Here is a 115,343-nt window from a genome sequence, read left to right on the forward strand (position 1 = left end):
CGAAAGTGGGAAAAAGCTTCAAAGAAAAAAGATTTAGATTGGAAAGCTAAGTTTGAGGTTAAGGTTATCCTATCTGTTTTCCATTTCGTCATTAAAGTTATTTAAAAAAATTGAACTCCTTCGGAGTTCTGCCTCTGGATTTTCTTTTTCTGCTGCACAGATATGATTTCTACAGAATATTTTATGTGTAGAAAAATGGTATTATTTCTAATATTTTGGTAAATTCACTTAAAATAATCAATATCCAATGGCTTTTACCATTAAATCGAATCTGATCGACATTGTTGCAAGGGAAACCTACCCTGCTGAAATCTTTATTAAAGACAACAAAATCAGTTCAATACAAAGAATTTCAGAAAAGCAGGATACGTATGTTCTGCCCGGATTTATTGATGCACACGTTCATATTGAAAGCAGTATGCTGGTTCCGTCTGAGTTTGCAAAGATTGCGGTAAAGCACGGAACGGTGGCAACGATTTCAGATCCTCATGAGATTGCCAATGTTCTGGGAGTTTCGGGTGTTGAATATATGATCGATAATGCTCAGAAAGTACCTTTTCATTTTTATTTCGGGGCTCCTTCGTGCGTTCCTGCGACCCATTTTGAAACGGCAGGTGCGGTGATTGATTCAAGTGAAATTGACCAGCTTTTAGACAAAGAAGAGATTGTCTATCTTGCAGAAATGATGAATTTTCCGGGGGTTATTTATAAAGATGAGGAGGTTCTGAAAAAGCTGGAATCTGCGAAAAAACATAACAAGCCGATTGACGGTCATGCTCCGGGTTTAATGGGGGAAGAAATGAAATCTTATTTCAGTGCGGGAATTTCAACGGATCATGAATGTTTTGGGTATCAGGAAGCACTGGAAAAGCTTGAATTCGGGGTAAAAGTGATGATCCGTGAAGGAAGTGCGGCAAAAAATTTTGATACTTTAATTCCTTTATTAAAAGATTTTCCGGATCAGATGATGTTTTGCTGTGACGATAAGCATCCTGATAATTTGCTGGAATCTCATATCAACGATCATGTGAAACGCGCTCTGGATTTGGGTTATGATTTGTATGATGTGCTGCGTGCTTCTTCGTACAATGTAGTTAAACATTACAATTTACCGGTCGGATTATTGCAGATTGGCGACAATGCAGATTTTATAGAAATCGATAATCTCACGGATTTTACGATTTTAAAAACGTATATCAACGGAGCATTGGTTTCAGAAAACGGGGAATCGTTTATTGAATCTGTGGAAGCTGCGACAGTGAATAATTTTAGCTGCAGCTTAAAAAGCCCATCAGATTTTAAGGTAAAAAGCGAAGGGGAAAAAATTCGTGTGATTGAAACGCTGGACGGACAACTGATTACAAAAGAAATTCATGCAGAAGTTTTAAATATTGATGGTTTTGCAGAATCTGATCCTGAAAATGATATTCTGAAAATTGCTGTGGTGAACCGTTATCAGGATGCGCCGGTTGCAACAGCTTTCATCAAAAATATAGGCTTAAAAAACGGAGCGATTGCTTCGTGTGTTGCGCACGACTGTCATAATATTGTAGTTGTGGGAACGAATGACGATGACATATGCAAAGCAGTGAATCTGATCATTCAGGCAAAAGGTGGAATTTCTCTTGCCCATGATGAGGAAGAAATGGTTCTGGAACTGCCGATTGCCGGAATTATGACGGATCTTCCTGCGGAAAAAGTAGCAGAAGCTTATATTAGATTAGACCGGCGCGCAAAGGAATTGGGAAGCAGATTACGAGCGCCTTACATGAGTTTGTCTTTCATGGCTCTTCTGGTGATTCCCGAGCTGAAACTGAGCGACAAAGGGCTTTTCAACGGGAAAAGTTTTGAATTTACGGATGTTTTTATCAAGTCTGTTTAAACTTTTATTTAACCGCAAAAGAGGATCTAAACTTTTATTTAAAGTTGAGAATTATATATGAAAAGTTCACAATAGCTTTTAAAAATCTTTGATTTTTATTCTTTTGAGCGCTTTGATGATTATAGAAATTCACTTTAACATTATCATTGTCTTTTGTCCCTTTTGTGTTTAATTCTGAAATTAGTTTATCAAATAAATTGTACTGCCGTTTTGTTTGTAAACCGCAAAGATGCAGGACGTATCAACTTTCAGTAATTTTTTAAGGGGAAATAAAGTTAAAGATTTCAGACTATTCTTTTTTCGTTTTCCAGATCAGCGTAAAAACGGCTTTCATTAAAGCTTTCTTTCGCAGCCTGATAACCAATGTTAAAGATCTGTTCCAAACGGTCTTTTCTTCTTTCGAATGTTCCGTAGATGGAAAGTTCCTGCGATGAGATAAACCAGTCGCAGTGATCGAATTTAATTCTTTCGATGCGGTAAGAAAGCAGATCGTACGAGCGGGAGACAATGGCTTTAATCGATTTTAAATCATTGATTTTGACGTCTTGTGGAGGAGAAACGAAAACTCCGATCAGCTTATCGCAATCGTCTCTGATGATGTCGGCGGGAAAATTATTCAGCACGCCTCCGTCGCAGTACATTTCTTCATCGATGATGTACGGAGTCGTCACTCCGGGAATGGAGCACGAAGCAATAATGGCATCCACAATTTTAAAACTTTTTTCAAAGATTTTTTCGGTTCCTCCTACTAATTCTGTTGCCACTATTCTTACGTCTTTATCGAGATCGCCCAGTTTCATTTCGCCGAAAATAGGATTGAGATAATTTCTGAAAATCACCGAGGAAACCAAGCCGGGCTGGTTGAATGCAAAATGTTTCCAGTTGAAAAAGTAAACGGAATTGAAAAATTCCAGAATTTCTTCGGGAGTTTTTCCTACCGCGTGAAGACAGCCTACAATGGAACCTGCACTACAACACGAAAGAACATCGATATTGATGTTTTTTTCTGCTAAGAATTTTAAAACTCCGGCGTGTGCGATCCCTTTTGTTCCGCCACCCGATAAAACAAGCCCAACTTTCCCAAAATCCATTGAATAAAATTAAGAAAACAAGTCGAGAAAAACAGATTAAATTTTCTAAATACTGTGATTTTGGATTATTTTAACACAAATAAAATTATGCTTAAATGAATATTGATGATATGTTCTTATTTAGGCAGAAAATTATAATGATTTTTAGTATTAAGTATTTAATTTAAAACAGCTTTTCTTCAATAAGAAATAGTTTACCCCACTTTCTTATCATACAACTGAAGAATTTTCAGAAGATCGTCATCTGTTTTCCAGGAATCTATCATAGCGAGAAGATCCGGATAAGCCGCAAATCTTACTTTCAGGCTATTTTTAAGACTGGGATTGAAAAATCCGGATTCATTGATGATTTTTCGGTTTCTGCCGTCGATTAAAAAGTCTGTTCCAACAAATTTTAAGCCGCCGTGAGGAAAAAATCTGTACCAGTTCATATTTTTGCCTTCATACAAAATTTCTACAAAACCATTGTCAAAAACCATTTTCCCGGCAGAAGCATAATATTCATGAGTGGTATTATTTTCATCGGTAATCTTAATGTATTCCACATCTTTTGGTTCCACCCACGTTTCAGCCCCGGAAGAATCCCTCATTTTCATCTTAAGTAATACAGTGGCTACATAATATTTTGTATTGGAAAATTTACCTACATTTCTGATCTTCGTTTTGATGGTATCGCTGGATGTTTTCAGAATGTACTCCACAGGAAAATATCTTTTATCGTCTTTGTTCTGAGAAAATGAAAAGCTAAAGCATACAAAAAGCAGCAAAAAAATGATTTTTTTCATGAATGGTGGTTTAAAAAAGCCCGGCAAATTTCCGGGCATATTATCTAATTTTATTTTTAATTATTAATATACTTTTCAAAAATCCTTGAGAAGTCTTTCTGGTTATATTTATCGAAACTGTTGGTATTCCATGCAAAAATATACTCGTTGATGGCTCTCAGTTCCTGACTCTTGGAAACGTTTTCCTGCTTTCCGGAAGCAACTGTTGTAATGGCTTTCTGGATGCTGTCGTTAGAGAAATTCAGCAAAGAATGATTGTGGTGAACTTCCTGCTGAATCGCCAAAAGTGCTTTATATAAATCTTTCAACTGATCGATCTGACCTTTTGCAACGCTGATCATCATTGGAACATTCCCGATATTGAAAGAAATTTCTACATCAAGATCAATGGTTCCCGCCGTCTGTAAAGCAATATTAGAGAAAGGAAACTGGTAATATTCGTATCTCTTCAAGACTCTTTTTTTGTCTAACGCACTGGCTCCGTCGATGTGGATCAAAGCTCTATTGGTAAAGCAGTATTCGTCTCTTTTGGACTTAATTAAAAAGAAAATTTTCTCGTTATCTTCGGAAAGGATATAATCGTCCGAATCTACTTTGTCATAATCCTGTGAAGGGATGATTTTACCGATATCTCCCAATCCTAAAGCTTCCGCAGCTAATTTTTTAAACATAGTTTGTTGTATTTGTATTTTATTTCCGGAATAAAATTAAGAAAATAACTGAGATAAAATCAAAAAAAATCATCTTAAAGAATGTTTAAATTTGATTAAATATTCAAAAATTTCATTCATTTTTTGACGCAAAGTTTTTACTTAAAGATTTAATTATTTAAATGAGCAAAGAAGAAACAACAAGCTGATTTGATGAAGCAATGTTGTCAGGCTTCGTGAAGCAAATTTTATTTGCCTTTGCTTTCTAAGAATAATGTGTAAAGTTGAATTAAAACTTTGCGTGGTAAAATAATCGAATCATAAAATTTTAAATATCAAATTTAAACAGATCCTTTTCAAAAAGAAAAACCACAGACTCCTGATCTGTGGTTTTGATATTGTTAAACTTTGTCAAAGATTTTCAACTTTGGCAAAGTGAAAAATTAAATGTGGATTACTTCTCCATAAGCAGCCGCTGCAGCTTCCATAATGGCTTCAGAAACTGTCGGGTGCGGGTGAATAGATTTGATGATCTCGTGACCTGTAGTTTCCAGTTTTCTGGCAACCACTGCTTCCGCAACCATGTCTGTAACCCCTTCTCCGATCATGTGACAACCTAACCACTCTCCGTATTTAGCATCGAAAATAACTTTAACGAAACCATCCGTATTTCCGTTTGCCGTTGCTTTTCCACTTGCCGAAAGAGGGAATTTTCCTACTTTAATTTCATATCCTTTTTCTTTAGCCTGTTTTTCTGTAAGACCAACAGAAGCTACTTCTGGGTGACAGTACGTACATCCCGGAATATTGCCATAATCGATTTTTTCAACGTGCATTCCTTTGATTTTTTCAACGCAGGTAATTCCTTCTGCAGAAGCAACGTGTGCCAAAGCCTGAGTAGGAATGATGTCTCCGATTGCATAATAACCCGGAACTGAAGTTTCGTACCATTCGTTGACCAAAACTCTACCTTTGTCTGTCTGGATTCCCACTTCTTCAAGACCGATGTTCTCGATGTTTGCAGCGATTCCTACAGCAGATAATAAAATATCAGCTTCAAGAACGATGTTTCCTTTTGCTGTTTTTACGGTAGCTTTTACGCCTTCTCCGCTTGTATCAACGCTTTCTACGGAAGCATTGGTCATGATCTCGATTCCTGATTTTTTCAGAGATTTTTCTAAGTGTTTAGAGATTTCCTCATCTTCTACAGGTACGATGTTTGGCATAAATTCTACAACGGTTACTTTCGTCCCCATTGTATTATAGAAATCGGCAAATTCTACCCCGATAGCTCCGGAACCTACAACAATCATAGATTTTGGCTGCTCAGGAAGAGACAATGCCTGTCTGTATCCGATTACTTTTTTACCGTCCTGTGGCAAGTTCGGCAATTCTCTTGAACGCGCTCCTGTTGCGATGATGATGTGCGTTCCTGTATATTCAGTTACTTTTCCTTCTTTATCGGTAACGGAAACTTTTTTACCTTTCTGTACTTTTGCAGTACCCAGAATAACATCGATTTTATTCTTTTTCATCAGGAATTCAATTCCTTTGCTCATTTTCGATGCAACGCCACGGCTTCTCTGAATTACGTTCGGAAACTCAAAGCTAGCTTCCACTTTGTTCAAACCATAATCTTCAGCATGGTTGATATAATGAAAAACCTGAGCCGACTTCAATAAAGCTTTGGTAGGAATACATCCCCAGTTAAGGCAGATTCCTCCTAAATTTTCTTTTTCAATGATTGCTGTTTTGAAACCTAATTGTGCCGCTCTGATTGCTGTAACGTATCCACCAGGACCACTTCCGATGACAATAATATCGTAATTCATTAGTTTAAAATTTTTATGCGAATTTAAGGAAAAATATCGGATGTATGGCATTCTGACGAAATTGATCCCTTAAGGTTTTGTTTACTATTTTTCATCATCAGAAGCTGTAATCGCTGAAGTTTAAAATAAAAATATAAAATCAGAAAATATTTTAAAACATTCATTAAAACCATTATTAGATTAATATTATCAACATAATTTATTAAAACTATTAAAAATGATAGTCAAAAATAAAAATTTATATTAAAATTTTAATACATTTGAAATAATCAAATAAAATTTATATGTATGAAAAAGATTTTTTCGATTTTTGTGATATGCGGATTTCTCGCCAACGCACAAGTGGGAATCAGTAAAAACCAACCAACCAGCACATTAGATATTAACGGATCTGTGAGTGCGAATTACAGGCAGGTAACAGCAACTACCTATTCTATCGTTACAAACGATCATTACATCACCTATAATGGTACTGCCAATTCTACGTTTACACTGCCGGCAATCGGTTCCGGAGCTTCAAGTTTTACGGGAAGAATTTATAAAATTAAAAATATATCTGCTTTCAATATTACTTTACAAGCTTCAGGAGGAAATACGCTAAGAATAGACAATACTCCGGTTTCTACATTTATCATTCCTACTGGAGCGTATGCAGAAGTGGTAAATAACAGCAACACTACTGGCGGAACATGGGATCTTTCTTTTATCACGCTTCCAAAGCCTAATAATGTGGAAATCTACGGAACACAGCTTTCGATACCGCCGCACGCTTCGGGAACTGCTCCGGTTGCCGACTGGACCGGACATTCTAATACAGCATATGATACGGGAACAGGAACTGATGCGTGGTGGGTCATCAGCAAAGCATCTACATCGTTCTCGGTAGGAACAGGTTTTTCCAATGCGAGCAGAATGACTTTGGTTTACGAGTATCAGGGAACTCCTTTTAATATTACCAATATGAATCCTTCGCTTACCGCAGGAAACAATTCTAGTTTTCCTGATGTTTTCATTGCTTCTTTTGTAAGCCTTGCCAATAACGGAACTTCTGGTAAAACGAGACTTACGGTTTCTGTTGCGCGTGTGGACTTTATAGGAAACAACGGCTCCAACAACAGTAACTGGACCGGAACATTCCTTTTAAATCTATTGCTTGCAAGAAAGGTTTATTAATAAGTCTGTTTAAACTTTTTTTTAACCGAAAAAGGCACAAAAGATAAACTAAAATTTTATTTAAAGCTGATCATTATAAATGAAAAAGCTCACAATAGTTTTTAAAAATCTTTGATTTTTATTCCTTAGGTTAGAACATAAAAAAAAACAGGCTATCTCTATTGGATAGCCTGTTTTTATTGTATTGGGAAATTACATTTTTCTTAGTAATCTCTTCTGACTCTGGTACTTTTCATTTAAAGCTCTTAACTGATCCTGCTTCATTTTTTTGGTTGCAAGCGGATGATTCATAATGGCTTTTTTCTCAGCATTGTATCTTCTGTCAAGCTCTCTCGATTTGCTGCTGATCAACTCACTTTTTGAAGGATGTGGAGGTGCAGGTGGACGTTTCTGTCCGTAAGCATTCATTGATAATCCTACTAATAAAACGGTTGATATAAATAACTTTTTCATAATATTTACTTTTTTTTGAATGAATTTATCATGAAATTCATTCCTGTTCGGTTTAAATATTACACATTTCATACCATATTTTTTTTACGCCGGACTACTCAACTTCAATATTGTGTTTCAAAGGAAGATTTTTGGAAGAGTTTCCGACAAAGATTCTGTATGTTCCTTTTTCCACGATCCAGTTCAATTTTTCATCTAAAAACTGTAATTCTTTCACCGGAATTTTAATCGAAACCTGTTTGGATTCTCCCGGTTGTAAATAAATTTTCTGAAAGCCTTTTAACTCAATAACCGGTCTGGAAACCGAAGCCAACAGATCTTTTACATACAACTGAACGACTTCGCTTCCTGCTTTCGAACCTGTATTTTTCACAGTCACTTTTGCCACAATTGTATCATTTTCAGAATATTTTATTTTATTTAACTGTAAATCTGAGATTTCAAAAGTGGTATAGCTCAGTCCAAAACCAAAAGGATACAAAGGTTCGCCGCTCAGATCGTAATAATCATTTCCTCTTCCTGTCGGATGATGGTTGTACGTCAAAGGCAACTGACCTTCTTCAACCGGAAAGGTTATCGGCAGTTTTCCTGATGGATTTTCTACTCCGAAAAGTACTTTTGCTACAGCGTTTCCGCCTTCTTCTCCGGGATACCAGACATCCAGAATGGCTCCGACCTTATCCTTCCAATCTGTTGTTTTTATTGCGGAACCACCCACTAAGACAACTGTTGTCGGTTTATTTAATTTTGATATTTCATGAATGAATTTTTCCTGATTTCCGGGAAGACTTAACGAAGAGCGATCCTGAAATTCCCCTTCATGAATTCCGGCTGTAACAATGATGTAATCTGCATTCTGAGCCTGCTTCAAAGCATCATTAAAATCTTTTCGGTAGTCTTGTAAGCCATAGTTCCAGATCAGTTCAATATTGGCTTCTCCCCTGTTTTCGTGAAATTCAACCACAATATCATATTTCTGCCCTTTATTAAATTCTACCTCAACGGTTTTGGTGGAATAACTGAGTTTTTCCCAATTGTCAATTAACAATGAACCGTTTAAAAACAATCGGAAACCGTCGTTTCCTCTTAAACCTAACTGATATTTTCCCGATTTTGGGGCTTCGAGTTTTCCTGTCCAACGAACGCTGTAATTGTCTGACTGCAGTTTTTCAGGATTGGGAGAATACAAAGTCCATTTGAAATTGATCTGTTCGTCCTGTTTTTCAAATTCAGGTTTTCCTTTTAATTCTGAATCTGAAAAGTAACTTCCTTTTAAACCTTTTTTATTTTCAGAAGACAAAACTTCAGCAGGAACCGTCAGAAAATCTTTCATATTCCAATCGATTCCTTTTGAATAAGTGATTTCGATATTTTTATTTTCAGCTAAATTTTTAATTCCGTCCAAAATGCTGACCTTTTTATTTCCCGGACCCGAATAACCGCCTAATCTTGCATCTGCAGCATCTGTTCCGACGACTAAAATCTTTTTATATTTTTCCGAAATCGGAAGGGTAAGATGATTATTCTGAAGCAAGACAAAAGATTCTGCCGCAGCTTTTTCAGCTAATGATTTGTGATTGATTTTCTTTAATTCTTCTATATCTTTATTAGAAACGTAAGGATTTTCAAACAGACCGAGTTCAAATTTTGCCCTCAAAACTCTCGCGACTGCATCATCAATTCTTTCCTGAGAAATTCTTCCATCCAAAAACGGAGGAATAAAAAGTTTATAATGTTGATATTCCGTCTGAAAAATCACATCAAGCCCCGCATTAATTGCCTGTGCAGAAGCATCATCGTAATCTTTTGCCGTAAAATGCAGCACATTTGCTCCACCAACCGCACTTGCATCGCTGATGACAAATCCTTTAAAATTCCAGTCTTTTTTTAATTTTTCTGTTAACAGCCAATGATTTGCCGTTGAAGGTCTTCCGTCAAGCAAATTGTAGGAAGTCATTACCGAACGGCTTTTTCCCTGTTGAAAGGCTTTCTGAAAAGGAATTAAATGGGTTTCCTCCAGATATCTTTTACTCCAGTGAATCGGATATGAATCTCTTCCGCCTTCTCCAACATTGGCTAAAAAGTGTTTCGGAGTGGTAATGATTCCCTGATTTTCAAAGGAACTGACAAAATTTACCCCCATTACAGAAGTCAGAAACGGATCTTCACCGTATGTTTCTTCCGTCCTTCCCCATCGAACATCGCTTGCTAAATTCACAACCGGCGTCAGAATCTGACATATTCCTCTCAGTTTGGATTCTTTTGCAATGGCTGTTGAAACTTCTTTCATCAACTCAGGATTGAAGGTTGCCGACAAACCAATTGCCTGTGGAAAAGCAGTTGCTCCTTCACGCATTAATCCGTGCAAAGCTTCATCGAAAGGAATAATCGGAATTCCCAGTCTCGATTCTTCCACAAAATATTTCTGAATGGCATTTATTTTTTTTGCGAGTCTTTCTGCATCTTCATTGGCATTATATTTCAGCAATTGCCCTGCAACTCCGCCTCCCTGATTTCCCGCGCTTACCTGCAAACCGAAAATTCCGTGGGAATACTGATCTTTCGGAACGTTATCCAGATCTCCGGGAATCATGAAGCACTGCCAGAATTTTTCTTCGGGCGTCATGCGTTTTAATAGATCCTGAACTCTGGCTTCAACAGGTTGTTTCGGGTCTTTGTATAATGGTTTTTGAGCTGTAATAAATGTTGTGCTCAATAACGAAATTATTATAATTTTAAATCGAAGTTTTAAAGACATCGCAAAATAATTTTGTTTTAAAATATTTTCTTTTTTCCTTGATGAAAAAAGAAACAAAAAAATCAAGACTTGGAACTCTTCGCTAAAAATAAAATCTGCTTTTTAAAAATTCTAAAACTCGCGCAAATTTAATGTTGGTTTTTCAGTTCAATATTTGTGTCGCGCTCAAACAGTAGAATTTTCTTAACGTTCACAGACTTTATTTTCTTAACGCTCCGATTTCCCAGGTCGTTTTTGATATAAAAATAGTCACAATTTGAACTACTGCGTAATCTGGATTACGGTTGAATATTTTAATTGATTTCTTTCTTTTGGTAAATTGATTTCAATTGAATTTCCGGTTTGTTTCCACTGGATTTTATTGGATAATCCTAAAATTTTCAATGATTTTGGTTTAAAATTTTCAGGAATAATGAAATTTAGGATTGATGGAGCCTGATAATTTGTTTTTTCATCCAGATGAAAAATATTCACTGTTTTTCCGTCTTTGCTTTTCGTGTAGTAAAAATTTCCGTCGTGATGAGGGGCAATACTTCTTGTTGCAAAAACAGCCGACTGGTTTTTATCCATCCAACTTGAAATTTCTTTCAATCTTTCGTAAACAATGGGATCGTAGTCTCCATTCGGTCCGGGAGCAATATTCATGAGGTAATTTCCACCTCTTGAGATGATTTTAATTAACGTTTCGATGATTTTCTGAGAGGATTTGTAATTGTCGTTGGGAACATAGGAAAACGAATCTCCCATCGTGATGCAGCTTTCCCATGGAATGGAAAGTGGTTTTTCAGGAACCGCCTGTTCCGGTGTTACGTAATTTTCCCATTTTCCGGGAACGGTACGGTCTACGACAATGATTCCGGGTTGGTTTTTACGCGCCATGGTTCCGATTTTATCCATATCGATGTCCTGTTCAACTTTGATGGTTCTCTGCCATTCTACATTGGGATAGATGGTATTAAAGGGACGAACCCAACCTCCATCTAACCAAAGAATGTCAATTTTGCCATAATTGGAGGTGATTTCGTTGAGCTGATTAAACGTAAAATTTTTAAAACGGTTCCATTTTTCAGGATATTTTTTCGGGTCGTAGTTCACATTTCGGTCTTTTGGCGGAAAATACGACCACCAGTAATCGTCAGAATGCCAATCGGGTTTTGAAAAGTAAGCTCCAATTTTAAACCCGCTATTTCGGAATGTATTGAAAATTTCTTTTGTTACGTCTGCTTTTGGATTTTTGGAAAAAGGCGTTTTGGAGGAGGTAATTTTATAATCAGACTGTTGGGTGTCAAACATTGCAAAACCGTCATGATGTTTTGTTGTGAAAACCACATATTTCATTCCTGCTTTTTTTGCAGCTTCAGCCCATTTCTGTGGATTGAACTGAACCGGATTGAAAGTGGTCTGAAGATTTTCATAGTTTTTTACGTATTCGTAGTACGATTTTCCGTGTTCGGGTTTTCTTTGTGTCCATGATTCGTCTTCGGGACAGAGGCTCCAGCTTTCGACAATTCCCCATTGGCTGTAGGTTCCCCAATGCATGAAGAGTCCGAATTTTAAATCCTGCCAGTTTTCCGTATTTTGAACAACAAGTGGATCGGTAGGTTTCTGATAGCCATCAGAAACATTGTGAGCCTGAGAAAATAAAGCGGATGACGTAAGAAATGAAGAAAGGATGATGGTTTTTGCTTTTTGTCTGATGAACATTGACGTTTAGTTTTTGCTAATTTAATATTTCACCGGAAATTTTTAACCACAAAAGGCACAAAAGATTAAAATACATTGGAATTTAAGATTATTATCACATTTTCTATAGGAGAACACATTAGTTTTTGAAAATCAAAGATTTTCTGTTGCATGGGTTTCTAATTCCGTTTATTTTTAAATCAAATCGTTAAATGCAGATTCCACTGTTGAATAGGAAAATTTAAATCCGCTTTTGATTAATTTTTCAGGGTAAACATTCCGGCTTTTTAATAGTAATTCGGTTTCTGTATTTAAGAATATTGATGCGATTTCCAATTGCCAAACCGGAGCATTCAATCCAAATGGAATTTTCATTTCTTTTATTAATTTTTTCATGAATTCTTCGTTGGATAAAGGATGGGGAGCTGTAATATTGATATTTCCTGAGATATTTTCATGTTCAATGATGAATTCTACAGCTCTGCAAAAGTCTTCAATATGGATCCAGCTTACGTTTTGGTTTCCTCTTCCTTGTTTTCCGCCTAATCCGAATTTGGTAAGCATTTTCAATTTTGGAAAAGCGCCGCCGTTATTTCCTAAAACGATGGAAGTCCGTAACGCAACTTTTCGCACATTATCTGTTTTTAATCTAAAAAATTCATTTTCCCAGCTTTTACAGATGTTCATGGAAAAATCGTCACCTATGATCCCGTTTTCTTCTGTGTTCAAATGTTTTTCTGAATGAACGTAAATGGTTGCGGAACTTGCATTGAGCCAGATTTTGGGTTTATGGATACATTCGTCAATTGCCTGCTGAAGAACTTTAGTGCTTTCAATTCTTGAATTGTAAATTTCTTTTTTGTTGTTTTCCGTATATCTGCAATCGACGGATTTGCCGGCAAGATTGATCAGAACATCAGAATTTTCGAGTAATTTTTTCCATTCGCCCAAAGTTTTGGCATCCCAATACAATTCATTTTTCTGTTTTGGGTTTCGGGTTAAAATATATACTTCGTTTCCTTTTTCGGTAAAATATTTTTCGAGGTTTTTACCGAGAAAGCCTGTTCCGGCGGCGATGATTATTTTCATTTGGTGGATGGGATTTAGTTGATTGGTGGTGGATTTAAATATTGAGATTCTTTCCTTCGTCAAGCTCAGGATGAACTTAAAGCTCAGCATGACATCGCTAATACTAAACGTTTCGACGCTCGCTTCGCTCGCGCTTCTGCTTATTTTCTGCAACAGTTTTTATCAATTTATTTCTCTCTAAAAGAAAGTTTTTCATGTAATTTTTAAGAAAAATTCTGTTGAATATTTTTCCGATGATTCCGAAAGGGGAATAAAATTCGAAGATGTCTGTCATGATTGTGTTTTTACCTTCCTGTCTGAAAATATGCTGATGTTTCATGGATTTGAAAGCACCCTTCAACATCGTATCTGTGAAATGATAAGGTTTCTTCATGCTGATAATTTTTGTACTCAGGATTTGATAGATTCCTAAATGTTTTGCTTTCCATGTTACCGTTTCGCCTTCTTCGATTAGTCCTGAAGTTCGCACCGCAATGGCTTTTTCGCCTGTTTTAAAAGTTGATTTCTGATGCAGATCGATGTCTCTTGCCAGATCAAAAACGGTCTGAATGTCTGATTTGATGATGGTATCTAAATAGATTGTTGACATTTTAAAAATATTTTTTAGTTTTTATAGATTCATCCATATTAAAACAGCTAAAACAGTCAATCTGAAAACGGTCCACGAAATTGTCGGAAAAAGGTTTAATTTTAAAATTCTGCTTCTTCTGAGATGTTCTGAAAACATGACAAAAACCACAATTCCGAAATAGATAACTGATGCATTTGCATTGATATTAAGAAATAAAGCAGGAATCAGAAGTAAAGTTCCGATTAAGGAAACCGTCATCATATTTCCCAAATAATTCCAGATTTTCTCTTTTAAATAAGTTTTTAAAATTAAAGTCTGCCAAACGATTTGTCCGCAACAAATTGCAAATTCTCTCCAAAAATTCTGAGTAAGATTTAATCCCAATTTAGGTGAAAATATGCTTAAAATATATCCTGAAAAAATGACCACAAAAGCGATGTAAGCCAATCTGTATTTTAGATTGAAATCCGGAACACAAGCTTCTTCATGCTGATCTTTTGCGGAAGGAATAATCTGCTTCCGGTTATAAGACACAAAGGAATACAGCTTTTTGAAAAACCAGTGCAAAGGCTGGATTCTCGCAATTTTTTCAAGCTTTGGAAAAGAATTTCCGATGATTAACAAAAGACTTTCTAAACCATATATTACTGTGTTTTTTTCGTGATCGACTAATGCGATTTCGTTTTTTGCACGGTTGAAATCAATCAGGTCTTTGTTTTCGAAACTCAGATCTGTAAAGGCTTCTCTTCCTTTTTTATCGAGCATTCCGCATTTGATGAAGCCTTTTGAATAGATGTTACACATAGGACATTCATTGTCGTAAATAAGAGTGTGGTTTTTGAGGGTTTTCATGGTTGTTCGTTTAAACTATTTTTAGCATCAAAAAAACTGATCATTAAAGACTGAATAATAAGAATGGGTGAAAGAAATATCCAGGACATTACCATTAATTCAAAAATATTTTTCAGGTTTTGTTCAGTGTCTTCAAACTTGAATAATGATGAGAAAATCAGGATTAAAAAACCGATTACAACATAGCTTGAAATAAAAACATATACTTTTCTGGAATCTGTTTTTACATATTTCTTACTGAAAGCCTTGATGATATTCAGAGAATATTGAGCAACGGCTATCAGGAAAAATTCAACTATTATTACTACTCCTAAAAATTCCTGTTGTGTAATTATTGCTGCAAGAATTGTTGCAAGAAACAGTAAGATTAGCGATTGCTGGATTCTGAGATCATATGTAAGAATAGTTTTCATGATTCTGTTTTTTTAGTATTCATAAGTTTTATAACAATCTATAATGTAGAGGATTGCAAGTACCGGACTGTAAAACACTGATGCGATTAAAATATATCCGAAAAAATTGGTGACATCATTATTGTTATTAAAAGCCAAAATAATCAGCCATGAAATCCAAACAGGCATTATAAAAATTCCGTAGACAATATATAGCCAAGATTTCTTTGTTTTCTGAAAGGCTCTGCTGATAAAACTAATCAATTGAGGTATTCCCACTATGAAATAAAAAAGAAAAACAGTAGCATTTTCAAAAACAACAATTCCTAAGAATACCAAAATAAGTCCGATTACAAGGAATGAAAGTTGAATGTAAAAGTCGTTTTTAATAGAAGTTTTCATGGTTATTATATTTTAAAGGTTCAAAAAATCTCCTCTCGTTCTCTTTTTCTGGATTTTGAAGGTGAAATACATCCAGATTTTAAATAGCAGTGTTTTCATTTTTGATGATTTTATCTTTGTTCATGGCGTGTTTACGACCTTTCAGGAAAAGAAGCAGGTTCAGAAGCATCATCACTCCGAGGTAGATGGAAAATCCTCCGATTTTTTCGCTTAAAGCAACAACCAGTCTTTCAATGGTTTCAATTTGAAAAAATTCAATGATACAAAGTGCGAAACCGAGATTTAAGAGGTAAAAACCGATTTTAAATAAAGAGTTGGTTGCCATTGCAATATCTTCTTTCTGATGAAAAATATCGATCATAAACGCTTTGGAATTTTTAAAGAGAAACTGGGAAACCAATACGGTGAGAAGGATTACAATTGGCAGATAGATCATGTATGCTTCGAAATTGTACGTTGTGGTGAGAGCTGTTGCATTCATAGTTTTATTATTTTATGGTTAAATTTTTTCTTAAAAAGTAAAGCGCGAAAATGTTCATAAAGTGCAGCACACATAAAATCAAGGTGATATAACCGATTCTGACTGCCGTCACAGATAACATTTTTTCTATAGAATCTACTTTTTCCCAGTGCGTCAGATTTAATGCGATGTACCCTAGATTGATGAGATAATAACATCCCAAAAGAATCCTGTTGATCGTTAAACATAGATCTGCATCGTGAATAAGATAGTTCAGGTAATGTTTTCCTGCGTTGTAGCATCTTCTTCCGACATCAATGGTTATGTAGGAACTGACGGAAAGAAAAAGCAGATATGAAACAATATTGAACATTTTATAAATATTATATTTTCAATAAATATTGAAATTAAATTTCAAAAAAATTATTTTTCCGTTTTATTCTGTTGCATCATTTTAACATTATAAAAGCCATAGATCACATAGTAAATATTAAAAAGTACGCCTCCGATGCCCATGAAATAAAGAACATACTCAATTTTAGAATCGTTGAATAATAAAACCGCAACAAATAATAACTGGAAAAATATCAAGGCACCAAAAAAATAGTACCGATGAAATTTGCTTTTGCTAAGTGAAACTCTCAATAAAAATCCTATCAGATTTGAAATACCAATATAGAAAAGTGCAATAAAAAATTCTGTTCCGGGTGTTTTTTCGAAATAATCAGCGATAGCATACGAAAAGAATACAAGGCTAATGACTGTCTGAACTATTGCTTCTCCTATTAATATTTTACGTTTCATGTTGAGAGTTTTTATTGTTATTATATTTTCAATAATTTTTGAAAGTTTATCTGAAATAAAAAAGGAAAATTTTCCTTTTTATATTCATCCTATTCGTTTCGTTCAGAATAACAAACGATTACTTCAGTAAATTCGTAATCTTTCCAACCAGCCAATGATCGTCACTTTTTATGGCAAGATCCATAATATTGTTTATTTTCCCCGTTACAGAACTGAAATCGTCCATTAATCTAATGAACTCTTTTGCTTCGTCAGAATCTTTGTCTTCAATATTTTTCAGCTCTTCCAAAAACGAAATTACAGGCTCAATCTCTCTCTTTCTTCTTTCTTTTGTAATCTGCTTGAATAAAAACCAAACGTCTTTTTCTGCCACAAAATATTCTTTACGGTCGCCTTTCACAAATTCTTTTCTTACAATTCCCCAATCCATCAGCGCACGGAGATTCATATTGGCATTTCCTCTTGAAATTTCAAGCTGCTCCATTACCTCATCGGTAGAAAGTGCTTTACCACTTGCCAAAAGCAGCGCATGAACCTGCGCCATGGTACGGTTGATCCCCCAATTGGTCGCAAATGTACCCCAAGTCTGAATGTATTTTTCTTTAGCTTCTGAAAGTTGCATTTTGTTTTACTTTTAATTCCTGATACAAATGTAATAATAATTTTCGAACTTTCAATAATTTTTGAAAGTTTATTTAAAATAAAAACAGACATCCTTTGAGAATGCCTGTTCACACTAACTTTAATTTTTTATAATTTTAAATACGTCCCATTGTTTTCCATATAAACATCTCATTAAATAAACACCTTGTGGATAGGAAGTAATATCTATTTTATTATTTCCTTTTGGTAACTTTTCCTGTTTGATTAAAATTTTACCACTGAAATCATATAGGTATAATTCATCAATCTGTTTATTCGACTGTATGTTAATTAATCCTTTTGTAGGGTTTGGATAAATTTTAACCTTTGGATTTTCTTCATTTTCAAGTTCTACCTCAATTTTTTTGTTAATAAATTCATTATTAGAAGGCTTCTGACAAGAAGGTATTGTTGAACGTTGCAGAATAAGCCTCAACAATAAATCATTTAACTTTTCCACTTCGTAAGAATCTGTTGTTGGTTCGATGTGATGATTTCCGATTCCACTGTGGTTAGTAAGGAATGTGTAGGTTCCGTTTGTAAGCAATGCAAACGTTCTCATAATATATTCCGTTTCTTTATCTGTATCACTCGCTGCCAAAGGAATAATTGTAATTCCTTTTTTTGCTGCCAGTTTTATTTTATTATATATTTTATTAATATTTTCTTCAGAATAATGTGGGGATGCATCAAGAATCAGAAAAATAATTTTTGTAGAATTTTCTTTGCTCCAGCTAAGTTTATCAATTGAAGAATCCAATGCTTCAACAACTGCTTCAGGAGTATCTCCACCTCCATTAGCATTTTGTTTTTTAATAAAATTCACCAAATTTTCAGCTCTGTCAGAAAAATCAAATTCACGCGTTACATATTCATCACCCTGATCTCTGTAAAATACAGAACCATAACGAACATCTGTTGTATTCTGAAGTTTTTTTTCAACTTTTCTCAATACATCCAATAATTCTGCCTGTAAATAAGAAATCTCATCCCCCATAGATCCTGTAGCATCTACAACAAAAGCTAAATCTAAATTTCTTTTTTGAAGACATGGCGCATCTATTGTAATTATATTTTCACCGTTTTTAAATAAATTTGCTTTAGCTGACAAAGTTTTTCCTTTATCATCTGTTATATAATATTTCTTCGATAAAGATTGATAATCTATTCTTGGAGCGATCCATAATTCTGCGTTTCCTTTATTATCCGAAACAGCTTCCCAAATAATTTCTTTCTTATCATTTAACAACCTTAATCTCTTACCAATAACTGTTTTTTTATCTTTATTAACCAACTGAACAGAAATCCTTTTATCAGGGAAAAGTTTCCATTGATTTTTATATTCTGATAAAACAGGAACCGCCATATCCTGCCAGTAATTCCATTTTGAGAAATCATTTACTTCTCCTGCTGTAAGTTTCCCTGCATCCGGAAATTCTTCATAAATTTTTGTTTTCTTACCCTTTGTTTTGGATTTACTAATCTTTACACCTGATATCGATTTTGCTCCCGCAGCAGATAAACTTCGCGGTGAAGATTCAATCTCCATAGCCACGACCGATTTCGGTTTCGGACAGCCGTTATATTCCGGTAATCCGGGAACGGTAGGACACGCATCATCTTTATCCAGAATTCCGTCGCCATCTGTGTCCGGCCAAGGACAGCCGTTGTTTTCTGCGGGTCCGGCCACAGTTGGACAGGCATCGTCTTTATCCACTACTCCATCTCCGTCGGTATCAGGAAAAGGACAGCCGTTATTTTCTATCGGTCCCGCAGCTTCTTTACATTGGTCTTCTTTATCGGGAACGCCGTCTCCGTCTGTATCTGGGAACGGACACCCTTTATTTTCTATCGGTCCTGCGATTTCCGGACATTTATCTTTTCGGTTTTTAACTCCGTCCTGATCTTTGTCTTTTTCAATACTTAATTTCTCTTTTTCAGTTTGATGATCTGTTGCTGTTTTGGTTTTACAGCCCATTACCAACATCAAAGCCAATATGGTAGTTCCTAGTTTTTTCATATGTATTATTTTTCTGAAAGTATAATTATTTTCCGTTTCTCTGTTTTAAGGATGCAGATTTTCGAAAAAGTTGCAGTGGAGTTGATATTTTTTTGTTAAAACTTCACCCTCTTCATTTTTATAATTTAAACTTGTTTAAACTAATTTCAGAATTAACCGCAAAAGGGACAAAAGAAAATGTTAAAGCGAATTTCCAGAATAATCAAAGCACTCAAAAGAATAAAAATCAAAGATTTTTAAAAACTATGGTGAGCTTTTTCATTTATAATAATCAACTTTAAATAAAAAATTTAGCAGATCTCTTGTGACTTTTGCGGTTAAATAAAAGTTTAAACAGACTTTTTAATTAAATATAAATCAAACAGTTAAAAATTCCACGACTTTAAAATAAGCTTTAAGGCTGAATTCTGACTTTTATCCCTTCATTCCAAAATTTTGCTTCCGGCATATAATAAAGGTATACGTTGCTTGCTTTTCCTGTATATTCTCCTGCAAATTCCACTTTAAGATCCAGATTGATGGTTTTTATTTCGTTGGCATCAAAATATTCCCAATACAGAACCAGATAATTATCAAAAATTTCGTAATAAGAAACCTTTTTTTTATCCAGAAGATCTTTCAGCAAAGCATTCTGTAAAGTTAATCCTGCCGGAATTCCTATTTTCGCCGTCACCATCGGAAGCTGATTGTTTATTTTATTCTGAATGGTAACTATCATTCGGTCTGTCTCTCCTGTTTTTGCTGTTTCAGATTTTAATTTTGTATTCAGGATTAAAGGAATTTCTGCACTTTTCGGAGCTTTTAACGTGTAATATTCATAATCCAGTTTGTAAGGAAGCCCTCTTTGTGTAGGATAATTGATGCTGATTGTATTTTCTCCGTTTTTAAAAGCAGAACTCACCGAATTATTCGTTCTGATCTCTGCTCCGTTTACTTTTATCAAAGGTTTTTCCGTGCCATATAATCTTTCATTTTTTGAAAAAAATACAGATAATACTTCCAAAGCCAAAGTTGTTGCCTGAGTAGAACCGAAGCCATAATATCCGTTGAAATTGATCAGATGATCTGCAACTTCTGCAATTTTTAACTGGCTCAACTGATCATCTTTCTGCAAAGCCATCAGATAAAGTGATAGTGTTTCCGCATTTGCAGAAAATCCTCCGGAACCTGTAAAAGTGGTTTTTGTTTTTAAACTTTTCCCTTCAAACTGACTGTTTAAAAGAGAAATCAACTCTTTATATTGCTGATTTTTGCCTAAATTATAAGAAATATTTGCCATTAAAGCCATCTGATAAGCATCTTTTGTAGCCAAAGCACGTTTCAGATTGATTTCGTAGGCATCGTCCAGATTTTTGATTCCGGTTTTAGACAACGCATACAAAACATACATATTTCTCGACCATGCAAATTCTGAATACGGATTGCTTTTTTCATAGTCTCTTCTTACTTCAAACATTCCGTTCTGATTTTTTTTGGATAAAATAAAAGAGGTAAGATCCTGAATGATTTTAGGTTCAATATTCACATATTTTTTCAAATCTTTAAATTCAAGCAATGCAAAAGCAGAAAGTGCAACATCCGATTCCGAAGATCCAAAGTAAGTGAATCCGCCGTTGCGGTTTTTATAGCTCAGCATTTTCTGATAGCCTTTTTTCATGTTTCTTATCACCAGACTTTCGGTTTCCGGCGTAATTTTTTTAATCTGTTTTAAATAATCCAGAATGAAAATATTTGGATAAACCGTTGAGGAAAGCTGCTCAAAACATCCGTAAGGTTCTCTTTTCAGGCGTTCCATATTTTCAAACATCTGCAGTGCATTGTTTTCATACACATAATAAGACGAGAAGAAACTGCCTTCAATATAATCCGGAATATCAATTTTGAGGTCTTCTGTTTTGTTATTGATGACTGAATAGCGGTGCAGAAATCCTTTTTCCTCCACTTTAAAGGGAAGAATCATGGTTTCTCTGAAATCTTCCGATCTTACGGTAAACTGAATATTCGATTCCACCACTTCATTGGTCTGGATTTTCACAAATAATCTGCCCGATTCCAAAGGTTTCAAAGTAATCGTGCTATCTGATTGTACCACGTTCACACGATTCGGAACAATAACGTCCATCATTATCTTTTTGGTTTCCGGAGAATTGTTTTTAACCACCACCGGAATCATCATCTGATCTGTTCTTGTAAGATATTGCGGAAGTTTCGCATCTATGGAAATCAGACTTTGAGCCGCATAAGTTGTTTCATCACGCCCGATTAAACCTGAAGAGGAAATTCCTTCCGTCATGATTCTGAAAGTAGAACTGGCATCGGAATTATAAAATTCAACCTGTGCTTTTCCGTTTTTCCCTGTTTCCAATACAGGATTCCAATACAGAGCTTCACGATAATCGTGTCTGTAAGAAGTATTTGTCGTTTTATAGACAGGATAAGAAAAATTTCTTGTGTATTCGTACGAAACCAGACTTTCATTGGGAATATTCACCAATGCATAATATGATTTCGGCGTTACATCAAATTTTATCTGAGACCGGAAATTCTTCAAAGAATTAATGACGATCACACCATTTGCACCTCTATTCCCATAAATGGCAGTTGCGGCGGCATCTTTTAAAATTGTTACACTGTTGATGTCATTCGGATTGATGACTGTTTTAAAATTCTCTACAGGAACACCATCCACAACATACAGCGGATTTTTATTGGCAACAGAAGCATTTCCCCGGATCTGCACATTGAGATAACCTCCCGGCTGATTGGTGGGAGTAATAACAAGTCCTGAAACTTTTCCGCCCAAAGAAGACATAACGTTTGGATTCTGAATTTCTTCAGTTCTGATCGTTGTTACGGAACTGGTAAGCAATTCTTTTTTCTTCATTCCCATTGCTCCCGTCACTACCACCTCTTCTATTTTCTGAGATTTTATGGTATCACTTCTCATGCTTCCTCTTGAAACCGATCGGGAACGTTTGTTTTCGGAGGAAGTGTTTTTCGTAATTTCCTTTTCAGCATCTTCACGCAGTTTTATTTTACCTTCTTCTTTTACGGTTTCTTTTACAATTTCTTCTACATTAATATTATTCAGAGATTTTGCAGCCAAAGGATTTATTGCCAGTCTGTAAGATAAAATCCGGATTTTCACCTGCTGTTTTGGCTGTACAGATTTCGCAATCAGCTTATTGGAATAATTTCTGTTGAGATCATAGAAATAAAACAATCCGTTTTCTGAGGTCGTCTGTTTCAGGATTTTACCGCCCTCAAGGAAATACACATCGGCTTTTACAGGATTTCCTTTTTCATCTTCTACAATTCCGTAGATGGGATTTTTCTTTTCTGGAAGATATTTGTATTTTCTGTTTTTGATAACTTCGGGAGTCATTTCAAAATATCGGTAACCATTGGTAAGCATCACCAAATCGAGGCTTCTGGTTCTTTTTTCTTCTTTTTTATCGAAATAAAACTGAGGTCTTTCAATTTTTCCTTTCAGCTCAGAATCCATCAGCAGCCACGAAAGAATATGGTTCTGCTTATCGTCTGCATACGTCCAGAGTTTATCATCCACAACGCTCAGAGCCAGATTTGCGGGAATTGGTTTATTATTTTCGTCTGTTGTTTCGATATTCACAGTTACTTTTTCTCTCGGAAGATAATTTTGCTTTACCGGTTTTACTTTCACATTCATCTGTTTGTTTTCATTCGTAAAAACAATGCGTTCTGCCAAAGGAATATCACCTTCAAACACCGTGAATCTGCAAATACCGATCGGAAGCTCATTTTCCGAAAGTTCTAATTCATTCAATCCTTTTTTTAATGAAATGATTTTGCTGTAAACTTCTTTCTCACGGAAATTTCCTTTGAGAATAACATCTTTTTCATCTGTTGATCGGATTTTAAAAACAATCTTCTGATTTTCTTTATTGATATTGAAAACAATTCCTTCATCTTTTGCCATCGGAAGCGGATAAACGGCTGAAATATTTTCAGGTTTCAATACTTTTGCATAATAATTTTCACCTTTTCTTGGTGTCAGAAGAAAACCTCCCATCCCGAAATTATACGCTGAAGTCTCCGTAATTTTCTGATGGTTTTGGTTAAAAATTTCCAAAGTTGCATCGACAGGTTTTTCAAATTCATCCAGAATTTTATAGGCAATATTCTGTTCAATTCCATTAATGAAAGTTCCTCCTTCCGGCATGAATTTTATATCAAGATGATTCAGTACAATCGGAATATTTCTTGAAATAGATTCTGTAAATCCGTCGAAATTTATTTTAATGGTTAACAGCGCATCGGAAGATTTTAAAACAGCCGGAAGTATGAATTTCAGTTGATTTTTCCCTTCTTTATCCGTTATCAGATTCCCTTCTGAAATCTTTTCACCGTTATGCATTACCGTGTAATCTCCTTCGTAAAAAGGAATCGGAAGATTGCTGAGACTTCTCATCGAAAAATCGGCAAGAACCTCATCTCCAGCTCCGTATCCTTTTTTGGGAAACTCCAGTTTCATCAGAATTCTTGGCGAAACAATTTTCTGGAGGGTAATTTCTTTCTCGAAAGCATTTTTTCCGTCTTCATTCTGCATCCAGTTGGTGAAAGCGCGCAATTTGTATATTCCGCCCTTCATGTCGCTGTTAAAATAAAAATAGCCTTCCGAATAGCCGTTTGTAATTTCGTATTTGGCTTTTTTTACGACCGTTCCACTTGGATCAGTCAATTCAAAATTGACGGCTTTGCTCTGATCGGCGGGAATATTATTTTCTGCCTTTACCGTGTAAATTTTAAAGTACATTTCCTCACCGGGTTTATAAAAAACATGGTTGGTCTGGATGTACGTTTTTTCTTTTTCGAAATTTTTAAACGGTTCCTGAGCTTTTGATAGAGAAGCAAAAACCAGAAAAAATAATCCTAAAATAGATGTTGTAACCTTGAAATTCATACCTTAAAATTGAAATGAAACCATACAGCCAAAAGTTTTATACGACGGAAGATTGAAGAAATCCAGTCCTCTTCCGTTTTCCGAATCATAGAAATTCTGATTGGAATCTACGCCACGATTCGCCTGCCAAAGAAGAATATTATTCACATAGAATGTGATTCCCAAACCTTTTTTAAACTGTCCGACATCGAGTTTTGCCGTTAGAGAAACCGCATTAATTCTCACATAATCCGCTTTTTGAACATAGTCTTCCGCGACGCCCAAATATCCGTATCTCGTCCATCGGTTTTTCGAAACGTCCTGATTGGGATCGTAAAAATCAACAGGAATCTGATTGGGATTTCCACCGGAATTTACTCCCTGAAAAACATAATTTTTAATATTTCTGTCATCTCCGGAAGTCTGGGAACGTCCGTAATAATCGAGAACAGCCTGAGTTCCGTTCCAGACCTGTCCACCTTTTTTCCATTCCCAGTTGATGTCTAAAGTGATCATTTTATAGGTGAAATTATGATTGAATTTAACGACGAAATCCGGTGTGGGATCTGCAATTATTTTAGATCCGTTTGCTTTTTTAGGATAACCGAATTCATCAATAATCAACTCTCCGTTGTTATTTCTTTCGAAATTACTTCCTACAACCGCTCCCAGAACTTCACCTTCCGACAATGTTTTGTAAATGTCTTTAAAACCTGAAACCGCTGTATTATGATATCCCGGATTTACCCGATCCACCATATCTCTGTACTTAAAAAATGAAGCCTTCTGATTCATCCTGAAATCTGAACCCAGATAAACATTATCAAAAAAGAAATTCACTTCCAGTCCGCGGTACGTGTGATCTGCAAGGTTTTTCAGTTTTAAATTGCCATTTTCAAAAACCGGAAAAATATCATTGCTGATTTTCCGTTGAAAATATTCTGCTTCAATGCCTAAATTGTATCTTGAAGTCAGCCTGAAACCCGTTTTCCATTCTTTGGAATCAATATTCGACAGATTTTTAAAGGTTTCAACTTCCTGAATCGGAAAATACTGATTTGAATTCTGCGCATTCAGCAAAGTGGTTGCGTAAGAAGCATAGGATTTTGTGATTTCCGGCTCCGAGCTTAGCTGAGTGTAGGCTCCTAAAATTTTAAAATTGATGTTTCTCCAGTTGAATATTTCTTTAAAAGTAAAATATGCACCCACTTTAGGAAGGAAATAATTATTTTTAAGTGAAGTATTTGAAATATAGAAAGAATTTCCTGCATTCAATCCCATTTCGAAATCACGATAGCCATCATAATTTAGCCTGTATTCGAAGATATAATCCTGCGAAGTTCTCTGGTAAATATAATTTTTACTGTTTAAAGTATTATCAATCTCCGATCTGTTATTATTGACAATAAAATTGAGATTAAAGCGATGGTTCCAACGATATTCATTTATCGAATATTCTCCTGAAATACTGGAATTATACAATTTATTGTTTTGCGTTCGCTCATTCTGCACGCCATTGGGAAAACCGTAAACCGAAGGTTTATAGTGATCGAGATTCAGGAAGAAATCGTTTTCGTAAGATTGCGTGATATTTAGCTTAAAATGACTCCAGTCCCGCGAAATTCCGAAATTGAACTGTCTTCTTTTATCTCTGGAATTGTATTGATTATCCTGATAAAATAAAAATTGCGGATTGTCTGCAAACTTGCTGTAGCTTTTCTGCGAACCATCGGTAAGAAAGATCTTCTGAGCATTGGAAAAAGAAACCGGCGTCAGTAAAGAATTCTGATAAACCCTGTTGAACAAACCAATTCTGTTGGAATTTGTCGCTTTATTTTCTTCATATATAAAAGCCGCATTTACATTAAATTTTAAAATTTTCGAACTTAGTTTTGTTTTAAAAGAATTCAGAATACTGTGCTGATCCATGAAATACATCTGATCTTTCTGCTGTCCGAGATCCAGTGAAATCCGAAACTTTTCATCATAAGAGTACTGATGATTTTTGAAAAAAAGATTCAGCCTCAATTGATTATTGTACCCAACTGTTGTTTTAAAAATGTCGTTGTCATAAGCTTTCGCGGGAGAATTTCCGTTTATGAGAGGAATGAGCTTTCCATTTCGATCATATTCATAAGGCTGATTATCAAACTGTAAAGTTGAAATATCCGGTCCGAAACTGAACATTTCATTGGTTTCGGGACCTCTCCAAGTCAGTTCTCCGTTTTCAGATCTTCCCTGAACATATTGATTCTGGGTTTTAGGAACCAAATTTCTGCTTTTCACCTCCGCTGAAGTGGTAAAACTTCCGTTTAAAAACAAAAATTTCTGGGTTCGTCCTTTTAAGCTGATGAGATTCTTATCGATTTCTTTTATGTTTCTGATGGAATAATAATCAAACAAATTAACTTTCAGGTTTTGTCCTGAGTTTTCTATACTAAATTCATTTTTCCGCTCTTTTGAAACCAAACTGTCGTAGGTATTATTCTGAATATTTTGAACACTTCTTTTCTCTATCTGGTTTTCCAAAATAGTTTTCAGCTCACGGGTTCCGTATACAACCGCTTTGTTTTTACCGTTGTTCCAAACCAAAGTATCGTAATCTTTTGCTGCGATGATGGCAAAACCTTTTTCATCGGTAAGTTCATAAACTCCGCTGTTTTTGTTCAGAACCTTTAAAAAATTCTGTGACTTTTCTTTTTCGTTTAAAAATATTCCGGAATAATACTGTTGAGAATTCTGCGCAAACAGGCAGTTAACCGCAAACAGCGGAAGCAGACAATACAAGTTCTTCATGGTCTTTTTGTTGATTAAAAGGCGAAAAAAGAAACCTCCGAAGAAATTTCTTTTTTCAGATTTATATTGAATGAATATTAGTTTTAGAGGTTTAGAGAAGCTACTTTTTCAGCAGTTTTTCTTTTTTCAGAAGTCTTTTCAGCATTCTTTTTTCTTTTCTGGAAATGTCTTTTGTTTCCACCAGAATGGCTCCGTTGGCAGCTTGATTTCCGAAAAGAGAAATCGCTGCGTCTCCTTTAAATACACGGATGGATTCTATTTTATTAGGATCAATTCTCTTGAAAAGTTCGGAGTCTGTTGCCTTTCCGTTAATGACGAACAGCGGACTGTTATTTGCCTTGGATGAACCTTCACAACTGATCGAGATATCCACTTTTCCTGAACCCTGTCTTCCCGAAATTGAATTGATATTCACGCCTGAAGCTGCTCCACGAATTGAATTTATGGCTTCTTTGTTCCCTATTCTGTTTGCCAAACCCTGATAATTTCCTGCAATTGGCTGTTTTGCTTTAAGATATCCTTTATTGTATGCCAGAATTTCGGGTTCCTGAGAAGATTCTTTAAGATCATATGGATTGGTAGAATAAACTGCTTCTGCCGTATCTGCAACTGCATTAAGATCGGTAAGTCTCTTTTTCTCTGATGAAGATGAAGCAAGAGAATTCACCATCGAAGCTTTTTCTTTCTTAATTCCCATCGCAATTACCACTTCAGTATTTTGATTTTTAGGAGCGTCTTCAATTATTTTATTTTCTCTTTCAAGAACTACCGGTTCTTCAGAACGTGCAGGAGAAGCTAACGGAGTAGATGAAACAACAGGAAACGGAGCCTGGATTGCAACTGGCGGAGCTTCAGCAGCTATCGTTACAGGAGGTAAAGTTTCTTTTTGGATATTCACTTTTATAATACTGTCAGCTTTCTGAATGTGTTCCGAAATAGCAGCAGAAGGTTTATTTTCGGAAATTATATTTTTTGCAATAATTTGTTGGGTAACTTCCGCGTTGTCTTTTTTACCGGAAAAGTAAAAGATTCCGGATCCGATTAATAAACTTGCGGCAATTCCGTAAGGAAGCCAGATCGGAACTATTTTACTCTTTTTTTGTTCTTTTTTGTCTAATTTTTCTTCCACTTTTGCCCAAACTTTATCAAACCCAGGAAAAGTCGCAGGTTCTTCCAGTGTTTTAGAAGCCTCGTTGAATGTTTTATCTATTGAATTGTTTTCCATTGTTGTAAAAGTTTAAATGTTTTGATTAACCAAAAGTTCCTGAAGTCTTTTCCTTGCAAAATTGAGTTGGGATTTTGAGGTTCCTTCGCTGATAGAAAGCATGGCTGCAATTTCTTTATGAGGGTATCCTTCGATGGCAAAAAGGTTGAAAATAGCTCTACAACCTTCCGGAAGAAAGTTTAAAAGACTTAAAATATCTTTTTCAAATGATATATTTTCCATCGCAGAATCTGTAGAAACGGCATGATTGTCTTCTAAAGAAATATGCAGTTCTTTAGTGGATCTTAATTTCTGCAGACATTCATTCACTGCAATTTTTTTTGCCCACGCTTCAAAAATTTCGGGATTATGAAGCTGGTTCATTTTGGTGAAAATCTTGTAAAAAGTGTCTGCCAAAACTTCTTCGATATCTTCATCGTTTTTCAGATACCGCTTGCAAACGGTGTACAGTTTTCCCGCCATCATTTCGTAGACTTTCCGCTGCGCGTTGCGGTCGTTCCGTTGACATTCTAATAGTAACTCTCGTTCCATAATCAGGCTTTATATCTACATAGATGCATAAAATTTCAAAAAGGTTGGAAACATCATCAACTTTTTTGAAAATATAATGAATTTCAGTGAAGGCGGCAAATGAATTTAAGAACGAAAACATCTGTAAATGAATTCCATACTTCATATTTTTGAAATATTTTCTTTTTTATTTTTTTTTAAAATTATTTTCACCAAGTTTATGATGCCGCAATTATCTGAATGTAGTGGAAAAACTGTGGTCAGATGTTTTCAGGATGACAAATTTTAATGGTGTTTATAAATGTTGAAATGAAGGACTTCTGCCTTAGCCGCGATTGAGCGGTCTGTCTGAGCTCTTTTTGAGGTTTCGGCAGCGGCAAAGCCGCCGCCGAAACCTCAAAAAAGCGAGTAGCGAAAGCGCGAAACAGCTCCTGATAAAAAACTTTTTTATCTGAAAACAGAAGATTCGATTTAACCTTTGTCTTTGTAACAAATCTGTAATATGAACGACTATTCGTATAAATAATCTTTTTAGTAATGAAAAATTCAAAATTTGTGTCATTACTTTTTGTTTTGTCTGCAGGAAGTATGATGTTTGCACAGGATGACTTAATCAACAAGTTAAAAAACAACCAATCCCAGAATGCCAATTTCCAGTTTACCACGCTGAAAGATGTGGGTGCGACTTCGGTAAAAAATCAGGGATCTTCGGGAACCTGCTGGAGCTATTCGGGAAACTCTTTCCTTGAATCTGAGATGCAGAGAATGGGCAAAAAACCTGTTGATCTGGCGGAGATATACACTGCAAGAAATTCTTACCACGATAAAGCTAAATTATACGTTCTGAATAACGGCGCGATCAGTTGGGGAGACGGCGGAGAACTGCACGACGTGATTAATATGTATAAAAAATACGGAGCGGTTCCACAGGATGTTTACACAGGTTTGAAGCAGGGGCTGAGTTTGAATAATTTCTCTGAAATGCAGGGAAAATTGAAGCCTGTTCTGGACAGCTTGGTTCAGGCTGGTTCTAAAGGAAAACTGACGGACAACTGGATGTCTTCCGTTGATGCCATTCTGGATGAATATCTTGGAAAAGTTCCTGCCAACTTTACATATGAAGGAAAATCTTACACACCGCAAACTTTTGCGAAAGAGGTTGTAGGAATCAATCCGGAAGATTATGTAGAACTTTCTTCTTACAAGGATTATCCGTACTACCAGAAATTTGTAGTTCCGATTCCGGATAACTGGAGCCATGATTCTGACTGGAACGTACCGATGAAAGATTTAACGGCAATTATCGACAATGCTGTAAACAAAGGATATTCTGTAGGTTGGGCAACGGATGTTTCTGAACCTTATTTCTCTTACAAAAACGGAGTTGCTTATGTTCCGGACATGGATCTGGATCAGATCACAAAAGAAAATAAAGGAACTTTATTCACAGAACCTAAAAAAGACAAAACGATTACTGAAGATATGCGTCAGAAGGCTTTGAATAATCTTTCTACAACGGATGACCACGGAATGCACATCGTAGGACTGGCAAAAGATCAGTCGGACAAAGAATATTATATGGTGAAAAATTCTTGGGGTGTAACGAATGATTTTGAAGGGTATATTTACGTAACAAGACCTTATGTAGAATACAAATCGACAGCAATTCTGGTTCATAAGGATGCGCTTCCGAAATCAATTAAAAAGCAACTGAAACCAACAAAAAATATTGGTCTCTAAATGTGATCACTTTTGTCATCAATGATGACAATTTTAGATATTTAAATCTGTTAAAAACCGTTCTCATTTTTGGGAACGGTTTTATTTTGTTTGTTTACAATCTACATTAGCATGAATGGCTCTAAAGTATTTGCGCTTAGATACTTTCAGGATGACAAGTTACATCATTATCATCTCCCGCAGATTTGCAAATTTAGCAGATGATTATGTGGGAAAAATCTGCATAATCTGAACGATCTGCGAGAAACAAAAAAATAAAATAACATTCTGAACAATTAAAGAGGTCATTTATTTACAGTATGTTTTGTCATGCTGAAAGCATCTAAACAAAGTTTTCAATGTATCGTTGAGATCCTTTCAGGATGACAATTGTTATGGAATTATTGATGATTTAAATTCATTAGAAAACCGTTTCAAGAGAGATCCTGAAGCGGTTTCGTTTAAAATAATTGATAGGTAAAATTATGTAGAAAGTGAATAGTTAATTCGCTTTGCTGGTTAATGAATGGTTCAATAAAAACTGACAGCAAAGCAATTCACCATTGACTTTTGACTTTTAATAAAGTGTTGCCATGCTTTCGGCTTTGAAATCCTGAAGTTCGTCCATTTTTCCTTCTTTCACTTTCTTCACCCATTCAGGATCCTGTAAAAGCGCACGACCAACAGCCACCAGATCGAAATCTCCTCTTTCCAGCCTTTTTGTAAGCTCCGTTAAATCTGCTTTTTCAGTTCCCTGTCCTCCAAAAGCCGCCATAAAATCTCCTTCAAGACCTACAGAACCTACGGTAATGGTTGGCTGTCCCGTGATTTTTTTTGCCCAACCTGCGAAATTAAGATCAGAACCTTCGAATTCTGCCTCCCAGAAGCGTCTTTGCGAGCAGTGGAAAATATCAACTCCCGCTTCTTTCAATGGCAATAACCACTCTTCCATTTCTTCCGGTGTATTCGCTAGTTTTACAGAATAATCCTGCTGTTTCCATTGAGAAAGACGAATAATAATCGTGAACTCTTCACCAACCGCAGCTCTGATTGCTTTCACCACATCTACCGCAAATCTGCTTCTTTCTTTCAGGGTTTTACCTCCGTACTCATCAGTTCTTGTATTGGTTACATCCCAGAAAAACTGGTCGATAAGATAACCGTGAGCTCCGTGAATTTCCACTACATCAAATCCTAAGTCTTTTGCAGATTTTGCAGAAGCGGCAAACTGAGCAATGGTATCCTGAATGTCTTCCAACGTCATGGTAGAAGCTTTTTCCATCTCAATAGAAGGATAATCCGCAGAACTTCTTGTGTCTCCAACGTGCCAGATTTGAGGTCCCATTTTGCCTCCGTTTTCATGAACTGCATCGATTACGTTTTTCCAGCCGTTCAGCGCTTGAGTTCCGTAAAAATCAGGGATATTCTGCATATTTTTGGATGCAGGTCTGTTGATTACGGTTCCTTCCGAAAGAATCAATCCCACATCTGAAGCCGCTCTTCTTGCATAATAATCTGTGATTTGCTGCGTAGGAACTCCGTTATCGGATTGTGCTCTCGTCATCGGAGCCATTACGATTCTATTTTTAAGTTCTAAATTCTTGTATTTAAAAGGTTGAAATAATGATTCTGTGCTCATTTTTAACTTACTATTTTATAATTGTTACACAAAGTAACTAATAATAGTTCATATTTGTATCTTTTGAATTGAAAAAAGTAGTAACTTTGCAGTAACATACATTAGTAACTTTAAAGTAACAGATGAGCTCTTTACATACGGGTTAGGTTTTAATTTTTATTTGACCTCAAACCGAAAGTTCGACAGAGTAAAAAGGAACACAAGATAAGCGTATGCTTTATTGTAAAGTTTATTCATAAAAATGCATAAGGTATATAAGCTTAAATCCTTTGTAAACTCTTATAAGCAAAGCGTCTTTGTGAAGCTTAAGACAGTTAGAAGATAGAAATTCTTGTGAGCTTCGTGTTCAACAATACGAATAAAAATTAGAAATAGACCTTTATGAAAAAGAACGAATTAATGCAATACAGTTGTCCTTTGGGAAAAGCAATGTCTGCTCTGGGAAGCAAATGGAAACCCATCATTGTATTAGTGATCAAAGACCGAAAATTGCGTTTCGGAGAATTGGCGGCGAGGATTAATGTGATCTCCAGAAAAGTTCTGACCGACCAATTGAGAGAAATGGAATCGGACGGATTGGTAATTCGTGAGGAGTTTAAAGAAATTCCTCCAAGAGTTGAGTATTCACTCACAGAAAAAGGATTGGCTCTCCTTCCGATTTTATATCAACTGGAAGAATGGGAAACGAAATATCATGTGTATGATCCTGAGAAAGAGAAGGACTGCAAAATGATTTTGGAAGGGAAAAAAGTTCAGAAGACGGTTGTTTGATGGTCTTTTTTATTTCTTTAGCTTAAATTTATTACGTTTTACTTTCAAACTTTCAGGATAACTTCCATTAATATAACTCACAAAATCATTATCAATTACTGCTTTTGAACTAGCTTTTGGAACTGAATCATTATATTTAAAGTAAAGAGTATCATTCTTAAACTCATAATTTCCTGTGTAGACATCTTTATCTCTCATCATCCCTTGAGAAATAAATTCAAAACTTTCATCATCATACATTTTCAGATAAACCCAACCTAAGGGAGCTTCCCTGTCTGCTAAAAGCAATTCTTTCCTTTCATTTTTACAACTTGTAACTATTAATAAAAGATATATAAATGAAAATTTTAATTTCATAACTTTTAGTTTAATGGTTAAACAAATATAAATTAAAAACCACCCCCAAAAGAAAGCGGTTTCAAAATTTCACTTTTTTACAATCAACATATTAGCAAAAGGCGTAATTTTCTTATTTTCAATAATCTTCAAACCAGCCTCAGAAATAGCTCTCTTCCATTGCTTTTTACTTAAAAAGTGGAATGCTCCGATGTTAAAGAAAAGAAAATTTGTCAGATCTCTGAATTGTTCCAAAACGATGATTACGCCATCATCTTTTAAAATTCTCTTCGCTTCTTTGAAAAATAAAACTCTTTGGTCATGATCTAAAATTTCGTGAAGTGCAGTTATAGCAAGAATTACATCCTGAGATTGATTTCCAAAAGGTAATTTGTTAGGTGAAATCTTTATTTCTTTAGAATTCGGAGGAAATACTTTCTTTGAAGTTTCTATTCCTTTTTCCTGTTCGTGACGATTTCCAAAAATATCACAAACCGATAAATTCAAATTCGGATATTTTTCCTCCAACCGTTTTGACAAAGGATCAAAGCTTGCGTGAACTAAAATTGCATTTTCTGTTTTATTCCAATCTAAAATTCCTGTTAACTTCTTTAATTCGTACAAATCTGAATGATCATATAAAATGTAAGAAGCGAGAAGTGATGCAAAAATATTTATTATGATAAGTGCGCTTAAAATTCTTAATATTAAAATAACCGGAGTTGAATTAATCCAAAATGATAATGCACAAAGAAGAACCGAAACGATAAGCCCAAGTACTATTTTTTGATAATTAAAGAGAACAACAAGTTTTGTGATTTTCATAAATAGGCTTTAAAATCTAATTTACAAATTCTTAACAAAAAAACCGCCCTCCAAAAGAAAGCGGTTTCAAAATTTATTTAAAATCCCAATTAAAATATCGCAGGATATTTCTGAGGATTTGTTTCGTTAAACATTGCATAGATTTTTTCAACCATATCATCCGCAGAAGGCTTGCTGAAATAATCTCCGTCACTTGCATACGCAGGTCTGTGATCGTTTGCAGAAATTGTCAACGGATCAGAATCCAGGAATCTGAACGCTTTTTGTTTTTCTAAAATCTGCTGAAGAATAAACGCTGAAGTTCCGCCTTCCACATCTTCGTCGATTACGACTAATCGGTTTGTTTTATTTACAGATTCTGCGATTTCATGTGTTAAATCAAAAGGAATTAACGACTGAACATCAATAACTTCCGCAGAAATTCCTAATTTTTCAAGCTCTTCCGCTGCTTCCATTACAATTCTCCATGTAGAACCGTAAGTAACCAACGTAACGTCTTTTCCTTCTTTCGTCACCTCGATTTTTCCGACAGGAACAGTGAATTCACCTAAATTATCCGGTTGTTTTTCTTTCAATCTGTACCCATTTAAACATTCAACGATTACAGCAGGATCATCGCTCTGAAGCATGGTGTTGTAGAATCCGGCAGCTTTGGTTAAGTTTCTCGGAACCAATACCAGAATTCCCTTAGAAAGATTCAGAATTCCTGCCATCGGAGAACCTGAATGCCAAACTCCTTCCAGTCTGTGACCTCTCGTTCTGATGATAACAGGCGATTTCTGACCTCCTTTTGTTCTGTACTGAACGGTTGCCAGATCATCGCTCATACCCTGTAAACAGTACAAAATATAATCAAGATACTGGATTTCGGCAATTGGTCTTAAACCTCTCATTGCCATTCCGATTCCTTGTCCTAAAATGGTTGCTTCACGGATTCCTGTATCGGCAACACGAACGTCACCGTATTTTTCCTGCATTCCTTCAAGACCTTGGTTTACGTCACCGATATTTCCGGCATCTTCACCAAAGACTAAAGTTTCAGGATATTTTTCGAATATTTTATCGAAATTGTTTCTTACCACTACTCTTCCGTCCACATCTTCAGAAGCATCGGAATAAATGGGCTTAATTTCTTTTACGTTTTCTGCTTTCCACTGAGACTGAGAATATAAGTGAGAAGAATAATTGTCTTTTTCAACTTCAAAAATCTCGTTGTATTTCTGCATCAGTTGGTTTCTTTCTGCAGAATGGGTTCCTCTCGTTGCCAGTAAAGATTTTCTCACCAAATGGAAAACATCTTTCTTCGCTTTTGAAACCAGTTTATTGAAGTGAGTAATATAATTCTCGATTTCAGTGTTTTGCCCTTTAAGATTTTCTACCAAAGGTAAAACAGAACCGATTAAATCTGTAATTGTTTTCTGGTAATTTTCCCAAGCCTGTTTTTGTCCTGCTTTCACCGTTTTTTTAGCTTCATTATCAATAGCATCCAGCTCTTCTGCTGTTGCGAGAACTTCTTCTTTGCCTTCAATTTCGATGGAATAGTTTAAAATCCATTCTCTGAATTTCACCAAGCCGTCAAACTGAGATTCCCAAGACAGACGCTCTTCATTTTTATATCTTTCGTGAGATCCTGAAGTGGAGTGACCTTGTGGCTGCGTAACTTCAATCACATGAACCACTACCGGAACGCTTTCTACTCTTGCAAACTGTTCTGCTCTGGCATAAGCATCCAAAAGCGCAGGATAGTCCCAAGCTTTCACCTGAATGATTTCACACCCCTGATTTTCTCCTTCTTTTTTCTGGAAACCGCTCAGCATTTCAGCGATATCGGCTTTTGCTCTCTGATTTTTCGTAGGAACAGAAATTCCGTACCCGTCGTCCCAGATCGAAACTACCATTGGAACCTGAAGCGCACAAGCCGCATTCAGTGTTTCCCAGAAATGACCTTCTGCTGTAGAAGCATCTCCGATTGTTCCGAAAGCAATCTCATTTCCTTCTCTGGAAAACTTTTCAGAGCCTTCGAATTTTACGGTTTTATAAATTTTAGAAGCCTGAGCCAACCCTAATAATCTCGGCATTTGTCCCGCAGTAGGAGAAATGTCGGAAGAGATATTTTTCTGAGCCGTTAAGTCTTTCCAGCTTCCGTCTTCATTTAAGCTTCTTGTCGCAAAGTGGCCGTTCATCTGTCTTCCGGCTGAAGCAGGTTCTCTTTCCACGCTTGTATCTGCATACAATTGTGCAAAAAAACTTTCAACAGTCAACGCATTTACAGCCAATGCAAAGGTCTGATCTCTGTAATATCCCGAACGGAAGTCTCCATCTCTGAAAACTTTCGCCATTGCAAGCTGAGGAAGCTCTTTTCCGTCCCCAAAAATACCAAACTTAGCTTTTCCCGTAAGAACTTCTCTTCTTCCCAAGTAGGACATTTCACGAGAAATCCTTCCTAATTTATAATCTTCAAGTATCTGATTTTTAAAATCTTGAAAGGAAATTTGCTGTGTTTCAATATAGGTTGTCTGCATAGCCAAATATTAAATATTTTTATTTTGAAGTATTTTGCTAATATACACTTTTTAAATTAATTTTAATTTTTAATAATCTTTTTTAAAAATTTGATAATAAAATAAATTGTGTTTATATTGGAATAAATTTGTAAATGATGGAGAAAAAATCGTCTCATATTCTTAATGCATCGAGTAATCTTTTGGGATTTTCCCTGGTAATCATCACTTCATTAAAGATATCAAAAATAAGCCACAGTACGCATTTGGACGAGTTTGCTGGAGTTGCCTGTCTTTTTTTTGCTTTCAGTTGTTTCTTTTCTTTTCTCGCAATAAGATCAATGCACGAAAAGCGTTCCCACAGATTTGAAACTATTGCGGATTATTTATTTTTAATCGCTTTATTTTGCATTGTTCTGGCTGTAATTATTGTGACAGTAAAAATAATTTAACTTCAATCTGATAAATTTATATTAAATTATATTTAAATAAACAACATCAATAACCATTTATTAATATTAAAAATACATTAAATAACAAAATAAAATCAACGAAAATCAAATTTAATTAAAAATATCCAAAATCAATCGGTACGATTTTTGAAGAGTTTGGAAAAAAATTCACAAATTTCAAAAATCATGAGAAACAAATTATTTCAGGTAACTAAAATATTACCCTTTATTTTGATACCATTGTCTTCTTACGCACAGGTAGGAGTTAACACTGCTAATCCTCAAACGACCTTTCATGTAGACGGAAACAAAGATAATGCGGCTTCCGGAACTCCAACTACCACACAACAAGCTAATGATTTTGCAATAACAAATTCCGGAAATGTAGGAATAAGCACGATAAATCCCAGTGAAAAACTGGATGTAGCAACAGGAAACGTAAGAGTTCGTGCCATCAATTCCAATACAGGAGTTCCCGGAACAGATAAATATGTAGTCGCAGATGGAAACGGTGTATTAAAAACCATAAATTTTACCACAACAGATCTTTTCCATGCGCGGTTATCTGCCGATCAGAACGCAAACAGCGGCGTGATTGCTACTTTACTTTTTGCAGCTCCTTTGGTAACTTCAACGTATTATTCTTACAATTCAACTACCGGAACGCTTACCTTCAATCAGGCAGGAAATTATATTGTAACGTTTCAGGCAAGTTTTGGTAATGTTACTGCCGGTACACAGCTTGTTTTGGGAGTAAGACCTGTTCCCGATAATAATTATCTTGCGAGAGGAAGCCATTATGCGGGAGCGGATACTCCTACACTCACTGCCACTGTCAGAATTGGGGAACTCATGAATTACACGACGATGCTTGTTGTACCGAGTGCAGGATATCAGGTTCGTTTTACGGCAGCTCCGAATCAAAACTGTACGGTTTTAGCTTCGGAAACGGGAAGTACAGGAAGTGGTAATGTTACCAATATTACGATTCAGAAGATTTAATAACAATAAGAAATCGGAATGCATGAGCGTTCCGATTTTTTTATTCTGAAAAATTTATATCTGTTTAAAACTTTCTTTCAATGACATAATCCAGCATAATTCGCAATGATTTTTTTGCTTCAGAATCGGGAAATTCGTTCAGAATATCAATTGCTTTCTGCTGAAAGTCTTTCATTACGGTAATCGCATAATCCAGACCTCCGGAACTTTTAACAAAATTAATCAGCTCTTTTACGCGTTTCTGATCGTTGTTGTAACGCTTAATCGTATTGAAATAATATTTTCTGTCTTTTTCGTTTGCTATTTTTAAAGTATGAATCAAAGGCAGCGTCATTTTCTGCTCTTTGATATCAATTCCTACCGGCTTTCCGATAACGTTTGAAGTTAAATAATCAAAAAGGTCGTCTTTGATCTGGAAAGCCATTCCGGTATAGGTTCCGAAATCCATCATTTTTTTAGCCAGAACTTCGTCTGCATTATTCGACAAAACGCCGATTTCGCAGCATGCAGCAATTAAAGTCGCTGTTTTCTGACGGATGATTTCATAATAAACCTCTTCTGTAATATCCAGTTTTCTGGCTTTCTCCAACTGAAGAAGCTCTCCTTCGGACATTTCGCGGATGGTTCTTGAAATAACACCTAATAAATCGTAGTCTTTATGATCTGTGGATAATAAAACCGATTTAGATAAAAGATAATCTCCAACCAAAACCGCAATCTTATTTTTCCACAATGCATTGATTGAAAAGAAATTACGACGTTTAAAACTTTCATCCACCACATCATCATGTACCAGAGTTGCGGTGTGAATCAGCTCGATCATGGAGGCTCCGCGATATGTTTTTTCGTTGACATCACCAACTAATTTTGCACAGAGAAAGACAAACATCGGACGCATCTGCTTCCCTTTTGTGGTAACAATAAAACGAGTGACTTTATCTAGTAAAGGTACTTTGCTCTGCATGGATTCATAAAACTTCTGCTCGAAAAGTTTCATTTCCTCATTGATCGGTCGCTTGATTTCTTCAACGGTGTTCACCACAATCTTTGAATAAGAGATAAATTATTAATTCCCACAAAGATAATTTTTTTCGGGCAATTTTAAGGGAAATTAATCTTTGAGTTTATCTATCGGAATAAAATAAAGGCTTTGTTTTCCTCCGCCAATCGGAGAATGAAATTTTTCCCCCGAAATATAGATTCCTGTTTCATCAACAGTAATTCCTTCAATTTGCCCAATAGACAAAGCGCTTCCGAGATAATAATGTTTGGGATTTTCTTTAAAAAAAACTCCAGGTTCGGTTTCATTAAAAATATCTAAAAAGACTTCTGTTTTCTTTGTGTAGCCTATAAAATAAAGCTTTTTATCAAAATAGGAAGCATCTGTTACAATAAAACCGGTCTTAAAAGTTTCTGCTTTCTGAGCTTTTTGCTTTTCTGAAATTTCAGGATCAATAATATAATGTGTTGTTGATTTTGTACCCCATTCTTTCGTAAAAAGATGAATTTTTTCGTTTAAATAAATCATGGCTTCTGCATCAAAATTCGTCTCGGAATATTTTGGAATAAATTCCTGCTGTTCGGGATATTTAAAAGAAATTAATTTAACAGAGTCATTTTTTAATGAATTATTTTCAAAAGGAACTTTATAAATTTCGAGATCTTTTCTGGTTCCGCCATTGTTTCCGAAATCTCCGATGTAGAAGTTTTTACCGTCGTTTGTAAGCGCTTCCCAATCTTTATTTTTACCGTTGATTTGTATCGTGCCGATGATTTGTCCTGTCGATTTATCCAACTCAAAAAGTTCGGGAGAATTTCCGCTGTCATTAAAAGTATACAGTTTTCCGTTCATTAAATTTAAACCGGAGGTTTCCTTCACTTTATCATCCAGATAATTGATTCTGTATTTTTTTATTTTAAAAAGATCAGCCTGCTGAGAAAATGAGAAGGTAGAAATCGTAAGGGTAAGTATGAGGAAAAGCTTTTTCATGAGGTAAAAATATTTATTTAAACACAAATGACACTAGTTTTTTATACAAAATTAGAGGTTCCTCTATCATTCTGACGAAGGAAGAATCTATTTTTAACAGATAGATCGCAAAAGTTTTATTTAAAAATTTTATGCTTTTAATTTCGCAAAGGCAACTTATTTAAACTAATTTCAGAATTCACCACAAAAGATGCAAAATATAATGATAAAGCGAATTTCCAGAATAATAAAAGCACTCAAAAGAATAAAAATCAAAGATTTTTAAAAACTACTGTGATCTTCTTATTTATAATCATCAAAATCTAAATAACCGTTTAGTTCATCTTTGCGGTTAAATAAAAAGTTTAAACACACTTAAGATTATATTTAAGTCCAAATAATTAAAATACTTGTGAAGTCCGTGTAAAATTTGTGTTTAGAAAACTAAGCAGATTTCTTCTGAACCTGATTTTTATTTTTATTTTTTCTTGCCCAGTAATCTTTTTGATATTGTCTCACGGTTTTTCCGGTTCCGTCGTGTCGCCATCCCGGAGAATTAAAAATATAATTGATACGATCTGAAAATTTCAGTCCCGGCTGTTTAATATCTTTCCATATTTTTCTCCATTCATACAGAAGAACCGTATCGGGTTTATTATCCGGCATTTTTGGATAAATTCCATATTTCACAGGAACATTGGGATCTTCTTTTTCAAAAGTTCCGAAAATTTTATCCCAGATAATGAGACACATTCCCATATTTCTGTCAAGATACTTGATGTTGCATGCATGATGAACGCGGTGATGAGAAGGCGTTACCAAAATATATTCAAGAAATCCCATACTTTTTACAGTCTGCGTATGAACCCAGGTTCCGTACACCTGACCAATTGCATACACCACCATAATATGCCATGGATTGAACCCTAAAAAAGCCAGTGGCGAAAAGTATAAATATCGGTAAAGCGGCTGTAAAACCGGACTTCTGAAACCTGTTGTCAAATTGAAATATTCTGAGTTGTGGTGCGTAATATGAACCGCCCAGAATGCTCTGGAATGATGATCTACATAATGGAGGACGTAATAGGCAAAATCCGTTACCACAAAGCAGATCAGCCAATACCAAACCGTAAAATCCCATGAAAAAATCCTGTGATCGTAAAAGAAAAACATAACGCCCATTGCGAAAGCTTTCATGATAAGATCCAGACCGAAATTCAGCAAAGCAAGATAAACACTTGTTGCAACATCTTTTCCGTTGTATAATTTAGCCTCTGAAACGTGGCTATAGATCATTTCTGCTAAAATAATCGTTGCATGTACAGGAATTGACCAAGCGTAAACGCTTTCCAATCCATTTTCACCTGTAAAGAACTCCATCATCACCTATAAATTTGTGGTACAAATTTATGATTTTAGGAAAACGTTAAGAAAAATTTTTGATTTTTTTAATAAAATTTTAATCCGCAGATTTATTGGCAAGCTGTCCGCAGGCTGCATCAATGTCTCCACCACGGCTTTTTCTTACCATGCATACAATTCCTGCATTTTCAAGCTGACGGATATAATTTTCCTCTGCCTGTTTGTTGCACTGGTCATATTTTCCGTCACCAATAGGATTGTACTGAATTAAATTAACTTTAGAAGGAACCTGCTTGCAGTATTTAATCAGAGCTTTGATATCTTCATCGCCATCATTAATTCCTTTCCATACACAATATTCAAAAGTAATGACTGAACCTGTCTTTTTGTACCAATACTGGAGAGACTCCATGATTTCCGTTAGAGGAAATTTATCGGAAAAAGGCATGATCTCGTTACGTTTCGCTTCGATGGCAGAGTGAAGAGATAAAGCCAGTTTCACTTTCAGTTCTTCGTCAGCGAGCATTTTAATCATCTTCGGAATTCCTGAAGTGGAAACGGTAATTCTTCTGGGAGACATTCCCAAACCTTCCGGCTGGGTAATTTTGCGGATTGCTTCCACCACGTTTTTGTAATTCATCATCGGCTCTCCCATTCCCATAAAAACAATGTTGGAAAGCGGTCTGTCGAAATACATTTTGCTCTGGCTGTCGATTAAAGCAACCTGATCTATGATCTCGGCAACTTCAAGATTTCTCATTCTTTTCAGACGAGCTGTCGCGCAGAATTCGCAGTTTAATGAACATCCCACCTGCGAAGAAACACAAGCGGTTGTTCTCGTTTCTGTAGGAATAAGAACAGATTCCACCAATAAACCGTCATGTAATTTCACTCCGTTTTTAATGGTTCCGTCTGTACTTTTCTGAAGCAGATCCACAGAAACAGGATTGATGGTATACTCTTCCGCAATTCTCTCACGAAGAGTTTTTGAAAGATTCGTCATTTCATCAATCGAGTGAAGATTTTTACTCCACAACCAGTCATATACCTGTTTCGCACGAAACGGTTTCTCTCCCAAAGAAACAAAGTATTCTTTGAGCTGGTCCAGTGATAAAGTTCTGATGTCTTTCATTATATTGTTGGAAGTTAGATGTCAGAAGATGGAAGAAAAATTGGGCGCCGAATTGTAAACTTCCAACACCCAACTTCCAGCTTCCGTTCTTATAAAATTAGCATTGCGTCTCCGTAAGAGTAGAATTTGTATTTCTCTTTTACGGCTTCTTCGTAGGCATGCATTACAAAATCTCTTCCTGCAAACGCTGCAATCATCATAATTAATGTAGATTTTGGCGTGTGGAAGTTCGTAATCATACAGTTGGCTACTCCGAAATCGTGTGGCGGATAAATGAATTTATTTGTCCAGCCGTGGAATGCAGAGATTTTTTTATTTGAAGAAACAGAAGTTTCAAGTGTTCTCATCGTAGTCGTTCCAACGGCACAAACTCTTCTGTTCGCATCAACAGCGTTGTTGATGATCTGAGCGTTTTTCTCATCAATAAAGATCTCTTCAGACTCCATTTTATGCTTAGAAAGATCTTCCACTTCAATCGGGTTGAAAGTTCCTAAACCAACATGAAGTGTAACCTCAGCAAAATTAATTCCTTTGATCTCCAATCTCTTCATTAAGTGCTTTGAAAAGTGAAGACCTGCTGTAGGAGCTGCAACCGCACCTTCAACTTTTGCATAAATCGTCTGATATCTTTCCGCATCCTCCGGCTCAACATCTCTTTTGATGTATTTTGGAAGCGGAGTTTCTCCTAATTCTTTCAGTTTAGCTCTGAATTCTTCGTAAGAACCATCGAATAAGAATCTTAACGTTCTTCCTCTTGAAGTGGTGTTATCGATAACTTCAGCAACCAAAGACTCGTCTTCTGTGAAGAATAATTTGTTACCGATTCTGATTTTTCTTGCAGGATCTACCAAAACATCCCAAACACGGGTTTCTTTATCAAGCTCTCTCAAAAGGAAAACTTCAATCTTTGCTCCTGTTTTTTCTTTGTTTCCGTATAAACGTGCAGGAAAAACTTTAGTATTGTTAAAGATAAATAAATCATCTTCCTCAAAATAATCCACAACATCCTTGAATAATTTGTGCTCGATAGTCTGTGTTTTTCTATCAAGTACCATTAGTCTGGCTTCGTCTCTGTGCTCTGATGGGTGTTCTGCCAATAATTCTGCAGGAAGATCAAAATTAAAATCTGATGTTTTCATTTTTTAAATTACGGTTTAAAAATTATTGAAATTACAAGGTGTAATTTTCGGAGTGCAAATATACGACATGAAACACCCCTTTGTCAAGTATTATTTACATAGATATTAAAGTAACTCTTCGTTAACTTTTTAAATAAACACAACTAACTAATAATCAATAATATAATTATTTTCTGTTTTGCATTTTTTAAATGAGATGTCTTTGCATTTCTTTAAATTAAAAAGTTTTATTTAAGAATTTTGTTTAGCGTTGCGTTTAAATAATCGCAAGGCTAAACAAAGAATTTATTTTAAATTATTGAAATCAAGGTAAACAAGGGCGTTTCACTTATTTTCGAAATACAAAGATTCAAAGTATTTAAATTAATTTTAATTGAAATAAAAAAACCGTGATTTCCCGATATTTTTTATACCGTAAAAAAGCTATTTTTGAGAACATTAAAAATTTACACTATGAGCAAATATTCGATTGAATCTTTTGTGAACGAAACGAAAGAAAATCCAATGGAAAGAGATTATTTTGAACTGGAAAAACCCTCTCTTCTGGAGATCAACCTCAATAATCAGTCTGTCTGGACGAAGGCAGGAAGCATGGTCGGCTACATCGGAAACGTTAATTTCGAAAGACAGGGAATGCTTTCCGGAGGAATTGGAAACTTATTGAAAAAAGCGATCAGCGGCGAAGGAGCAAAATTAATGAAAGCCGAAGGAACCGGAAAATTGTACGTTGCGGATTCAGGTAAAAAAGTTCGTATTCTTTATCTAAATAATGAAGCGGTCTGCGTAAACGGAAACGATGTTTTAGCGCATGAACAAAGCATTAAAAGCGATATTACCATGTTAAAAAGTATTGCAGGGGTAATGTCGGGCGGACTTTTTCAGGTAAAGCTTTCAGGAACAGGACACATTGCTATTACCACTCACGGTGAGCCTTTAACGTTACTGGTAACTCCGGATGCGCCGGTTTTCACAGATCCGAATGCAACCGTTGCATGGTCCGGAAACCTTTCTCCTGAACTGAAAACCAACGTTTCTTTCAAAAGTCTGATTGGAAGAGGAAGCGGTGAGGAATTCCAGATGAAATTTTCGGGGAATGGATGGGTTCTGATTCAGCCTTATGAGGAGGTTTACAGGATTGAGAAGTAAGTATTTTTTCAAATAAATTTTAGCAGGGATAGTTTTTATTCCTGCTATTTTAATTCAGAAATTCTACAATCTTCTTCCATTCCTCCAGTTTCTTTTCAAAAGAAACCGTATGAAGCGGACTTGTAGAAGGCAGTAAAAATACAGGTATTTTGTAATTCTTTCCTAAAATTTTCTGCAAATTCTTATACGATTTTCCGCCATTGCAAAATATGGCTTTAATATTCGGATGAACTTCCAGGAGCTCTTCAATCTGGTTGGCTTCTTCATTTTTTATTTCAGAATCCAGACTTCCTTTTCTTTCGCAGGAATCGATAACATCCCAAAGTGCAATGTTATGCTTCTTTAAAATATTAATTCTTTCCGCATAATCTTCTGTAAATTCTTCATTGAGCAATTCAAAGATGATTTTCCAGAATTTATTTTGGGGATGACCATAATACTGCTGTTTTTCTAACGATTTTACACCGGGAATTGATCCCAAAATGATGATTTTAGAATTGTTGTCGATGATGGGTGGAAAGGAAGATATTCTGTTTTGCATGATTCAAATTTATAGGTTTTTACTTTTTTTAACGCAAGGAACGCTAAGATTTTCTTTTAAAACTTGTCTAAGTTTTTTACCGCAAAAATTGTAACACTTTAGTTGTTTAAGTTCAATCCTTAAATGAAAAGAAAGAGCATATAAGTTTAAAAAATCAAAGATTTTTTCTCTTTGCAGACTTTTGAAATACTTTAAATAAATCCAATAAAATCTTTTGTCCCTTTTGCAGTTAAATTTAAACTCATTTTAAATTTAACTGAATATTTTCGTTCGCGATAACTTTTCACTCAGCCAATAAGCATATTTTCTAAAAACAAAAAACGGACTAAAGTCCGTTTTCTGTTGATTTTTGTATCTGTTTAAACCACCCCGTCAAAAATTCTAGGAATTTTTGCCACCCCTCCAAAGGAGGGGAATCCAGAAGGGAAGATTATATTTATAAAGTTTCTTTTAGCCAGTCGAAGAATTCTCTTTGCCAAACCAATCCGTTTTGCGGATGCAGCACCCAGTGATTTTCGTTCGGGAAATAAACCAGTTTAGATTTTAAACCTCTTAATTTTGCAGCCTGGAAAGCTTCCTGACCCTGCTCGTAAGGAACACGGTAATCTATTCCGCCCTGAACGATCATGATCGGTTTGTTCCATTTATCAACAAAATTGCTTGGGTTGAATTCCGTATAAGCTTTTGGCTGTGGCTTTTCCCATGGTGAACCTAAATCCCAGTTCGCAAACCAAAGTTCTTCCGTTGTTAAATACCATGATTTCATATCGAATAATCCATCGTGCGCGATGAACGTTTTGAATCTGTTTTCGTGAATTCCTGCTAACATAAATACGCTATAGCCTCCATAACTTGCTCCGACAGCAGCAACTCTGCTTCCGTCAACGTAAGGTAGCGTTTTTGCGTAATCTGTTGCGGCAAGATAATCTCTCATTGGTTGTCCTCCCCAGTCTCTGGAGATTTCTTCATTCCATTTTGTTCCCCAACCCGGCATTCCTCTTCTGTTTGGTGCAACAACGATATATCCTTTGGCCGCCATTAAAGCAAAGTTCCATCTTGTGCTGAAGAACTGCGTTAAGGCAGATTGCGGACCTCCCTGACAATAAACAAGGGTTGGATATTTTTTGTTCGGATCAAAGTTTGGCGGATAATGGAACCACACTCCCATTTCTTTTCCGTCCGAAGTTTTCACCATTTTCAGTTCAGATTTTCCCTGAGCCAACTGTGCATACATTTCTTTATTGGCTTCCGTAACCTGCTTCATTTCTCCGTTTTTAAGGTTGACAGAGAAAATATCTGTGGCGTGGTTGATATCGGTTCTTCCTACCAAAAGTGAAGTTTTCTGATCGGCAAAAATTTCGTTCACATCAAAATCACCTTTTGTGATCTGCTGCACTTTGGCATTTTTAGGATCTAAAGAAAATAACTGCTTCGTTCCTCTGAAAGCTGCCGTGAAATAGATCATTTTTGAATCTCCGCTCCAGAAAACATCTCCGGAAACACTTTCGTCCCAGCTTTGCGTTAAGTTTATTGTTTTTCCGGATTTCCAATCCATGATTTTTACATCATTTTTGTCGGCTTCATAACCGTCTCTTGCCATACTCTGCCACAAAAGTGATTTTCCGTCCGGACTGAATTTCGGATTAACGTCGTATCCTTTATTAGATTCAGTTAAATTTTTTGTTGTTCCTGAAGCAAGATCGTATGCAAAAATATCTGTGTTTGTGCTTGTAGAGTATTCTTTGCCGCTTTTCGGTTTCGTTACATATAAAAGCTGTGCAGAATCCGGACTCCAAATGAAATCTTCTGCTCCGCCGAAAGGTCTTTGCGGAGAATCCCACATCTTCCCTTCCAGTAAATCTTTTGCAGAATCTGCTTTATCTGAAACATTTACTACGAAAACATGATTGTACTTTCCTTCATTAAAATAATCCCAGTGTCTGTGATTCAGATCTGTATAAACTTGTGCCGTGGTTTTCGGAGTATCGGAATATTTATCTTTTCCCATTACTTTTTCTACCAAAACCTGCTTACTGAAGGCTATTTTTTTACCGTCGGGAGAAATAACAATGTTGTCTGCTTCACCAATGGTGTAAAACTCCGTCCATGTCTTACCGTTGTCTTTTGAAAGGAAAATCTTATCGCCTTCCTGCGCGTACAATCCGTTTTTATCCCACTGAATCAGTGCTTTTTTGCCTAAATCAACTTTCACGGACTGATTGTTCAGAACATTCAGGAAATAGTTCTCGCTTTTTGTTTTTTCGGTTTTAAGATCGGTCTGTCCTATTTTGTAGATTAACGAGGACTGATCCGGAGAAACTGCCTGTACTCCAACTTTTTTCAAAGTCCATAAAATTTCAGGCGTCATTAGTTGTTGTGCATTCATTAAGAGCGGAGCTGCCAAAGCCAGCAGACTGTACTTAAGTTTCATATTAATTCATTTTTTATGACTTTATCATTCAATCCAATCATAAAGTCTTTATTTAATTCAAAGATTGCCAAAGTTAACTATTTTTAAAACACAAACGCGCACAAAAAATCGCCTGTCGTTTTAACAGGCGATTTTTATGTCATTTTGAATTTTAAACTAATCTCCGTCCGAAAACATTGAGTTTGCCAGTGAGCTGACGATGGAAAGCAGGATGCTGAAAATAAGCGCCCATAAAAATCCGTCTACCATCATGCTGTCTATAAAATAATCCGCGATCAGGATAATAATTGCATTGATTACTAAGGTAAACAGCCCCAATGTAATAATCGTTAAAGGCAATCCCAAAATATTAAGAACAGGTTTTACAATTAAATTCAAAAGCCCTAAAACGATGGCAAAAATGATCGCTCCGCCAAATCCTGTAAAGTGTACTCCAGGTAAAATCCATGTTAAAAGATAAGCAACAATGGCCGTTAACAAAAGTCGAATAATTAAGTTCATAGTATGATTTTTTTAATGTTGTTGATGCGTGTTCCTGTGCAAAAGCTATTCCACTTGTTTGAAAAATTATTTGATCTTCATCATCGTGACCAAGGATGTTGCAACGTGGCTTTCGGAAGCTCCGTCTTCATCAACCACATAAATTTCAGTGCGGATCACACTGATCTTTGAACCTCCTTTTATTACGTAGGATTTTGAAACTAAAGCGTCTCCGATGGCTGGTCTTAAATAATTGACTTTCAATTCAACGGTTACGACATAACAGTCTTCTTCGTAATGACTTACTGCCGCATAACCTGAAGAAACATCCACCAAAGAAGCAATCATGGCTCCGTTGAACATTCCCGCTTTTCTTGTCATGAGTTCCATTTTCGGGATTTTCATGGAAATGAAGTCGGTTTCCACTTCCAGAAGTTCGGCTTTGTAGAATTTTAATGTCTCGGAGCGGTTGAAACTGTCGGTGATGAGCTGTTTTTTATGGGGTGTCATTTTTTGGTTTATAATTTGAACACAAGTTGCACAATTTTTTTTACAAATGCGAAAATATTATGTTTGCTTTTCATTTAAACACAAATGGCACGAATAGATTTCACAAATTTTATGTTTAAACACGAATTGCACAAATAATTTGTTCACAAATTTCGCAAATGTTATGTTGCTGTTATTTGAATGATTAAAAATCGAAGTTTGTGTTTAAACACAAATGGCACAAATATTTTAACCATTAAGAATATTTGAGAGGTTAAGAATTAGTAAGTTTTGGCTGAAGCCGTTGTTTTGGGTAAAATTTGAAAGCGGACTAAAGTCCGCTCCTATTGATGTTTCGTTGTGGTAATCGTGAAAATATTTGTGGTATTTGTGTTTAATCTTTAGTTTAAAACAATCTGAAATTGCTCATCCATCGACAAAATACCTTCTGCCACACTTTCAGGATGGGTGGTAAAGCCTTTTAATTTTGAGGTTTTTCCTTTTAAGACCAAATCCATTAGCTGTTTGTCCGACAATTTTTTTCCGAAGATCTCAAAGGAAACTTTAAAGCCGCAGTTTTTAAAATCGGAACATCCGACAGCGGTTTTTCCTTTCATCAAATGATGTTCTTTGCATTTCGGGCATTTGGTTTCTTCCCACGACTGAAGTTCTTTTTTAACGGCAGGTTCGCGTTTTTTCTTTTCTTTTACCTCCTCCACTTTTTCTTCTTCCAAAGAAATCACTTTCCCTTTTCCGTCGACTACTTTTTTGGTAAGCTCCGTCACCATCTGGATGAGCTCTTCCTTAAAATGATTGGCTTCATATTCGCCTTTTTCAATTTTTCGGAGTTTCAGTTCCCATTCTCCGGTTAATTCGGGACTTTTCAGCAATTCATCTTCAATGGTGTCAATCAGTTGAATTCCGGTTTGGGTGGCGATGAGATTTTTTCTTTTCTTCTCAATATATTTCCGCTTGAAAAGGGTTTCGATAATATTGGCGCGGGTTGAAGGTCTTCCGATGCCATTGTTTTTCAGGAGTTCGCGCAGTTCATCATCTTCCACCTGTTTTCCTGCGGTTTCCATAGCTCTCAGCAAAGTTGCTTCCGTGTAAGGTTTTGGCGGCGTTGTTTTTCCCTGATGAATCATCGGATCATGCGGTCCGGTTTCTCCTACGGTAAATTCGGGAATGGTCTGTTCTTCTTCCTTTTCTTTTTCTTTATCGTTGGGTTCTTCTTTCGGTTCTTTGGCATAAACGGCTCTCCATCCCGGTTCCAGAACCTGTCTTCCGCTGGTTTTGAAAGGAATGGTTCCTACTTTTCCTTCTACTAAAGTATTGGAAATTTTACACTCGGGATAAAATACGGCAATGAAACGTTTCGCAACCAGATCATAAACTAACTTTTCTTCCCTGCTTAAATTCTGGGAAGGCGGAACTTCCGTTGGAATGATCGCGTGATGATCTGTTACTTTGGTATCATCAAAAACCGCTTTCGATTTGGGAATCGGAGCTTCCAGTAAAGGGGCGATAAGCTCCTGATAGAAATACATTTTCTTCAGAATTCCTTCTATTTTCGGATATAAACTTTCAGACAAGTACGTTGTATCCACACGCGGATACGTAACGTGCTTTTTCTCGTAAAGACTCTGAATATAATTAAGCGTATTCTCCGCAGAATAGCCGTATTTTTTGTTGGCTTCCACCTGAAGTGCCGTTAAATCGAACAGTCTTGGATTTTTCTCTTTTCCTTCTTTAATTTCAAAGGATACGATTTCGAAAGGATTCTGTTTTAAATATTCCAGACCTTTTTCTGCGCGTTCCAATGTTTTGAGACGGTCGATGGCGGCGTTAAAAATAACTTCGCGGTATTTCGTTTTCAGTTCCCAATATTCTTGAGTGTTAAAAGCATCAATTTCTTTCTGACGCTGAACGAGCATTGCCAAAGTGGGAGTCTGTACTCTTCCGATGGAAAGAACGGCTTTATTTCCGCCAAATTTTTTGGTGAAAAGTCTTGTTGCATTAATTCCCAGCAACCAGTCTCCGATCGCTCTTGCGTTTCCTGCGAGATAGAGATTTTTGTAATCTTCGGCAGGTTTTAGATTGGCAAAACCTTCTTTAATCGCTTCTTCGGTAAGGGATGAAATCCACAAACGCTGAATAGGCTTGTTGCATTTTGCTTTCTGTAAAACCCATCTCTGGATCAGTTCTCCTTCCTGACCGGCATCCCCGCAATTGATGACCTCATCACATTCTTCAACTAATCTTTCAATAACTTTAAATTGATTTTCTACGCCTTTGTTGGGAATTAATTTGATCCCGAAATTATTGGGAATAATGGGCAGCAGAAACAGATTCCAGGATTTGTACTGCGGGCCGTAATCGTGGGGTTCTTTGAGGGTGCAAAGATGCCCGAAAGTCCATGTCACACAATAGCCGTTTCCTTCCATATAGCCCTGTTTCGGCGTGGTGGCGCCCAATACTTTGGCGATATCTCTGGCAACACTGGGTTTTTCGGCAATACAAAGTTTCATGAATGTCTCGGAATTTTTTGGAGAGGGCAAAAATCGGGAATTTTTTTGGATTTTGCTAATTTGCGGATTGTTGGTTGAAAATAAGCTTCTCTGAACTTTTAAAATGAAGGGTATTACTTAAATTTTGAAAATAGATACGTCATCGATTGTCATTCCGGAGGAATCTATACTCGAATATTTTGTGTGAATTTCTACTACTTCGCTTAGATCTTTTCACGATGACAGATGTGGCGGAAAGCTGGGCATTTTCAAACGCAAAGTTTTTTTATGATGGTGATTATTTTGAGGAAGCAAAGTTATGCAGATTTCATCTGTGTTGAAGCGTGTGTTTAGTATCCGTTTTTCTTTGTTTATTTTTATAGAACAATTTTACATTGTCTTTGCTTTGGAATTTTAAATTTTATTTTTTCAGTATTTCTAATATTTTGCTTAGATCCTTACAGGATGACAGATGTGGCGGAAAGCTGGGCGTTTTCAAACGCAAAGTTTTTTTTATGATGGTGATTATTTTGAGGAAGCAAAGTTATGCAGATTTCATCTGTGATGAAGCGTATGTTTTAGCATCTGTTTTTCTTTGTTTATTTTTTTATAATTTCTAATACTTCGCTTAGATCCTTACACGATGACAAATGTGGCGGAAAAGAATTCAGAGTTAAAAGACAAATTTATCTGAAGAAATTCAAAACAGTCCTGTAACGGCTTTTTGGGTAACCGGGAAAGTATGTTTCACCCCTGCAAGAGACTTTCCGGGAACCTCGAAAGTTTCCTGCACCCCTGCGACAAACTTTCCGGAAGGCGGGAAACCTTCTTGCACCCCTGCAAGAAACTTTCCCGAAAATTAAAAAAGCTCCCTTAAAAAAGAGAGCTTCAAAACAATTCACACCATATCACTACACTTCCATCGGAACTTCCATGAGAAGAATCTCTGTGTTTTCCGATGTGGATTTTATGTTTAATTCGGAAATATCCCAAATTCCGAAGCCGTCTCTTTCTTCCAGTTGCTGTCCTTCAATTTCTGCGCTTCCTTTAATGATGAAAACGTAGACGCCGTTTCCTTTTTTCTTTATCTGATATTGGGTTTCAGCCGTATTTTCAAAATCTCCGAGATGAAACCATGCTTCCTGATGAATCCATATTCCATCGTCTTGAGGATCGGGTGACAGGATCTGCTGAAATCTGTTTTGGCTTTTCGTTCTGTCGAGTTTCATCTGGTCGTATCTCGGCGTGACATTTCTTTTATTGGGATAGACCCAGATTTGCAGAAATTTAACCAAATCGCCTTCATCTTTACTGAATTCGCTGTGCATTAATCCTGTTCCGGCGCTCATGACCTGAATTTCGCCGCCTTTTATTTCGTTATGGTTTCCCAGATTGTCATGATGGATCAGGGTTCCTTCCAGTGCAATGCTGATGATTTCCATATTGTCGTGGGGATGCGTTCCAAAGCCTTTTCCGGCTTCAACGGTATCATCATTCAGCACTCTTAAGGCGCCGAACTGCATTTTTTCGGGGTCATAAAATTCTCCGAAGCTGAAGGTCTTTTTACTGACCAGCCACTGTTCGTTGGTTACTCCTCTTGAATCTGCGCGGTGCACTACTCTGTTTTCAGGCTTTTTTACTGCTGCAAAACTGTTCTCCACCTCGTTGAACAGCAATCCGCTTCCGCCACCGTAATGTTCTATTACTTTTATATTTTCATCAAAATTTCTGCAAAAAACACTGATCTGTTTTTCGAACTGTTCTTCCAGACCGGAACTCAGCAAAACAATATCGACGGGATTATTTTTGATAAAATCCTGACTCTTGCTTTCATCACTCAGAATTTCAGCCTTCCATCCATCATTTTTTTCGATAATTCTTTGTAAGGTTGCAAGAATTTCGTCATTTTTTCCGATTACCAAAAAGTTCAGTGCTTTCATTTTGATTCAATTAAAAGTTAATGGTTTACAATTTTAAAATTTTACAGTTCTTCTTTAAACCATACATCGCTGTATTCGTCGGGACGGCGTTTGAACTGGGCGTGAACGTAAGGACACAGCGGAACAATTTTGAGATGATTTTCTCTTGCGTAGGACACCAGTTTTTCCAGCAGGATCTTTGCAAATCCTCTGCCTTCAAATTCTTCGTTTACTTCTGTATGATACACCGTTAGTTTATCTTTAATGACGGAGATGTCCATTTTTCCTGCTTTTTTATCGTCTGAGAAAAGCTGAATCTCCCCTCTTACATTTCCTAAAACAACTTCTGTTCTTTCCATGATTTTGATTTTTAATAATGATGTAAAATTAGGCAGCCTGAATTTGCCGGATCATGATGTATGATAATAAATCGGTTATATTTTGATTAAACTGAAATAAGCCGGGAATTATTTTTTTAACGTGATGAGCATTAATTTCCTTTCTGTATTGCTGTAAATTTTTCGTCCGCGAAGGGGCTACACGCAGCGAAGGCTTGATTTTCGGAACATCAACAGGAAGTTGAAAGCTATTATTTGGCTTTTTTGAGCGAAATTAATGGTTAATTGATAGCATTTTCAAAAATTAAATCATTAAAAATCAAAACATTAAAAACAAGAGATCAATTTATTTTCTAAAAAGTCTACTTTTTTAGTGGACTAATAGGAAAATATGTTTTATATTTGCAACCGTAATCAGGATATAATAATACAATGAAAGCAGAATTCAAGAACAGCAGCGTAAGAAAACATATCAATCATTTTATGATGATGTATTGCTGTATGCCTATGCTTCATTCCTGTTGTGGTTAACCTTACTTTTATATGACATATTTCTAAAGGCTTTACCACGTTGTAGAGCCTTTTTTATTTTAAAAACAACATTAAAAAATATCATGAATACTAATAAAAACAAATGGCTGATTCCTATAGCCTTCACCAATATTTATGTAATATGGGGAATTACTTTCCTCGCCATTTCTTTCGGGTTAAACGGATTTCCGCCTTTTATTCTTTCGGGGTTCAGATTTTTGGGCGCAGGAATAATAATGATCGGATATCTGCTCTTAAAAGGTGAAAAAGCCAATTCTGCCATCAACTGGAAAAAAAATGCCATCACCGGAATTCTCATCCTTACGGGAGGAACGGGATTGGTTGCGTGGGGAGAACAATATGTAACCGCTTCTGAAGCAGCCATCGCTATTGCAACCGGACCATTCTGGTTTATTGCCATTGATAAGAAAAACTGGAGTTATTATTTCTCGGATAAGTTTATTCCTTTGGGCTTGGTGATCGGGTTTGCAGGACTTATTTTATTTCTCAACGGAAGTGTAAGTTCTTCCGGTTCGCATACACAAACGGCAGATGCTTCAATCAGGGTAATTGCATTTGTTGTTCTGGGCTTAAGTTCCGTAGCGTGGGTTTTAGGATCACTTTACTCCAAAAAAAATCCGGCTGGTCAGTCAACTTTTATGAATATTGCCCAACAGCTTATTACTGCCGGTATCGCTTCATTGGTTATTGCATTTTTCAGAAATGAATGGACTGGCTTTTCAATCATAAAAGTACCGTTAAACGCCTGGTTAGGATTGTTTTTCCTTATTGTATTCGGATCGATTATCGCTTATCTTTCGTATATCTGGCTTTTGTCTGTAAAACCTGCCGCTTTGGTAAGTACGCATACTTACATCAATCCTATTGTTACTGTAATTGCGGGTTGGATCGTTGCGAATCAGACCATTAACATCAACCAGTTTTACGGATTGATTGTTATTCTTGTCGGAGTTCTTTTAACGAATATGACTAAATATTTTAAGCTTTCCAAACGGTCTAAAGTTAAAATAAGAAGAGTGATAAGACACGTGAACAAAAACGCAAGACCTTATCAGCCAATATAAAATTTAAGTAAAAAATGATAGAGATAAAGAATGTTTCAAAAACATTTCATCAGAAAAAACAGTCGTTTAAGGCGCTGAATAATGTAAGTCTGACGATTGAACAGGGCGATATTGTAGGAATCATCGGATTTTCGGGAGCGGGAAAAAGTACCTTAATCCGAACGGTGAATCTTCTTGAAAAACCTGACAGCGGTGAAATTGTGATTAAAGGAAGGGATTTTACGAAATTAAATTCGAGACAATTGGCACAGGAAAGGAAAAAGATCGGGATGATTTTTCAGCATTTTAATCTGCTTTCTTCGAGAACTGTTTTTGAAAATATTGCGCTTCCGTTAGAGCTGGATCATGTCAGCAAAACTGAAATTAATAAAAAAGTAAATGAACTGCTGAAAATCGTAGGACTGGAAGATAAAGCTCATGATTATCCTAAAAGTCTTTCGGGAGGACAAAAACAGAGGGTTGCCATTGCAAGGGCTTTAGCAAATGATCCTTATCTCCTGCTCTGTGATGAAGCGACGAGCGCGCTCGATCCTGCAACCACACAATCGATTTTGCAATTGTTGAGGGATATTAATCAGAGACTTGGAATTACGATTTTGTTGATTACGCACGAAATGGAAGTCATCAAAACGGTTTGTAACCATGTTGCGGTAATCGACAAAGGTCAACTATTAATTAAAGGAACTTTAAGCGAGATTGTCTCGAACAAAGAGAATCCTATCATCAAACAATTTTTAAACTCTAGTGTTATGACAATACCACAGGAACTGAATAAAAAACTACAGCAAGAGCCACAAGACGGATTATTTCCATTGGTGGAAGTAGAGCTTAATGAAAATATATCGGTGGAAGAACTGCTTTCCATTGTTTATGATAAATATAAAATTCCATACAAACTGCTGAAAGCGGATGTTGAATATTTAGGCGATTCCAATTTTGGAAAACTATTGCTTCAGCTTCAGGGTGAAGAGGAGAAAAATCAGCAGGCCATTTATTATTTCAATCAGAATAAAATTCAAAATACGGTAAGAGGATATGCTTAGTGATACGGTGATTTCTCTTTTATCAAAGGGAATTTGGGAGACGGTTTTTATGACGTTTGTTTCGGGGTTTTTCGGATTTGTTCTGGGTTTGCCTGTCGGGATTCTATTGTTTTTAACGCGGAAAGGACAGCTTTTGGAAAATGTAATCTACAACAGGGTTTTATCTGTTCTGGTGAATATTTTCCGTTCTATTCCTTTCATTATTTTAATTGTGTGGATGATTCCTTTCACGAGAAGTCTGGTGGGAACGTCTATCGGGGTAAACGCAGCTTTGGTTCCTTTAAGCATCGGAGCGGCTCCTTTTATTGCAAGACTGGTAGAAAACAGCTTACTGGAAGTTCCTTATGGTTTAATTGAAACTGCAAGAGCTTTAGGAGCAAGTCCGTTTCAGATCATCAGAAAAATACTGTTGCCGGAAGCACTTCCTTCCTTAATTAATAATGCAACAATTACCTTAATTACGCTTGTCGGCTATTCTGCGATGGGAGGTGCTGTCGGAGCCGGAGGATTGGGACAGATCGGCTATCAGTACGGCTACATCGGTTATGATGCCGTGATTATGAATCTTGTTTTAGGATTGCTGGTTGCGATTGTTTTCATCATTCAGTTTTCGGGAGACCGATTGGCGAAGAGGTTTGATCATCGTTGAGTTTTTTTGAGTGGGAGGGTTTTTGAGTTGGAGGGTGTGAGTGTTTGAGTGTTTGAGAGAGTGAGTGTGAGTGTGAGAGAGTGTGTGTGAGTGTGTGAGAGTATTTTGAAAATAATGTGATAAGTGTGAATGTGAAATAGTGTGGTGGTTTGAAAATTTCAGCCATCAATCGGGCGAAAATCAGCAAAAAGGAGTAAAAGCCATATTTTATTTATTAAAGAATTTAAAAAATCTAACCTTTTTGCTTTTCGCCCTTTTTTTAAAAGAAAATAATTTACAATGAAAAAAATAAAGATTTTAAGTTTTTTAGTGGCGGGTTTGTTAGCATTTACCGGCTGTAATTCATCCAAAAAAGAAGATCCGAACTTTATAAAAGTAGGAATAACTTCCGGGCCGGAACAGGAAATTGCCGAAGTGGCGAAAAAAGTAGCGAAGGAAAAATACAATCTTGAAGTAGAGCTGGTTTCCTTTAATGATTATGTAATCCCCAATGAAGCTCTGAATAACGGTGATATTGACGCCAATGCTTTTCAGCACGTTCCTTATTTAACCGAACAGTCCAAACAGAGAGGATATAAATTAGCGGTTGTCGGGAATACTTTTGTCTACCCTATCGTTGCGTATTCAAAGAAAATTAAAAGCATAAATGAACTTCAGAACGGAAGTACAGTTGTAATTCCGAATGATCCTACCAATGGCGGACGTTCCTTACTTCTTTTACAGAAAAACGGTTTGCTGAAACTGAAAGACGGCATCGGATTATTACCCAAATTAACGGATATTGTCGCGAATCCTAAACAGTTAAATATCCTTGAAATTGAAGCACCACAATTGCCGAGAGTGTTGGATGATAAAGAAGTGGTGATTGCCATTATCAACAATAATTTTGCTGCGCAGGTGGGACTGGATGCCGATAAACAGGGAATTTTCAAAGAAGATAAAGATTCTCCTTATGTAAATGTAATTGTTTCCAGAGAAGATAACAAAACCTCCGAAAAGGTAAAAAATTTCGTAAAAGCTTATGAGTCTGACGAAGTTGTGAAGAAGGCAGAAGAAATTTTCAAAGGCGGTGCTGTAAAAGGCTGGAACTGATTTGGTGAATGGTGAATTCTTTCATATGCCGCAGAATTCATTATTGACAATTCACCATTGACAATTCACTATTGACATTTTAAAAAAGTCTATTATTATATATTTGGACATTGTTTCAGCTTTTTGAAATGATGTCTTTTTTATTTTCAAATCACGGGTTATTAAAAATTATTTATTTAAAATATATTTTCTCAATTTGAGATAATAAAATTTTTTGCTATTTTTGTTTCCAATCAAAAAAGGCTTTTTATGTTTAAGAAAACCGCCATTGTAAGTTTATTCACATTTATTTCTGCTTCTTATATGGCTCAAAATACACCGCTTCCTGTTTATTTAGACGAATCCAAACCTGTGGAATTACGGGTAAAAGATGCCCTTTCCAGAATGACTCTGGAAGAAAAAGTGGCGATGCTTCATGCGCAGTCAAAATTCAGTTCACCGGGTGTTCCGAGATTGGGAATTCCTGAATTCTGGACGACGGACGGTCCTCACGGAGTTCGCCCTGAAGTGATGTGGGATGAATGGAATCAGGCAGGCTGGACAAACGACTCTATTATCGCCTACCCTGCTTTAACGGCACTTTCCGCGACATGGAACAAAAAAATGTCATGGAATTACGGTAAAGCACTGGGTGAAGAAGCCCGTTACCGAAAAAAAGATATTCTTCTGGGACCGGGTGTTAATATTTACAGAACTCCACTCAACGGAAGAAACTTCGAATATATGGGTGAAGATCCTTATCTGACTTCAAAAATGGTGGTTCCTTACATCAAAGGAGTACAATCCAACGGTGTGGCAACTTCTGTAAAGCATTTCGCCCTGAACAATCAGGAAATGTTCCGTCATACAAGCAATGTAAAAGTGGACGACAGAGCTTTATACGAAATTTATCTTCCGGCTTTCAAAGCGGCTGTAACAGAAGGCGATTCTTGGACGATTATGGGAGCTTATGATATGTACAAAGGTCAGTATGCAAGCCAGAACCAATATCTTCTGAATGATATTTTAAAAGGTGAATGGAAATATAAAGGGGTCGTGGTTTCCGACTGGGGTGCTGTTAACAATACCGAACAGGCTATCCATAACGGACTGGATCTTGAGTTCGGAAGCTGGACAAACGGACTTTCTGCGGGGACAAAAAATGCTTACGACAATTATTATCTGGCAAAGCCTTATTTAGATTTAATTAAATCCGGAAAAGTAGGAACGAAAGAACTGGACGATAAGGTTTCAAGGCTTTTAAATCTTGCGTATAAAACAACAATGAACCGAAACAAACCTTTCGGAAATATTGCTTCTGAAGAGCATAAAGCTATTGCAAAAGAAATCGGGGAAGAAGGAATTGTATTGTTGAAAAATCAGGGAAATATTCTTCCGATTGATCTGAATAAAGCTAAAAAAATTGCTGTAATCGGGGAAAATGCTATCAAAATCATGACCGTTGGCGGTGGTTCTTCTTCATTAAAAGTGAAATACGAAACGCTTCCTTTAGACGGAATTAAAGCGAGATTCGGGAAACAGTCGGATGTTCAGTTTGCGAGAGGTTATGTTGGAGACATCGGCGGAGAATACAACGGGGTAAAATCCGGACAGGATTTAAAAGACAACCGTTCTGAAGCCGAATTATTAAACGAAGCTGTGGAACTGGCTAAAAAATCTGATTACGTTATTTTCGTTGGAGGATTAAACAAAGCAGATTTTCAGGACAGTGAAGGAAACGACAGAAAAAGCTATGGATTACCTTACAATCAGGATAATGTAATTGCTGCACTGGCAAAGGCGAATAAAAACCTTGCGGTTGTTCTGGTTTCCGGAAATGCGGTGGCAATGCCGTGGATTAAAGAAGTTCCGACTGTAGTTCAGGCTTGGTATTTGGGTTCTGAGGCAGGAAATTCTATTGCTTCGGTTTTAGCAGGTGACGCCAATCCATCAGGAAAACTGCCTTTCACTTTCCCTGTGAAACTGGAAGACAATTCTGCGCATCAGTTGGGAGAATATCCCGGAAATAAAGCGGAATTGGCAGCGGATAAAGGAAAAGATCAGAAAAACCCGATCAATATTAGCTACAACGAAGGAATTTTTGTAGGCTACAGATGGCATGATACGAAAAAAATCAAACCTTTGTTCAGTTTCGGACATGGTTTAAGCTACACCACTTTCGAATTCGGAAAAGCCAAAGCTGATAAAATAACGATGTCTCAGGATGATAAAATCACGTTTACGGTTTCTGTAAAAAATACAGGGAAAAGAGCTGGAGCAGAAGTTGCCCAACTGTATATTTCCGACCTTAAATCGTCTGTTGAAAGACCGGCTAAAGAATTAAAAGGTTTTGAAAAAGTATATCTGAATCCGGGAGAAGAAAAAGAAGTAACATTTACCATTGATCAATCTGCTTTAAGTTTCTTCGATCCCCAAAAACACGACTGGGTTGCAGAACCGGGAGATTTTGAAGCACAGATCGGTAATTCTTCCGATGCCATAAAAACGAAGGTGAAGTTTACGTTAAAGTAATCTTACTTATATATTTCTAAAACGGAGAGTCCTTTTGTAAGGGCTCTTTTTACATTCCATCAAGTTCTAAGCGAATTTTTTTCGTAAAATATTTTTCGTTGAACTTTAAAGTTTCAATTAGATCAGCGGGATAAAATCCATCTTCAGAATTTTTTATTTCATGGATAAAACCAAGAATGCTATACTCGTAAATCTCGCTTAAAAATATCTTACAACAGATAATTAATTCTTCAATTTTTAATATTCTGTCATCACCTTCCATCTCCTCAAAATAGCGGATGTTGATTTTTGAGAATTCATATTCAGCATTTTTAAAATCACCTATTTCATATAAATATAATCCATATAAATATTGTAAAGGTGGATTGTTTTGATCAAGCTTAAACGATGTTTTAAAATACTTTTCTACCTTTTCATTTTTAGAAAGTAAACTTTCATACGGCGCATTTTTTACAGTAGATTTACAAATAAAATATTCCAGTGTCGCTATTAACTGATAATATGAAAAGTCTTTATCAAACTCTTCGCTTTCAACAATTTTTAAAAGAGCAGATAAATCTGACTGGGATTTTTCGTAATCATAATGATGCTTAAAAATTATTTCATAAATCTGATCTATATAATGAAAAGTTTTATCTGTAAAATTATATGAGGATTCCAAAATATGATAGTATCATTTGATACTATCAAAGATATAATTTTTTATTGAACTATTCTACACCTCCACAATCAGCTCCCTCTCAAACCCATTATACTTTTCCGAAATATAACCATGCGGATTGCAGATAATCTCCGTCTCCCCTATTTTGTATCTTTTCGGCGTGTGAATATGCCCGTGAATCCAATACAGCGGTTGATATTCCAGAATAAAATCCTCCAGATTGGAAACGTATGCGGAAGTTAACGGATCATTTTTAAAATGTTCCGGGCTCGACTGTAAACTTGGGGCATGATGAGTAACCACAATATTCTTCATGCCCTTTGAATTTTCAAGACTTTCTTTCAGCCATAATCTCGAAAACTGATGAATTTTATAAATATCTATCGACCTCATCTTTGAATACGAAGGATCTCTTTTAATTTTCTTATAATCGTTCATTCCTTGCTGACAGACAAATCCGTAATATCTCGGATCCCCGAAAACAGAAAAATCCGTCCACAACGTTGCACCATGAAAACGAATCCCGTCGATGTCTGCAAAAGCATCTTCCAGCACAAAAACATTGGAATTTTCTGCGGCAGCTTTTATTTTATTTAACGTTTTAGGATAAGAACCTTTGTAATATTCATGATTTCCCAACACATAAATCACAGGTTTATCGGGAATTTTTGTTTTGATCCATTCAATTCCTTTCGTTCCCAAATTAACATCTCCCGCCAAAACAACGACATCGGCATGATCAAAAGATAATTCCGACATTCCAAATTCCTGATGCAGATCGCTGATGATTTGTATTTTCATGGTGCTAAAATAAAAAAAGAACCGACAATTTCTTGCGGTTCTCTCAATAAGAATGTCTAAACTAATTTTCCGTTACTTAAAAAGTGTAAACATTCAGTTATATAATTTAGTTTAAAGTAGGTCAGTTTACGAAACAGCGATTTCAGATTCTGAGATTTTTATATTTTTAAAGATAAAATAGCACAGCATTGTCAGTGCAAAAACGGCATAGCCGATCAGAATAATCAGACTTAAATTTCCAACAGCAAGTTCAGAAGGAAAAACCTGACTCATCAACGTCATAAAAGACAACCCGATTCCTGCGCCTAAAAAATAGCTTGTCGAACTGAGACTCGAAGCCACTCCGTAAGAGGAAGGATTTACATCCTGAATTCCCAAGACAGACAAAGCGGTAAAACAAAACGTCATTCCTATTCCGGAAATGCATGCTGCACCGAACAAGACCAATGACAAAGGATGCCCGAAATAAATGGAAACCAATAACGCCAAAGCTCCGCTTAACATGAAAATCCAGCCCAAAATTCCCATCTGCGAAGAATTTAATCTTTTGGCAACATGAGGAAGGATAAATTTAGCTACCAAAGCCGACATAATGCTGAAAGGAACCAACATCAGTCCCGCCGAAGCCGCACTGTGATTCATATCTTTCTGCAACATCAACGATATTAAAAACAAAAATCCGATGAAAAATGCTCCTAAAGCCACAAAAGCCAGATTAGAAACTACCAGTGATGAATGTCTTAATAATTTTAAATCAATCAAAGGCTGAGCAACAGATTTTAAACGGAAAACGACAGAAGTCAGTAAAATAACCGCCAAAATTAACGAACCTGCAACCAATAAAGTCTGTTCTTTGATGTGAACCAGTTCATGCGTTCCATATGTCAAGCTCAGTAAACCTAAAACCAATAAAATTCCCGACAGAAGATCTGTTTTTTGGGACACCCCTTTCTCATCTTTCGGAAGATACTGATACGCAAAAATCAACGTGATGAAAAGAATCGGAACATTGATTAAGAAAACCCAATGCCAACTCAGATACGTACTGATGATTCCCCCCAAAGAAAGTCCGCTTCCGGAACCAATCGCAGCAAAAGAACTGAAAATCCCAATCGCACGGTTTCTCTCCTGATCTTCTTTAAAAGTATTCGTCACAATCGACATTGCCGAAGGCATAATGAAAGCCGCTCCCAATCCCTGTAAAGCACGAAAAATAGCTAAAGTACCGAAACTTTCAGACAAACCCGCTCCCAGAGAAGTCAGCATAAAAAGGAATAATCCCAAAAGAAAAATTTTCTTTCTTCCGAGCTGATCGGAGAGTTTTCCCCCGATAATCAGAAATCCGCCAAAAAATAATACATATAAAGTCTGAAGCCATTGTACGGTTTCTGCACCAATCCCGAATTGTTGTTGAATAGAAGGAATTGTCAGATTGATAATGGCAATATCCAAAGCCTCCACAAATGTTCCTACCGATGCTAAAATCAAAATCAAATTCTTTCTCTCCATATAGTTCAATTATGCTGCAAAATTAAATTTAATAGAACGTATATAAAAATTTAAACTAAAATTAAGAACATATTTAATGTAATTCAATTTAAAAAAGAACAAATAGTCTTATATTTGAAATTAATTCTTCAAAAACAGAACAGATGGCAACAGAAAATTATACACCCGACGAAAAAGACCTTTCCATTCTCAGAATTTTACAGAAAGATGCGAAATTAAGCGTCCGAGATATTGCGGCAAGAATTAACCTGAGTCCCACTCCCACTCACGAAAGAATCAAACGAATGGAAAAACTGGGAATCATTAAAGAATATACTACTGTTGTTGACCGTAAAAAAGTGAACAAGGGAATGATGGTTATCTGCATGATCGCGCTGAATGTTCATAACAAAAAAACCGCAGGAAAATTCATTGAGGAAGTAGGAAAACTGAAAGAAGTGATTGAGTTCTACAACATCAGCGGAGATTTTGATTTTATGCTGAAAATTCTCGCTCCGAATATGGATGAATTTCATGAATTTTTCGTGAACAAGCTTTCTGAAATTGAAGGAATCGGACAGACAAAAAGTATTTTTGTGATGAACAGTATTAAGGAAAGTTCTCAGATTTTGTAATTGAAATTAAAAAACTACAATCCTTTCTCCATCTCTTTTTTGCTGCAATCCTCACAAATTCCGCTTACCAGAAAGTTATACTGATTGATGATAAAATTCTCCGGAAGCCGAATTTCAGGAACGACATTCTCTATGCAGGTAACCGATTTGCATTTCTCGCAGTTAAAATGCAGATGATTGTGATGATGTATCTCGGAACAGCCTCTGCATTTCGCAAAATTTACCACACCATCTACGTTTACAATTCTGTGAACACTGCCCTCTTCTTCCAGTCTTTCCAACACTCTGTAAATCGTAACGCGATTGCACAAATCGCCCAGTTTCAATTGAATATCTGCATGTGATAACGCATGATCAGATTCTGTTATCAGCTTCAGAATCTCGGTTTTTGCCTGTGTACTTCTTGTCTGTTTCATACAATTAATGCAACAAAGTTGCGATAATAAATTTTAATTCCTACTTTTGCAACAAAGTTACAATAAGAATAATGAAAACAAAAATCTTAGATCTTATCGGTATTTCTGCGGCGGTTCTCTGCCTGATCCACTGCATTATTTTCCCTTTGCTGATGGTTGTTCCGCTGGGTATTTCCCATAATCCCTATATCGATTTGGCATTTCTGCTCGCCGGAATTATCGTGGTTTCAAAAATAACCAGAAATATCCGCTCAACAGCTCTGAAATTGCTTTTCTGGGCTTCTGTTGCACTCATCGCAATTTCAATCAGTCTGGATTTTATTTTCCATATTCATTCCGAACTGATTTATGCAGGTGCAACCGGACTTATTACTGCACACCTCATCAATTTCAAAAATCATAAACATTAAAAAATCATTCAGATATCATGCAAAAAAGAATTCCTGTAACGGTTTTAAGCGGCTTTTTGGGTGCCGGAAAAACCACACTTCTTAATCACGTTCTTCACAATAAAGAAAACCTGAAGGTTGCAGTGATTGTAAATGACATGAGCGAAGTAAACATTGACGCACAGTTGATAAAAAACGAAAACACAATATCCAGAACCGAAGAAAAACTTGTGGAAATGAGCAACGGATGCATTTGCTGCACTCTTCGTGACGACCTTCTTATTGAAGTAGAACGTCTCGCAAAAGAAAACCGTTTCGATTATCTGCTGATTGAAGGAACCGGAATTGCGGAACCTGTTCCGATTGCCCAGACTTTCTCTTATGTGGACGAAGAAAGCGGTATCGATCTTTCCCGATTCAGCTATATTGATACAATGGTAACGGTTGTAGACTGTCTTCATTTCTTCAAAGATTTTGGTTCCAGCGAATTATTGACTGACAGGAATCTTACTGATATTGAGGGCGATAACAGAACCATTGTAAACCTTCTTATAGATCAGGTAGAATTTGCCAACATCATTGTTCTTAACAAAACAGATCTCGTAACGGAAGAAACAGTGAACTTTCTGAAAGCTGCCATTAAAAAACTAAATCCGGATGCAAAATTTATTAACTCCGAATTCGGAAAAATTAATCCTCAGGAAATTCTCAATACAGGACTTTTTGACTTCGAAACCGCTCAAAATTCTGCAGGATGGCAGAAAGAACTTCAAAATGAACATCATACACCGGAAACGGAAGAATATGGATTGAGCTCTTTTGTTTTCAGAAACAAAAAACCATTTCATCCGGAACGCTTCTGGAATTATCTTGGTAAAAAGTATCCGGAAGGTGTTATGCGTGCAAAAGGGCTCTTCTGGCTGGCTTCCAGACCGGACGATGCGCTTAATTTTTCTCAGGCAGGAGGCTCTTTCCGAATGGAGAAGGCAGGAGTATGGTGGTGCAGTATGCCGATGAGTCAGCGGGAAATGTATCAGTCTTTCTCCGAAAACAGAGATTTTATCGAAAATAAATGGGACAAAGACTGGGGAGACCGGATGAACGAAATGGTCTTCATTGGTCAGGATTTAAACAGAGAACAGATGATAAAGGATCTGGAAAGATGTCTTCTGAAAGACAATGAGAAGTATATATTTGATCAGAATATATCATTTGAAGATCCTTTTCCTAAAAATATTTAATTATGAAAAACTCATCAAACCAGCCTTTCGATGCCATCATTATTGGCGGAAGTTACTCCGGATTATCTGCAGCAATGGCTTTAGGAAGGTCTTTAAGAAAAGTTCTGATTCTGGACAGCGGAAATCCCTGCAATGCACAGACACCTTTTTCGCATAATTTCATTACACAGGACGGAAAAAAGCCTGCTGAAATTTCCAAAACAGCCCTTGAACAGGTTCTGAAATACGAAACAGTAACCTTCCTTCAGCAAAAAGCAACAGAAGCGAAAAAAACAGATTTTGGGTTTGAAATAAAAACAGAAACGGAAATATTTTCATCCAAAAAAATCATTTTTGCTACAGGAATTCGGGATCTTTTTCCGGATATAAAAGGATTTAAAGAATGTTGGGGTATCTCTGTAATTCATTGCCCTTACTGTCACGGCTACGAATTCAGGAACCAGAAAACGGCAATTATGGCAAACGGTGAAAAAGGATTTCACCTTGCAGGGCTGGTAAGAAATCTTTCGCAGGATCTGATGTTACTGACGAACGGAAAGGCTGATTTCCCGGAAGAGCAAATGTTTGATTTAAAGAAAAACAATATTTCTATTGTGGAAGAAAAAGTAACGGAAATCGTTCATCGGGAAGGGAATCTTTCTGAAATTATTTTTGCGGACGGAACTTCTCTTCCGATGAACGTACTCTATGCACCTCCGGCTTTTGAACAGCACTCGGATATTGCTGCACAACTGAACTGCGAATATACGGAGACAGGACATATTAAAACCGATTCTTTTCAGAAAACAAGTGTTGACGGTGTTTTTGCGTGTGGAGATAATTCTTCGCCCATGCGCTCGATAGCTCACTCCGTTTATACAGGAAGTGTTTCGGGAAGTATGCTGAATCTTCAGCTTGTACAGGAAAATTTTTAAAAACGAAAAGAAACATCTACTATAAATTTATCTGAACTTTATTTAAACAAAAATTTAACGATTCCTTTTTATCAAACAGGTTAACGTTAAATTCATATAAATCAGAAAAATAAGCTTTAAATTAACATCAAAATACCAGCAATGAACAGACGGAAATTCCTGAGCGGTTCTGCTCTTTTAACAGGGGCATTCTCATTGAATCCATTCGATTTATTCGGAAAAAATTCTGAAGAAAAACTCAGCTTCAAAGGAAAAAAAGCAAAGAATATTATCTTCATGATCAGCGACGGAATGAGCAACGGAACACTTTCCATGGCAAATCTCTATTCCAAAAATATTTTGGGACGGGAAAGCAACTGGATGCATCTTTATCTGGAAAACAGAGTTTCGAGAGCTTTGATGGATACTGCTTCTGCAAGTTCTATCGTTACCGATTCTGCTGCAGCAAGTTCTTCTTTCGGGGGCGGATTCCGTGTAAACAACGGTTCTCTGAATGTAGGCGTGAACGGAGAACAATATCTTCCGATCTGGCAAAAATTTAAAAAGAAAGGTAAAAAAGCGGGATGCGTAACCACTGTTACCATTACCCATGCCACTCCCGCCGGATTTTGCATCAATTCTGCCAAAAGAAGCGCGGAGCCTGAAATCGCCGAGATGTATGCGGAACTGGGTTTTGATGTAATGATGGGAGGTGGTGATGAGTTTTTCAATGCTGAAAAAAGAAAAGATAAAAAAGATGTCTATTCTTCCTATAAAAATAAAGGATTCCAAATCCTGAAAAACCGATCGGATCTTCAAAATACGGATAAGAACAAACCTATACTGGGTGTTTTTACCACTGGTGCTCTTCCCTATTCCATCGACCGAAAAAATATGCCGGAGCTGCAAAAAACTACTCCGACTCTTGCTGAAATGGCTAAAACGGCCATCGATCATCTGAAAGATCATAAGGAGGGTTTTGTTTTACAGATAGAAGGCGGAAAGGTAGACTGGTCGGCTCACGCCAATGATGTGGCTGCGCTTATTCATGATCAGATTGCGTTTGATGAAACCATAAAAACAGTCATGGATTTTGCAGAAAAAGACGGAAACACTCTGGTTATCATAACGACAGACCACGGAAATGCCAATCCGGGAACCATTTACGGAGCAGATGCCACAAAAAATTTCGACAGCATTGCCAATTATCAGTTTACAAATGAATATCTGCTGAATACTATTCGTCCCGATTTTAATCTGCAGCAGGTGAAAGACTGGATATTTACAAACAACCGTTTTTCAGTGTCCGATGAAGAAGCGAATCATCTGCTTAATTTTTACAAAGGTCTGGAAAAAGACGAGGAAGGATTGTACAATTATAAAAAACTGCCTTATAAAGCATATTCCGAGATTCAGAAAAAACACAACAGCGTAGGATGGATCAGCATGGATCACAGTGGGGATTATGTGGAACTGGCAATGTACGGGCCCGGAAGCGAATTGCTGAAACCTTTTGTAAAGAATACAGATCTGCATTATCTGATGCTGAAAGCTGCCGAAGTGGAGAATAAATTTTAGGCGGTTGAAATATTGAATATTAAAAACTTACTTACATTTTTGTACGATAAAAAGCTTGCCGGAAATCATTTATAAAAGCTCACATTTATAAATTCAGTTTAAATTATTTGGGTAAGCCGGGAGGAACCAATCTTTGGGTTCTTGTACTCAGGGTAGCTAGAAATGCTTCTATCTGACTTATTTCTTTCTCGGTTAAATGTAAAGGTTTCAGCATCGCCGATTTTTTCGAAACCAACTGTACTCCATTGTGTACAGTTGCTCTTTTTTTAGGCGGCTCCGGATTTCCTCCATTGTAAAATGTCAATACATCTCTTAAAGTACCAAAAGCTCCGTTATGCATCCAGGGACCTGTTCTGGTGATCTCCCGCAAAGTAGGCACTCTGAATTTCCCTGCATCCGAAGGATCACCGGTTACTTTATATCTTCCCAAATCTTCCTGTCTGGATCCCAGAAGACCGGTTCCGTCATTCTCAAACTGATTATTGGAAAAATATCCTGAATTATGACAGTTCATGCATTGTCCTTTTGTCCTGAAAAGATGCATTCCGGCAACCTCGTCATCTGTAAAGGCGTCTGACTGACCATCAATAAATTTATCAAATTTTGTCTGAGGGCTTATTAATGTTCTCTCAAAAGTAGCTATTGCCATTGCAATCTTTTCTTTTGTAACGGTTTTGGTACCGAATGCTCTTTCAAAAAGCGATTCATATCCTTTAATTTTTGCGATCTTATCTGTTGCAATATCAATATGCTCATTCATTTCTTTCTGATCCTGTATGGGCATCTGAGACTGCTGTTCTATGCTTTCAGCTCTTCCGTCCCAGAATAATGATTTCGCAAATGCGATGTTCATAATGGTCATAGCGTTTCTGGTTCCCAACTGTCGGTCATGGCCAAAAGACTGTGTTTTGTTATCCGTCCATCCAAGTTCCGGATCATGACAGGAAGCACAGGCAATCTGGTTGGAACCGGAAAGTCTGGGATCATAAAAAAGTGTTTTTCCGAGGAGGACTTTTTCTTTAGAATAGGGATTATTTTCAGGAAACTTAACTTCAGGAAGGTGCCCGATTTCTGAAAAATGAGGAACAGCCAATTCATTAAGTTCGGGCTTCGGCCACGAAGAAGGATCTCCGGAGGAATACAGCTTTCTGATTTTGCTGATAAACGACTGATCCTGAGAAATATCTTTATGTATTGTAGTTTTACAATTATTAAGTAAGAAAATACTTACACATACAATTAACGTCCAACTCAATGCATTCTTCATTTTTTCCTGATAATTTTAAGCAAAATTAATGATTATAAACGGTGATGTTTCCACCTTCAGTTTAATTTTGCGTAGGTAATTTTAATGATATAAATCTTTTTAGATTTTTAATTTTAATTTTAAAAGCAGTTCTTTCCTGAATAAATAACGTTTAAAGTAACATTGAAAATTGATGAATTAAAATATTTCTTCTGTTTATTTTTATTAAAAGTCTGCTTAGCTTAAACTTTTATTTAACCTCAAAAGTCACAAAAGATCTACTATTTTTTTATTTAAAGCTGATCATTATAAATGAAAAAGCTCACAATAGTTTTTAAAAATCTTTGATTTTTATTCTTTTGAGCGCTTTGATTATTCTGGAAATTCGCTTTAAAATTATCTTTTGTCCCTTTTGCGGTTAATTCTGAAATTAGTTTAAACAAGTTTTCATCATGATTCTTACAGTCGCTGTAAAGTTCATCTTTTTTTTCCTGATATAAAAAATTTCGGACAACCGTTTCAACGTCTAACAGAATATGAGAAAGGCTCTTAAAAAAAAAAAACGGTTATTTAATATCCCGGATTCTGCTGCATAGCAGAATTAACACTTATTGTTGCCTGAGGAATAGGAGCTACAAATTTATTATTGGGATAGGCAGGATTACAGTTTAAGGATATACAGCCATCATTTCTCACAATATTTTTATGATTTCTCATCAGATCAAAGAAATACTGATTCTCAAAAATAAATTCTTTTCTTTTTTCTTCGAGAATGGCATCGAGAGAGATATTGGTAAGACTTGTGAGTCCTGCCCTGTTTCTTATGGTATTGATATCATTAAGTGCCTGTGTATTATTTCCTGCATGAAATGCTGCTTCTGCCCGAATAAAATAAGCCAGCGTGAGACGATAGATTAAACTACCGGTTTTTATTTTATATTTTCTTGTAAAGTGGTAAGGAAGAGATACCGATACTCCCGAAATCTTTGTTGCAAGATTTTTGGTTTCAAAAAGAGTTTTTCTTTTATCTGAAGAAGAAAATAGGTTGTAAACATCATGAGAAGCTACATAGCTGGATTTGCTTCCGGAACTTATAAAGTTATAGAGCTGTGAAGCAGGAAAATCATTATTACTGTCATTGGCAAGTTCAAAGATAGATTCCGACACAGCCCAATTATCCGCCATTTCGTTCCCTGGAGTAAGAGTGTATGAAGAATTTGTAATCAAATCATTACTGTAATTAATGGCTTTTTGCCAGTCTCCTTTCCAAAGGGCAATTTCTGAAGCTAACAGTTTAACCGCATTTGCGGTGAGAAAGTTTTTCTTTAATCCTGCCGGAATTGCTTTTTCGGACTGAAAAAGTGATAGAGCCTGCTCAACGTCATTTTCCAACAGAACAAATGTTTCTGCTGCGGTTTTTCTGGACGGATAGTCTACTCCCACTTTCAGCGGTTTTAAGTTGTAAACGATTCCGAGGTGAGAGGCATCTGCTGTGTAGCTGTAATTCTGAGCGTAATATTTATACAACTGAAAATGCGCAAAAGCTCTCAGTCCCAATGCTTCCGCTTTTATTTCGCTTATTTCAGAAAGGGTTGCATCTGTTAAATTGTCTGCATACTGCAGAATAAGATTCACATTATTAATAAGCTGATACATATTGCTGTAGAAATAGGCTAGATCACTTTCTGTCTTCTGATCATCAAACTGATATATATTGGAAACTTGGGAATCTATTGAAATATTCCCGGATGTAGCCGGAGAAAATTTAAAATTACCGGACAACAGGTCTCCGTAAGTAATAGCCGGTTCCAGAAAATAGGTGGATCTTAGCTGATAATAGGCTCCGTTTAAAGATTCGAGCATTCCGTTTTTTGTTCCAAGCTGTTCATTGATAGAAACACTCTCAACCGGTTCATTGTAGAGAAAATCTCTGCATGACGATAAACTGATTAAAAATATAATGGTAAAAATTGTTTTTTTCATAATGCTGATAATTAAAAATTAACTTTGAATCCAAAGCTGAATGTTCTCATTTCCGGATATAAATATCTGAACTCTCTGATGCCATTTCTTCCTTCCGGCGATTTTTGTCTGTACCAGTACAGCACATTGGTACAATCCATAAATATACTTGCAGATTTTATAAAACTTTTTTTAATGACATTAACAGGAAGCTGATAATTAAGGCTGATGTTCTGAAGTTTCACAAAGGTATTATCATAAATATATTTGCTGCTGTTGGCAATAGTTGCCTTGCTTGTAGGTTTATGATTCAGGGCATTATCTCCGGGATTTTTCCAATAATCAAGTGCATTTACACTCATGTTCCTGTTGAAAAGAATACTGTATTTATCTATCAGTTCCCCCTGTACCAAGACATCTCCTCCTATTTCAAAATTAACGAGAAAAGACAGGGTGAATCTTTTATAGCTTAAAGAATTACTGAAACCGCCGATAAAATCCGGTTGAGAATTTCCAATGATTGTATAAGTAGAAGAATCCGGCGTGAACTGATTGGCATCTTTCACTTCTCCGTTTACCAAAAACATATCCTGTCCGTTTGCCGGATTTATTCCGAGCCACTGATATCCCCAGATTGCCGATGTTGACGCTCCGATTTTTTGGGCTCTGGCTAGTGATGCACTGGAAAAGCTATCTTCCAAACCCAGCATATCCGTAACTTTATTTTCAACCTTTGAAATATTGAATGAAGTATTCCATCTGAAATTTTTGTTGGAGATCCAGTTTCCGCGCATAGAAATTTCAAACCCTTTGTTATACATTGCCGCACCGTTAATTTCTGCTGAAGAATATCCTGTCTCCAGCGGAACTTCTCTTGAAACAATGATATCTGAAAGATTATTCCGGAAAACCTCAACGGTAAAATCTACCTTTTTGAAAAAACTGAAGTCCAGACCCATATTCCATTTTTCATTTTTTTCCCACGAAAGAAGCCTGTTGGGAGGCGATGAAGATTCAGGATATGCATAATCGTAATCGTAAATAAATCCGTTTTGAGAAACTGTATAAAGCCCTGAAGAGCGGTAACTTCCTATTCTCGAATTTCCTGTGATTCCCCAAGATGCACGCAGCCTCAGGAAGCTGATGATATTATTGGACTTAAGAAAATTTTCATTCGATAAAACCCATGAGGTTCCTATTGCACCATTGGTAGAGGCATTGGTATCCGGACCAAAAGTGGAGCTTTCATCCCTTCTGATACTGGCAGAAAGAAAGTATTTTTTATCATAATCATAGTTAAGCTGTCCGAAAGTACTTCTCCCCGTATTTTGGCGCGTTAGCGAACTATAGGTGTATGTCTTTCCGATCATAGGTTCCTGATAAGTGGAGTAATCGGAAAAATTGCTTCCTATATGAGCTGTTTTAGAGTCTTTATTTTTTCTAAGTTCAAAACCTGCAATACCGTCAATATGATTTTTTCCTGCGAAGTTTTTCTCATAAGAAATGTGGGCACTCCAGTTCCAGTTAAAAGCATCTGAAATATACAAACGGCTTCTCCCATAATTATTATTTGAAATTCCGCTTTGGTTAAGTCCTGATTTCCAGTCGACATTATTTTTTTTGGATATATCCACTCCGAATAAACTGCTTATTTTTAGCCCTTTTGCCAGATCGTAACTGACATTAAGACTGGAAAGCAGAGAATTATTATCAACATTCAGTATATTCTGATTGGCTGCAGCAAAAGGATTGGGAACTCCGTTATTTCCGGAAAGTGCATAATCTCCGTTTGTCTGATATATCGCTCTGTCCGGAGCCAGTATAAAATTAAAATATGTATTGGGCTGCTGCTTAAAAAAATTGTTATAGGCAGCATAAAGATTTATCTTCAGCTTTTTGTAGTTAAATCCCAAAGAAGCGTCAATTCCTTTTTTTTCCAGCGAATTGAGAATTTTAGACTCATTGTTTTTTGAATAATCCAGCCCTACCCGATAATTAAAATATTTTCCTCCTCCACTGGCCGTAAAATTGGTTCGGAAAAAATCTCCGTTTCCATTCATTACCTCGAACCAGTCTACATCTGTTCCGTTCCAGACGTAGCTGCCTGTTCCGTTGGCACTGTTATTTTTATTGTAATCGCTGAACACCTGGGCGTACTGCTGCCCGTTGAGATATTTAATTTTATTGATGCTTTGGGAAACTCCGTATTGCGTACTGAATGTATAGGAAGGCTTTCCCTTCTTTCCCTTCTTGGTCGTAATAAGAATCACCCCATTAGCAGATTCTGCTCCATACAAAGCTACTGCAGCTGCATCTTTCAGGATATTGATGCTTTCAATATTATCTGAATTAAATCTTGCCAAAGGATTGATATTCATTTCAGCAATAGATCCTCCGTTAAAATACGAAGCATCAAACGCCATATCTTCTCTGATGATAATTCCGTCAACAATAATCAGCGGCTGTGTTGATGTACCGGTTAATCCGTTCAATGAAATGATACTTCCCAAACCACGGATATTGATGTTTACGGCTTTCCCCAATTCCGTATTATTAACAATCTGAACCCCGGGCGTAAGTCCCATAATCATTTTATCAATGCTTTCAAAAGGCTGAGTTGTTACAATATCTTTTTCGGTTAAACTCACGATAGATCCCACTACCTCTTCCTTTAACTTCTTTGTTCCGTAAGAGGATGTTACAATTACTTCTGTAATCATCTGGGTTTTTACGGAATCGTTATCAGCCTTAAGATCCTGAGCTTTTAAAGACGTCAGTCCACATATCAGTATAGCGCTTGCAATTTTTCTTTTCATCTGGGAGCCAAAGTGTAAACTAAATTTATTTAGAATTAATAAAATTAATATGCAAAAATAATTATTATTCTTTGAAAAGTTTTACACTTTACAATAAAAGAGCATGAAAATTATCATGTTTCATCTTAAGTCTCTTTATTTCAGAGCAGAATTATCTTGATTGAATGTACAAAAACTATGATTTAATTTTTAAATCTGAATACGCTAAAATCAAATTACTTGATAAAAGTGATGAGGCTATATTTTTAATTTTCTGATTTTTTAAATCAAAAAAAGGGCTGGAAAAATCCAACCCTCATCTTTAGTTTTTTTCTTTTAAGCTACCGTAACCCCGAAAAGGTGTCCGATTAAAGCGGTAATTCCCATTGCAACAGTTCCCCAGAAACAAATTCTGAGAACAGCGATTCCTATTTTTGACCCTCCTGTTCTTGCTGAAATAGCGCCCAGAATCATCAGAAATATAATAGAAAAGCCATATTGAAAATACACCATTTCCTTTAAGGGAGCCACCAGTGAAACGATAAACGGCAGTAACGCTCCCAAAGCAAAAGAACCGAATGACGCCAAAGCTGCCTGTAACGGTTTAGCCTGTGTAATTTCATTAATTCCAAGTTCATCGTGCGCGTGAGCTGCTAAAGCATCATGCGCTGTAAGTTCCGTAGCTACTTTTAAAGCTGTTTCTTTGCTTACGCCTCTTTTTTCATAAATTTTAGCCAGTTCCAGAAGTTCGACTTCCGGCATTTCTTCCAGTTCGCGTTTTTCGCGCAGGAGATCTGCTTTTTCGGTATCTTCCTGCGAACTTACCGATACATATTCTCCGGCAGCCATAGACATCGCTCCGGCAATCATTCCGGCGAGCGCGGCAAGAATGATGGTATTTCTTTCGGGTGTGGCTGCTGCAACACCAATAACGATACTTGTGGTTGATAACAATCCGTCATTCGCACCCAAAACCGCTGCACGAAGCCAGCCTACTCTGTTTACATAATGTTTTTCCAACTGATGATGCATACACTTTAGTTTTTAAGTTAAAAAAATGACTTGCTAATTATGTTAACAAGTCAAAATTAAACTGATTTTTTATTTAAACCTTAAATTTAACGAAATAATATCAGATTTCATCCCGATGGATTTTGTGTAATGTCCGTATCTTATTTCCAGCATATTCAGTCTTTCTACGCCAAATAAACCGTTCTTCGGACTGATTCTGATTCCCGCTCCGTAAAAATGGCTGTCGAATTTTGACAGATCGTAATTACTGGTGTAGAAATCGTCAAAAGCGGTATGCTGCTGATAAGGCGCAAAATATTTAGCCGCAGTCTGCGAATAGTAACGATAGAAAGGACTTACCGAAACAAACGGAGAAATCTTTAAAGGCGTTTCCAGACTGAAAGTATTGGATTTCAAGCCCCAATCGTCGGTGTAATACCGGTAATACGCTCTCAAAATCACCTTGTCTCCCAGGAAATAATTGGCTCTTACTCCCAAAGGAATTTTAAATCTTTTATCCGGCAAAGCTTCCTGATGAACCGATTTATCATTAAAGTAAACCCTGTGGAAAGGCAAACTTAAATATCCGGTCTGCTGAACTCCGTCCGCCAGAAATTCAACCTGAAAATTCTGATTGATGATCTGTGAGTACGCCAAAGATAAAGCAAAGGTATTTCTTCCGCTGGTTCCGTAGTTTTCGTGTTCGCCGCCTGTACTTCCGTTGGTTCTCAATTCAATTGGAGCAATTAGTTTTACCTGATCGAGATAGGCCTGAAATTTTGCTGTGAACTCTCCCATTCTGTTCGCTGTTTTTTGCGAAAACCCGATGTTTGCACCGTAAGATGCATAATCGAATTCGAAAGAGGTAGAAATACCCGCCATTAAAGTGGTTCCTTTTTCGGTATTTTCGCGGCTCCAGCTTAATGCCGGATAAATTCTGTTGTCTGCGTGGGAAGCCGATGAATTGGCTTTCAGATCAATCATATCCGAAGATGCGGAAGTATAATGATCGATCCCGACACTTACATTGAATTTATTTTTACGGTCTTTTTTATCGTATTTTACCATCGTTACATCAATCGTGTTGGAAACATCGGTCAGTTTTTCTGAACCGATTCCGCCTGTAACGGCAGAATTGTTTCCGTCCTGTTTGTAGTAACTAGAAACTAAATTAGCTTCATCAAAAGTCAGCTTTTTGGGCTGTTCGTTATTTGTGTTTTCCTGTGCTTTTGCATTAAAAATTCCGAAAAGAGCAACAACACTTATGATTATTTTTTTCATTGTAGATCACATTAAATTTTTACCATTCTCTTTTCTTAATTGCATCCGCAACCACCGCCCACTTTTCCGGCATTGGCTCCTGAAGAACCTTCTCTGTAAGACTGAAAGCTCAGTTCGGTCTTTTCAATTGTTCGGTTTCCGAGAACCATTTCGGCATCGTTGAGTTTATTTTTTTCGTATTCTTTTACGGTGGTACAGGAATTCAAAAACGGAATTGTCAATATCGAAAGAACTGCAACTGTTCTGTAATTTAAAGCGTTGAATCTTCGCAGCCCGGCTTGAACGGAGCTCTTTTTGTGAGGAACGAGCAAAAAAGCGGGAGTGGAAGACGGTGAAAGCTGCCCAAATAAATATCCGAAAAGCTTCTGACTGTTTTTTATAAGGTCTGTCATTTGTATTGATTTGTTTTTAAAGTTGATTTAATTACCTCACTCTGAATCAGATACTGTTTGTTTATTTAACTCAATTTTGTTCTGATAACAAAGCATTTTATTTTAAATTAATGTTTTGAGATGAATAAATTCTGTCCTCATCGTCGATGATGATACACTCCAGATGATTGATCTGGTTGATCATACCGAGCGCGGCATCGATTCCCATAATACTGACGGGAGTCGCCATTGCGTCGGCTATTTCTGCGTTGGGACAAAATACGGTAACACTTTTTACGCCCGAAACCGGCATTCCTGTTTTCGGATTGATGGTATGAGAATATTTTTTACCATTGATGACCACGAATTTCTCGTAATTTCCTGAAGTTGCAACTGCCATATCGGTGATATTCATATAAGAAAAAGGCTGTTTTGCATTGTCGGGATCGGCAATTCCTACAGTCCAGGGTTTTCCGTCCGCCTGATTTCCCCAAGTCGTTAAATCGCCCGAAGCGTTCACAATTCCGGAATGTACATTTCTTTCCTGAAGAATTCTTTTCGCCATTTCTGCGGCATATCCTTTCCCGATTCCTCCAAAACCGATGCGCATTCCTTTTTCTTTAAGGAAAACGGTCTGATTGTCACCATCGAGAATAACATTCTGATAATTAACGAGTTTCAGATGATCTTTTATTTTTTCAGGATTGGGAAGCTCTTTCATTTCACGGTCGAAATTCCAGAAACTTTTATCGATTCCGCCGTAAGAAATATCGAAGTAACCGTCTGTAATTCTGCTGATTCTCAAACTCCTTTCAATGAGGTCAAAAATCTCACGGTCTACTTGTACAGGTTTTATTCCTGCATTCCTGTTAATGAGATTGGTTTGACTATCATCGCTGAAGGTTGTCAGCAGTTTTTCTATCCTTCGGATTTCGGCAATAGCTGCATCAATGTGATCTTGTGCAAGTTTTTCATCATGACTTACAACGGTAATTTCAAAAGCGTTCCCCATCAGTTTCTGAGGTCTTTTGAATTCTCTAAGCATCTCTTTATCTGTTATTTTTGTTTTTCTCTGATTTCTCTGATTTCTTTACTGAAAGCCAGTGCATTTTCAGAAGGCAGTCCTTCCCAGCTTTTCAGAATTTTTCCTTCTGAATTTAATAAAAGGGTGTACGGAAACAAGCCTTTTTTATTGTATGCATCGGCAAGAGAAGCGTTTTCTTTTTTAAGATCGGCAGAAAGCTGATTTTTCTTATTTCTTGGGAAATCTGCATTGATGTAAACAATCACTTTATCGGATTCCAGTTTTTTGAAATCTTCTGTTTCGATGATATTTTTATGAAGTTTAATGCACGGAATACACCAGTCTGAACCGGAAAAATTAAGCAGAATAAGTTCTTTGTTTTCTGCAGCGGTTTTTTTTGCGCTTTCCAGTCTGTTTTGCGCGTGGAAACCAACGGATAATACAACCATAAGAATGGCTGATAATAATGTTTTCATTATTTTAAATTTTATAATGATTTTTTAGAATAAATGATGTGTTCTGATTATGATGCAATCAGATTGTAAATGGATTAAGAAAATGATTTCGGCGGTTCCCAGACTGATCCTGCGAATCCTTTGTAGCAGAAATCTTCGTCTTTTGAAGGAATTTTATGCGATTTCAGTGATCTGAAATTTTCCGTTTTTGTTTCAAAATAAAAACCCGGATTGATGGTAAAAAACAAATTCAGCGGTGCAGAATGAATTACAAACGGCAGTTTTCTGTCTTTACCGTAATCTCCGTCTTTTGCAGGATGATCGTAATGTGCTCTGAAAAACGCAATCAGTGGCATTTCCGGATTAAGCTGTTTATGTTCCCAGTAATGTTCCACCAGAGTAGGAATCTTCAAAAGCTGATACAGCTCGGTTGTAGAAACCAAGAACAGGGATAGTAACAATATGGAAATCAACTTTTTCACCTAATCAAAGGTATAAAATCTTCTGTTAAGAATGATTTTAAATTAATCTGAATTATAACGCTACAATGTTCAATAAATTGTTCACCTTTAGTTTATTGTTTAAACTAATTTCCGAATTATCCGCAATAGGCTCAAAAGATTATCATAATGCGATGATTAGATATTTAAATAAAACAGTTATTTAAAGTAAAATTTTAGAAAACTCGATGGAGTTTTATCTGTATAGAAATCATATTCGCAAGATATCCGGCGTTCCGTAGGAACGCTATCTTTAAACATTTATCGTATTACAGATATCAATCCTACGGATTGATTGTTACACTTATTCTTATTTCTACACAGATTGTGCTCCTACAGGAGCAAAGCTATTTTACTCTAAGCTGCTTCAAAATTTTACTTCATCTTTTTTTACTTTTGCGGTTAAATAAAAAGTTTAAACAGACTCTATATATTTAACTGACGATTAATTATATCAAATTACTTTAAACTGAATATTTTATTCTTCTTCCTCCGTATTTTTAAGCTTCATCAAAAGCGTGTATGCATTTTTGGTCACGATCTTTTTATTCTTAAAATCATCAGAATTGAGAATCTGGATAAAACCGTTTTCCGTTTCGCCTAAAGTCACCGGAGTCAATCGGTACGTCTGCTTTTTAACCTCAACAAACACAAAGTCTTTGCCTTCAAAATTCACGATGCTTTCTTCCGGAACCGCATTGGAAAAAGAGGTGCTGGTTTCAATTTCAGCATTCATATACATTCCCGGAACGAGACTGTGGTCGTATTTATCGAAATGACAGTGAACTTCCGCCAAACCGCCCTGACTGATATCTTTGCTGATGAGAAGGATTTCCCCATAATATTTTTTGTCTGGATCTGCATTCGTGTACGCTGCAAAACGCTGTCCTTTTTTCAGGTTTTCCAGATCCTTTTCGTACACTTTAAGATTCAGGTGAATGTCATCGGGATTAATAAGCTCAAAAAGTACATCCGAAGGATTTACATATTTCCCGATATTCACATTCACTTTGCTTACAAAACCATTGATTGAGCTGTACACAGGAACGCTTTTCGTAATGCTTCCTGATTTTAAAGATTCCGGATTGATATTGATGAGTCTGAGCTGCTGTGCCAGTGAATTCATTAAAATTCTCTGGCTGTTCATTTCAGACTGGGCGAGCTGCATGGCTTTATCACTGCTTGCCTGACTTTGGTTCAGGGTTTTCTGACGGTTGTAATCCAGTTCTGCAAAATGTGCTTTGGATCTTGCCATCAGATAATCCTGCTGAAGCTGAATGAATTGCGGATTTTCAATCACAGCAATCACCTGACCTCTGGAAACCGGCATTCCCGGAAGAAGATTGCTGGATTTCAGATAACCGCCAAGCGGAATGCTTACGGAAACCAGATTTTGAGGCGGAACATCGATCATTCCGTTTAATTTCAGGGTTGAAGCGATATTCTGTAACGAAAGTGTGGCTGTTTCTATCGGTGCATTTCTTAACTGTGCATCGGTTAAAGTCACTACATTTTCGTCTTTCGGGAGGCTCTTTTCTTGTTTGGGAGCTTCTTCTTTTTTACATTGAATGAATACAAAAAAGCTGATTAATAAGGTATATATTGAAATTGATTTCATTTTTTTACGGATTTAAAGTAAGGTATTCAAGTTCAATGGCACTTTGGTTAAGTTTCCAGACTGCATCGGTGTAATTGTTTTTAAGCTGTACCGCCTGATTTACGAGGATCACAAATTCGAGGTAATTGATTTCTCCGCCGATAAACTGTCTTTTTGCCGTTTCGGTAATGACGTCTGCATTTTTAAGGTCGGAACTTTCATATTTTGAAACAATTTCCAGATTCGACTGATAGATTTCTCTGGCTTTTTTAAGCTGATTCTGAAGGTTGAATTCAGTGTTTTTCAACTCACTTTCTGCAACAGACTGCGCAACTTTTGCAGCTTCAATTCTCGCTTTCTGACCTCCTGAAAATATCGGGAGCGAAACACCGACCTGCACCGAATGAAACTGAGGTGTTGCATTGTAGAGTTTATCATCCGGTCCTAATCCTTTAAAACTGTTCAGATTATACGCCAATTGCAGACCGGGAAGCATTTTTGCTTTTTCCAGTGCGATCTGTTCTGTGGAAATATTTTTCTGCTGTTCCCAGATTTTCAGCAATGGATGATCCGCCATTTTTTCATTTAAAGAATTGGCAAAAGATTTTGAATCTTCGGGAATGAAATCGGTTTCCGTATTCAAAAGCCACTGAAACTGGATCTTTAATACGGCTAATTCCTGCTGCAATTGTTTTAACTGAATTTCTATCGCCGATTTCTGGCTTGAAGCGGTTGTTTTTTCCAGAATATTGCTCTCCCCTGCTTTCAGTCTAAGATTCGCTTTGTCTGAAAAGTCGGTGTACAGTTTCAGGATTTCATTCAGCAGTTTTTCTTTTTCCTTCCAGTACAGAATGTTGTAAAAGGTAAGGCTGACTGCTTTTTTTAGTTCATATTCTTTCAGGGAAACATTCAGCAAAGATTTTTTCCATTCTTCGGTGTATACATTTTTCTGCTTTTTATACACTGTCGGAAAAGCAATGTTTTGGGAAACGCCAAATTTCATATCGTTGTACGCACTGTTGATTTGTCCGTAATCGAACGTTACACCAGCCTGCGGAATATCATTAGCCGATTTTATCAACGCTTTGGAATATTCCGATTTCAGCTTTTCGTTTTTAATATTTCTGTTGTTTTCCAGTGCGGTATTGATCGCAGTATGAAGATTGATTGGCGTTTGCGCCTTCAGTCCGAATCCTGCAAAGCTGAACAGCAAAATCAATACAGCCGTTATATTTTTATGATTATTTTTCATATGTAGATATTTATTGTTTTTTAAAGGTCATATGTAATCGCGTTTTCTTCATAGGCGTTTGCGCTTTCCAAATGATGGCGATTTCATTTTAAATCCTTTTTCAATGGTTACATAAAGAAGCGGCAGTACAAAAAGGGTAAGAAAGGTTGCAACGAGCAGACCTCCGATCACCACGGTTGCCAACGGACGCTGAACTTCTGCTCCGGCTCCGTTGCTTAATGCCATCGGAATAAATCCCAGAGATGCCACGAAAGCCGTCATCAGAACCGGACGAAGTCTGGACTCCCCGCCATCAATCACGATTCTCACAATATTCCTGATTCCGCTTTTGTATAATCTGTTGAATTCTGATATGAGAACGATTCCGTTGAGAACTGCCACTCCGAAAAGGGCGATGAATCCAACGCCTGCACTGATGCTGAAAGGCATTCCTCTCAAAGCGAGAAGAAATACGCCGCCAATAATTGACAGTGGAATTGCGGTATAAATCAGCAGACTTTCTTTCACCGAGCCGAATGCTAAGAACAACATCACAAAAATAAGCGCCAAAGCAACCGGAACGGCAATCATCAGACGTTGTTTTGCATTGTTCAGGTTTTCAAAAGAACCTCCGTAAGTCATATAATAACCTGTCGGAAGTTTTATCTCTTTGTTTACTTTAGTCTGAAGTTCCTCCACGATGCTCTGAACGTCTCTTCCTTTGATGTTAAATCCAACGACAATTCTGCGTTGTGCATTTTCTCTCTGGATTTGGTTGGGTCCGTTTTTTACTTCAACTTTTGCAAGCTGGGAAAGCGGAATCTGGTTACCAAACGGAGTCGGAACGAGCAGATTTTTAATATCATCCACATTTTTACGAACTTTGGAATCGAGACGAACGACCATATCAAAACGTTTTTCGCCTTCGAAAACGAGACCTGTACTCTGCCCTGCGAATGCAGCATTCACAATCCGGTTAATATCGGAAATGGATAAATGATATTGTGCAATAACAGGACGGTTGTATTCTATGGTTACCTGCGGCATTCCTGCAATCGGTTCGATGTAAAGATTCTGGGCTCCGTCTACGGTTTCAATAATTTTACCGAGTTTTTGAGCATTTTGGGAAAGAACGTCCAGATCATCTCCGAAAATCTTCACCACGACATCCTGTCTTGCTCCCGTCATCAGTTCATTGAAACGCATCTGCACCGGAAACTGGAAACTTACCGTTACTCCGGGAACGTCCTGCAGTTCTTTGGTCATTTTTTCTGCCAGTTCCGGGAATGTGGATGCGGAAGTCCATTCTTTTTTATCTTTCAGAATCACCATTAAATCGGCTGCATCCATCGGCATCGGATCTGTAGGAACTTCGCCGCTTCCGATTTTTGTCACGACTTTCTGTACTTCGGGAAATCTTGATTTCAGGATGTGAGCTGCCTTCTGTGTACTTTCAATGGTTGTATTCAGATTGCTTCCCGGCAAAACTCTGGTTTCTACCGCAAAATCTCCTTCTTCAAGGGAAGGAATAAATTCCCCTCCCATTCTGCTGAGAATGAAAATTGCCAAGACAAAAAGTACTGCTACGATGGAGAATACCATTTTCGGAACTCTTAAGATTTTAAGCAGTGTTTTCAGATAGATTTTCTCTACTTTTTTCATCATCCGGTCGGATAAACTCGGTTTTGATCTTCTTTTTCTCAACAGCAAAGAGCTCATCATCGGAATGTAAGTCAATGACAATAAAAATGCACCTAATAAAGCGAAAGCGACAGTTTGTGCCATCGGTTTGAACATTTTCCCCTCAATTCCCTGTAAGGTAAGAATCGGAAGATAAACAATCAGGATGATGATCTGACCGAAGACTGCGCTGTTCATCATTTTTCCGGCAGAATCGGTAACAATAGTGTCCATTTCTTCTTTTCCAACGGAGAATATTTTTTTGAATTTTGAATTATGACTGAACTGATGCAGGACGGATTCTACAATAATCACCGCACCATCGATAATTAACCCAAAATCTAATGCACCTAAACTCATCAGGTTTCCGCTGACTCCAAAAAGATTCATCATACAGATGGCAAAAAGCATAGCGAGAGGAATTACGGAAGCCACAAGCAATCCTGCGCGTACATTTCCGAGGAACAGAACCAGTACAAAAACAACAATCAATGCGCCTTCTGTAAGATTTTTCTCTACGGTTCCGATGGCGTTGTTTACCATTTTGGTACGATCGAGGAACGGTTCTATTACTACTCCTTTCGGAAGGGTTTTCTGGATCTGAGCGATTTTTTCTTTTACATTTTTAATAACCTGATTGCTGTTTTCGCCTTTCAGCATCATCACCACTGCTCCGGAAACTTCACCCTGATCGTTGAACGTCATTGCACCGTATCTTGTGGCAAAGCTGGTTTTCACGTCTGCCACATCTCTTATAAACAATGGAATTTCATTGGTTTTGGAAGCAATTGCTATATTTTTTATGTCTTCAATATTTCCGATCAGACCTTCGCTCCGGATGTATAAAACAGTGGGACCTTTTTCAATATAAGCTCCTCCTGTGTTCTGGTTATTGGTGTTTAAAGCATCAAAAACATCGTTAATGGTGATTCCGTAAGCGTTTAATCTGTCAGGATTTACGGCAATTTCGTACTGCTTTAATTTTCCTCCGAAACTGCTGACTTCGGCAACGCCTTTTACACCGAGAAGCTGTCTTCTCACGATCCAGTCCTGAATGGTGCGAAGTTCTGTAATGTCGTATTTTTTCTCGTAGCCTTTTTCGGGACGGATCACGTACTGGAAAATTTCGCCTAAACCTGTGGAAATAGGACCTAATTCGGGAGTTCCGATTCCCTGCGGAATCTGGCTCTGAACCTGCTGCAGCCTTTCTGCAACCTGCTGTCTTGCCCAGTAAATATCTACATCATCCTCAAAGACGATGGTAACGAGCGATAACCCGAACCGTGAAAAACTGCGGATTTCTTTTAATCCTGAAATATTATTGTTCGCCTGCTCTATTGGAAATGTCACGAGTCTTTCGATGTCTGTTGCTCCAAATGAAGGAGCAATGGTGATGACCTGAACCTGATTGTTGGTGATATCGGGAACGGCATCGATCGGAAGTTTAGTGACCTGATAGGAACCAATGCCTATCAATCCCAAAATCAACAGCGCAATGATGAGTTTGTTCTTTACAGAAAACTCAATGATTTTTGTAAGCATAATGTTTTGTTGAGCTTATTAGCAGATGATAGATGATAGATAATTGATAATTGATAATAGATGATAGATAAATGGTTTACAGATAAATATCTCTATTTTAATTTACTATTCTAGCAAATGCTTATGAATAAATAATAATGGTCTGATACCAATTAATGCCTGTTTTAATCACTGAAATTTATACTTTTTGCAGCCCGAAGTGCCTCATTCTTTTACCTTTAATTTTTGAATCGGCGAATCTCGTTCCTCGATTTGAGTGGAGCTCTTCGTTGGAACAAAAAAGCGGGAATCCTTCGACAAGCTCAGGATAAACTTCTGGCGGATTAAGCTGCCCAAATAAAAACGTGTATAAAATTTACCAATAAGTATCAGAAATCTCCCAAAGTAATATTTGAGAGGAATTCAGAAAAAAATCAACAAGATTTCGGCGGCTGCCAAATGGAATTGAGAATATCTTTATTGTAAAAGATGCTTTTGTAAAAAGTCTGTTTGGACTTAATAATCGGGTTGGATTCTTTGTCGGACAACTGAAACGTAAAGGGTGTCGCAGGTGTACATACGATGATAAGATGCGCTGCGTGCGAAACAAACGGTAACTGCTGATCTTTGGTGTAATCTGAATCTTTTACCGGATTATCGTAATGGATTTTGAAGAATGAACCAATGGTGAGTTTCGGATTCTCCTGTTTGTGTTCCAAATAATGTTCAATAAGAACCGGAATTTTCAAAAACTGATAGAGCTCGGTTGTAGAAACCAAGTATAAACTAAGCAATAGTATTGAGATCAGTTTTTTCACTTCTGCAAAATTATAAAATGTTTCGTTAAGAATGGTTTTAAATTATGAGATTATTCGTTATTAATGATCATGCTAATTTTGACGCAAAAGCTCGCAAAGGTTTTGTTAAATACGAACTGTTTTTAAGTTCGCAAAGATGCTTCGACAAGCTCAGCATAAACTATTCACTCAGCAAAGAACTCAAAGCTTTTTCAATTTGGCAAATTACGGACAATCGTTAAGATTTTAATGTTTTATAAAAGTTAATAAGCGTAGTGAGAAAAGAATACAACAGTTTTAAAAAAATCTTCGATTTTTATTCTTTTGAAAGCTTTGATTATTTTATTAATAGATTTATGATTGTCTTTTGCGGCTAATTCCGAAATAGTTTAACCAGTATTATATTTTTAAGGATTATTCTTTCAAAAGCGTTTCAATTTCCTGATAGAAAGAGGCTTTGCTGTAATCTGCCATTCCGGAATGATGCATTCTTATCTTCCCTGTCTTATCTAAAATAACGGTTGTAGGAAGGGAGCCTCTGTATAATTCTTTGGGAATACTGCTGTCTGGAACCAGAAAAGGAATGCTGAATTTTTCTTTTTGCAGATATTTTTTACCCAAAATTATTTCATCATCAAGATTTACCGTAAGAAACACCAGATTTTGGTTTGTTTTATAAGCATCATAAAATTTCTGAACGGAGGGAAATTCTGCGCGGCATGGAGGACACCAAGATGCCCAGAAATTAATGAAGACTACTTTTCCTCTGAGCTGAGAAGTTTCGGTTATTTCTCCGTTTTCATTTTTCACACTGAAATTCGGCGGTAGAAGTGAAGATTCTTCTGTTTTTTCTTCTATTTTTGAATTGAATAATCCGGTGGAAATCATCTGTCTCATCACCCATGCTTTTGCATCGGGACTTCCCCATAAAAGGATGAGTACAGCAATCATAATCACTGTACTCCAGTTTTTTCTGATCCACAGAAGAGGTTTATCCATGATTTATTGTGTAATCTGTTTTCTTACCTCATCTTCGGTGACCAATCCCAGATTATCCCAAACAATTTTATCGTTTTTATAGAGTTTGAGCACAGGAAGCGCAGAAACGCCGAGTTCTTTACAGAGTTCTGTGTTTTCATCAACATTGATTCTTACGATCTTTACTTTATCCGGCATTTCGGCAGCCATTTTTTTAAGGAAAGGTTCCATTTTTTTGCACGGAGCGCACCATTCTGCATAGAAGTCTACCAAAACGGGCGTTTTGCTTTTCAACAAATCATTGTATTGTGTATGAGTGATTCCTTTTGCGGTTGAAGTTTTGATCTCGGGAAGATCTGCGTTTCTCCATTTCATCATTCCGCCCTGCATTTCGTAGACGTTTTTATAGCCTAATTCTCTTAGTTTTGCGGCTGCAGCAGTACTTCTCGGTCCGCTCATACAGTAAACGAAAACAGGTTTATTTTTATCTAAAGCGGCTGCTTTTTCCACAAAATCACCTGCATTCCAGTCGATATTCATTGCATTTTTCAGATGTCCGTTTTTAAATTCTCCGGAGGTTCTTACGTCCACTAACTGTGCGTCTTTGGTTTTATCGAGTTTATGAGAAAATTCTGTTGCAGGAAGTACATTACCTGTTACACTTTGTGCTTTTCCGCATCCTGTAATGACTACTAAAAATAATGCAATGATGATGTTTCTGTACATTTTAGATGTTTTGTTTTATTAATTTTTCCAATTCCTCTGCCTGAAATACTCCGGACTGTTTCCACTTCACTTCTCCGTTTTTGAAGATCATTAAAGTAGGAACGCTTCTGATTCCGAATTGTGCGGCAACTGCCTGATTTTTATCGATATCTATTTTGATGATATTTGCCGAATCTCCGATTGCTTTTTTAAGATCCTTAAGAATGGGAGCCTGCATTTTGCACGGACCGCACCATTCTGCGAAAAAGTCTACCAAAACGGGTTTGTCCTGACTGATGATTTCCTGAAATTTGTTCATATTCTATTTTGTTTATTAATGGTTTTATTTGATTTCTTCATATTCAATTTCATCATTGATCTGCTTAGGATTTTTGGCGGAAACCGAACAGCTTCCTCCTGAACAGCATCCGATATTCAGCAATGGCATCACTGTAAAAATCACTCCTGTAATAATCAGAAACCACATTCCTGATTTTACCGCTTCAATGGTGAGGAATATTCCCATTGCCAATCGCAGAAGTCTTACAAAGTTCCAGTTTTTAAATAGATTGTGAAACATTTTTTGATTTTTTATTTTACCGTAGATTTGCTTTCGGCTGAAAATCAATCTATATTTTTGATTTTCTGCATCGTTTTTACTACATTTTCTAAGCTTCCGCCATTTACCACATTTGAAATACCGTTTTTTTCCAGTGTTCCTTTTGCCATGGCACTTCTGTTTCCGCTTCTGCAGAATACAATGATCTCGCTTTTGTTTTTAAACTTTGAAATCTGATTTCTAATTTCGTTCAGTGGAATATTCTGTGCGCCTTTTACACTTCCTGAAGCGAATTCGGAAGGAGTTCTCACATCAACCAGAAAAGAATTGTTTTCCAATGCATTTTCCAGTGCGGAGTTATCTTTTTTGCTAAATAATATTGATAATAAGTTCATTCGTACAATATTTACAAGGACAAATTTCAGGATTAAAAAACTGTTTTACTGCTACTTTTGTTACATAAGTATTTTTCTAAATTACTCTGATAAAAGATTTACGAAAAAAAGCCACAGATTCCGAAGAACCGTGGCCTGAAAAATAGATTTTAGAGAAGATTATATGATGATAGAATTATGCAGTTACTTCAATTGCCTGCTCTTTCTTTTTAAATTTCTGAAAAAGGAAGATATTCCAGAGAATCATCTCATAACCGTAAACCGTATCTTCAATCGGGATGGTTAAGATCCTGATTCCCAGAAAATGTTCCGGATTATAATTTACGATGGGAGAATCCAGTCCTGTACCGGTAAGAATTCCGTTGACACTTAAAAAACCGGGCATTAAAATCAAATAAATAAAAGAGGCTTTGCCAATCCATCTTGCGTTTAGTATGAAATACAGTACAAACATACTGATCGCCGTCGTTAAGCACGTCATAAACGGATAGATTCTGTCTCTACAGTACAATGCGAGAATAATTAAAGTAACGATAGAAAAAATAACAAATATTTTCTCCATCTCCGGTTTCCAGTCGAGCTTAAAAAATTTATTGAGACAGAAATAGGTGAACATGCAGGAGAAAGGGATACAGAAGAAAAAAAGTATTTCTTCTATCGGCAGATTAACAATTCTGAGTCCTATAAGATATTTATCGTTAAACCACCACACTCCTATTTTGGTAAACCAGATGTCCCAAATTATAAAAAACAGGGCTACAATAGAGGAAGCAAGAATAAATGCTTTGAAATGTCTGTTGAATTTTATCTTATGATGAAAGGAAAAAATGAAGCAGACAATAATTGTAAAAAAATTAACTAACAGATAGGTATATTGCTGCATTTTCAGGTGGTTTGTTTTTTAAAATACATTTTGAAATACTTTATCGGAACCCAAAGAAATCCAAAACACTCCCCTCTTTCTTTTCCTGTATGTTTATGATGCTGCTTGTGCGCTCTTCTGATCGCCAGAAGATAAGGATTCTGCGTATTTCGAAGAACTTTAAAACGCTGATGAATAAAAATATCATGGACGAAAAAGTAAGCCATTCCGTACAATGCAATTCCGACTCCGATGTAAAACCAGTGGTTAAAATTCTGCATGGTTCCGTAATACATCAGAATAATCGTAGGAACAGCAAAAATAACGAAGAAATAATCGTTTTTTTCCAATGGTCCGTCGTTGCTATGATCATGATGATCTTTGTGCAGTGACCACAGAAAACCGTGCATCACATATTTATGGATAATCCACGTCATTCCTTCCATAATGAAGAATGTGGCAGCTACAATTAGAAAATTCATTATTTGGCTGTATTTTTATTAAACATCTCTTCCAAAATTTTATATCTGTACGTGAAAATATCTTCCACTTTTTTCTTTACCAGAACAGTGTGTGCAATTTCTCCCAAAAATCCTAAAGGCAGTTCGTAATCCACCGTATCTTTCATGAAAATACCATTTTCATTGGGAATAAACTCGTGATGATGATGCCAGAGTTTGTAAGGCCCCTGTTCCTGAAAATCGGTAAAACTTTTCTGATAATCTACCTGAATAATTTTCGTTCTCCACTTCATTTTTATTCCGAACAAAGGAGAAACGTAATAATCGATGTTCATTCCTTCGTAGATTTCGTCGTTTTCCATTTTGGTACGGACAACAAAGTTCATTTCTTTCGGCGTTATTTTGGAAAGATTATTTGCCGAAGAAAAAAATTTCCATGCCGTTTCTATATCACAATTCAACTGCTGTTCTCTGTATAGTCTGTGTTTCATTATTCAAGGGTGTAAAGTAAATATATCTACAAAAAAGAAGTTTTATATTGTACATAACTGCTCATCATCAGCGAAAGTTTTTTTCCGTTGGAAATTCTTATTCTCTGATTGATAATTTTGGTTGCGGATGTTTTTTTAATCTTTCTGAAAAGCGAAATGTAATATCTATACGCCAGATAAACACCGAATCTTGAGGATGGAGGTAATTTTCTGATTCCTTCCAGCGCAATTTTGAACTCTTCTTCAATTTCTTTTTCAATCTGAGCTTTTACTGCATTATCAAAGTATGAAATATCAACATTTGGGAAGTAAGAACGTCCTAAGATCTGATAATCATCTTTCATGTCGCGAAGGAAATTCACTTTCTGAAAAGCCGATCCTAAAGTCATGGCATATGGTTTCAGCCTTTCAAATTCATCAATATTCCCTTCTGTAAAAATATGAAGACACATTAATCCTACCACTTCCGCAGAACCCAGAATATATTCTTTGTATAAATCTGAATTATAATCAATTTTCTGAAGATCCATTTCCATACTTTTCAGAAACTGATGAATCAGCGCATGATCGATTTTATATTGATGAACGGTTTCCTGAAAAGAATGAAGCACCGGATTCAGGGAAATTTTATCTTCCAAAGCACAGAATGTCTCTTCTTTATATTTTGAAAGAAGTTTCTGCTTATCGTGATCGTGAAAACTGTCTACGATTTCGTCGGCAAGACGAACGTAACCGTAAATGGCGTAGATCGGGTTTCGTATTTTCGGAGAAAGCGCCATAATTCCTAAAGAAAAGCTGGTGCTGTACTGTCTGGTCGTTTCCCTGCTGATTTTGTAAGACAGGTCATCAAAAAGTTTTTTCATAGTTAATTCAATTTAATTGCTTCTCTGGCGACTATTTTACCTGATATAATGGACGGAGGAACACCGGGTCCCGGAACCGTTAGCTGACCTGTATAAAGAAGGTTTTTAACTTTTCTGTTTTTTACAGAAGGTTTTAAAACTGCAGTTTGTGATAAGGTGTTGGCAAGACCATACGCATTGCCTTTGTATGCATTATAATCTTTTTTAAAATCTTCTACACAATAGCTTCTTTTGTACTCTAATTTAGCAATAAGATCTGAAGTTCCGGTATGTTTTTCCAGTCTTGAGATCATTTCAAGGAAATATTTTTCTCTCATCTCTTCAGAATCTTCAATTCCCGGTGCAACAGGCATCAAAAGAAATACATTTTCTCCGTTTTCCGGTGCTGTATCTTTATCTGTTTTTGAAGGGCAGCAAGCATAGAACAATGGTTTGGTAGGCCATTTTTTATCTTCATAAATTTCGTTCGTATGAAGTTCAAGATCGTTTTCAAAAAATAAAGTGTGGTGCGTAAGATTGGGGATCTTTTCGTTAAAACCTAAATAATAGATAAGACATGAAGGAGCAAATACTCTCTTTTCCCAATATTTTTCGTCATAATTTCTGTGAGATTCCGGAAGTAAAGTTTCGGTATGCTGATAATCTGATGAAGCTATGACTGTATCGAATCTAAATTCCTCACCGTTTATTTTCAGACCGACCGCTCTATTGTTTTCAAGAATAATTTTCTCGACGTTGGAATTAAAATGAAAATGCACTCCGTTTTCGGAAGCGATCTGCATCATTGCTTGTGTAACTTTTGCAAAACCGCCCATCGGATACCATGTTCCCAATTTGTAGCCTCCGTAATTCATTAAACTGTAAAGAGCCGGAATATCTTTTGGTGCTGCTCCTAAAAAGATTACCGGAAATTCCATGAGCATGATAAGCTTAGGATTTTTGAAATATTTTCTTACAAAACGCTGAAAATTAGTCAGTAAATCTAATTTTAAAGCACTTTTTGCAATTTTAGGAGAAACAAATTCAAACCATGAATGGCAGGGTTTATTGACAAAGTCTTTCATGCCAACTTCATATTTGTACTGTGCGTCGTTCATAAACTCGTCAAGCTGCTTTCCTGCTCCTTTTTCAATACTTTCAAAAAGGTTTTTCATCTCTTCATAGCTTTCCGGAATTCCCATCACTCCGTCTGAAAATACCATTTCAAACTGAGGATTTAAAGAAATAAGGTCATAAAAATCCGAAGATTTTCTTCCGAAATCGTTGAAAAAAGCTTCGATAATATCGGGCATCCAATACCAGCTTGGTCCCATATCAAATACGTAACCATTATCCGTTGTAAATTGTCTGGCTCTTCCTCCCACTCCACTATTTTTTTCGAAAACATGAACTTCGTATCCGTCTTTGGATAAATAGGAAGCCGCCGACAAGCCGGAAAATCCTGAACCGATAATTGCTACTTTTTTGCTCATAGTTTTAGTTTTTGAATGTGTATTCCTGATAAACCGTATTAATAAGATCCTTGCTATCAATATTTCTGGAAAATATCGGATGATGAAAACGATCAAGTTTGTTCAGAATACGTATAAGTTCCATTTTTTCTGTATGATTTAGGTTTCCTGCAACAATATTTGTAGCAGTACGGATCTTCTCCATTTGTTTTTCCAAAGCTAGTCTCCCTTTTTCTGAAATGCTGATGTACTTACTTCGCTTATCGTCATCAGATTCGGTCTGCTCGATCCATCCCTGTTTTAATAATCTTGTAATAATGAGCATTCCCGCAGGTTTTTCCTGAATATTTTTTTTAATCAGCTCAGTTTTGGTCATTCTTCCAAAAGCTCTCAGATTAATCAGATATATAAATTCTTCCTGCGTAGAAAATTCGGAATCGGCAATTGCAGATTTAGAATAAGTTTTTGCATATCTGTTGAGATGAACCAAAAGTGTATTAATAGCACTTTCAGGACTTCTTCCATTCTCTTTTCCTTCCCAGTAGGGTTCTGTGTCCTTATTCTTATTTTCAGAAGATTCTTTGTCGTGTATCCAGGCTTTAAATCCTTTAACATCTTTAGAATATAAATTTCCGGAATTTTCTGTTTCAAATTCTTCTAATAATCCTATTATGTCTTTAATCAAAGAATATTCCATTTTGTAAAAATTAGTATACAAATATACTATTTAATTTAAAGTAATAAATATTTATACACTTAAATATTTTTTATTACCTTTAAAAATTATAAGATCTGGGTATGAAAAATGATTCTGATGCGGAAAAAACAGTTTCTGTTGACTCTAAAAAGTATATTAATGATTATCTGCATTCCTGTGTAAAAAAGGAATTCGGACTTGAAATCTTTTTCGGCGAAGAATACGAAATAATGCAGAACATTGTTTCCAATAAGTCTATGATCGTCCCTACATTTTCCGATTCCATTATAGAAAATCCCAAACTTCATGCTTTTCTGAAAGCACATATTGCGCATCTTAATAAAGAAATGTTTGCTTCTGAGATTTCATAGAAACAACTGATAAAACAAAATTATGAAGGCGTTCTGAGAATTTCAGAATGCTTTTTTATTTCCAATCTCAAAATTCCCGATGTAAAACATCTCAATTCTGCATTGTTTATAATCTGGAAAACAGTTCAGAAAAACTCCAATTCAATTTTTCAAAAAGACAAAACAAAGCAGAAATACAAAATCTTAATTATGTTAATTTTAAAAAAATAAACAATTAAAAATCAATACTTTAAAATAAAATAGATACACAATAGATAGGCTGTTTTTGTGTTTAAACAGGTTTGTTTGCGTTCCTTTGAACCAGAAAACATAATCAGTTCCAATTGTCCCATTTTATTTATCCATCTGCAAAAAACTTTTTTCATTTTAAAAAAGTTTTTACTGTTTTTATAGTACTGTTTGTTCAGTTCTGTCCTTCTCAGATTTTCGTATCAGAAGGAACATATATTTATGCAGAAAAAGAATCATTATTCGACTCAGTTATAACAACTGTTCCGATAGATCAAAAATTATCTGTTAAAATTTTGTCTGAAAAAAACAGTAAAAAAAGTCTCAGGGAAAGAAGAACAAAACATAAAAGTATTTCAGGAAAATATGATTCGGCAAATAAAAGTACAGCTGGAAAAAAAATAGAAAAGAAAGAATCTACCGAGGTAAATTTTAAAGATTTCCCCAATACAAACAATAACTTTCAAACCATTAAGAGGCAAAATTACGCTTTAACATCTACACAGGTTTTTAAAGTTATAGACATAGATGTAACAAAATATATTGTAAACCAAGATTATGATTACAGTGAAGTAAAAATTTTAAACTCAAAAATTTTTCATTTTTTCTCACAACCAGCCAACGTATGTTTTTCTGTAAGACCTCCTCCTGTTCTTTCAATATAAATGAAAAACAATTTGATGAAATATTTTGGTGACTATAACCAATAAATAAAATTTTTAAAATAATGAAATTCTTTACAATTTTTTATAGAAAACATCAAAAATTCAGCTTTGCTTTATTTTTGATGTTATTGCTTTTAAGCAACATAAACAGCCTGAAAGCAGCGACTTATGATGTAAATAACAATGGAGACGGAACTGGTTCCTCAACAGTAAGAACCTTAAGATACTGCATTACACAAGCTAATTCGAATCCCGGAGCTGATATCATTACTTTTAGTGGATTAGGAACCGGGACTCATACAATTACTTTAACATCATCTCTACCTGATATTACAGGGCAAGTAAGTATTCGAGGATATACGGCAGCCTCTGCAGTTCAAGGTCCTTTAGGACCATCAAGCAGTCGCAGTATCAGAATTCAGATTAATGGAAATGATATTACCTCCCATATGTTTGCTTTTGTTGGCGGATCAGACGGATCTTCCATCAGTGGTTTGGCAATGTATAATACCAAAGGAGTTTGTATTTTCGTACCGGCGAGTATTAACGGATTGCATATTTGGGGAAACTATTTTGGATTGCTTGGAAACGGCAGTGTTAGTACTACTCCAGCCGACACCAGATTAGAATCATCAGCTCTGTTCATTGGCTCGACTTCTGCAGCTGCAAATATTTCAAATCTAGTTATCGGAACTAACGGTGATGGAGGATCAAATGGTGGTACAAATGATGTTAATGAAGGCAATGTTATTGCCAATACTTATCGTGATGCGGTTGCCGGCGGTAGTGTTAACGGAATATTTTTTTATGGAGATGTGGGTTTAATATTAAACAACAGCAAAGTATCAGGTAACTATTTCGGACTTTTGCCAGATGGCACAACAGTTTCGCCAATCGGACAAAACGTACCTGCTGCTGAAGGAATGCCAATATCATTTATCGGAACAACTGGAACTAATGTTGTAATTGGAACTGATGCTAACGGAATCTCTGATGAAGCGGAAAGAAATATTATTTCAGGAGGTACTAATTATGGTATTGCTATAGAAAGTGGAAGCGGAATCAACATCGCAGGTAACTATATAGGAACCGATTATATAGGTACTGTGGCAAAACCAAATGCTACTAGAGATGGTTTTTATCCCGCAATTAATATTCAGCAAAGAGCAGGATTATTTGCACCTAATAATATTGTTATAGGTTTTGACGACAGAATTCATACTGCTGTTGACGCGCCTTTTGTAAGAAATGTAATTTCTGGTAATGGTGGCAGAGCTGTTGTTGCTGCTACTCTTGCAGGTGCAACTTTAGCTACAAGGACAAATAATATTGTCGTCGCAGGTAATTATATAGGAGTTGATGCCACAGGAAATACAGCATTACCAAACGGAACATATAGTACAGCACTAACTTTTAGTACCGGAGCCGGAGTAAGCTTAAACAGTGTTACAAATTGTAGGATAGGAACCGACAGTGATGGTGTTGAAGATGCGTCCGAACGAAATATAATTTCCGGAAATCTTAACGGAGCCGGAGTTTACTTAGCATCCAATAACTTTGCGGTAAGTAATAATATTGTTGCCGGAAATTATATAGGTGTAGGAGCAAACGGAACAACCGCTTTAGGAAACGGAAATGCAGGAGTGTATGTAAACTCAAATGGAAATGGTGCTAACAATAATATTATAGGATCTAATGATGATAACACAAGGGATGATATTGAAGCTAATATTATTGCCAATAATGGATATAAATCCGGAGCAACGATACGTGGCGGTGTGATAATTACCAATAGCAGTAGTGTCGCTGCCAATGCATCCAACAACAACAGGATTTCGAGAAATGTTTTTTATAATAATACGAGATTACCTATAGATCTGGCAAGTTGGAACGGAACCGCTAATGACTATGGAGTATCGCCCAATGATGGGGTGACAACAGCCAATCAGCCTAATTTATTACTGGATTATCCTGTAATTACTGGTTATAGCATTACATCTGCTACAACTCTAGATGTTTCAGGATACATAAGCATTTGTAATGGAAATGAGTCTACAGCAGGAGCTATCATTGCAGGAAATAAAACCATTCAGTTTTATAAAGTTGCTGATGATGGCGACCAAAACGGAGCCATTACAGCTGGAGTCTGTACCAGAGTAACCAGTCACGGTGAGGGAATTCAATATTTAGGAAGCATTACAGGAGTAGCAAATGCTTTTAGCAATCAGACGGTAACGTTTGTTTCAGGAGCTACATTTTCATCAGGTGATAAATTAGTAGCAATAGCTATTGATGCTAATGGAAATACTTCAGAATTTGGAGCTGCTGCAATAATTGCAGATTTAGCCGTAACAAAAACGGTAAACAGTCCAACAGCAGGAGTAGGAAGCAATGTAATCTTTACCATTACCGCAAGTAATGTAGGTCCGGATTCTGCAAGTAATGTTGTAGTAAATGACATTTTACCTTCCGGTTATACTTTTGTAAACGCCACAACTTCTACAGGAACTTGGACAGCTCCGAACTGGACTATTGGAAACCTAACCAACGGAGCTAATGCAACACTTACCATTACAGCAACTGTAAAAGCAGGAGGAAATTATTCTAACACGGCTACAATTAGCGGAACATCTACACAGGCTGATCCTGTTTCCGCAAATAATTCTTCAACAGCAACAGTAAATCCAGATTCTGATGGAGACGGAATTCCAGACAGTACCGATGTAGACGATGATAACGATGGAATTTTGGATACAGCAGAATGCAGCGGAAGCACCATTCTTAATAGTACTTTTCCAACTACAGGTGGTAATACAGATACAGTACCTGACTGGACTGTTGATGGTACATATGGCGGTACTTGGGGTTCAGGTACGGGAAGAGTTAATCTTAACACCAATGGCCTTGAATTTAGAAGAGATGCAGGAACTACAACTACTTTATCAAGAAACATATCTAGTGTTTTCGGTACTACTTTTATCAATCTGAACAATTTGTATTGGTTTAGAACCACACAAGGTAATAATACAGGAGGTTTTACCTTCACCGTTTCGTATGCAGGAACAGTTTACGCAACAATTTCCTCCACTACTGTTAATAATACAACATCCCCTGTAGTTGCAGCTGGTAACGGAGCAACTGTAAATATAACTTCTCTTCCGTTAGTAACATCAAACTCTACAAAATCCGCGAACAGCAATCTTATTATTACTTTACCAAACGGCACTCCTGTTTCAGGGGATTTGGTATTTACTTTTGTTGCTAACAGCGACGGTTCTCAGGTAAGAGATCTCGGAATGGGATCTGTAGTAATAAACTCATGCAGTGATACTGATGACGACGGTATTCCGGATTATTTAGATTTGGACTCTGATGCAGACGGCTGTTCTGATGCAGGCGAAGGAGGAGCTGATATTGCCAATTCTGAACTGGTTATAGCTGGAGGATCACTCAGCGGAGGCAGCACAACCATAAACCAAAATCTCTGTGCTTCTGCAACATGTGTAAGCACAACAGGAATTAATATTGGCCTTCCGCAATTTTCATCATTGCCTACAGGATATAGCAATGCAACGGGACAAAGCATAGGAAGTTCTCAGAATACAATGGTAAAAGGATGTATTTGCTATGAAGATCCGACTTTAGTAGCGGGACAAACTTATCCTGTAAAGCAGGGAATTACAGTTTTGGGCAGAGCCGGAGGAAGCAATGCAAGCTGGCCGATGATCAGAAATTCAGCGTATACTGCACTAGAAGCCAAAACAAAAGGTTTCGTAATCACAAGAAACTCCAGTCCAGAAACTACGATTGCCATTCCGGTTGTCGGAATGATGGTTTTCGATACCGATGAAAATGCAGGTGCAGGATGCATGAAAATTTATATGGGAGCCGGAGCCGGCGAAGGATGGAAATGTTTCAGCACACAAGGTTGTCCTTAATTCACTCATTTTTTGCAACCGTTTAAATGATGATTTATCCGGTTGCTTTTATTATCGTTTTTATTAATTTAAATTTTAAACAATGAAAAAGACCGCAATTATATTATTCGTTTTCATGTTCGGAGAAGTTTTTTCGCAGGTAAGGATAGGATCGGCAAATTCTGTAGGAAATGTCAGCAGTACTTCTGTTCTGTTAGAATTCGGGACAGATAACGACAAAGGGATTATTCTTCCTTATACGGAAACTGTACCTTCGGGAGCCAATAATTCTAAAGGAGGAACTTTTATTTTTGATGTTTCTTCAAATGCAGAATATAAAGTAAAAGTAAAAAATGAAAATACGGGCTGGACAGATTTAAGCATCCGTTCCGGCTACTCCACTGCCATAGAAAATACGATAAAAACACCACAGGCATTACCTTTAAATGACTTCAACGGAGCAAGGGCAATTATCGGAAATTCAGGCACATCTACGGACGGTGTTCTGGTATTGGATTCCCCAAATAAAGCATTGGTTTTACCAATAGTCTCCAATTTTACCAATATTAAAAATCCGTCTCCGGGAATGATGGCATTTCTTAAACATCCAACAGATGCAACGAAACACCGACTGATTATTTTCAACGGGCAGAAATGGACGTTTTGGAAGCCTTAAGAATAAATCCAGTATTTTTTATAATTAAATAAAAGTACGTTTTAGCTACTATTAAAGCGGAATTTTACAAATAAGAGAGCAAACATACATTTAAAAAACATTCATATAAAAATGTAGAATCCTGATAGATCGGTATTTTTTTCACTATATAAAAATATTGCTCTTATTTTGGTCATTAAATCAAAAATTAACAAAACTTGAACTTTAAAAATATTCATATTGGCTCGCTCATCAATCAGAGGATTATTGAGACGAATATAGATCTTACAAGAATTTGCAATTTCATGGGTAAGACAGAAAATGAAATTGAAGAAATGCTGACTTCAGAAAGCATAGATGTAATTACCATTTTGAAATGGTGCAAACTTCTGGAATACGATTTCTTCAGGATTTACAGCCAACATTTAATCCTGTACTCTCCACCTACCTCCGCATTGAATCTGATAAAAAAAACAACCCACAGATCCAGCCTTCCTTCTTTTCGTAAAAACATCTATACCAAAGAAATTATAGATTTTATTCTGGATCAGATCAATTCCGGAGAGCTTAGCAGAAGTCAGGTTATCGAAAAATACGGCATTCCTAAAACCACTTTATACAAATGGATTAATAAATATGAAAAGATTAATAAATAGATTCAATTCTTAAATAAAAAAGCCCATAATTATGAAGGAAATCCAGCCCAATTATAAACTTATATTTTCAGATATTCTGGAGAAAAAACATCCTGAAAAACGTAAAGAATGTGAAAAAATTCTCAGAAAAAAAACATTGTCAAGTTTTGATATCATCAACCTCAACACAATTATTTTCGGGAAAGAAGTTCAGAAAAAAGACGAAAATCAAAAGCACAAATCCTATAAGAGGTCTGATATAAAAAAAATTATAGAATACCAGAAAAAAAATAATCTGAATAATATTGAAACTTCCCTTCAATTTAAGATAAGCAGAAATACAATTTACAAATGGAAACTTTACGAAAAAAAGAATCTGATTTAAAAAAAGTTTCGTAAAACAAAAAAAATAAAAACTGATTTTCAAAACATTACAGCAAATAGATACAGAATAGATGCCTATTTTTTTGAGCTATCACAAAAGATTATTTTTCTTTGCAAACAACAAAAAAGGAGGTAAATCACAAATGAATCCAATAATCACGTTGCAAAACTTTTTTCATTTCCGAAGAAAGTTTTGCTTTTTATAAGAAGTTTTTTTAATGTTTTAAAGAAAATTATTTTCTGAGAAATGGATAAAAATTCTGTCTGAAAAAAAAAGAAAAATATACTTTACGTTTTTCTGTATTCACGAAAATCAAATCTATTTAAAGGAATATCCGGAAAGGACAGGTTTAATAATCTGTCTTTTTTTTAAATTATAACTGAATACTGTTAATTTTAAGTAATTTTATTTTGTGATGATTGTACTAATTTATGAATTCAAATAAAGCATTATTTTTTTTAGTCATTTTACTCTTTTCAAATTTTGTTTTGGGTCAAAAGTCCAAAAAGCAACTTGATTCCCTTTTCAGCCGTCTTTTGGTAATGCGTTCTGAAGGAAAACTGAACGAGTCTTTGGTTGTATGCAGAGAATTAATTTCAGGATATGAACGGCTGAAAGACGAAGAGAAAGCTCTAAAAACCTACATTATTGCAGCCAATGTATCGAGTAACCTTTATAAAACAAAGGAAAGTCTTGCTTTTCTGGATATTGCTTCAAAAAAAAATGAAGCATTGAATAATGACGATGTTTTCACAAAAATAAACGCTGAATATGGAAGAAATTATAAAAATCTCGGATTTTATGCGCTGGCTCTGGAATATTACCAAAAAGCTATAGATGCCGCAAAAAAAAGCAACAGCAAGCCCAATCTGGAGTATTGTTACAGTCTGCGTTCCGTTGTTTATGAAGAGCAAAAAAATTACTCCAAAATGTATTCGGATCTTTTTAAAGCCCACGAAGCAAATCCTTCAGCATACACCGCTTCAAGACTCGCCAAATATTTTATATCATTCAAAAAAAATACAGATTCTACAAAATTTTATTTGGATCTGGGAGAAAAATTCGATCTTTCTAAAAAAATAACCTCGTTCGAAAGATCAATCTTAGACCGGAACTGGGGAAGATATTATTTAGAAAAAGGAGATTACAAAAATGCTGTTTTCTATTTTGAAAAATCTCTTGAAATTTCCAAAAAGCTAAACAAACCTCAAGATATAAAAGATACCCACAGACTTTTGGCGGATGCTTATAAACTGATGAATCAGCCAGATAAAGCTACTGAAAGTTTAGAAAAATATACCACGATTAACGACAGTCTTTCTGTTGAAAAACAAAAAATACAGGATTTCCCCGTAAAAAAAATCATTCAGGAAAAAGAAATCAGCAATCAGAAAACGTACACCAAACTGTATTTTTTCATTGCTTTGACCATTCTCTTATTTATAGCGATATATCTTTACACTTTAAAAAAACATAATGCCCGAAAAAAAGAAAATATTGCACTGATAAATACAAAAGAGGAAGAAAATCTGCAGCTTCAGCAAAAGGTAAATGAATCTTTTGAGGATATCATCGAGCTTGCCAAAAGCAACAGTCCAGAATTTTTCACCCGTTTTCAGGAGGTTTATCCTGAAGTTGTGAATGAACTGCTGAAAATTGATCCCAAATTAAGGGTCTCAGAACTCACCTTATGTGCTTTCATCTATCTGGGTTTTAATACAAAAGACATTGCTAACTATACTTTCCGCACTGTGAGTACTGTACGAAACAGAAAGCATAACCTGAGAACCAAACTGAATATTCCGGCGGAAGAAACTACGGAATTGTGGTTTAAAAATCTTGGAAAAAAACTGTACTGATTCTAAATTTATCTTCAAAACATATTAAACCAAAACTCCTCAAATGCCTGAGGAGTTCAATAAAAAAGTAAAATGGGTAAAAAAACAAGTGTATCAATAATTTTAATCAAAATCAAGTAATCCGTCCGTGAGAATCTTCCACTGCATTTTCCCGAATCCGAAAATTCCGCCTAAAGCAATAAAAAAATTTCTTACTTTATCCCAAAAAGACGCATTGAAATTAGGACTTTCGTTCCTGCCGTAGATTGCGGCTTTTAAAATATTGCCTTCTCTGGAAATCAGCATATTGGATGTTGCTGCAGGAGTATAAAAATGGGCAATATGACTTTTAAGCTTATTGGGCTCTTTGGAAGGTCTGCACATCATCAGATACGATTCATGTCTGTCTGTATCTCTGTGAGAAATATTGATGATCTCCACCCAATCATATCCTTTAGCTTCCACCGTTCCGGGACCCGGAATGGAAATTCTTATAAAATCGCCTTTTCTGGGAATTCGGTCTGCAACGTTTCCGGAAGCATCAAAATGTTTAAAATCAGCAGAAGCTTTACCACAGTATTCTTTCCAGCGATTGATGGAGAAAAAACGCTCTTTAAGAACAACAAATTTTGAATTGATTTCTAAAATCTTACACTGTTTGGTACTTTCTGTGTCGTGGAATCCGCCTTTCTTCTGGATCGGAACTCCCGGAATCTGTTTCGGCTTCATACTTCTTTCTTTGTGATTATTTACAAATTTAAAAATCTGGATATTAAATCATTATGAGCAGGATCATAGTAAATTTAAATGTCGAAATTTTGCTTTTCAAACATTCAAATAAAAATATCCTCAAAATCATTTTACAGATTCTGAGGATCTTTTTAAAAGTTCTTTTTTGATCTTTTCTATTTAACAGCCATCATCGCTTTTTCGGATTCCATCAAATGATGTTCCAGCGTTGGAAGCGTTGCGCTTGCAAAAGATTTCAATGATGCTTCAGAACCCGCTGAAGCTTCTTTTTTAAATGCCGCAATATCTTCTTTATGATCGCTTACCATAAGATTTGCATACGCTTTATCAAAATCTTTTCCTTTTTTTGCTTTCAGATCGTCATACATTTTCTGTTGATCGGCATCCATAGCAGTCGGTAAAGTATAACCTACCGTCATTGCCCATTTTTTTAGTTCTTCATTAGCTTTGGTGTGATTACTCACCATCATTTCTCCCAAAGATTTTACGGTAGCACTTTCAGCGTTGGTTACAGCCAGTTTTCCCAGCATCACTTCCATCATTCCGCCTTTTGCAGCAGCATCGGCAAACATTTTGTCCTGATCGCTGAGAGAGGCAGATGTGTTTGCTGCAGGTTGTGCCGCGGTTGTAGCAGAATCGTTGTTCATCATTCCGGAATCTGCAGGAGCCGTCATTGCTGTGCTGTCTGCGGAAGTGTCTACATTTGTTGTTTCATTTTTTTTGCACGCTACCATCGCTGCGATGGCAAGAATACTTAAGATTGAATTTTTCATAATGACATTATATTTGTGGTTTGATTTTCGGATGTTTTCTTAATTGATTTCAAATGTGTAACAATTTGTCTGCCAAAAACTTAAAATAAATCCTGATATTAAAATAACGGATACCACGTTTTTGATTAAGGCTAAATATTTTCAGAAAATCATAAACTGCTGATCTCGGATTGGGAAGAAGAGGGGAAGGAATAAGGTGAAATATGATGCTTCAGCTCGAAACTGAATTCCGGAAACTGATGTAAAGTAAAATTGTATTCGATATGTTTTTCGGTAAGGAGTTCTTTAATTGCCGCAATAAGATTCTGGATCATCCAGATGTGGAAGGAATATTTCTGATCCGAAAAAAAATCTATCTTTTTCAGGACATTCAGAAAAGTTCGCTGTACGATTTCTTCTGCCAGTTCTTTGGAGGAAACCGATTTCAGAGCAAGACCATACAATATACAGCCATAGCTTTTGTAGAGTTTCTCAAATCCCTGCTGCCGGTTTTTCCTTATCAAAATACACAAGGCGGCATCTGAGCTGTTTTTGGTATTCAATTTTGTCATTTGGTGGTTGCGCTATTGTATTGAATAATACTCATTTTCACGTCATCCAACGTCATTAGAAACTTAAAATGATAGAACAGAACATCAACTCAACTGACAAATCTCTACACTCTATAAATAAAATTTTATGATTTCTATCTGAACGATCAGATACAATCTATTATACAAATGCTATGCTAAAAATTCTAATTTTGAAAAATTATGAAATTAAAACTTGAAATTCTTTAAAAACGATGCGTACAACATAATGTAAATATGATGAATTATTGACTAAAATATAAGACTTTGGCTTTGGTTTCGATATTTTAGTATATAAAAAAAGATTGCCTGAAAGACAATCTTCTAATAATGAACATATGTTCAATCCTAACCTTTATTTACTTCCCAAAAAACAAATCCGCCTCAGCTTTTCTTCTTCTCATTAGACCTGCAAGAACTTTTCCGCCCGCTGTTGTATATTTTGTGACAAACCAGTTTCTGATGGATTCAGGATCTGCTTTTTTATTGATTAACGAAAATAATGTATCGGAACCTCCTGTGTTGTAGGTGTGCGAAACAAGCGCGTCGAACTGATTTTGTGTAAGGGGAATTTTAATTTTTCCGTACACAATTTTTTCATACGTCGGTAAAACTGATGCAAACAGTTCAGTTCCTTTTTCTTTTGTAATCGGCGGATCTTTCATGGTCACTTTTTTACCTCCGGGATAATAGGTATTTCCGTAACCTATCGTCGGAATTCCCGCAGAATCCAGATAAGGTTTTGCACTGAAACCTTCGAATGATAAAATGAGCTGTATTCCTTTTTGTGATGTTTTCATTTTTTAAAATATTTGTAGGTGAAAAATGCCAGAATTATAATTCCTGCAATGATGGTAATTACGATCCATGCTCCCGCCTGAAATCCGATCACCTTTATTTTTTTGGTTTGTGAAGAAATTGTAAGATCAGACTCTTTATGAGCTTGTCTGGAAATAACTTTTCGATCATCATTCCGCATAAGAGTTACTGACTGTTCTTTTTTTGTCTCAGAAATTTTGTTGTCCGATTTTACATAATGGGTATTGATGATATATTCTGCATTCCCCACGATTGAAATACTTTGAAGAGTATCTTTCCTTACAATATTATGATAAACAAAAGGACTGGATTGATCGGATCTGCCCTTGATTAATATTTCTCCGGACTGTTCGTCCTTTCGGTTTTTTGAAAGCGTTTCTGAAGAACTGTTCTCTACTGACCGCTGACTTTTTGTACTCAGGGAATCTATTTTTACCTGTTCTGATTCCTGCTTTTTTTCTTCATAATTAGTGATCAATTTATTTTTAGTTCTACAGCCAGACACGATGCTCATTAAGGCAATCAGCAGTAAATGTTTTGCATTCATGATGTTGGTATTTAAAGTTCAATTTTGTTAAGAGAATATTTTATCCTCTTTTAAATATTCTTTCCTGATGCTTTCCAGCAGCATCTCTGAATTTGCTCTGTAACCGGATTCTTCCGACGAAATTACTTTCAGACAAACATCCTGAATGATGTTCATGATATTGGATCCTGTAAGTTCATATCTTCTGGAAATCTGCTCCAGATTAATATCTCCAAGATCTAATTGCTGCGGCAGATTGTGCTGCCAGATGCGCAGACGTTCTTCATATCCGGGATTATTGAATTTTATACAGCTATGGAAACGTCTCGTAAAGGCTTTATCCATATTATTTTTAAAATTGGAAGCCAGAATAATAAGTCCTGAAAAGGTTTCTATTCGCTGTAACAGATAAGAGACCTCCTGATTGGCATATTTATCATGCGCATCTCGAACGTTGGTTCTTTTCCCGAAAATAGCATCTGCCTCATCAAAAAACAGGATCCAGTTTTTGTTCTCCGCTTTATCAAATAATTTGGCGAGCTGTTTTTCTGTTTCACCAATATATTTGGAAACGAGCATGGAAACATCCACTCTGAAAACAGGTCTTTTCGTATATTTCCCTAAAAGACTTGCAGCAAGGGTTTTTCCTGTTCCCGGATCTCCGTAAAACAGTACTCTGAAACCCGGTTTAAGTTTTTTCTGCATTCCCCAGTCTTCCATAAGAATTCTGCTGCTGTTGTACCACGCTTCAATCCCCTGAAGTTCTTCAAGTGTAGTCTGAGGTAGTATTAAATCTGCCCATGTTCTGCTTGTATGAAGCTGTTCTGCCGGGAAATCGTTACTCATTTTAGGAAGCAGTTCTGTTCCGAACATTAAAGCCTCAAAAGCATCCTGAGGAACGCTCAACAGACTGTTTACTGAAAAGCTTTCCTTTGAAGAGCCTGAGAACACAAGAAGTTCTTCTTTTACTAATAATGAAGTCTGGGCAAAGTAGTCCAGCGCTTTTAATCGTTCGGAAATACTTTCTCCGCCGAGAATGTACTGAACAGCCTGAACTGTAGGATTAAAAAGTCTGCCGTTGTCGTTAACCGAACAGAAATCAAATAACGGACTGGATGGAAATTCGAGATAAACTCTTTTCAGTAAAGCAGGATCCAATCTTGGCAGCAAAGCCATTAAAAGAATAACAATTTCCTGATGGGTAAGATTTTTTTTCAGAATATAATTTCCCAAATGAAAGTTTTTGTAATCGTATGAATTAAATTCGGGAGCAGTAGTGAAATCATCTTCCGGATGATTAAGACGCCAAGTAATAACGCTTTCTAAATAATTGAATAAATTTTGTAATTGTGTTGGTTGCATTTTTGTTATTTTAAACCTCAAAATTCACCTTTTTCAGGGAGAAATCCTTGCTTTTTGGATGACAGTTTCTGTAGTTGCAGCAGAGTGGCAATTCGTATTTTTAAAATTGTTTGAGTTGATCTTAAAAGACTTAGATTATAAAAATCTAAGCCTAAAATTCTACAATTGATATAATGGTTTTTACGTTATGAAATTTGATCCAATAATGACTCTTTAATGGTAGTTGCGGCAGGTAAAATATGATTAAGAATATCCAATACTTCATGATTATTTTCATTAACAACAGCATATTTTAATTCCTCGGTTCCGTTTTCGATAAAGCTGTTTAAAAGATTTTTTGTAATTCCAGATTGCTGATAATTTGAGTAATAGCCGAAAAGGGAATCAATATGCTGTTTTACGCCTAATCTTATGCCGGATTCTTTAAGATAGTCAATAATTCGCTTGCGTCTTTTAATAACCAATTCTGCACTTTCTGAAACAGAAAGAGGTACATACACACGTTTAATAAGCACAGGATTTTCATAGATATCGAACCATTTAATGAGGATATTTAATCCTTTTAAAAATCCATTTTCATCCAGTTCATCTGAAAAGATTTTCTGAATTGCCAGATTCGTCTGTTCCTTGTCTAAATAGTAACCGGCAACGGCTTTTCTTCCTTTTTCATAAGTAGGTTCCCCTTTAACGATTCCATTCAGAATGGTGATATCTTTTGCCATTAGTTCAAAAGGCGTAAGATCTTTAAGATGCTGGTTTTGTTCAAATATTTTTAATTTCATTAGTCTTGATTTTGATAATTACATTCAATTCTTATATTTCTGATTCCCGTTGCCACATCACCACCCCAACCATTTTCATTATTTTCTCCTGCATACAAGTATCCCGTCATTATAAGCTGATTATTGTCTACATTGTAAACTTTACATTCAATATGTTGATTAATTTCTTTGAGATCAGCTTTATAGAAAAAATAAAGATTATCCCATAAATTATAGTGATTAGTAACACTGTCTCCATTTGAAAACAAACTTCCCCAATAAGTTGCATGAGCTCTATACATAATATTTACATTAGTATTATTAATAAATTTGATATTGGTATTAATGATGTTTATTTTCTGACCAAAATCTATTTTGGAGAACGTCAAAATAATTTTGTCATTAAAAGTTCCTAAATCAAATCCTTCAGGTAATACCTGCAAATTATTTCCTATAATTCTTTCCACAGTGAAGCTAGAATTAGAGTTAGGATTAATCTGGTAGTTGAAATAATAGTATTCTGTTTCGGCAAGTTCATCCAACTGAAACTTTTTTATTTTAACTGAGTAAGGAGCAGTACCAAAAAAGTACTTTCTTTGTTCCTGATAATTATTCGTTTTACTAACATCAATTAGTTGCTCTCCTTCATCTTGAGAATTAACTGTTAGCAAAATTTTTTCTTTTCCGAAATTGTATCCATGATATGCTAAATATGCGTTATCAATTGATGCCAAACTATTAGCTAAAATTACCGCTTCTTTATTTGTCGGGATATCTTCTCTATGTTTAAATGCATCAATTAATTCTGCAAACTGGCTTTGAGTAGGATATTTATTTTTTTCAAAGTAGATTTTTAGCTGCTCTCTGGTAGCTAATTTATTCTTTTCCATAATTTTTTAATGTTTTTATATTTTGGCTTGCCAAAAATGATATTTTCAGTTTTGTGAAAGTATTTTATTTCTATATTCTTAAGATTCGATCCAGTATTTTCCAAAATCAGTACTACAAACATTAAGATTAGAGTATGAACCTTTTCTAATAGAACACAAAGGTTTCATTGTACCTACTCCAGTAATATCTGTATTCATTGTCTTGACATCACTACCGCTTCTAACAGTAATGTTTAATATGTTCCCTACTTTTGTAAAAATAATTGTATTATTGACACTTTTTGAAATTGTATTATAATTTTGATTATAAACTAACGGAGTGAAATTTATAGAATTATAGTAACCATTCCAGTTTACTCCTGTAGTAAAATAGGATATGAAACTGTCAATAATACCTATATTAGAAGTTGCATCAGAAGACGCCATACCTATTGTTCCTCTGTTTCCTTCATATGTTTCATTTCCAACGCTACCACCTATAACAAAAACCCAGTTTTTATTAGATGGTAAAATCAAATTAGGATAAGCACAAGCCATTATTTCATCTGTCGAAAATGTATTATAATTACTATTGTTTGTTTTTAGAACTATTCCACCATTTGCAGACAAAGCTGATGCTGTATTATTAGAAGCATTAATCAAATTCCAATCGTCTACCGTTAAATGTGTAAATTTTAAATTCCCTATATTCATAATAAATTCATTTAAATCCTTTACATTGGTATCTAATGCGGTAGGACTATTTGTGTAAGTGTGAACTATATTTAAAGTTTGTGATGTTGGTGTAACAGGATTAGGTAAAGTATCCGGTATGGTTACTACCAAAGCATCACCTTCTACAACCTGTTTTGTGTTTGAGTCTATTCTTAAAACTTTGGGATGGTCTTTGTAATCACTGCCTACATCCTTCAGTCCTTTCAAAAAATAAGCATTTCCTAAAGTATTCCATGTAAAATCCGCATTCTGAGTGAAAGTTCTTGCCTGAGTATTGGTAAGATCTGCGGTAGCAATATTACTTCCCAAAGTTCCCCATGAACTTCCGTTCCAGAGATAATATCCGGCTGTGCCATCAGTCTGATAAACAACAGCTCCCGCCTGAATAGTTCCTAAAGAAATCGCAAGCCTTTGAGCCTGAGTCATTCTTGGAGCGATAAGCGCTGCTTTAGAAGAAGAATCAACAGACCAGATAATATTATTGTAGTTATTACTTCCAATTCCCGAACTGGTTCCGTTATCCTGTAATAGGCTGTTAATAAATGTTGAGCCGTTCCATCTTCCGAGATAATTGGCTGCCATCGAAGGTTTATCGAATTTATTATTAAATGTATTCCAGTCTGTATTACTCAGATAACCTGAAGTATTCGTATTAGACTGAGATATGCTTAATGTTCTGTCAGACGATAAATTGCCTCCTCCCTGTAACGGAGAAACAGTATTGATAGCTACTGTTTTTTCTGCTTTAGCATCTAATGCGGTTTGCAATCCTCCAATGTTAGAAACTGCAAACATCACATTAGACAATACGTTTCCTTTGCTGTCTTTTAACTGTAAAATGTTGGAATTTAAAGCCAGTTGCGTACCTACATTATTCACAAAATCCGAAACTGGAATGCTGTCTAAAAGCTCATTGTCTGCATTATAAAGTTCTAATGAGGCTGTAGCCGTATTATATCTTAAATCTGTCCCTTCATTGTCCAGAGACTGCAAAGAAATTTCCGACAATACGTTTCCCTGAGCATCTGCCAAAGACAGTTTTTTGCTGGTGGGTGACCACAGAAGATCAAAGTCTAATGACAGATTTTCTAACCCTTCGATTTTTTCTTTAGGAATGCTTTCCTTTTTATGCCAGTAAGAATCTAAAAATTCTGAGAACTGGGCTTCGGTAGGTTTCTTTCCGGTCTCAAAATAGAATTTTAGAATTTCTTTTGTTGTTGATTCATTTTTTTCCATACTTAATTTTTTAACTTTTCTAAGTTTTTAGCACAGCTGATTTGGATCCAATAGTATCTGTACTTGAGGGTTCAAAATTCCTTATTTTTTTCTTCTTATTAAAGTTTTTAGCCTCCTGCATTCTGTAGTTGCAGTAAGTCGTAAATTTTGTATAGCTTAAGAAGCCTTTTATTTACCGCTGGGAAATTTTACTGTTTTTTCAAAAGGAAAATAAGACACTTATATTGAATAAATGAAGCAGTATCCGAAAGGAAAACGAACATGAAAACTTTTATCGAAGAAAAATTAGAAATGAGAAACTAGAATGAAAAACTCGGGTGTAAAAAAAGAAACTGCCTCATTTTTGAGACAGTTTCTTTTTATTATCGAAACAAATTGTTTGAAATAGGAAATATTGTTGGCACAAAATGATCCGCCTCAAATTTGATGGTAACATTCTTTGGAACATCTTTAATCTCTTTAATATAATTTCCTGTAAAACATAAGGAAATAAAACATTCGGAAACCAAATTAGATAAAAAAGAAGTTTCAAACTCTTTAATTTTATTAACTTCTAAAGTTAAAAACTCCAGATTAATAAGATGATCTAAATTCTCCACTTTGGTGATCTTATTTAGACTTAAATTTAGCTCTCTTAAGTTTTTCAGATTATCCAATCCTTTGATTTTTGAAATCTCATTACGGCTTAAGTCTAATACTTCTAAATTTTTCAAGCTTTCCAAACCTTCAATTTCTTCTACATGAGTACTCGAAATAAGAAGTTGTTTGAGATTGTGTAAGGTATCCAAACCTTCAATTTTGTCTACCCTGCTTCCGTTTACTCTCAATTCTTCCAAATAGGAAAAACGCTCCAAATCGGTTATTTTTTCAATTTTAGTTTCTCCAATATTTAAAGAACGGATATTTTCACTAACCTTTAACTTTTTTATATGATCAATTTTAGTCAGAGTGACATCTAACCGCTGTAAGAACTTTAAATGTTCCAAACCATTTACTTCGAGATACGGATTGCAACTGATATATAATATTTCCAAATTAATTAAATCGCCCAACAAAGAAGTGTCTTTAAGTTCAGTTGCTCCCAAATCCAGATTTCTCAGACTTTTTAAATCTCTCAAATATCCAAATGATTTTTCCGGTAATTCATTGCCGGTTAGATCTAATGTTTCTAGCCGTGAAAAAGCATTTAATGGACGTAACATTTCCAAATTACAGTATGGAATTGCTAATTTAACAAGACTGTCTGCTATTGGTAATAATACATCAATATCCTTTAAATCAACCTTATTTAAATATAATGTTTTAATATTCCCATCTTCATCTACATCATAATAATTTTCCCAGATGTGTTCTTTGGAACGATTAATTTGAGTATCAAACTCTTTTTCCAGTTTTTTTATAAAATCTGTCATGGTTATTTTGAAATTTCTCTGCTTAAAAGTTTAAAGATAAAATAAAAAAGGAAAATTTCTAATTGAAATTTTCCTTTTAAAAGTTTCCCAGTTATTGATCTTTCAAAAACTATTATAAACTAAGTTTATTTAAAAACATCAATCGGACCACGATACAATGACGTAGGCCAACGATGTTTGTCGTCATAATTAATCTTCACATTTTCAGGTGCTGCAGCTTGAATTCTTGCAATGTCTTTCTCACCACGCATATATATATAACAGTCTGAAACTAAATTATTGAAAAACCTTGTATCAAAATAAGTAATTCGTTTATTGGCTTCCAGTAATAAAAGTTCAAGATTTATCAGACTATCCAAATTCTCTACTTTGGTTATATGATTGTCATTAAGGTTCAACCATTTTAAATTGGTTAAATGATCCAATCCTTCTATTTTAGAAATTTCGTTTAAATTTAAGTCCAAAACCTCCAATTTAGATAAATTTTCCAAGCCTTCTATACGCTTTATACCCCGTGTAGAAATAAAAAGCTTTTTAAGATCTTTGGAATTTTCTAATCCTTCTATTTTTTTTACATGAGTACAATCTATATTTAAGCTTTCCAAATTAGGAAACCGATCCAGATGCGTTATTTTTTTTATTTTAGTTCCCTCTAATTTTAATGAACGAATATTTTCGTTTGCGCAGATGTTACCTATATTGTTAATTCTACAATAAGATGTATCTAAATAGTATAAAGATTTTAAACCTTCCAGGCCTCTTACTTCATAGAGACGATCACTACCACCAATGAATAACATCTCCAGATTCGTTAGATATCCAAGATATGACGTATCTTTAAGATTGACACCTCTTAAATCCAGCTTTCTTAGATTTTTCAAATGTTTTAAATACCCCATTGTAGAACTATGCAAATTATTCAGACGTAAGCTTAGTACTTCTAAGCGGGTAAACGATTTTAACCCTCTTAAGGTTTTAATTTTACAATCGATAACAGCCAGATTAATCAAACTTTCTGCTATAGGTAATAATACATCAAGTTTATTTAAATCAACATAACGTAAAAATAATGTTATAATCTTTCCATCTTTATCCACATCATAATAATTTTCCCAGATGGGGTCTTTGGAATAGATAATTTGAGTATTAAATTCTTTTTCTAATTTTTTTATAAAATCTGTCATGGTTATTTTGAAATTTCTCAGTTTGAGAGGTTAAAGATAAACTCTTTAATAAAAAAAACTAAACTTTTAATTAAAGTTTAGTTTTAAAAGCTTTTTCTCAGAAATTATTTAAAGAAACTTATACTCGTATTTAGTATGAATATTTCCAGACATAATCTCTTCTATTATATCAAATTCATCATAGTCATCAGTATAATAGTCTGTTTTTTGTGTGGCTGCTATTACTTTAGTTCTCCTGTTTATTTCTGCAAATACTCTTTTAAGTTCTTTTTCGTGTGCTATTTCAAAAATATTTTCTCTAACATAAAAAATTACAGCTTCTATATTTTTGTTATCAAACGATCGAAAATGTACCGATATATTATAACCAAGTTCTTGTCCGTATTCATTATAACCCCAAAACATATTGTATTCATAATTACCTCCGGTAGGGTTTTTCTTAAATTCCTCTAAAGTTTTTAAGGCATCTTCCATAGTTTCTGCCTCTACTGTTTTTGAATCATCAAGGTTACTATCTGGGTTAGTATCTTCAAAATAAAAACGGCTATAACCATAAGCAATAGTGAAATTATTTTCCAGCATAATTTCATCTACTATATTTGCAATATCTTTTGTAGGTGTCTTTTCTATTACAATAACAGTGTCGGTTGTAAAATTTCCCATAATTATTTAAACTCGATTATTAATTAGATTTTCAACATTAATTTAAGAGCCCTGTAAAAACAAGGCTCTTATTGTATTATCGAAACAATTTTTTTGACTTATATAATGTTCTCGGTACAAAATGATCATCTTCAAACTTAATTGTTACATTCTTTGGAACATCTTTAATCTCTTTAATATAATCTCCTGTAAAACATAGAGAAATAAAACATTCGGACACTAAATTAGATAAAAAAGACGTATCAAACTCTTTAATTTCATTCGCCTCAAAAATTAAATACTCAAGATTTATGAGATGATCTAAATTCTCAACTTTGGTGATCTTATTTTCATTTAAATTTAGTTCTCTTAAGTTTTTCAGATTATCCAATCCTTTGATTTTTGAAATTTCATTATGGCTTAAGTCTAATACTTCTAAATTTGTTAAACCTTCTAAACCTTCAATTTCTTCTACATGAGTACACGAAATAAAAAGTTGTTTGAGATTGTGTAAGGTATCCAAACCCTCAATTTTGTCTACCCGACTTCCATTTACTCTCAATTCTTCCAAATAGGGAAAACGCTCCAAATCAGTTATTCTTTTAATATTAGTTTCTCCAATATTTAAAGAACGGATATTTTCATTGACATTTATCTTTTTTATATGATCAATTTCGGTAAGGCTTACATCTAAACGCTGTAAGAACTTTAAATATTCCAAACCATTTACTTCGAGATACGGATTGCAACTGATATATAATATTTCTAAATTAATTAAATCGCCCAACAAAGAAGTGTCTTTAAGTCCAGTTGCTCCCAAATCCAGATTTCTCAGACTTTTTAAATCTCCTAAATACCTAAATGATTTTTCTGGTAATTTATTGCCGGTTAAATCTAATGTTTTTAGCCGTGAAAAAGCATTTAATGGACGTAAAATTTTCACATTGCAGTATGGAAGAGCTAATTTAACAAGACTATCTGCTATTGGTAATAATGCATCGATATCCTTTAAATCAACCTCATTTAAATATAATGTTTTAACATTCCCATCTTTATCCATCTCATAATAATTTTCCCAGATATGTTCTTTGGAACGAATAATTTGAGTATCAAAATCTTTTTCTAGTTTTTTTATAAAATCTGTCATGGTTATTTTTGAAATTTCTTCGCTTAAAAGTTTAAAGATAAAATAAAAAAGGAAAATTTCTAATTGAAATTTTCCTTTAAAAGTTTTCCAGTTATTGATATTTTGAAAACTATTATAAATGAGGTTTATTTAAATATATTACTCGGAGCACGATACAATGATGTTGGCCAAGGATAATCGGAGTCATAATTAATCTTCACATTTTCAGGTGCTGCATCTCGAATTTTTG

The 115,343-nt window shown here is 35.9% G+C and carries 103 protein-coding genes and 1 pseudogene (1 of these 104 running past the window's edge); 23 read left to right on the forward strand and 81 right to left on the reverse strand.

The window, feature by feature from the left end; genetic code table 11:
• The first annotated feature begins 247 nt into the window (after window positions 1–247).
• Window positions 248–1,882 carry an adenine deaminase gene (gene ade, locus QWT87_RS00005; RefSeq protein ID WP_302712434.1) on the forward strand — a complete coding sequence of 545 codons (1,635 nt, stop codon included), beginning with the start codon at window positions 248–250 and terminating at the stop codon, window positions 1,880–1,882.
• 284 nt (window positions 1,883–2,166) lie between these two features.
• Here ade and QWT87_RS00010 read toward each other — a convergent pair whose 3' ends face one another.
• The 4 genes from QWT87_RS00010 to lpdA form a co-directional block, all read right to left on the reverse strand.
• The gene (locus QWT87_RS00010; RefSeq protein WP_302712436.1) at window positions 2,167–2,973 is read right to left on the reverse strand and encodes a patatin-like phospholipase family protein; all 807 of its coding nucleotides are present in this window, start codon (window positions 2,971–2,973) and stop codon (window positions 2,167–2,169) included.
• Between the two features lie 194 nt (window positions 2,974–3,167).
• Complete coding sequence (locus QWT87_RS00015) at window positions 3,168–3,758, reverse strand: hypothetical protein (protein ID WP_268054450.1); 591 nt, start codon at window positions 3,756–3,758, stop codon at window positions 3,168–3,170.
• 56 nt (window positions 3,759–3,814) lie between these two features.
• Complete coding sequence (locus QWT87_RS00020; RefSeq protein ID WP_185205357.1) at window positions 3,815–4,429, reverse strand: PH domain-containing protein; 615 nt, start codon at window positions 4,427–4,429, stop codon at window positions 3,815–3,817.
• Window positions 4,430–4,851: 422 nt separating this feature from the next.
• Window positions 4,852–6,240, reverse strand: a complete 1,389-nt coding sequence (lpdA, locus tag QWT87_RS00025) for a dihydrolipoyl dehydrogenase (RefSeq protein WP_087706084.1) — start codon at window positions 6,238–6,240, stop codon at window positions 4,852–4,854.
• 288 nt (window positions 6,241–6,528) lie between these two features.
• Here lpdA and QWT87_RS00030 point away from each other — a divergent pair, with 288 nt between their 5' ends.
• Window positions 6,529–7,413: a hypothetical protein gene (locus QWT87_RS00030; protein ID WP_116099140.1), complete on the forward strand. Its 885-nt coding sequence runs from the start codon at window positions 6,529–6,531 to the stop codon at window positions 7,411–7,413.
• 192 nt (window positions 7,414–7,605) lie between these two features.
• Here QWT87_RS00030 and QWT87_RS00035 read toward each other — a convergent pair whose 3' ends face one another.
• From QWT87_RS00035 to QWT87_RS00120, 18 genes and pseudogenes are all read right to left on the reverse strand, one after another.
• The gene (locus QWT87_RS00035; RefSeq protein WP_302712448.1) at window positions 7,606–7,866 is read right to left on the reverse strand and encodes a hypothetical protein; all 261 of its coding nucleotides are present in this window, start codon (window positions 7,864–7,866) and stop codon (window positions 7,606–7,608) included.
• 94 nt (window positions 7,867–7,960) lie between these two features.
• Window positions 7,961–10,582, reverse strand: a complete 2,622-nt coding sequence (locus QWT87_RS00040) for a beta-glucosidase (protein ID WP_302712450.1) — start codon at window positions 10,580–10,582, stop codon at window positions 7,961–7,963.
• A 303-nt stretch (window positions 10,583–10,885) separates the two neighbouring features.
• Window positions 10,886–12,328: an alpha-L-fucosidase gene (locus QWT87_RS00045; RefSeq protein WP_302712452.1), complete on the reverse strand. Its 1,443-nt coding sequence runs from the start codon at window positions 12,326–12,328 to the stop codon at window positions 10,886–10,888.
• A 174-nt stretch (window positions 12,329–12,502) separates the two neighbouring features.
• Window positions 12,503–13,396: a TIGR01777 family oxidoreductase gene (locus tag QWT87_RS00050; protein WP_302712454.1), complete on the reverse strand. Its 894-nt coding sequence runs from the start codon at window positions 13,394–13,396 to the stop codon at window positions 12,503–12,505.
• 103 nt (window positions 13,397–13,499) lie between these two features.
• Window positions 13,500–13,985 (reverse strand): SRPBCC family protein, encoded by a 486-nt coding sequence (locus tag QWT87_RS00055; RefSeq protein WP_302712456.1) that lies wholly within the window; start codon window positions 13,983–13,985, stop codon window positions 13,500–13,502.
• A gap of 21 nt (window positions 13,986–14,006) precedes the next feature.
• A complete protein-coding gene (locus QWT87_RS00060; protein ID WP_302712458.1) occupies window positions 14,007–14,819 on the reverse strand; it encodes a DCC1-like thiol-disulfide oxidoreductase family protein in 813 nt (270 codons plus the stop codon).
• A complete protein-coding gene (locus QWT87_RS00065; RefSeq protein ID WP_302712460.1) occupies window positions 14,816–15,232 on the reverse strand; it encodes a hypothetical protein in 417 nt (138 codons plus the stop codon). Before QWT87_RS00065 ends, QWT87_RS00060 begins: the two co-directional genes overlap by 4 nt.
• Window positions 15,233–15,244: 12 nt before the next feature.
• Window positions 15,245–15,613, reverse strand: a complete 369-nt coding sequence (locus QWT87_RS00070; RefSeq protein ID WP_288461772.1) for a hypothetical protein — start codon at window positions 15,611–15,613, stop codon at window positions 15,245–15,247.
• A 79-nt stretch (window positions 15,614–15,692) separates the two neighbouring features.
• Window positions 15,693–16,094: a hypothetical protein gene (locus tag QWT87_RS00075; RefSeq protein ID WP_116099948.1), complete on the reverse strand. Its 402-nt coding sequence runs from the start codon at window positions 16,092–16,094 to the stop codon at window positions 15,693–15,695.
• A gap of 7 nt (window positions 16,095–16,101) precedes the next feature.
• Entirely contained in the window at window positions 16,102–16,446 is a 345-nt protein-coding gene (locus QWT87_RS00080; protein WP_076396568.1) for a hypothetical protein, read from the reverse strand.
• A gap of 50 nt (window positions 16,447–16,496) precedes the next feature.
• Window positions 16,497–16,877, reverse strand: coding sequence for a hypothetical protein (locus QWT87_RS00085; RefSeq protein WP_302712467.1), 381 nt, complete (start codon window positions 16,875–16,877; stop codon window positions 16,497–16,499).
• 118 nt (window positions 16,878–16,995) lie between these two features.
• On the reverse strand, window positions 16,996–17,499 hold the full coding sequence (locus tag QWT87_RS00090) for a GbsR/MarR family transcriptional regulator (protein WP_116099944.1): 504 nt from the start codon (window positions 17,497–17,499) through the stop codon (window positions 16,996–16,998).
• Between the two features lie 120 nt (window positions 17,500–17,619).
• Window positions 17,620–19,068, reverse strand: coding sequence for a VWA domain-containing protein (locus QWT87_RS00095; protein WP_337250567.1), 1,449 nt, complete (start codon window positions 19,066–19,068; stop codon window positions 17,620–17,622).
• Window positions 19,063–19,434 (reverse strand): annotated as a pseudogene (locus QWT87_RS00100) (thrombospondin type 3 repeat-containing protein); the annotation flags it as partial. The pseudogene QWT87_RS00100 and the gene QWT87_RS00095, both read right to left, overlap by 6 nt.
• 499 nt (window positions 19,435–19,933) lie before the next feature.
• Window positions 19,934–24,481, reverse strand: a complete 4,548-nt coding sequence (locus tag QWT87_RS00105; protein ID WP_302712469.1) for a TonB-dependent receptor plug domain-containing protein — start codon at window positions 24,479–24,481, stop codon at window positions 19,934–19,936.
• A 3-nt stretch (window positions 24,482–24,484) separates the two neighbouring features.
• On the reverse strand, window positions 24,485–27,256 hold the full coding sequence (locus QWT87_RS00110) for a TonB-dependent receptor (protein ID WP_302712471.1): 2,772 nt from the start codon (window positions 27,254–27,256) through the stop codon (window positions 24,485–24,487).
• A 100-nt stretch (window positions 27,257–27,356) separates the two neighbouring features.
• Complete coding sequence (locus QWT87_RS00115; protein ID WP_302712473.1) at window positions 27,357–28,481, reverse strand: TonB-dependent receptor plug domain-containing protein; 1,125 nt, start codon at window positions 28,479–28,481, stop codon at window positions 27,357–27,359.
• 12 nt (window positions 28,482–28,493) lie between these two features.
• Window positions 28,494–29,012, reverse strand: a complete 519-nt coding sequence (locus QWT87_RS00120; RefSeq protein ID WP_302712475.1) for an RNA polymerase sigma factor — start codon at window positions 29,010–29,012, stop codon at window positions 28,494–28,496.
• 516 nt (window positions 29,013–29,528) lie between these two features.
• Between QWT87_RS00120 and QWT87_RS00125 the strand changes: the two genes are divergently transcribed.
• Window positions 29,529–30,731 (forward strand): C1 family peptidase, encoded by a 1,203-nt coding sequence (locus tag QWT87_RS00125; protein WP_302712477.1) that lies wholly within the window; start codon window positions 29,529–29,531, stop codon window positions 30,729–30,731.
• A 556-nt stretch (window positions 30,732–31,287) separates the two neighbouring features.
• Here QWT87_RS00125 and QWT87_RS00130 read toward each other — a convergent pair.
• A complete protein-coding gene (locus QWT87_RS00130; RefSeq protein WP_302712479.1) occupies window positions 31,288–32,349 on the reverse strand; it encodes an NADH:flavin oxidoreductase in 1,062 nt (353 codons plus the stop codon).
• 381 nt (window positions 32,350–32,730) lie between these two features.
• Between QWT87_RS00130 and QWT87_RS00135 the strand changes: the two genes are divergently transcribed.
• On the forward strand, window positions 32,731–33,120 hold the full coding sequence (locus QWT87_RS00135) for a winged helix-turn-helix transcriptional regulator (RefSeq protein WP_116099935.1): 390 nt from the start codon (window positions 32,731–32,733) through the stop codon (window positions 33,118–33,120).
• A gap of 9 nt (window positions 33,121–33,129) precedes the next feature.
• On the opposite strand, the gene QWT87_RS00140 is transcribed toward QWT87_RS00135, so the two are convergent.
• From QWT87_RS00140 to QWT87_RS00150, 3 genes are all read right to left on the reverse strand, one after another.
• Entirely contained in the window at window positions 33,130–33,477 is a 348-nt protein-coding gene (locus QWT87_RS00140) for a hypothetical protein (protein WP_302712482.1), read from the reverse strand.
• 69 nt (window positions 33,478–33,546) lie between these two features.
• Entirely contained in the window at window positions 33,547–34,281 is a 735-nt protein-coding gene (locus tag QWT87_RS00145; protein ID WP_302712484.1) for a class I SAM-dependent methyltransferase, read from the reverse strand.
• Window positions 34,282–34,370: 89 nt separating this feature from the next.
• Window positions 34,371–36,803 carry an alpha-ketoacid dehydrogenase subunit alpha/beta gene (locus tag QWT87_RS00150; RefSeq protein WP_302712486.1) on the reverse strand — a complete coding sequence of 811 codons (2,433 nt, stop codon included), beginning with the start codon at window positions 36,801–36,803 and terminating at the stop codon, window positions 34,371–34,373.
• Window positions 36,804–37,420: 617 nt separating this feature from the next.
• Between QWT87_RS00150 and QWT87_RS00155 the strand changes: the two genes are divergently transcribed.
• Window positions 37,421–38,236 carry a hypothetical protein gene (locus QWT87_RS00155; RefSeq protein ID WP_302712488.1) on the forward strand — a complete coding sequence of 272 codons (816 nt, stop codon included), beginning with the start codon at window positions 37,421–37,423 and terminating at the stop codon, window positions 38,234–38,236.
• A 64-nt stretch (window positions 38,237–38,300) separates the two neighbouring features.
• Here QWT87_RS00155 and QWT87_RS00160 read toward each other — a convergent pair whose 3' ends face one another.
• The 5 genes from QWT87_RS00160 to queA form a co-directional block, all read right to left on the reverse strand.
• Window positions 38,301–39,278 (reverse strand): polyprenyl synthetase family protein, encoded by a 978-nt coding sequence (locus tag QWT87_RS00160; protein ID WP_302712490.1) that lies wholly within the window; start codon window positions 39,276–39,278, stop codon window positions 38,301–38,303.
• A gap of 69 nt (window positions 39,279–39,347) precedes the next feature.
• Window positions 39,348–40,226, reverse strand: a complete 879-nt coding sequence (locus QWT87_RS00165) for a hypothetical protein (protein ID WP_302712492.1) — start codon at window positions 40,224–40,226, stop codon at window positions 39,348–39,350.
• A gap of 423 nt (window positions 40,227–40,649) precedes the next feature.
• A complete protein-coding gene (locus QWT87_RS00170; RefSeq protein ID WP_302712494.1) occupies window positions 40,650–41,588 on the reverse strand; it encodes a sterol desaturase family protein in 939 nt (312 codons plus the stop codon).
• Between the two features lie 76 nt (window positions 41,589–41,664).
• Complete coding sequence (gene rlmN, locus QWT87_RS00175; RefSeq protein WP_302712496.1) at window positions 41,665–42,699, reverse strand: 23S rRNA (adenine(2503)-C(2))-methyltransferase RlmN; 1,035 nt, start codon at window positions 42,697–42,699, stop codon at window positions 41,665–41,667.
• 89 nt (window positions 42,700–42,788) lie between these two features.
• Complete coding sequence (gene queA, locus QWT87_RS00180; protein ID WP_087708125.1) at window positions 42,789–43,838, reverse strand: tRNA preQ1(34) S-adenosylmethionine ribosyltransferase-isomerase QueA; 1,050 nt, start codon at window positions 43,836–43,838, stop codon at window positions 42,789–42,791.
• Window positions 43,839–44,291: 453 nt separating this feature from the next.
• Here queA and QWT87_RS00185 point away from each other — a divergent pair, with 453 nt between their 5' ends.
• Window positions 44,292–44,984 (forward strand): AIM24 family protein, encoded by a 693-nt coding sequence (locus tag QWT87_RS00185; protein ID WP_076394991.1) that lies wholly within the window; start codon window positions 44,292–44,294, stop codon window positions 44,982–44,984.
• 49 nt (window positions 44,985–45,033) lie between these two features.
• Here the strand turns inward: QWT87_RS00185 and QWT87_RS00190 are convergent, their stop codons facing one another.
• The 8 genes from QWT87_RS00190 to QWT87_RS00225 all read right to left on the reverse strand — a co-directional run bounded on the left by QWT87_RS00190 (window position 45,034) and on the right by QWT87_RS00225 (window position 53,710).
• Window positions 45,034–45,525 carry a DNA-deoxyinosine glycosylase gene (locus QWT87_RS00190; protein WP_302712505.1) on the reverse strand — a complete coding sequence of 164 codons (492 nt, stop codon included), beginning with the start codon at window positions 45,523–45,525 and terminating at the stop codon, window positions 45,034–45,036.
• A 436-nt stretch (window positions 45,526–45,961) separates the two neighbouring features.
• The gene (locus QWT87_RS00195) at window positions 45,962–47,956 is read right to left on the reverse strand and encodes a S9 family peptidase (protein WP_302712507.1); all 1,995 of its coding nucleotides are present in this window, start codon (window positions 47,954–47,956) and stop codon (window positions 45,962–45,964) included.
• Window positions 47,957–48,112: 156 nt separating this feature from the next.
• Complete coding sequence (locus QWT87_RS00200; protein ID WP_302712509.1) at window positions 48,113–48,457, reverse strand: phage holin family protein; 345 nt, start codon at window positions 48,455–48,457, stop codon at window positions 48,113–48,115.
• 66 nt (window positions 48,458–48,523) lie between these two features.
• Window positions 48,524–48,946 (reverse strand): PaaI family thioesterase, encoded by a 423-nt coding sequence (locus QWT87_RS00205; protein ID WP_302712511.1) that lies wholly within the window; start codon window positions 48,944–48,946, stop codon window positions 48,524–48,526.
• Window positions 48,947–49,326: 380 nt separating this feature from the next.
• Complete coding sequence (locus tag QWT87_RS00210) at window positions 49,327–51,453, reverse strand: type IA DNA topoisomerase (protein WP_302712513.1); 2,127 nt, start codon at window positions 51,451–51,453, stop codon at window positions 49,327–49,329.
• Window positions 51,454–52,132: 679 nt separating this feature from the next.
• Window positions 52,133–52,267 (reverse strand): hypothetical protein, encoded by a 135-nt coding sequence (locus tag QWT87_RS00215; protein WP_302712515.1) that lies wholly within the window; start codon window positions 52,265–52,267, stop codon window positions 52,133–52,135.
• A gap of 76 nt (window positions 52,268–52,343) precedes the next feature.
• Window positions 52,344–53,372 carry a pirin family protein gene (locus QWT87_RS00220; protein ID WP_337250565.1) on the reverse strand — a complete coding sequence of 343 codons (1,029 nt, stop codon included), beginning with the start codon at window positions 53,370–53,372 and terminating at the stop codon, window positions 52,344–52,346.
• A 41-nt stretch (window positions 53,373–53,413) separates the two neighbouring features.
• Window positions 53,414–53,710, reverse strand: a complete 297-nt coding sequence (locus tag QWT87_RS00225; protein ID WP_076394942.1) for a GNAT family N-acetyltransferase — start codon at window positions 53,708–53,710, stop codon at window positions 53,414–53,416.
• A gap of 593 nt (window positions 53,711–54,303) precedes the next feature.
• On the opposite strand from QWT87_RS00225, the gene QWT87_RS00230 reads away from it, so the two are divergent.
• The 5 genes from QWT87_RS00230 to QWT87_RS00250 all read left to right on the forward strand — a co-directional run bounded on the left by QWT87_RS00230 (window position 54,304) and on the right by QWT87_RS00250 (window position 60,600).
• Complete coding sequence (locus tag QWT87_RS00230; protein ID WP_302712519.1) at window positions 54,304–55,305, forward strand: EamA family transporter; 1,002 nt, start codon at window positions 54,304–54,306, stop codon at window positions 55,303–55,305.
• Between the two features lie 14 nt (window positions 55,306–55,319).
• Window positions 55,320–56,348, forward strand: a complete 1,029-nt coding sequence (locus QWT87_RS00235) for a methionine ABC transporter ATP-binding protein (protein WP_302712521.1) — start codon at window positions 55,320–55,322, stop codon at window positions 56,346–56,348.
• Entirely contained in the window at window positions 56,341–56,997 is a 657-nt protein-coding gene (gene metI, locus QWT87_RS00240; RefSeq protein WP_302712523.1) for a methionine ABC transporter permease MetI, read from the forward strand. The genes QWT87_RS00235 and metI overlap by 8 nt, the downstream gene beginning before the upstream one ends.
• Before the next feature lie 279 nt (window positions 56,998–57,276).
• Window positions 57,277–58,089, forward strand: a complete 813-nt coding sequence (metQ, locus tag QWT87_RS00245; RefSeq protein ID WP_302712525.1) for a methionine ABC transporter substrate-binding lipoprotein MetQ — start codon at window positions 57,277–57,279, stop codon at window positions 58,087–58,089.
• 249 nt (window positions 58,090–58,338) lie between these two features.
• Window positions 58,339–60,600, forward strand: a complete 2,262-nt coding sequence (locus tag QWT87_RS00250) for a glycoside hydrolase family 3 C-terminal domain-containing protein (RefSeq protein ID WP_302712527.1) — start codon at window positions 58,339–58,341, stop codon at window positions 60,598–60,600.
• A gap of 49 nt (window positions 60,601–60,649) precedes the next feature.
• Here the strand turns inward: QWT87_RS00250 and QWT87_RS00255 are convergent, their stop codons facing one another.
• From QWT87_RS00255 to QWT87_RS00265, 3 genes are all read right to left on the reverse strand, one after another.
• On the reverse strand, window positions 60,650–61,261 hold the full coding sequence (locus QWT87_RS00255) for a hypothetical protein (RefSeq protein WP_302712529.1): 612 nt from the start codon (window positions 61,259–61,261) through the stop codon (window positions 60,650–60,652).
• Between the two features lie 54 nt (window positions 61,262–61,315).
• Window positions 61,316–62,062: a metallophosphoesterase gene (locus QWT87_RS00260; RefSeq protein WP_302712531.1), complete on the reverse strand. Its 747-nt coding sequence runs from the start codon at window positions 62,060–62,062 to the stop codon at window positions 61,316–61,318.
• Window positions 62,063–62,188: 126 nt separating this feature from the next.
• On the reverse strand, window positions 62,189–63,571 hold the full coding sequence (locus QWT87_RS00265; protein ID WP_302712533.1) for an MFS transporter: 1,383 nt from the start codon (window positions 63,569–63,571) through the stop codon (window positions 62,189–62,191).
• Window positions 63,572–63,714: 143 nt separating this feature from the next.
• On the opposite strand from QWT87_RS00265, the gene QWT87_RS00270 reads away from it, so the two are divergent.
• Window positions 63,715–64,185 (forward strand): Lrp/AsnC family transcriptional regulator, encoded by a 471-nt coding sequence (locus tag QWT87_RS00270; RefSeq protein WP_087708094.1) that lies wholly within the window; start codon window positions 63,715–63,717, stop codon window positions 64,183–64,185.
• A 14-nt stretch (window positions 64,186–64,199) separates the two neighbouring features.
• On the opposite strand, the gene QWT87_RS00275 is transcribed toward QWT87_RS00270, so the two are convergent.
• Entirely contained in the window at window positions 64,200–64,601 is a 402-nt protein-coding gene (locus QWT87_RS00275) for a Fur family transcriptional regulator (protein WP_185205275.1), read from the reverse strand.
• A gap of 71 nt (window positions 64,602–64,672) precedes the next feature.
• Here QWT87_RS00275 and QWT87_RS00280 point away from each other — a divergent pair, with 71 nt between their 5' ends.
• The 4 genes from QWT87_RS00280 to QWT87_RS00295 all read left to right on the forward strand — a co-directional run bounded on the left by QWT87_RS00280 (window position 64,673) and on the right by QWT87_RS00295 (window position 68,702).
• Window positions 64,673–65,011, forward strand: a complete 339-nt coding sequence (locus tag QWT87_RS00280; RefSeq protein ID WP_087708092.1) for a MerC domain-containing protein — start codon at window positions 64,673–64,675, stop codon at window positions 65,009–65,011.
• Between the two features lie 17 nt (window positions 65,012–65,028).
• Window positions 65,029–66,231: a GTP-binding protein gene (locus QWT87_RS00285; RefSeq protein WP_302712538.1), complete on the forward strand. Its 1,203-nt coding sequence runs from the start codon at window positions 65,029–65,031 to the stop codon at window positions 66,229–66,231.
• 2 nt (window positions 66,232–66,233) lie between these two features.
• Entirely contained in the window at window positions 66,234–67,145 is a 912-nt protein-coding gene (locus QWT87_RS00290) for an NAD(P)/FAD-dependent oxidoreductase (RefSeq protein ID WP_302712540.1), read from the forward strand.
• Between the two features lie 141 nt (window positions 67,146–67,286).
• Entirely contained in the window at window positions 67,287–68,702 is a 1,416-nt protein-coding gene (locus QWT87_RS00295) for an alkaline phosphatase (protein ID WP_302712542.1), read from the forward strand.
• A 103-nt stretch (window positions 68,703–68,805) separates the two neighbouring features.
• On the opposite strand, the gene QWT87_RS00300 is transcribed toward QWT87_RS00295, so the two are convergent.
• The 24 genes from QWT87_RS00300 to QWT87_RS00410 all read right to left on the reverse strand — a co-directional run bounded on the left by QWT87_RS00300 (window position 68,806) and on the right by QWT87_RS00410 (window position 93,635).
• Complete coding sequence (locus QWT87_RS00300) at window positions 68,806–69,969, reverse strand: cytochrome-c peroxidase (RefSeq protein ID WP_302712544.1); 1,164 nt, start codon at window positions 69,967–69,969, stop codon at window positions 68,806–68,808.
• 549 nt (window positions 69,970–70,518) lie between these two features.
• Entirely contained in the window at window positions 70,519–71,931 is a 1,413-nt protein-coding gene (locus tag QWT87_RS00305; RefSeq protein ID WP_302712546.1) for a RagB/SusD family nutrient uptake outer membrane protein, read from the reverse strand.
• Window positions 71,932–71,942: 11 nt separating this feature from the next.
• A complete protein-coding gene (locus QWT87_RS00310) occupies window positions 71,943–74,726 on the reverse strand; it encodes a SusC/RagA family TonB-linked outer membrane protein (protein ID WP_302712548.1) in 2,784 nt (927 codons plus the stop codon).
• A gap of 315 nt (window positions 74,727–75,041) precedes the next feature.
• Window positions 75,042–75,737, reverse strand: a complete 696-nt coding sequence (locus tag QWT87_RS00315; RefSeq protein WP_302712550.1) for a VIT1/CCC1 transporter family protein — start codon at window positions 75,735–75,737, stop codon at window positions 75,042–75,044.
• Between the two features lie 69 nt (window positions 75,738–75,806).
• A complete protein-coding gene (locus QWT87_RS00320) occupies window positions 75,807–76,997 on the reverse strand; it encodes a DUF3570 domain-containing protein (protein ID WP_302712552.1) in 1,191 nt (396 codons plus the stop codon).
• Between the two features lie 35 nt (window positions 76,998–77,032).
• Complete coding sequence (locus tag QWT87_RS21335; RefSeq protein ID WP_456237182.1) at window positions 77,033–77,389, reverse strand: DUF4266 domain-containing protein; 357 nt, start codon at window positions 77,387–77,389, stop codon at window positions 77,033–77,035.
• 97 nt (window positions 77,390–77,486) lie between these two features.
• A complete protein-coding gene (locus QWT87_RS00330) occupies window positions 77,487–78,413 on the reverse strand; it encodes an FAD:protein FMN transferase (RefSeq protein WP_302712554.1) in 927 nt (308 codons plus the stop codon).
• Window positions 78,414–78,424: 11 nt separating this feature from the next.
• Window positions 78,425–78,868 (reverse strand): thioredoxin family protein, encoded by a 444-nt coding sequence (locus QWT87_RS00335; RefSeq protein WP_302712556.1) that lies wholly within the window; start codon window positions 78,866–78,868, stop codon window positions 78,425–78,427.
• A 74-nt stretch (window positions 78,869–78,942) separates the two neighbouring features.
• Window positions 78,943–79,329, reverse strand: a complete 387-nt coding sequence (locus tag QWT87_RS00340; protein ID WP_302712558.1) for a hypothetical protein — start codon at window positions 79,327–79,329, stop codon at window positions 78,943–78,945.
• Window positions 79,330–79,825: 496 nt separating this feature from the next.
• On the reverse strand, window positions 79,826–80,965 hold the full coding sequence (locus QWT87_RS00345) for an efflux RND transporter periplasmic adaptor subunit (RefSeq protein WP_302712560.1): 1,140 nt from the start codon (window positions 80,963–80,965) through the stop codon (window positions 79,826–79,828).
• Window positions 80,966–80,969: 4 nt separating this feature from the next.
• Window positions 80,970–82,196, reverse strand: a complete 1,227-nt coding sequence (locus QWT87_RS21270) for a TolC family protein (protein ID WP_407933576.1) — start codon at window positions 82,194–82,196, stop codon at window positions 80,970–80,972.
• 48 nt (window positions 82,197–82,244) lie between these two features.
• Window positions 82,245–85,397, reverse strand: coding sequence for an efflux RND transporter permease subunit (locus tag QWT87_RS00350; protein ID WP_407933577.1), 3,153 nt, complete (start codon window positions 85,395–85,397; stop codon window positions 82,245–82,247).
• A 413-nt stretch (window positions 85,398–85,810) separates the two neighbouring features.
• Window positions 85,811–86,194, reverse strand: coding sequence for a hypothetical protein (locus QWT87_RS00355; RefSeq protein WP_087711133.1), 384 nt, complete (start codon window positions 86,192–86,194; stop codon window positions 85,811–85,813).
• 393 nt (window positions 86,195–86,587) lie between these two features.
• Window positions 86,588–87,172, reverse strand: a complete 585-nt coding sequence (locus QWT87_RS00360) for a TlpA family protein disulfide reductase (RefSeq protein ID WP_302712564.1) — start codon at window positions 87,170–87,172, stop codon at window positions 86,588–86,590.
• 3 nt (window positions 87,173–87,175) lie between these two features.
• The gene (locus tag QWT87_RS00365) at window positions 87,176–87,877 is read right to left on the reverse strand and encodes a thioredoxin domain-containing protein (protein ID WP_302712566.1); all 702 of its coding nucleotides are present in this window, start codon (window positions 87,875–87,877) and stop codon (window positions 87,176–87,178) included.
• Window position 87,878: 1 nt separating this feature from the next.
• Complete coding sequence (gene trxA, locus QWT87_RS00370; RefSeq protein WP_302712568.1) at window positions 87,879–88,175, reverse strand: thioredoxin; 297 nt, start codon at window positions 88,173–88,175, stop codon at window positions 87,879–87,881.
• 24 nt (window positions 88,176–88,199) lie between these two features.
• Window positions 88,200–88,436, reverse strand: a complete 237-nt coding sequence (locus QWT87_RS00375) for a hypothetical protein (RefSeq protein WP_302712570.1) — start codon at window positions 88,434–88,436, stop codon at window positions 88,200–88,202.
• 44 nt (window positions 88,437–88,480) lie between these two features.
• Window positions 88,481–88,810 (reverse strand): rhodanese-like domain-containing protein, encoded by a 330-nt coding sequence (locus QWT87_RS00380; protein ID WP_302712572.1) that lies wholly within the window; start codon window positions 88,808–88,810, stop codon window positions 88,481–88,483.
• 175 nt (window positions 88,811–88,985) lie between these two features.
• Entirely contained in the window at window positions 88,986–89,693 is a 708-nt protein-coding gene (locus QWT87_RS00385; RefSeq protein WP_302712574.1) for a lycopene cyclase domain-containing protein, read from the reverse strand.
• A 2-nt stretch (window positions 89,694–89,695) separates the two neighbouring features.
• Complete coding sequence (locus QWT87_RS00390) at window positions 89,696–90,154, reverse strand: sterol desaturase family protein (RefSeq protein WP_185205255.1); 459 nt, start codon at window positions 90,152–90,154, stop codon at window positions 89,696–89,698.
• Entirely contained in the window at window positions 90,154–90,624 is a 471-nt protein-coding gene (locus QWT87_RS00395) for an SRPBCC family protein (protein WP_302712576.1), read from the reverse strand. Before QWT87_RS00395 ends, QWT87_RS00390 begins: the two co-directional genes overlap by 1 nt.
• A 26-nt stretch (window positions 90,625–90,650) precedes the next feature.
• Complete coding sequence (locus tag QWT87_RS00400; RefSeq protein ID WP_302712578.1) at window positions 90,651–91,487, reverse strand: phytoene/squalene synthase family protein; 837 nt, start codon at window positions 91,485–91,487, stop codon at window positions 90,651–90,653.
• Between the two features lie 2 nt (window positions 91,488–91,489).
• Entirely contained in the window at window positions 91,490–92,959 is a 1,470-nt protein-coding gene (locus tag QWT87_RS00405) for a phytoene desaturase family protein (RefSeq protein ID WP_302712580.1), read from the reverse strand.
• Window positions 92,960–92,963: 4 nt separating this feature from the next.
• Window positions 92,964–93,635 (reverse strand): MarR family winged helix-turn-helix transcriptional regulator, encoded by a 672-nt coding sequence (locus tag QWT87_RS00410; protein WP_302712582.1) that lies wholly within the window; start codon window positions 93,633–93,635, stop codon window positions 92,964–92,966.
• 101 nt (window positions 93,636–93,736) lie between these two features.
• On the opposite strand from QWT87_RS00410, the gene QWT87_RS00415 reads away from it, so the two are divergent.
• From QWT87_RS00415 to QWT87_RS00445, 7 genes are all read left to right on the forward strand, one after another.
• Window positions 93,737–94,006 carry a hypothetical protein gene (locus QWT87_RS00415; protein WP_302712584.1) on the forward strand — a complete coding sequence of 90 codons (270 nt, stop codon included), beginning with the start codon at window positions 93,737–93,739 and terminating at the stop codon, window positions 94,004–94,006.
• A 524-nt stretch (window positions 94,007–94,530) separates the two neighbouring features.
• A complete protein-coding gene (locus QWT87_RS00420) occupies window positions 94,531–94,899 on the forward strand; it encodes a hypothetical protein (protein ID WP_302712586.1) in 369 nt (122 codons plus the stop codon).
• Between the two features lie 62 nt (window positions 94,900–94,961).
• The gene (locus QWT87_RS00425; RefSeq protein WP_302712588.1) at window positions 94,962–98,837 is read left to right on the forward strand and encodes a DUF11 domain-containing protein; all 3,876 of its coding nucleotides are present in this window, start codon (window positions 94,962–94,964) and stop codon (window positions 98,835–98,837) included.
• 82 nt (window positions 98,838–98,919) lie between these two features.
• Entirely contained in the window at window positions 98,920–99,492 is a 573-nt protein-coding gene (locus tag QWT87_RS00430) for a hypothetical protein (protein WP_302712590.1), read from the forward strand.
• A gap of 284 nt (window positions 99,493–99,776) precedes the next feature.
• A complete protein-coding gene (locus QWT87_RS00435; protein ID WP_337250566.1) occupies window positions 99,777–100,127 on the forward strand; it encodes a helix-turn-helix domain-containing protein in 351 nt (116 codons plus the stop codon).
• A gap of 31 nt (window positions 100,128–100,158) precedes the next feature.
• Entirely contained in the window at window positions 100,159–100,491 is a 333-nt protein-coding gene (locus QWT87_RS00440) for a transposase (protein WP_087711166.1), read from the forward strand.
• 431 nt (window positions 100,492–100,922) lie between these two features.
• On the forward strand, window positions 100,923–102,350 hold the full coding sequence (locus tag QWT87_RS00445; protein ID WP_302712595.1) for a tetratricopeptide repeat protein: 1,428 nt from the start codon (window positions 100,923–100,925) through the stop codon (window positions 102,348–102,350).
• 102 nt (window positions 102,351–102,452) lie between these two features.
• Here the strand turns inward: QWT87_RS00445 and QWT87_RS00450 are convergent, their stop codons facing one another.
• The 14 genes from QWT87_RS00450 to QWT87_RS00515 all read right to left on the reverse strand — a co-directional run.
• The gene (locus QWT87_RS00450) at window positions 102,453–103,058 is read right to left on the reverse strand and encodes a hypothetical protein (protein ID WP_302712597.1); all 606 of its coding nucleotides are present in this window, start codon (window positions 103,056–103,058) and stop codon (window positions 102,453–102,455) included.
• A gap of 176 nt (window positions 103,059–103,234) precedes the next feature.
• Complete coding sequence (locus tag QWT87_RS00455; protein ID WP_302712599.1) at window positions 103,235–103,852, reverse strand: DUF4142 domain-containing protein; 618 nt, start codon at window positions 103,850–103,852, stop codon at window positions 103,235–103,237.
• Between the two features lie 149 nt (window positions 103,853–104,001).
• Window positions 104,002–104,403, reverse strand: coding sequence for an RNA polymerase sigma factor (locus QWT87_RS00460; protein ID WP_302712601.1), 402 nt, complete (start codon window positions 104,401–104,403; stop codon window positions 104,002–104,004).
• Between the two features lie 377 nt (window positions 104,404–104,780).
• The gene (locus tag QWT87_RS00465) at window positions 104,781–105,221 is read right to left on the reverse strand and encodes a lysozyme (RefSeq protein WP_302712603.1); all 441 of its coding nucleotides are present in this window, start codon (window positions 105,219–105,221) and stop codon (window positions 104,781–104,783) included.
• Window positions 105,218–105,787, reverse strand: a complete 570-nt coding sequence (locus tag QWT87_RS00470) for a hypothetical protein (RefSeq protein WP_302712605.1) — start codon at window positions 105,785–105,787, stop codon at window positions 105,218–105,220. The genes QWT87_RS00465 and QWT87_RS00470 overlap by 4 nt, the downstream gene beginning before the upstream one ends.
• Before the next feature lie 27 nt (window positions 105,788–105,814).
• On the reverse strand, window positions 105,815–107,128 hold the full coding sequence (locus QWT87_RS00475) for an ATP-binding protein (protein ID WP_302712607.1): 1,314 nt from the start codon (window positions 107,126–107,128) through the stop codon (window positions 105,815–105,817).
• 185 nt (window positions 107,129–107,313) lie between these two features.
• Window positions 107,314–107,910, reverse strand: coding sequence for a hypothetical protein (locus QWT87_RS00480; protein ID WP_302712609.1), 597 nt, complete (start codon window positions 107,908–107,910; stop codon window positions 107,314–107,316).
• On the reverse strand, window positions 107,910–108,779 hold the full coding sequence (locus tag QWT87_RS00485) for a hypothetical protein (protein ID WP_302712611.1): 870 nt from the start codon (window positions 108,777–108,779) through the stop codon (window positions 107,910–107,912). Before QWT87_RS00485 ends, QWT87_RS00480 begins: the two co-directional genes overlap by 1 nt.
• A 78-nt stretch (window positions 108,780–108,857) precedes the next feature.
• Window positions 108,858–110,729: a hypothetical protein gene (locus tag QWT87_RS00490; protein ID WP_302712613.1), complete on the reverse strand. Its 1,872-nt coding sequence runs from the start codon at window positions 110,727–110,729 to the stop codon at window positions 108,858–108,860.
• Between the two features lie 362 nt (window positions 110,730–111,091).
• On the reverse strand, window positions 111,092–112,141 hold the full coding sequence (locus QWT87_RS00495) for a leucine-rich repeat domain-containing protein (protein ID WP_302712615.1): 1,050 nt from the start codon (window positions 112,139–112,141) through the stop codon (window positions 111,092–111,094).
• A gap of 125 nt (window positions 112,142–112,266) precedes the next feature.
• Window positions 112,267–113,325 (reverse strand): leucine-rich repeat domain-containing protein, encoded by a 1,059-nt coding sequence (locus QWT87_RS00500; RefSeq protein ID WP_302712617.1) that lies wholly within the window; start codon window positions 113,323–113,325, stop codon window positions 112,267–112,269.
• 108 nt (window positions 113,326–113,433) lie between these two features.
• Window positions 113,434–113,988 carry a hypothetical protein gene (locus tag QWT87_RS00505; protein ID WP_302712619.1) on the reverse strand — a complete coding sequence of 185 codons (555 nt, stop codon included), beginning with the start codon at window positions 113,986–113,988 and terminating at the stop codon, window positions 113,434–113,436.
• Between the two features lie 76 nt (window positions 113,989–114,064).
• A complete protein-coding gene (locus QWT87_RS00510) occupies window positions 114,065–115,114 on the reverse strand; it encodes a leucine-rich repeat domain-containing protein (RefSeq protein WP_302712621.1) in 1,050 nt (349 codons plus the stop codon).
• 125 nt (window positions 115,115–115,239) lie between these two features.
• Window positions 115,240–115,343: the 3' portion of a leucine-rich repeat domain-containing protein gene (locus QWT87_RS00515; RefSeq protein WP_302712623.1), read on the reverse strand. 955 nt of this gene lie beyond the right edge of the window; only the last 104 of its 1,059 coding nucleotides appear in the window; the start codon falls outside the window, past its right edge; it ends in the stop codon at window positions 115,240–115,242.

The sequence above is a fragment of the Chryseobacterium urinae genome (genome assembly GCF_030518295.1).
Taxonomy (GTDB): Bacteria; Bacteroidota; Bacteroidia; order Flavobacteriales; family Weeksellaceae; genus Chryseobacterium; species Chryseobacterium mucoviscidosis.

Coding starts and splice junctions, on each gene's coding strand:
- ade (WP_302712434.1), top strand. CDS start 248: ATGGCTTTTACCATTAAATCGAATCTGATCGACATTGTTGCAAGGGAA.
- QWT87_RS00010 (WP_302712436.1), bottom strand. CDS start 2,973: ATGGATTTTGGGAAAGTTGGGCTTGTTTTATCGGGTGGCGGAACAAAA.
- QWT87_RS00015 (WP_268054450.1), bottom strand. CDS start 3,758: ATGAAAAAAATCATTTTTTTGCTGCTTTTTGTATGCTTTAGCTTTTCA.
- QWT87_RS00020 (WP_185205357.1), bottom strand. CDS start 4,429: ATGTTTAAAAAATTAGCTGCGGAAGCTTTAGGATTGGGAGATATCGGT.
- lpdA (WP_087706084.1), bottom strand. CDS start 6,240: ATGAATTACGATATTATTGTCATCGGAAGTGGTCCTGGTGGATACGTT.
- QWT87_RS00030 (WP_116099140.1), top strand. CDS start 6,529: ATGAAAAAGATTTTTTCGATTTTTGTGATATGCGGATTTCTCGCCAAC.
- QWT87_RS00035 (WP_302712448.1), bottom strand. CDS start 7,866: ATGAAAAAGTTATTTATATCAACCGTTTTATTAGTAGGATTATCAATG.
- QWT87_RS00045 (WP_302712452.1), bottom strand. CDS start 12,328: ATGTTCATCAGACAAAAAGCAAAAACCATCATCCTTTCTTCATTTCTT.
- QWT87_RS00050 (WP_302712454.1), bottom strand. CDS start 13,396: ATGAAAATAATCATCGCCGCCGGAACAGGCTTTCTCGGTAAAAACCTC.
- QWT87_RS00055 (WP_302712456.1), bottom strand. CDS start 13,985: ATGTCAACAATCTATTTAGATACCATCATCAAATCAGACATTCAGACC.
- QWT87_RS00060 (WP_302712458.1), bottom strand. CDS start 14,819: ATGAAAACCCTCAAAAACCACACTCTTATTTACGACAATGAATGTCCT.
- QWT87_RS00065 (WP_302712460.1), bottom strand. CDS start 15,232: ATGAAAACTATTCTTACATATGATCTCAGAATCCAGCAATCGCTAATC.
- QWT87_RS00070 (WP_288461772.1), bottom strand. CDS start 15,613: ATGAAAACTTCTATTAAAAACGACTTTTACATTCAACTTTCATTCCTT.
- QWT87_RS00075 (WP_116099948.1), bottom strand. CDS start 16,094: ATGAATGCAACAGCTCTCACCACAACGTACAATTTCGAAGCATACATG.
- QWT87_RS00080 (WP_076396568.1), bottom strand. CDS start 16,446: ATGTTCAATATTGTTTCATATCTGCTTTTTCTTTCCGTCAGTTCCTAC.
- QWT87_RS00085 (WP_302712467.1), bottom strand. CDS start 16,877: ATGAAACGTAAAATATTAATAGGAGAAGCAATAGTTCAGACAGTCATT.
- QWT87_RS00090 (WP_116099944.1), bottom strand. CDS start 17,499: ATGCAACTTTCAGAAGCTAAAGAAAAATACATTCAGACTTGGGGTACA.
- QWT87_RS00095 (WP_337250567.1), bottom strand. CDS start 19,068: ATGGAGATTGAATCTTCACCGCGAAGTTTATCTGCTGCGGGAGCAAAA.
- QWT87_RS00105 (WP_302712469.1), bottom strand. CDS start 24,481: ATGAATTTCAAGGTTACAACATCTATTTTAGGATTATTTTTTCTGGTT.
- QWT87_RS00110 (WP_302712471.1), bottom strand. CDS start 27,256: ATGAAGAACTTGTATTGTCTGCTTCCGCTGTTTGCGGTTAACTGCCTG.
- QWT87_RS00115 (WP_302712473.1), bottom strand. CDS start 28,481: ATGGAAAACAATTCAATAGATAAAACATTCAACGAGGCTTCTAAAACA.
- QWT87_RS00120 (WP_302712475.1), bottom strand. CDS start 29,012: ATGGAACGAGAGTTACTATTAGAATGTCAACGGAACGACCGCAACGCG.
- QWT87_RS00125 (WP_302712477.1), top strand. CDS start 29,529: ATGAAAAATTCAAAATTTGTGTCATTACTTTTTGTTTTGTCTGCAGGA.
- QWT87_RS00130 (WP_302712479.1), bottom strand. CDS start 32,349: ATGAGCACAGAATCATTATTTCAACCTTTTAAATACAAGAATTTAGAA.
- QWT87_RS00135 (WP_116099935.1), top strand. CDS start 32,731: ATGAAAAAGAACGAATTAATGCAATACAGTTGTCCTTTGGGAAAAGCA.
- QWT87_RS00140 (WP_302712482.1), bottom strand. CDS start 33,477: ATGAAATTAAAATTTTCATTTATATATCTTTTATTAATAGTTACAAGT.
- QWT87_RS00145 (WP_302712484.1), bottom strand. CDS start 34,281: ATGAAAATCACAAAACTTGTTGTTCTCTTTAATTATCAAAAAATAGTA.
- QWT87_RS00150 (WP_302712486.1), bottom strand. CDS start 36,803: ATGCAGACAACCTATATTGAAACACAGCAAATTTCCTTTCAAGATTTT.
- QWT87_RS00155 (WP_302712488.1), top strand. CDS start 37,421: ATGAGAAACAAATTATTTCAGGTAACTAAAATATTACCCTTTATTTTG.
- QWT87_RS00165 (WP_302712492.1), bottom strand. CDS start 40,226: ATGAAAAAGCTTTTCCTCATACTTACCCTTACGATTTCTACCTTCTCA.
- QWT87_RS00170 (WP_302712494.1), bottom strand. CDS start 41,588: ATGATGGAGTTCTTTACAGGTGAAAATGGATTGGAAAGCGTTTACGCT.
- rlmN (WP_302712496.1), bottom strand. CDS start 42,699: ATGAAAGACATCAGAACTTTATCACTGGACCAGCTCAAAGAATACTTT.
- queA (WP_087708125.1), bottom strand. CDS start 43,838: ATGAAAACATCAGATTTTAATTTTGATCTTCCTGCAGAATTATTGGCA.
- QWT87_RS00185 (WP_076394991.1), top strand. CDS start 44,292: ATGAGCAAATATTCGATTGAATCTTTTGTGAACGAAACGAAAGAAAAT.
- QWT87_RS00190 (WP_302712505.1), bottom strand. CDS start 45,525: ATGCAAAACAGAATATCTTCCTTTCCACCCATCATCGACAACAATTCT.
- QWT87_RS00195 (WP_302712507.1), bottom strand. CDS start 47,956: ATGAAACTTAAGTACAGTCTGCTGGCTTTGGCAGCTCCGCTCTTAATG.
- QWT87_RS00200 (WP_302712509.1), bottom strand. CDS start 48,457: ATGAACTTAATTATTCGACTTTTGTTAACGGCCATTGTTGCTTATCTT.
- QWT87_RS00205 (WP_302712511.1), bottom strand. CDS start 48,946: ATGACACCCCATAAAAAACAGCTCATCACCGACAGTTTCAACCGCTCC.
- QWT87_RS00210 (WP_302712513.1), bottom strand. CDS start 51,453: ATGAAACTTTGTATTGCCGAAAAACCCAGTGTTGCCAGAGATATCGCC.
- QWT87_RS00220 (WP_337250565.1), bottom strand. CDS start 53,372: ATGAAAGCACTGAACTTTTTGGTAATCGGAAAAAATGACGAAATTCTT.
- QWT87_RS00225 (WP_076394942.1), bottom strand. CDS start 53,710: ATGGAAAGAACAGAAGTTGTTTTAGGAAATGTAAGAGGGGAGATTCAG.
- QWT87_RS00230 (WP_302712519.1), top strand. CDS start 54,304: ATGAATACTAATAAAAACAAATGGCTGATTCCTATAGCCTTCACCAAT.
- QWT87_RS00235 (WP_302712521.1), top strand. CDS start 55,320: ATGATAGAGATAAAGAATGTTTCAAAAACATTTCATCAGAAAAAACAG.
- metI (WP_302712523.1), top strand. CDS start 56,341: ATGCTTAGTGATACGGTGATTTCTCTTTTATCAAAGGGAATTTGGGAG.
- metQ (WP_302712525.1), top strand. CDS start 57,277: ATGAAAAAAATAAAGATTTTAAGTTTTTTAGTGGCGGGTTTGTTAGCA.
- QWT87_RS00250 (WP_302712527.1), top strand. CDS start 58,339: ATGTTTAAGAAAACCGCCATTGTAAGTTTATTCACATTTATTTCTGCT.
- QWT87_RS00260 (WP_302712531.1), bottom strand. CDS start 62,062: ATGAAAATACAAATCATCAGCGATCTGCATCAGGAATTTGGAATGTCG.
- QWT87_RS00265 (WP_302712533.1), bottom strand. CDS start 63,571: ATGGAGAGAAAGAATTTGATTTTGATTTTAGCATCGGTAGGAACATTT.
- QWT87_RS00270 (WP_087708094.1), top strand. CDS start 63,715: ATGGCAACAGAAAATTATACACCCGACGAAAAAGACCTTTCCATTCTC.
- QWT87_RS00275 (WP_185205275.1), bottom strand. CDS start 64,601: ATGAAACAGACAAGAAGTACACAGGCAAAAACCGAGATTCTGAAGCTG.
- QWT87_RS00280 (WP_087708092.1), top strand. CDS start 64,673: ATGAAAACAAAAATCTTAGATCTTATCGGTATTTCTGCGGCGGTTCTC.
- QWT87_RS00285 (WP_302712538.1), top strand. CDS start 65,029: ATGCAAAAAAGAATTCCTGTAACGGTTTTAAGCGGCTTTTTGGGTGCC.
- QWT87_RS00290 (WP_302712540.1), top strand. CDS start 66,234: ATGAAAAACTCATCAAACCAGCCTTTCGATGCCATCATTATTGGCGGA.
- QWT87_RS00295 (WP_302712542.1), top strand. CDS start 67,287: ATGAACAGACGGAAATTCCTGAGCGGTTCTGCTCTTTTAACAGGGGCA.
- QWT87_RS00300 (WP_302712544.1), bottom strand. CDS start 69,969: ATGAAGAATGCATTGAGTTGGACGTTAATTGTATGTGTAAGTATTTTC.
- QWT87_RS00305 (WP_302712546.1), bottom strand. CDS start 71,931: ATGAAAAAAACAATTTTTACCATTATATTTTTAATCAGTTTATCGTCA.
- QWT87_RS00310 (WP_302712548.1), bottom strand. CDS start 74,726: ATGAAAAGAAAAATTGCAAGCGCTATACTGATATGTGGACTGACGTCT.
- QWT87_RS00315 (WP_302712550.1), bottom strand. CDS start 75,737: ATGCATCATCAGTTGGAAAAACATTATGTAAACAGAGTAGGCTGGCTT.
- QWT87_RS00320 (WP_302712552.1), bottom strand. CDS start 76,997: ATGAAAAAAATAATCATAAGTGTTGTTGCTCTTTTCGGAATTTTTAAT.
- QWT87_RS21335 (WP_456237182.1), bottom strand. CDS start 77,389: ATGACAGACCTTATAAAAAACAGTCAGAAGCTTTTCGGATATTTATTT.
- QWT87_RS00330 (WP_302712554.1), bottom strand. CDS start 78,413: ATGCTTAGAGAATTCAAAAGACCTCAGAAACTGATGGGGAACGCTTTT.
- QWT87_RS00335 (WP_302712556.1), bottom strand. CDS start 78,868: ATGAAAACATTATTATCAGCCATTCTTATGGTTGTATTATCCGTTGGT.
- QWT87_RS00345 (WP_302712560.1), bottom strand. CDS start 80,965: ATGAAATCAATTTCAATATATACCTTATTAATCAGCTTTTTTGTATTC.
- QWT87_RS21270 (WP_407933576.1), bottom strand. CDS start 82,196: ATGAAAAATAATCATAAAAATATAACGGCTGTATTGATTTTGCTGTTC.
- QWT87_RS00350 (WP_407933577.1), bottom strand. CDS start 85,397: ATGCTTACAAAAATCATTGAGTTTTCTGTAAAGAACAAACTCATCATT.
- QWT87_RS00360 (WP_302712564.1), bottom strand. CDS start 87,172: ATGGATAAACCTCTTCTGTGGATCAGAAAAAACTGGAGTACAGTGATT.
- QWT87_RS00365 (WP_302712566.1), bottom strand. CDS start 87,877: ATGTACAGAAACATCATCATTGCATTATTTTTAGTAGTCATTACAGGA.
- trxA (WP_302712568.1), bottom strand. CDS start 88,175: ATGAACAAATTTCAGGAAATCATCAGTCAGGACAAACCCGTTTTGGTA.
- QWT87_RS00375 (WP_302712570.1), bottom strand. CDS start 88,436: ATGTTTCACAATCTATTTAAAAACTGGAACTTTGTAAGACTTCTGCGA.
- QWT87_RS00380 (WP_302712572.1), bottom strand. CDS start 88,810: ATGAACTTATTATCAATATTATTTAGCAAAAAAGATAACTCCGCACTG.
- QWT87_RS00385 (WP_302712574.1), bottom strand. CDS start 89,693: ATGCAGCAATATACCTATCTGTTAGTTAATTTTTTTACAATTATTGTC.
- QWT87_RS00390 (WP_185205255.1), bottom strand. CDS start 90,154: ATGAATTTTCTAATTGTAGCTGCCACATTCTTCATTATGGAAGGAATG.
- QWT87_RS00395 (WP_302712576.1), bottom strand. CDS start 90,624: ATGAAACACAGACTATACAGAGAACAGCAGTTGAATTGTGATATAGAA.
- QWT87_RS00400 (WP_302712578.1), bottom strand. CDS start 91,487: ATGAAAAAACTTTTTGATGACCTGTCTTACAAAATCAGCAGGGAAACG.
- QWT87_RS00405 (WP_302712580.1), bottom strand. CDS start 92,959: ATGAGCAAAAAAGTAGCAATTATCGGTTCAGGATTTTCCGGCTTGTCG.
- QWT87_RS00410 (WP_302712582.1), bottom strand. CDS start 93,635: ATGGAATATTCTTTGATTAAAGACATAATAGGATTATTAGAAGAATTT.
- QWT87_RS00415 (WP_302712584.1), top strand. CDS start 93,737: ATGAAAAATGATTCTGATGCGGAAAAAACAGTTTCTGTTGACTCTAAA.
- QWT87_RS00425 (WP_302712588.1), top strand. CDS start 94,962: ATGAAATTCTTTACAATTTTTTATAGAAAACATCAAAAATTCAGCTTT.
- QWT87_RS00430 (WP_302712590.1), top strand. CDS start 98,920: ATGAAAAAGACCGCAATTATATTATTCGTTTTCATGTTCGGAGAAGTT.
- QWT87_RS00435 (WP_337250566.1), top strand. CDS start 99,777: ATGGGTAAGACAGAAAATGAAATTGAAGAAATGCTGACTTCAGAAAGC.
- QWT87_RS00440 (WP_087711166.1), top strand. CDS start 100,159: ATGAAGGAAATCCAGCCCAATTATAAACTTATATTTTCAGATATTCTG.
- QWT87_RS00445 (WP_302712595.1), top strand. CDS start 100,923: ATGAATTCAAATAAAGCATTATTTTTTTTAGTCATTTTACTCTTTTCA.
- QWT87_RS00450 (WP_302712597.1), bottom strand. CDS start 103,058: ATGAAGCCGAAACAGATTCCGGGAGTTCCGATCCAGAAGAAAGGCGGA.
- QWT87_RS00455 (WP_302712599.1), bottom strand. CDS start 103,852: ATGAAAAATTCAATCTTAAGTATTCTTGCCATCGCAGCGATGGTAGCG.
- QWT87_RS00460 (WP_302712601.1), bottom strand. CDS start 104,403: ATGACAAAATTGAATACCAAAAACAGCTCAGATGCCGCCTTGTGTATT.
- QWT87_RS00465 (WP_302712603.1), bottom strand. CDS start 105,221: ATGAAAACATCACAAAAAGGAATACAGCTCATTTTATCATTCGAAGGT.
- QWT87_RS00470 (WP_302712605.1), bottom strand. CDS start 105,787: ATGAATGCAAAACATTTACTGCTGATTGCCTTAATGAGCATCGTGTCT.
- QWT87_RS00475 (WP_302712607.1), bottom strand. CDS start 107,128: ATGCAACCAACACAATTACAAAATTTATTCAATTATTTAGAAAGCGTT.
- QWT87_RS00480 (WP_302712609.1), bottom strand. CDS start 107,910: ATGAAATTAAAAATATTTGAACAAAACCAGCATCTTAAAGATCTTACG.
- QWT87_RS00485 (WP_302712611.1), bottom strand. CDS start 108,779: ATGGAAAAGAATAAATTAGCTACCAGAGAGCAGCTAAAAATCTACTTT.
- QWT87_RS00490 (WP_302712613.1), bottom strand. CDS start 110,729: ATGGAAAAAAATGAATCAACAACAAAAGAAATTCTAAAATTCTATTTT.
- QWT87_RS00495 (WP_302712615.1), bottom strand. CDS start 112,141: ATGACAGATTTTATAAAAAAACTGGAAAAAGAGTTTGATACTCAAATT.
- QWT87_RS00500 (WP_302712617.1), bottom strand. CDS start 113,325: ATGACAGATTTTATAAAAAAATTAGAAAAAGAATTTAATACTCAAATT.
- QWT87_RS00505 (WP_302712619.1), bottom strand. CDS start 113,988: ATGGGAAATTTTACAACCGACACTGTTATTGTAATAGAAAAGACACCT.
- QWT87_RS00510 (WP_302712621.1), bottom strand. CDS start 115,114: ATGACAGATTTTATAAAAAAACTAGAAAAAGATTTTGATACTCAAATT.